Genomic DNA, 115,343 nt, shown 5'->3' with positions numbered 1-115,343 from the left:
CCGATTTATGGCCCACCGCTGCCATTGAGCTAAAAGCAATAAAACAAGGAAGTGTTTCACACAAGGTTTCCTTGTTTTTTGAACGTTTTATTTATGCCAAAGCTGGAGTGATTCTGGGACAATCGAACGAAATTATCACGCATATAAAAGAACAATTTCCAGATAAAAAATGCTATTTATATCGTAACTTTCCCGATCACCAAAGGGAAGAAACTCAAATGGATTCCAATGTAAACGAACCCATTAAATTGTTTTACGCAGGATTATTAGGTGTTGCCCAAGGGGTTTTAGAATTGTGCCAAAAAATAAAGCTAGAGGGACTCAACGTCGAATTACACATTTTTGGAGATGGTGCCGAAAAACTAGCACTTGAAGACTTCTTGGAAAAAAATCCTGATAAAAAAATAATTTTTCATGGAATGCTAGATCGTCACCTATTACACGAAAAACTAAAGAGTTTTGACATTGCAATTATTCCTTTAAAAACAAGAATATATGGTTCCGTTCCTTCCAAAATTTTTGAATATGGTGCTTTAGGATTTCCCGTTCTCTACTTTGGTGGCGGCGAAGGCGAAACCATTGTCCATGAAAACAAATTAGGTTGGGTGGCTCCGGTCGGTGATTTTAAAAACTTGAATTCGGTTTTAGTCAAAATTTCAGATACTGGAAAGTCCAACATTCAACTGATGAAAAAAGAAATATTCGCCACTGCCCAAAAAGAATTTGATTTGGAACAACAAATCCAGCAATTAATAACTGAAAATGTAATTTAATATGCCTTCTCTTCGCCTTTGATGGTGTTGAAAATCGTCATGAAAATGATTTTGATGTCCAACAAAATTGACCAGTTTTCCATATAAAAAATATCATATTTCACTCGGTGAATGATATCCGTTTCTTTTTCTACTTCGCCGCGATAGCCTTTGGTTTGTGCCAAACCTGTAATGCCGGGTTTTACAAAATGACGCACCATAAACTTATTGACGCGTTGTGCATACATTTCGGTGTGACTCACCATATGCGGCCTTGGTCCCACTACCGACATTTGTCCGAAAAAAACATTAATAAATTGAGGCAATTCGTCAATGCTGGTTTTTCGTAAAAATCGTCCCACCCGAGTAATTCTTGGATCGTTTTTAGAGACTTGTTCCAAATGAGCTTCTGGATTGACGTTCATGGAGCGGAATTTATAACAATTGAATTCTCGATAGTTAAGTCCATTCCTTTTCTGCACAAAAAACAAAGGTCCTTTGGACTCTAGTTTGATGATAATTGCTAAAATTGGAGTAAGCCATGATAAAATTCCGATGATGACGAGCGAGGAAAAAACAAGATCAAAACCTCTTTTGATAGCTTTATTCAAATCGCTATCTAAAACAATAGTTCGCAAAGATATCACAGGAATATAATCGTAATAATCGAAGACAAAGTTGCGAGAAAGGATTTGTTTTTCGTTGGGAATAAACTTCAAAGTCTTCAAATTATTATCGGCAAAATCAACCAAATCAGATATTTGTTTCTGGCTCAAGTCGTCCATCGCGCAGTACATCTCGTCGATTTTATGGATCAAAACATACTCACAACTTTCCTTAATATGATCTTTACGATGATGTTCTAAGTCGAATACTTTTTTTAATACATAACCATAATCTGGGTTTTCGGTAAAAAAATGTTGCAATGGCGCAATATTTTTGGGACTACCCAAAAGGACCACTTTTCTAAAATTGCCTCCAAAAAGTACTCTGAATTTTTGCAGAAAATAGTAAATCGCCAACTTAAAAAACAACACCACCGCAATGATAATTGAACTAAAAAAGAGCGTCTTTTGAATACTTGCACTAGGGTTATTGATAAAAATAACGGCTAACGAAAACAGTGAAAATAGCATCCACTGCTTGAAAGCGCAATTCAGAATAGCAATAACTTTAGTATACCGATATACTTCATAAAATCCTAAGGTCGATGCAATAACCAACCAAGCCACAATTAAGGCAATAATACTAAACGATATGATAGGTAAATCGGTACAATAAATAGCCGCTACTAAAATGATTCCGCAGTCCAAAACATAGGAAAAGGGTCGAATATATCCTGAATATCTACCGGTTTTGGTCTTCACTGATGATGAAAATGAGCTTTGGAATTAAAAAATATATTTCGAAAAATCCTTGTGTTCTTCCTTAGATAACTCTTCTTTCGAAAGCGACTTGAAATAATCATAAGTGATTTTCATCCCTTCTGCACGATTCACTTTGGCTTCCCAACCCAATAAATCTTTGGCTTTGGTAGTATCTGGTTGACGCTGCAAAGGATCATTTATTGGCAATGGATGATACACCACTTTTTGAGAAGTGCCCGTTAGTTTGATGATTTCCTCGGCAAAATCTTTAATCGTAATTTCGTCAGGGTTTCCAATATTTACGGGATATACATAATCCGAATGCAACAATCTAAAAATGCCTTCCACTTGATCGTCTACATAACAAAACGAACGCGTTTGCATCCCATCGCCAAAAATAGTCAAGTCTTCGCCTCGAATGGCTTGTCCAATAAATGCTGGAATTACACGCCCGTCATTGAGACGCATTCTGGGGCCATAAGTATTGAAAATACGAACAATTCTAGTTTCTACTCCGTGAAAGGTATGGTACGCCATCGTAATGGATTCCTGAAAACGTTTCGCCTCGTCATACACGCCACGAGGACCAATAGTGTTTACGTTGCCATAGTATTCCTCCATTTGTGGATGTACTAAAGGATCTCCGTATACCTCTGAAGTGGATGCGATAAGAATACGGGCTTTTTTAACTCTCGCCAATCCCAATAAATTATGAGTGCCTAATGACCCAACTTTTAAGGTTTGAATCGGGATTTTTAAATAATCGATAGGACTTGCTGGCGAAGCAAAATGCAAAATATAATCCAACTTTCCGGGAACATGCACAAACTTGGTAATATCGTGATGATAAAACTCAAAATGTTCTAATTTGAATAAATGCTCGATATTTTTTAAATCTCCCGTAATCAAGTTATCCATCCCAATTACGTGATATCCTTCCTTAATAAAACGATCACACAAATGCGATCCCAAAAATCCAGCTGCTCCAGTGATAAGTATTCTTTTCATTGCTTCCATAGTATTGAATAACAAATGTAATTGATTTGAAGAAAACTCACCCACAAACCTCGCCATTCTTTTACTCTAGAAGCAGCCAGCAAAGGCATTTTAGGTTACATCGTCCCGTGATCCGCTGTATCTTTGCTTTTTTAAAGAAAAAAAGCAAAGGATGCCGCTACTCCCAGGGCTAAAGAGCTACAACAGGCATTTTGGCATTATTTTTTACTCAATTACAACCAGATTTTAGTATAAGTTCTCTAGAAAACTTTATTTTTGTTTTCCAAGCAAAAAGAAAAAAATTGAAAGTTGTACATATCATCGAAGCATTAGGCGGAGGCGTTTATACCTATTTTGAAGATTTAACCCATCATTTTGAAAAAGAAACTATCCGTCAAAAAGTGTCTACTTTCATCCTCTATAGCGACAAGCGCAAAGAAATCGATCCGCAAAAAGCAGCCCAATTGTTCGCTGCCCTCCCAAATAAAAAAGTAGCGATGAAACGAGAAATTAGCCCTATTTCCGACCTCAAAGCCATACAAACCTTAATTCATGAACTTCAAGCAATCAAACCCGATGTGGTGCATTTGCATTCCTCCAAAGCTGGTGTCCTAGGAAGAATCGCTTGCTGCTTTCTCAACCCAAAACCTCTCGTTTTTTATACGCCCCATGGCTATGCTTTTCTACGCACCGATAGTTCTCCTATGGCCAAAAAAGCATATTGGTCCATCGAGAAATTTTTTCAAAAAATCTTCGGAGGAATCACTATCGCTTGTGGTGACTCTGAATTTGAATTAGCAAAACAACTAGGAAAATCCGAAATGATTAGAAATGGGATCAACATTGCGAGTATTCAACGCTATTTACAACCCTTTGTTAATCCGAAATTAACCATTGGTACTACAGGAAGAATTACTGCCCAAAAAAATCCAAAATTATTTAATTCAATTGCCTTACAATTTCCAAACTATCAATTTGTTTGGGTCGGTGATGGCGAAGAACGAGAAGAGCTTACAGCACCAAATATAAAAGTAACCGGTTGGTTTATAAACAAACAAAAAGTTTATGAGCACTTAAATTCTTTCGATATTTATCTTCAAACATCGCTTTGGGAGGGATTATCCATCGCCATACTTGAAGCCATGGCATTACAAAAACCAATTGTTGCTACACAAATTGCTGGAAATATTGATCTCATTCTTCCCAACAAAACTGGCTTTTTGTTCCAAGAAACGTCAGAGCTAACAGAATATTTCAAAACATTGGAAGATCCAAATGTTAGAGCCGAATTTGGCAAAAATGCAGAATCAAGATGCATTAATTTATTTGATAAAACCAAAAACTTTACGGCACTCCAGGAATTGTACGAACAGTATTTTTTTGCTGCAACCAAAGACTTCCAAAAATAGAAAACCAAAAACCACTAAACGTAATTCCATCAAAACGCAACAAAAAATCATCCGTTAAGTTCGAAGTAAAAAAAAGAAAAAAGAACGAAAAGGCCAATGCATTTTTTAAATCAATTCCCAAATAGCCAATTGTACCAATATAAAGCAACACTACAAGTGGTCCTAAAACACCAAATTTTAATAAAAAATCAAGAAACTGATTGTGGGTAGGAAAAGCATATTCCGCCAAAAAATACTGATGGGTTTGTTTATAATACTTCACTAATTCCGGTTTTCCATCCGAAGCACCCACGCCAAAAGGCAAATGCTGTAACGATAACTCCCAAGCCGATTTCCAGATAGAAACTCTGGTTACCAAAGCATTAAAAACCTTTATTTCGGGATGCTCAATTTCGTCCAATTTCCCCACCTTGTCCATATAAGCAAACGTCACCGAACCATATTTTTCTTTCATGTAAGGATTTTTTTGAACAAAGAGTATTAAAATTCCGAGTACTACTCCACCGATGACAACACTATACAACATCATTTTTTTTAAATTAAAATGCACTAAAAAAAACGAGAACACTACAAATAAATAACCTGTAAGTACATTGAATAATGCCATTCGAGTATTGACCAAAAGCACAAAGAAAAAAGAAAACACAAACACCAAAACGGATAAAAAGGAAGTTCTATAATCCTTTTTTATTTGCCAAGAATCTAATAACAAATACAAAGCCGCTACACTCACAAAAGCCAAGTGCATATTGAGCGCAGGCGCATGAATTCCGATAGAATTGGCAAAAACATAACCCATTTCCCAAAGGTGAACACCATGCCAATACTTGGTGACGTACTCCGGATAAACCAATACAAACCGAAGCGTAAAAACAATCATTACTAACGTCGTACCATTCACATAATACCGCAACAATTTCGAAAAAGAAATCCTTTGGTAATTCCCCAAAATAAATAAGGGAAACAAAACCAATGCCGACGTTTTTTCAATAGATTTAATCCCTTGAGCCAAAGAATCATTGTTAAAAAAAAACACTAATTCTAACAAAAAAGGGGAAGCGATGATGCCTGCTAAAATCAAGGCCTTTTTAGACCATTGTGTTTTCTTAAAATAGAAAATATTAAAAACCGCAAAAGCAAAAATTAACCAAGTACAAGGCTTCCTGAAAATTAAGGTACAAGCAATCGCAACCAAAAAAAAGGAGAAAATTTTATTGAAATTCTTTTCGGAAATGGTCATAGTATAATGCATAATAAATTAGTGGAAAAATTCCCATTTTGTGTCGAATTGCTGATCCCAAATCCGGTTCAAAAACACCTTGAAGTATAAAAAATGAGAAGACAAAAAGAAGCATCCACAACTCGTAAACGTATTCTTTTTTGTCTTTTATACAACGTGCCAATCGAACCAACAAAATATAAAAAAGAAACAGTTGCCAAATTACGAAGAGGACAATTTGTGGTTTTAAAAAATGTTTTAGCCCATTTAAAGGCAGGTTTACTGTAAAAAAACCATATAGAATTCCAATGATTTCACCATACCACGTATCTGTTTTTACTGGTGATAAAATGATCGAATTGGCATCAGGCGAATTCAATCGGGTTAAATTTAAGAACTCGCGCGTTTGCTCTGATAAAAATTTACCTTGTACTACTCCGTAACTCAAAGACAACAAAATCATAACTCCAATACCATAACACAAGGTAGCAAAAGTTCGATTTTGGATTTTAATACAAGAGATCCAATACATACTCATGGCAACAATAGGAAGTAATACAAAATAAGGACGATATACTGCACCAAAAAAAACAAAAAGCAATAAGGCAATTAATAAGTTCGTTTTGAAATTAAAAATCTTCTTTTGAAACAAAAAGACAATAAGAGAAAGATACAAAAAAGTAAGAAACTCTTTTGAAGGCATTGAAATAAAAATAGCAATAATCGAAAAAGAAAAATACACTAAAACGTTCTTAATCGTAATTTTTTCAAAGGTACTTGGAATTCCAATTTTGTAAAGAATCAGCATCAAAATTGGAAATTGAATCAAAGCAATTACAGAAAAAGGCAGATAACGCAATCCCGTTATTTTATAAAATAAAATCGTCAGTGGATAACTTCCAAAATAGCCTATTTCATTGCCTTTGTCATACGCTATGATGGCAGCATCGTAAAAGAATTTCGGTGGTAAAAAAAAACTCGCGGCAAAGGCAAGTCCCAAATTGAGACCAAAAAGAAGTAAAAAAGTAGCGGTATTTTTTTTTATAATAAAAGACATTTTGATGATAAATAATAAAGATGCGTAAAAAATTTAGAAATTAACTCAAAAACAACTTAATACCGTCTTTAAAATACACAAAAAGTGCCGTACTAAAATTCCAAAACAAAGCACTGACAGAAAAAGCTATCGCACCTCCTATCATTCCGTACGAGGGAATTAAAAAATAGTTTAAAATAAAATTAAGCAAAAGCGCTAGTAAAACAATGCGCTGAAAAATGTGTTGTCGGCCTGTCATGTTCAGATAAACAGGAGCCGATCCAAAAAAAGCACAAAAACCTTGTCCCAAAACCAATATGAATAAAGCTTCTTTCGCAACTACATAATTGGAGCCAAAAAATTGTAAAATAAACTCTGGAAAAATAAGCAACACAAAAACTGCAGGCAGTGTAATCGCTACTATTAATCGGGAACTATTTTGCACAATTTGCTGCACTTTATCTATTTCTTTATTCGAAAAACTGGCTGCTATAGCTGCCGAAACAGTAATGTTTACCGTCAAAATAATAACAGACAACAATGTCATTAACTTGACCGCCACAGCATAATAAGCAACAGTTGCGTCACCAAAATACTTTTTTAAAAACAAGATGTCAAAACTCATCATCAAAAAAATAGCCATTCCGCTTACAGCAATAGGAAAGGAATGTGTGATAATCTCTCGAGAAGAAAAACAATCAGTGGAATAAGTAGCTGGTATTTTGGTAAAAAAGTAAAAAGTCAATACGGTGGTCAAAATTCCCATAAAAACAAAACTCAACAAAAAAGCATCCACCAAATAGGGTTCTAATTGCCATTGCACTAATAAAAAAGCAACTACAATTATAGGTAAGTATTTGAAAATATTCCGAAATAGTTCAGCTACTGCTATTTCCTCTAACGCCCTAAAAACCTCGACATTTAGAATTGAAAGACCATAAAAAAACAAAGCTGCCGAAGCTTTTAACAAAAGGTGATAAGTTGCATCGTCGGAGAAAAATTGTGTAACCACTGAAGCATCCAATACTACTATGAAAACCAATAAAAGCAGGGAAGCAAAAAACAGCATTAAGACCATTTTTAGATATACTTTTTTCAAATGTCCCAAAGAGTACTCTGGATACAAACGCCCTTTGAAATATAATATGGATTGATCAAAACCCAATAAACAAATACTTCCGATAGCAAAAAGAAAAGTCCGGACAAAATCATATTGTCCTACTACTTGAGGAGTAAACTTTTGCGTTAAAAACAACGTAAAACCAAACAAAAGTACTACCCCAAAAACCCTAATGAACAAGGTTAGCAGACTTTGCCTAACTACAGAATTTTGAAAGGTCTTAAGGAAATGAAAGCGAAGAGTTCTTAACACATTAGGTTTTGTTTGTAAAAGAAAGAGATTTTTATGAAGCTGCTGTTTTGGATTTAGCCACTTGCTTTTGATAAAATCGGATGAACAAACGAATAAATACAAACGACAAAATCAGAAATAATGGCAATACAAATTTCATTACGCCATTTACTACTTTTGAAGTAGTACTGTTCATGGTGAAGGTTATCTCTTTAATTGTTTTTTGAAAGTTGATTACTTTCAACCTATTCTTACTCTGATCAAATAACAAATCCCTTTTAGATCTTATAATATCATTGAGTTGGGTGTTTTCATTGTAGTACATGAGCTTGTCATTTTTCAAACTACTTTTTACATTGGCCGAAAACCCATTAAGAATTCCGTTTATTTGTTGAATAATGGTATCATTTTGTGCAATAGCTTGTTTCAAATTTGCGACTTCCACCTCCTTCATTGCTGAAAAATAGTCTGATTGATTTAGGTAATTCAGTAAAGGCGTAATCAACTCCTTTTCATTCGCGATTCCATTAGTAAGGACTGATACATTATGGTAAGTGTAGTTTTTACTGGTAATATTGTCCTCTAGTACCTTTTTAACTTCTCCAACTTCGGCCATTAATTTAATCAACTCAAAGTTGCGTTCTTTGTCTTCAATAAATTTATAGACGTCGGCTATGGGTTTGATTTCAATCTTTCTTAAAGCTTCTGGGTGGGATAATCCTACTTCTTTTTGCAAAAAATCGGCATCTCCAGCATTAATTTTTGATTGAATCAAATTGATTTTAGCATACAAATAATCGACGCTTCCAAAGTTGGGAATCACAGTGATTTCATGGGTATACAATTTATTGCTTTTATCCAAAAATAATCCCAAACCAAAACCAATAATTAATAAGGCAACAACTATTTTCCATTGGTGTACAAAAAACTGAATGTAATTGAACAGCAGCGTATTCAATCGTTCGAAACCCTTTTTCACTTTGGTAGTAATTTGAAATACATCAATTTCTGAATCGCTATGCGAAGGTGTACTCATTAGTTATTTATTTACTATTCAAGATTTGTTCTAAAATTTTAATCGTTATCAAATACGTTGGCTTTACACCAGTAGTTCCCAATCCGCCAGAGGCTAGAGTACTTCCAGTTTCCAAAGGATTATCCGAAGCATAGTAGGCATAACGCACTTTGATATCTTTTGGTACACTCTTTCTGATTTTAGAGGCCGATTGAATCGCTTTTTGATAATAGGACCCTTCCATTTCTAGGCCTATCACGCCCCAAGTCGATTCATGAAAAAACTTCAACAAATCTCTATTTTGAAGTGATGTTCCCAAAACGGTAACCATTGGTCCTGCAAAAACAGCGATGTCATTACCTTCGAGCATCTCAGCGGTCAATTCATTTTCAAAGAAATAATTATCTGCTGTTCCTTCGTTGATATGGGCATTTGGAATCATAATATCTCCTTTGCCGCCTTCGAGAATTCCAGCTTTTCCCATAATAGAAACCGACTGTACATTGAGCAAGGTCTCTTTTTTATAAGGCTTTAATAATTCATCAATGGTTTCATAGGCTTGTTCTCCAAAAGCATAATCCATAACAATCAAAACAGGCGCTTTGTCTCCTAATTGTGCCTTTGGAAAAGCGGTTTTGGACCAATCAATTTTGGCGGTATCAAACAATTGCACATCAATATTGGTTCCTGAAGTATCAGGCAAAAATACCATTCCGTTTTTCTCGGCCACCGTTTCTACTTGCTTGCGTAATTCTTTGGCGCCTGAGTTACTCAATTCTTCATAAATCACAAAGTCAGATTGATCCTTAAACTTCGATTTGAGTAGTGGTGTGGCAAAAATAGAATTCATCACACTGTGCATGTTGGCACTAATAACGTGAATAGGTCGGTCTAATAAGTTTTTGGATTGTAAAACCTCTTTGATATTATTCGCCCAAACTTCACCATGAATATGGTGTCCCAAACGTTCTCTCAAAATAGGACTAAAAGTGATGGTTCTTTTATTGTTGTCTACCACTTCCTCGATGGCTAATTTTCCTAACCAATAGATTACATGCAGAAAACGATCAGGTGCATTCTCTGAACCAAAAGCATCATAAATGTCTAATACTTCTTCAAAAGTTCTTCCTAAAATATTAGACGCATGCGAAATCGCTTTTTCTTTTTCGATTTGTGTTAGTTTCTTCGTTTGGTTTACGGCGGCTTCCAATTTTAGCCAATCTCTAGAAACTTCGCCAGCATCATCTAACAAAACACGTTCCTTGATTTTATGCGATTCGATAAAAATAAAGGTCAGATGCGTCAAAATATCATAAATATCGGAACGCCCGCGAGTGATTTCAACATTCATTTGTTCTTCGTCAATTCGGTAACAATTTCTTCTTCGCTTTGGCGGAACAATAGCCTGAAAATGCGATTTAGAATACCCTTCATCCGAAGTAAGATTAATAAATCGACATTCTTCAATCCCTACTGGAAGTCGTTCGATAACGTATAATAACCCATTCAATTCTACTTTTTCATCGGCAATAGAACCATAAATCTCTGGGCGTAAAGCCAATAAAGCTTCCCGTAAGGTATCTCCCGAAATTCCCATCGGTTTATAAAACCCACGGTTAAATAAATGGCGAATGGTAATGTACATTTTTTCTATAGCCGCAGAAGATTCTTGTGCTCTAGATCTTGATATATGTTTGGTTGTATTCATATTCTTAGTTTTTAATCTTTTATTGTGTTGAAAAATCTTTTCAAACCATTTACTGTTTGCTGAAAACTTTCAGATGTATTTCCATCAATCGTGATAAAGGGTGCAATTTTTTTGGCCCCTCCTACTTTTTGAAATTCAGGAAGTATTTTTTTTAATTCATCGAAAGCATTACAATTATCAGGTACTCTAAATTTTGATTTATTAATATAATTTTGATGTTTAAAATTTGGATATGCTTTGTTAACTGCCAAAAAATCGCCGATATACCACGACTCAAGTTCTCTACATACGATCCTTACTAGCTTAGGGCAATTCCCATTTTGATCACAAATGTCTAAAAGCTTTTTTTTAAGAATTTTACAATCTGAACTGTCTTGGTCTTGCATTATTACTATACCAGATGCTTCATGATTCCAATTACTTAGCAATTTTACCTTTGATGGTATGTTTTTTTGTAAATCACTTTTACCTTCAAAACTTCTGATAAAATAGTTCTCGTTTAAGATCCATTCTTTATCCAAAATTTTAGGCAACAAAATGTTTAAGAATTCTTTCATCGATGGTTCTTCTACTAAAATCTCAATTCTTGCCATACCTTAATTTTTTGGTCCGCTACCAATAAAATATCCTTGCTTCCACAAATAGCCTAATTTGTCTCCATCTTTGAATAAATCAGCTATGGCTTTATCTTCTGACGCTCTTTTTATATTTGTAAAACCATTTTCTTTCTTCAACCAAAAAAGTTCATCAAGTTCTAAAGCATTGACAAAGTCTGGTGAATGAGAAGATATAAATACTTGTCCTCCTCTATTAGCATAATCTCTGAATTCCTCAGCTAATTCAATCAAAAGTTCAGGATGTAAATAATTTTCAGGTTCTTCTATACATAAAAGAGGATGTGGTTTAGGATCATTAAGTAACACCAAATAAGCAAACATTTTGATCGTACCATCTGAAACAAATCTAGAAATAAAAGGGTCTTTAAAACTACCGTCGCTAAACTGCAAAACGATTCTACCATCAATAGTTTCTGTAGCCTCTACTTTATCAATTCCTGGAACTCTCTCTTTCATTTTGTCTAAAATTTTTCGAAAGGTTTCTGGGAAATTCTCATATATATATTTAGTTACCTGAGCCAAATTGTCTCCTGTTGTTGACAAATGCTCACTCAAACCAGTATCTTCAATATTTTGAGCTGCTTGAATTTGAAAGTTAGAGACATACCAATTTTCAAGTAATCTTCTAAAAGAACTAATGGCATTAAATTTTTGAAATTGTCCTAATCCTTTTATTGCTAAAATATCAGGACTATCTAATGTTTGTTCTTCTCTTTGTTCTTTAAATTCTTGTTTAGCACTTTCAAATTCACTTTCGTTAACAATTGCATTTCCTTTTCCATAAGTAAATTCTAAAAATCTATAGGGTCTTCCTCTATTTCCTCTCCTATAACTCAATACTTCTTTTGAAACGACTGGTAAATTATTTTCTCCCAAACAAACACAAAGTTCATAAGTAATTAAAGGTTGTTTTTTTCCATCCACATCTGGATTTCTAAATTTTATTTCAATTTCAATATCTCCAACCCCATTCCTTGAATATACTTCTTTATAGCCACCTCTTTTGTTTAAAGCTGTTTTTACATTACTTTTAAGCGCATCACTCAAAAAACCAAATACTTCAAAAAGTGTAGATTTACCCGCTCCATTAGCTCCAAGAAATACGCACATATTAGGCAAATCCCTTATCTCAGTGTCCTGATATACTTTGAAATTCTTTATTCTAATTTTCTCGATTTTCATCTTCGTGTGTTTTTATTTAAATCTACTTCAAATATTTTAAGCTTAATTCTTTTTTCTACAATCTTTTCAAAGGTAAGTAAAAGTTTTTTTTAGTTGGTTAACGTTAATTTCATCGCTAATTCTAAATATTTATCCTTGTAGCGATCTGATTTGGCCTGAGTATTTTTAATATTAAGATTATGCCATTTTCCTTTATGATATCTCCAAGTGGTTGTTTCTTCACTAGGTATAATTCCAATTCTAGGATCATAATCCACTCCATCAAATTTTTTGGATCCTTCATTAGCTTTTGTGAATTTATACTCATAGCGATTGTCTTCAATGATCAACCATTCAACAGCAACGAAAAATCCATTTGTAGGTACTTTTATTTTGTAGGATTGCAAATCAATTGAAGTATCCTTTTTTCCTTTTTTAATAGGAACTACAATATTTTGAGCGGTCAAATCATCTCCAGGACTTCCATCGGGATTAACCTCAAAGAAACGCAATACAAACTTGGCATTTCCTTTCTCCGCTTTTGTTAGGACAAGTAAACTTTTTAGAAAAGAATGCTGTTCCATTTCTTTGACAAATGGGAAAAATTTTGCAAGAATTTGAGGAGCATTACCACAGGCAAAATGATGATTAATCGATCCCTTTTTATAATTTCCAATTACAATTTCGGAATCGTGTTTTGGAGGTGCAATGATTACCTCATGCAAAGCAATGGCTTCATTTTTGAGAACAACACTTTCAATTTTATCTGCTTTTATCTTTTTGGATGCAAATCCCAAAGCCGAAAAAACCAATACTTTATCCGACGTTGTATTGATAGTAAAAGTGCCATCTAGTTCTGAGGTGGTTCCAATGTTTTCATTCTCCACCCAAATGTTTACATAAGGAATGGGCTGACCTGAAATACTATCTTTGACAACACCTTTTAGTTGCGAAAAACTAAATTGAAATGCAAAAAGCAGCATCCAAAGCCAATACTTATTTCTCATTCTGATTTTTATTTTCAAAAAAGGCAGCAATTTTTCGATCATTACTCAATCTCGGAATTTTATTTTGTCCACCCAATTTCCCGATGGATTTCATATAGTCTTGGAAACCGTTTTTGGCGACTTTGGTGATGACTACTTTTCTCAAAACGTTGCCTAAAATCAAATCATCATAATAGATATTTTGCTTGCGCATAGCTTGGTCAATAGCTTCGGCAAAAGCAACCTCATCCTCTGGTTCGTTTTCAAATTCAATAAACCATTCGTGATAAGGTAATCCCTCTTTTGGCGTGATTTGCGGAGCCACCGTAAATTCATTGATGCGAATAGCGCTGCCTTGAATCGCTTCTTGCAAAGCACTTTCTACCTCTTTGCCAATCACGTGTTCCCCAAAAGCAGAAATGTAATGTTTGATTCTACCCGAAACCATAACGCGATAAGGTTTCAATGAAGTAAATTGTACTGTATCACCAATATTGTAGCCCCAAAGTCCCGCATTGGTAGAAATAATCAATACATAATTTACGCCTAATTCGACTTCGCCTATGGTATAACGCTTTGGATTTTCAGTAAAAAAATCATCACTTTTGATGAACTCATAAAAAATTCCTGAATTCAAAAGCAACAACATTCCTTTCTCTTTTTGAGAATCTTGGTAAGCAAAAAAACCTTCGGAAGCAGGAAAGAGTTCAATACTATCTACTTTTCTACCAATTAAATTCTCAAATTTGGCGCGATAGGGTTCAAAATTAACACCTCCATAAATGAAAAGATTGAAGTTTTTGAACAATTCTCCAACTGGCTTTTGAGCCTTTTGTTGCAATTTTTCGAAATACATTTGTACCCATGACGGAATTCCAGAAATCACTCGCATGTCTTCTTTTACAGTTTCTTCTACAATAGCATTCACTTTGGTTTCCCAATCTTCAATACAATTGGTTTCCCAAGAAGGCATTCTGTTTTTTTGCAAATAACCCGGAACAAAATGAGCGGCTATGCCCGATAATCTTCCTAATTTGATACCGTTTTTCTCGGTCAAAATGGGGCTTCCTTGCAAGAAAATCATTTTTCCATCCACAAAATCTGTTTTTCCTGTTTCGTGAATATAATGTAAAATAGCATTTCTCGACGCTTCAATATGATACGGCATTGATTCTTTGGTCAGCGGAATGTATTTGGCACCCGATGTGGTTCCAGAAGTTTTGGCAAAATAAAGCGGTTTGCCTTTCCACAGCACATTTTCTTCTCCATTTACTACTCGATCAACATACGGTTTTAATCCTTCGTAATCTCGAATTGGCACCTGCTTCACAAAGTCGGCATGTGTTTTAATGTGCTCAAAATTATGGTCTTGACCAAAGGCAGTGTTCTGCGCTTCTTGTATTAAATTTCTAAAAACAGCTTGTTGCGTTGCTAATGGATTTTGACTCCATTGCTGTGTTTTTTTTACTATTTTTTGAGCAAATAATTTTGCTAAAAAGGCTTTTAAAGACATGCTTTTTTATTTTTTGACGGTGGTCTTTTTCTTTGAAACTTGGGTGGAATTTGCTTTCTTTTCTTCTGCGGCTACTTCATTGCGTAAGTTCAATTCTTCTTCAGACGCTTTTAGTGTTTCAGGATCGATCGCTGTTTGAGTTTGTGCCAAAATAGAATCTTTATTAAACGTTACATGTTCTAGTTTATCCGTTAAAACATTTTGTATCGCTTTGAGATAGGCTTCGTTTTTTTTGATCGCTTGGGTCAATGAATCGGTTTTTAAGGCTAAAATAGTGGCCTCTTTTTTTAATTGCGTCGAAGCATATCCCGGTATATATTCTCTCAAAGGAGTAAAGGCGATTAATACCGTAGTGATGAGAATTAAAAAAAAAGCACTTAAAGTACCCGCTACAAAAACATTCAAAAGGCTCAATCGGAATGAAAATAACTCTTCAAAGTTTTCTTGGTTAATTAATATCAACCTTTTTTTCATGAGTATCAATTCCTTGAGTCCCTTGGGCAGCAAACGATTTATAAACATACTTCCTGATATTTTGACAAATATAAGGATTAATGATTTTATCAATTCAGCATAAGGTCTATAATCCTATTTTTAACTCAAAAAACTATAAATATTTCATGTAATCTCATTTAGATTAAGGAATTCTGTATACATTTGCAACGTTAAATAAAACCAATTGGCTTCGGCTATAAAAAACACAATCATGGGAAGAATTGGACTTACTGAAATCCTTATTATAGTGGGTATCGTTTTATTACTTTTTGGAGGTAAAAAAATTCCAGAATTAATGAAAGGATTGGGAAGCGGCATTAAAGAATTTAAAAACGCAGCCAAAGACGAGCAATCTGCTACAACTAAAAAAGAAGAAGAAACAAAATAAGATACGTTTCAAAATGATCACAATACAACTCCAAACTCTTGCCACAAACGCAAAGAGTTTGGAGTTTTTTAATAACATAAAATAAAGTACTTGGATTTAATTCTATATTCCGAATTAAACAATTTTGTAAACTTTAAATTGAATTCAAAAAGAAAGACAAAACGACAATACCATAAGGAATCCTAAATCATTTGTGTGCTATATTGTATTAGGTTATCTTAGAGCTTTATTTAAACTTCTGCAACAATGAAAACAAAAAGCGTTCTAGTATTTCTTTTAATAACCTTCCAATCGATTATTGCTCAAGAAATTCAGGGATCCTGGACAGGAAAACTAAATTTTCAGGGCATGGAATTACCCTTAATTTTCACCATACAAAAAAACGGTGAGGGATATCAAACTTCACTTGAAAGTCCAATGCAAGGTGCCAAAGGCATTCCCGTTAAGGAAACTATCTTTGTGAATAATGAATTACAACTCACCGCTCCTGATCTGAATCTAAAATATAGCGGCGTTTTTAATGGAACTGCTATCGAGGGTACGTTTGTACAAAATGGCGGGACTTATCCACTGGTTTTGACAAGAAAAATAACCATTCGTCCGCAGCAACCTAATGGGCCTTTCGACTACCCTATACAAGAAGTGACTTTTGTAAACCCAAAAGACAAAAATACTTTGGCAGGAACCTTGACCTTGCCTAAAAACAAAAAAGAATTTCCAGTAGTGGTATTAATCACAGGATCTGGCGCACAAGATCGAAATTCAGAAATTTTTAGTCACCAACCTTTTGCTGTAATTGCTCATGATTTTGCTCAAAAAGGTATTGGCGTATTGCGTTTAGATGATCGAGGCATTGGAGGATCTAGCAAAGGAAACCCTGAAGATACCTCAGCTAATTTTGCCTCAGACATCTCAGCCGCTGTAGCTTTTTTAACCTCCAAAGGATTTAAAAAAATTGGTGTTTTAGGCCATAGCGAAGGCGGTTTAATTGCCCCAATGGTGGCCGCTGAAAATAAAAAAGTACAATTTGTGATTTCGATGGCGGGCCCTGGAATTCCCATAGATAGAATGATGTTGCTACAAACCCAATCCATTGCCAAAGCACAAGGCGCCACAGCTTACCAAATTGCAACTACTACCGCATTTAACGAAAAAGTATATGCCTTCATTATCAACTATACTGGCCAACAATTAAAAACGGATTTTCAAAACTACATTCGTGAAGAATTTAAGAAATTAACCCAAAATCAAGGTCTTACAGAAAGTCAAATAGATGAATTTGTTGTCCAACAAACCAGTGCTATTACTCGTCCATGGTATGTTTATTTCCTAAAATTAAATCCCGATACCTATTGGTCAAAAATCAAAGTGCCTGTTCTTGCTTTGAACGGTACTTTGGATGTACAAGTAAAAGCGACTGAAAACTTAGCTGGCATCCAAGCTTCCCTACTAAAAGGAGGAAATAAAAAAGGAACAATCACTGCATTTCCTGACCTCAACCACTTATTCCAAGAGGCAAAAACAGGAACGGTCGCTGAATATGAAAGCATCACACAAACTATCGCTCCCATTGTCTTGGATACGATGAGTACATGGATTTTGAAAAACTAAACATCTCAACCAAAAAGCCCCAAAATCATCTGAATTTTGGGGCTTTTTTTATTCTTTGTCTTCTTTTTCGATGGCATCCTTATAATCAGGATACAAAAATTTATTATACGGAAAGCGCGTAATGTGAATTTGTCGAACGGCTTCGTATACGCGTTCTCTAAATTCTTCAAAATTTTCTTTGTGAATCGCCGATACAAACAAAGCATTTTCATGCCCCACACGGTTCATCCATGTTTGTTGCCATTCTTCTAAGGTAAAATGTCGTGGCGTTTTTTCGGTCATCAAGTCATCTTCGTCAATAGTCAAATGTTGGTACGCATCGATCTTGTTAAAAATCATGATCGTAGGCTTATCATTGGCCTTAATATCCAAAAGAATTTGATTCACAGAGGCAATATGATCCTCAAAATCGGGATGTGAAATATCAACTACGTGCAACAAAAGATCAGCTTCGCGCACTTCATCAAGCGTACTTTTGAACGAATCGACCAATTGTGTAGGCAACTTTCTGATGAATCCTACGGTATCCGAAAGCAGAAAAGGTAAGTTTTTGATCACCACTTTTCGTACCGTTGTATCCAAAGTTGCAAACAATTTATTTTCTACAAAAACATCGCTCTTACCTACCGCATTCATCATGGTTGATTTCCCTACATTGGTATAACCTACCAGCGCCACACGAACCATGGCCCCGCGATTACTGCGTTGAATACCCATTTGTTTGTCGATGGTTTTGATTTTATCTTTTAACAACGAGATACGATCACGCACAATACGACGGTCGGTTTCGATCTCCGTTTCTCCCGGACCACGCATCCCAATTCCTCCTTTTTGTCGTTCTAAGTGCGTCCATAAACCCGAAAGTCGAGGCAATAAATAAATACATTGTGCCAATTCTACCTGCGTTCTCGCATAAGAAGTTTCGGCGCGTTGTGCAAAAATATCCAAGATCAAATTGGTTCGGTCAAGGATTTTGCAGTCGATAATTTTGGAGATATTCTTTTGTTGCGAAGGCGTTAACTCGTCGTCAAAAATCAAGGTCGAAATGTCATTTTCTTTTACAAAAAGATGAATTTCGTCAATTTTTCCTGTTCCCAAAAAAGTCTTAGGATTGGGTTTATCCATTTTTTGCCAAAAGCGTTTTACTACTTGTCCACCAGCAGTGAAGGTCAAGAATTCTAGTTCATCCAGATATTCTTTAAGTTTGTCTTCACTTTGACTTTGAGTTACGATCCCTACAATAGCGGTTTTTTCGAAATTTAATTTTTCTTTTTCTAACATGTCATTGAATAAGGTACAAATTTAATCATTTGCTTTTAAAGAAGGTGACCACGAATGCACGAATTATTTTTATCGGATTCGAAAAAGAAGGTTAGCCACAAATTCACGAATTAAAATTTATTTAATTTAAAAAAAGGTTTAGCCACGAATGCTCGAATTAAAATTTATTTGATTCAAAAAAAATAATACCTATTATTTTAAAAAAAACGTGCATTCGAGGCAAAATCCAAAAGGAACCGCAAATTCGCAAATTACTTTTGAAGCTTAGTGAAAAAGGTTAGCTACGAATGCTTGAATTAAAATTTATTTGATTCTAAAAAAATTGCACCAATTACTATTTAAAAAAATTCGTGAATTCGCGGCTTATTTGTTCGTCCATTCGATAGCCTAAAAAATCACTCGTAAAGATATGTTTTTACGGTTTTGATCATGCCGCTGTCCTCGATCAACACGTAAGAAGCTGGATAATTTTGGGCATTGTATTTAAAAGTGCCTGCTTTAATGATCGGCGAAGTGGAAGTGTTGAACTTTATTTCGTTGTTAACACTAACATCATGGATAGCGAACTCCTCTTCTTGAAACGAAACCAAAGGAACAATCACTTGATAATTGGGTCCAAAAATAGCTTTCACCATCAACAAATTGGCTGATTCTTTATTATCATACCCAAAATATTTGATCGTTTTATCACCCAAAAGTCCGGTTTGTTTGGTGTTGTTCCCTTTTTCATACAGATACTCTGTTTTGTGAACGATCTGTTTGTTTCTGTCGCGAACCGAACGACGAACAAGCTTCCCGTTTTCGATCACAAAATCTACTTCCTCTACAAAAAGCTGTTGCGTGGTGCTTTTTTTGGTCACCTGCTGAATTCGAGAACCTTCATACGTATATGTTACAGTTTTGGTCACCTTACTTCCATTCTCTTCATACTTCTTCGAAAATAAAACCAAGCGATTTTGAGCGTCGTAACCATAAGTGATCACCTCTTTCCAGTTGCTGCCGTTGCGGTCTTTTACCGTGTGATCGAGCAAGCCTTTGGCGTTATAAAAAAAACTTTGTGTCACATCCGAGGTTTTGATAGTAACTAATTTTCCTTGGTCAAAATCGTAAGTTTTGTGAATTGCTTCCCCACTTTTAAGGTTTCTAAAGTTGGTTTTAACTACAGTAATTTGCTTTAATTGAATGGGTTTGTTAGGTGTTTGACTGTGTATTACATACGAAAAAGTCATCAGCACGAAGGCCGCGAAATAGGTTTTCATTTTTGGTTTGGTTTTGATTTGGGACGGCCAAAATACAAAAATGATTGTTAGTATACGCGATTTAGAAAATCATTTCTTTGTGAATATAATCAAGATAAAAATAACTGCGATGCGGTGAAAAAAAAAGTTATTCACCGCATTTTTTGCGGCGAAAACAGCAACCATTGACTCTTTCTATTATTGTAACTACTCAGCTAGTCTTGCTTTCAATTGGCTACAGCTTTAGCTGGAGTTATGGGGATTGATTTCATTAGCTTTAGCCAAATAAAAGCAGCTAATTTGGGCTAAAGCCTTTAATGCTTTCAAATTTCATCCCTCCAACTAAAGTTGGAGGCAATTAATATCCAAAAAAACACCTGAATAATAACCTATTTTTTGATAGCAAAATTAGTTAATTATAGAGACCTACTTATCCCCAAAAATTTGCACATCATCCACCATAAATGCACCGTCTAGTGCGGCATTTTTTCCTGAGCCTGTGTAGCGAAAGGCAATATTGACTTTGCCTTTGAACGCACTTAAATCTATGGCGCCCGAGCCGATGAATTGGTACCAAGGGGTAGCCTGTTTGGGCACTGTGGCTTTCAAGGGAGTCCAAGTGGCGGTGGCAATGTTTACACCATCAAAATTGGTGGAAATGAAAACGTCTAAGGTATTCAGAGGCGAATCGACATCGAGATGGTGTTGGGCCGAGCGGAAGGTCAAGATTTCATTGGTGTAAATATCTAAGTCGATTTTGGGAGAAATTAACCAAGCTACATTTGAAACTACTTTGGTTCCAGATATCGCAAACTCGGCGTAACCATTGCCATTGTACACCGTGCCTTTCCATACTGGCGTTCCTTTTTGGGCTAAGTTCGTCCAGCCGGGTAAACTTAGATTGGTTTTATCGACTACTTTTTCAAAATCTTCCTTGAAGAAGGGTGTGATACTGGCGCCTGTTAAATTCACATCTTTTTCGGAACGGGCGATGAGTTGGTAATCGGTGCCAAATTTGGTCAAAATCCCTTTGACTTTTCCGCTTCCTTTTGGGACTGTTTTGGTGGCGAAATTGGCAAAGCTTGAGGTTCTAAAAATAACCTGATTCCCCAATTGGTCCATCAAATTCCAATTGGTGCCGCCACCGATATCTTCGCTTTCCTCATAGTATTTTCGTCCTACAGCATCGTTAGTAAATTGTACGTTTTGCAATTCGACCAAAGTGTTTAAGTTGGCGTCATTCAGCAGTTCGGGAATGGTTGTAGCTTTGGTCAATTGCGATTCTTCGATAATGGTGCAAGAAGGGAACAGCACTTTTTTATAATCGTTTTGGGAGAGTCTGCCCACGCCACCTTCATTATAGGAATTGACATATATAGCACCAATTCTGAGTCCACCGTAATTGATATCCGTATATTGATTTTTGAGTTTAAGGTAGACTTTGTTGCCCAATCGAAAATCGATGTATAAGTTGGTGGCATCGATAGGTACACTAAAACCAATGGCTGGCGAAGTAGGCGTGGCCAAGGTTTGAAAACTGATGGTTTTGAAAAAATTACCACCTTCGTCACTCGAAACCACATATGCTTCTATACTATCGTCATAAGGGTATTGCGCCACAATTGCATTGGCATTGGCTTTAACCTGAGCGACGGTTTGGTTGACTTTTAAATCAGTTTGGGTACATTCTAATTTTGGAATGTCAAAATCTTCTTGGGCACAATTCGTCAAGAAGAAGGAAAAGACAAAAAGAATTGAAAGAGAAGAAATATAACGTTTCATACTTTTTAATTTTAATGAGGTTTATTATAAATTCAAATAAAGGGAGACAAAATAATTGCGGCCATAGCCTTGGAAATATTTGTTACCAAAATTGGGCGTACCACTAGAAACGTCTTGATTACGCGCCCTAAAATTGGCGTTCCGAGCTTGTTCATAACCACCTGTTTGATAATGCGTATCGAGGAGGTTAGAAACGCTTACAAAAAGCCCTAAATTTTTACCTCTTATTCGCCAAGATTTGCCGCCTGTAAAGTTCAAGAGGAGTAGCGGATCTAATTTTTCTTGTTGCAATAACACTTTGGCTCTTTCCTCGGTCGCTTCGGGAAATGGAAATCCATTGGCAGGGTTTCTGAAAAAAATTGCCGTTCGTGCTATAGGTGAAACCGATACATAAGATTCCGTGATAAAATTTAAGTTGGTACCTATCCACCAAAAATGCGGGTCTCTATATTCTATTCCAAGGCTAATGGCTTGTTGAGGCATTCCCTCTTGATAGTAATTTTTAAGAATTGCTTTTCCAAAATCAAAAACAGGATTGGTGTTTTGGAGCGAAGCTTGGGCATCATTGGTTACGGTAACGTTGGGGTTGCTGGCATAAATATACCGACCGTAAGCAGCTGCCAGTGTCGTTTTTAAGGTGCTACTAATAGGATATTCAAGACTTAATTCAGCACCCAAATTTTGTTTGTCAAGTCCCGTTAAGGTTTGTCCCACGAAGGCGTCAGTATTGGTATAGCCCGCACCGTCGTCAAAAATTCCTTCTGCATAAAAAAAGGAATGATCGGTAGTGTTTTTTTGTAACGCAAAATAAGTGGTCAAACGCATTTTCAAAAAAGGCGTTCGATATTGATAAGTCGCTTCCAAACTGCTTTGGGTTTCGCTAGAAAGAGCAGCAACAATCGTATTATTCAACCGGGCGTTGGGAAATGTATTTTGAATTGTGGGGGCTTTACTTAAGTGGGCGGCATGAAATAAAAAGGCTTGCTTGCCAGAAATTTTATAGGTCATTCCAGCTTTGAATCCGAAATTTTCAAAGGTCACTTTAGCGCTCTTTCCTAAAGAATTGTTTTCGTAAATCCCGTTTTTGTACAATCCTTCGCGCTGATAACTGGTGCTAGAAAATTGTTGTCCTACATAAAAATGAATCGAATTAAATCGGAATTGAAACTGAGTAAATGCCTGTATGACTTGCGCTTTCATGAAATAATTATAGCCGTATTTATCGCCTTCGACCACTTGACGATTGGGATGATTCAAGTCGGATTGCGCTTGATCACCGGTATAAAACCCATCAATATCTTCAAAATACGAACCTCCCAAAAGATCGACCACTTTTTGATACTGCTGCGTTTTTGATGTTTTAAAATGAGCACCAGCCGTGATGGAAACATGCTCTGAAAATTGAGAATTCAAGAGACTATTGGCGGCCCAAACGGTTTCATCGGCTCGATCTTCATAGACGATATAGTTGCTTTTTGAAGGTTCGTACCTAAGAATGTTTCCTTTGCCATCCAAAACTGGTTTTTGATTGGCTTGGTAAAGCGCATTCCAATTGATTTGTGGATTTTCTAAAAAAGCTAAACGGCTTTTTTCGGCATTTTCGGTATCCGGAATGAAAGCTCCAGAAAATTCGCCGTTGTCTCGTTCGAAAAGTGAGCTGAAATAACTCGGCATTTTTCGATAATAAGTGGGGTCAGGATTATTGGCATTTTGAAAATCGATATTGCTGTTGCTAATTTTTCCCCATTGGTAAAGCGCTGCGGATTGGAGTTGTGTTTTGTCGTTGATTTTGAAATAATGATTGAGTAGGAGTAGCGGCTCTTCTACGGTTTTGATTCTGGCGTTTCGTTTTTTGCCTTCTTGAAAGCCCCAATACGAATTGTATTGTGCGCCCATAAGTGCAAAAACTTCGGCAGTGTTGGGAGCGGTTTTCGCGCGTGAATTGGGAGTATAAATTCCGGTAAAATTGAACGCCTGTTTTTCATTGATTTGCTTTTCGATACTGATAAAAGCCGAATTTCCATCAAAATGGGTGCCTTCGAAATAGGGATTTACTCCCATTCTTTTCCCCGCCGAAATCACCAATGCCCAACCCTTTTTGGAAACCCCTGAAGCATAAGTCGCCATCATGCGCCAGTTATAGGTGGTGTTAGTACCCGCAAAAGAGAGTCGTATTCCAGATCGATAGCTAGAAGCTCGGGTATTGATCTGTTGAGCGCCTAGAATTCCGCCAAAACTATAGTCGAAAGCGGCGGTACCGATAGCGATTTCCTGGTTGCGCAACACATCGTTAATCCCACCCCAATCTCCCCATTGCGGCCGACCATCATAGAGTTTATTTAAGGCGATACCGTTCAAAAGCAACGTGGCATTTTCGGCATCGAGACCTCGAATTCTAAAACGACTTTGTCCCCATTGAAAAGCAGCGGCTTGCTGAAACACATCTCGAGAAGCTTGTAGTAACGGTGCAGTACTTTCGGAACTATTAAAATCATCGTTGAGTTGGTCCTCGTTGAGTGCAATAGTGGCACTTTGTTGCTCCAACATTAGGTCGGGGCTGAGTAGAATGGTGCCTAAATCAGACATCGTATTTCGATGAACGTTTACGGAAAGTAACTGATCCTTATAACCCTGAGAATGTACCAAAACATAATAGGTATTAGGCAAAAGCTGTTCAAATACGACCGTTCCTGTTGATGAAGTGAGTTGCAAAAAAGAAGTGTTTTGAATCGTAACCACTACTGAAGCAAGGGCGTTTTTGGATTGGGCCTCGATAACTTTTAGGGTAAATCCAGTTGCGTTTTGGGCATAATTTTTTTTAAATAATAAACATAAAACAATAACCAATAGTTTTTTTTGCATAGGCGTTTTTATAAAATAAAAAAACAGCTTTAATGGAGGATCTTTTTAAGGAAATCCTCCAATAAAACAGTTTTTGGAGTGTAACACCCCAAATTAATTAATAAAACGTTTTTGGAAATTTGAGCATAAAAACTCAAATATTGTAAAAAACACAAAGTGGTATTTTGGAAGGTGTATTATATAAGTGCTTGATAATTAATTATTCTGTTTTATAAATGTAATACAAAAACTATTAAGATTTACAAAAATGCAATACTTTTTTTGAAAATAAAAATAGGTAGTCTAGCCCTGATGGGAACGGTATCCTTGTGGTCCCGGGGTTCGGGACCACAAGATATAGTGTACAGCAGGACGACTGGTCTTGAAAAGTAGGGACGTTTGCTCCTAAAAAACTACTCTTGGATTTTTATTTTAGAAACCATGATGGCGATAATAAAACCAAAAATTCCAATGAAAGCAAAGGAAAATTGCAATCCAAAAGCTTCGGCAATGTGGCCAATAACGGGCGGGCCAATAAGGAAACCAAGAAAACTGATGCTAGAAACTGACGTTAAGGCTTGGCTGGTGGGAATGGTTGGGTGCTTTCCGGCGATGCTTAGCATGGTTGGAATAATGGTTGAAACTCCTAAACCTACGACCATAAACGCAAGAGTTGCGGGGATTAAATAAGGGAAAATGACCGCTGTGAGTAACCCGATCGAGATGAGACATCCGCTGATTTGCATGACTTTTTTGCGTCCTATTTTTTGAGTGAGTCGGTCACCAAAAAAGCGTCCTAACGCCATCATGATCATAAATGAGGTATAGCCTAAAACACTCAAGGATCCTTTGACCTGCAAAACATCTTTGAAATATACGCCGCTCCAATCAAACATTACCCCTTCGCTAGCCATGCTACAAAAACCTATAATTCCTAACCACATCAAAGTGGTATCGACTTTAAAAAAAGATTGTTTCTTGGCTGCACCTTGACTTTCTTTGGCCTTGATTAAAAAAGTATAATTGGTGGCTACCAATACAAACACAGCAATGCCTACTATCACAAAATGTGTGTAGGTGGAAATATTGAATCCCAGCAACACCAATCCGATTAAGGCTCCTGTAAATCCTGCCATGCTCCATACGCCGTGAAAAGACAGCATAATGTTGCGTCGGAACAAGCCTTCGGTATAAACACCTTGGGTATTGACGGAAATGTTGGTTAAATTGGCGGTCAATCCCAAGAGATATAACCCAATTGCCAATTGCCATTCGGTTTGTGCCAAGCCCAAATTGGTCATACTAAATGTGTATAATAAAATTGAAATCGGTAAGGTGACATTACTACCAAAACGGGTCACGATCTTGGCCGAAAAAAGCATCATGGTCAACTGCCCCAAAGGAAGCGCAAATAAAATCGTTCCCAATTCGCCTTCGGATAAATTGAGCTCTGATTTGATGGTGGGAATTCGGCTGGCCCAAGTGGCAAACACCAAGCCCATTCCAAAATAAAAAAAGGACACAGCCCAACGGATGCGTTTGAGGTAAGACTCCTTTACTTCGCTATACGCTTTTTTGTATTTTCCTTTCTTTCTGAGACGTTCTAAAAAATTAAAATAAATCAAAATAGTTGATTTTTAGCGTTTTACAATCAAATTTAATAAAAGGTTTTCAATTCAAATTTAAAACCTGTTTAAATTTTCTGCATTCTATATTATACCTGAATTCTTTTTTGCTCTTGATGACTTTGTATCGCAGCTTCAATGATTTGCATAACTTGTACTCCCTCTTGAGCCGAAACGGGAACTGGTTTTCCGTGCGAAATGGCTTGATACATACCTTCAAAAAATGCATAGTAATTGCCTTGTAGTGTAGGTACTTTTTCTTTGATCACCTTCCCTCCTATTTCGGTATGCAACGCTCCTTGTAAGGCTTCGGGTTCAGTACCCCAAATGGTCACATTGGGTTTTTTGCCTAATTTTAATTCGTCTTCTTGCACATCGCCACGCGGTTTTAAGAAAGAGCCTTTCTTGCCGTGAAGCGTATACGAAGGATGTGGTTCTCGTACAAAAAAACCTGCTTTGAGTCGCACACGCAGTTCGGGATAAAATAAGGTAATATCGATCCAATCGTCTACTAACGAATGGGTTCTAGTAATGCGAATATCAGCACTTACCGCTTCGGGAAAACCAAACAAACACAAGGCTTGATCAATGATGTGAGACCCTAAATCTTTCAGAATTCCAGCACCTGCATTTTGGGTTTCTTTATGAACTTTGGGACTCAAATTGGGATTATAGCGATCGAAATGAATCTCAGCTTCTACGATATCGCCAAGGATTTTGTCCTGCACTACTTTTTGAACGGTTTTGAAGTCACTATCCCATCTTCGGTTTTGAAAAACGGCCAAGTGTAGTCCTTTTTCTTCCGCCAAAGCAGCTAATTCTTGGGCTTCGGCAGCGGTAGTAGTGAAGGCTTTTTCTACTATGGCATGTTTTCCGGCTAGCAAGACTTGTTTGGCGTATTCATAATGTGTGCCTACAGGCGTATTGACAATTACCAAATCGCAATCGTCCTGTAATAACTCTTCTAGAGAAGCATAGCTTTTCACTGGAGGGAAATCAACTTGAATCAATTTCTTACTTCGTTCCCAAGCACCCGTTATTTCAAAACCAGGATGTAAATCGAGAAAAGGAGCATGAAATACTTTTCCAGACATGCCGTAGGAGAGTAAAGCTGTTTTTATTTTTTGCATAAATTAAGAGAGATTAAAAAATTGAAAGATTTGGCAATTTGGCAAATTTACGTAGAATTATAAGGCCAGTTTCTTTTTGTATTGATTTTGGCCAAATTTTGACATTCGGCTTCAAGAATTGTTTCCTAAAAAATCAAACAAAAAAGAGTTGACGCATTTTTAATTCATAAGGAGACTACCGAATTAACAAACAATTAAAATCCTAAGTAGTATATTGCACCATCAAATAAAATATAAAACGCTATTTTTGTGCGTTATTTAAGAACTAAAAGTATACAATGGAAATCGTTATCAAGTTTGCTCAATTTTTATTGAGTTTGTCCTTATTAATTATTCTTCACGAATTGGGACATTTTATTCCTGCCAAATTATTCAAAACTAGAGTAGAGAAATTCTACTTGTTTTTTGACCTTAAATTTTCGTTACTTAAAAAGAAAATCGGCGAAACCGAATATGGTATTGGTTGGTTGCCTCTAGGTGGTTATGTAAAAATCTCTGGGATGATCGATGAAAGTATGGACAAGGAACAAATGGCCTTGCCCCCACAACCTTGGGAATTCCGTTCGAAACCCGCTTGGCAACGTTTGATTATTATGTTGGGAGGCGTTACGGTAAACTTCATTTTGGCTTTCATTATTTATATAGGAATGGCTTTTGTATACGGCGAGGATTTTGTAGCCATGAAGGATATGAAAGACGGATTACTAATTGAAAATCCGGTGATGAACAAAATCGGTTTTCAAACTGGCGATCATTTGGTGGCCATTGATGGTGAAAAAATCGAAAAATTCGACAGCGAAATCAACATCAAGCTTATCATGGGTAAAAAAATCGACATTGAACGCAATGGTGTTGCTCAAACCATCACTATGCCTGTTGATGTTGTAGACCAATTATCACAACTAGAAAAAGGGCCTCTAGTAGGCATCCGTATGCCATTTGCTATTACCGTTATTCCTGAAGAATCACTAAATAAACAATTACAAGCCAAAGACGTGATGGTTTCCTTAAATGGGCAACCTGCTAAATATTACGATCAAGTATCAGCTATCCTAAAAGCGAATAAAGGCAAAACCCTTCCAGCGGTTGTGATTCGTGATCAAAAAGAAGTACCGGTGCAAGTCATTGTTAATAACGAGGCCAAATTAGGCGTTCATGTTGGTGCACTAGGTTTAGAATCTTTAGAGAAATTAGGGTATTACAAAATCAGTAAACAAGAATACGGCTTCTTCGAATCGATCCCTGTGGGTATTGAAAAAGGAACCAATCAAGTATTAGGCTACGGCAAGCAATTGAAAATGATTTTCAATCCAGAAACCAAAGCGTACAAACAAGTGGGCGGATTTGCAGCTATTTTTAATATTTTTCCTAGTTCTTGGAGCTGGGAAGTATTCTGGAGTATCACGGCTTTGTTGTCAATAATGTTGGGAGTAATGAATTTATTGCCTATCCCAGCCTTGGATGGTGGCCATGTCCTATTTTTATTATACGAAATCATTAGCGGCAAAAAACCAAGTGACAAATTCTTAGAGAATGCTCAAATGGTTGGTTTTGTTTTACTTATCTCGTTGCTTTTATTTGCCAACGGAAACGACATCTACAAGGCCATTGTGGGAAGATAAAAAAAATGAAAAAAAGTTCATTTTTTGTTTGCAGAACTTGAAATTAGGTGTATCTTTGCCACCGCTAAGACAAACAAACAATGTCAGTCATAGCAACAGAAAACGTTCCTACTACGCATTATAATACACAGTTTCCTCCTTAGCTCAGTTGGTTAGAGCATCTGACTGTTAATCAGAGGGTCCTTGGTTCGAGCCCAAGAGGGGGAGCTTAAAAGCCTGACAGCAATGTCGGGCTTTTTTTATGGAATAAACTTTGGGACTTGGTTTGAGTCCTAAAAATTTATCCTTTTGATTATCGTTTACTGATATAGATTACTTTTAAGATAATTTTGTTTTCCTTCAATTTATGAAGTTACTACCCAATACATTTTTTGTAAGTTTGTGTGGATAGTCATTAAATCGCTATTCGGATTAGTAAATTGACCTAACATATGTATTGTATGGGTTAACGGAGGAGGAAATAGTAATTGTTTAGAATAGTTAAATTTTTATAAATGAATATTGTTCATATAATAGGAAATGGATTTGATTTAAACTTAGATTTAAAAACTAGTTATAAAGATTTTTACAATTATTACATAAAAATAAAAAGTAAAAATGAAAATATTGAGTTGTTAAAAAGAGAAATAAAGTCAAATTCTGAAAATTGGTCAGATTTAGAACTCGCTTTAGGTAAGTTCACAGCAAAAATAAAAACAATAGAAGAATTTGAATCCATTAGGCAGGATATCATTTTAAATCTATCAAATTATTTAAAAGCTATAGAGGAGTCTTTTGATTTCAAAAAAATAAATATAGGTGAACTTTTGATGTGTTTAAGCGCTCCACATCGTAAATTAAGAAATGGGGATAAAAGGAAATTTGAAGAAGATTATTTATCTATAAAAAATGAAGTCACACATATTGATACAATTTCATTTAATTATACTTCAATTTTAGATAAACTGCTTATAGGTCAGACCAATAAACAGATGAGTATTGCAAATTCATTGAGCAATTATTCAATAATTAAGCCAATAAAGCACATACACGGTTATCTAAATGAAAGAATGATAATTGGCGTAAATGACAATTCACAAGTTTTTAATGAGGATTTTGTTAAAAATATAGATTTTAGTGAAGCCTTTATTAAAACCGAATACAATAAGGCTGCTAGTCATTTAGTTGACGATGAATGTATAGATTTGATTAATAATGCTAATATAATTTGTGTATTTGGAAGTTCGCTGGGACTAACAGATAAATTTTGGTGGGAATTAATAAGTGATAGACTTTTAAAAGAAAACTGTGAATTAATTATTTATCAAAGATGCCCAAATATTGAAAATAATCTTTATAATAATCTTATTTCAAAAGAAATCAGAAATATAAAGGATAAGTTTTCTTCGTTAAAATCAAATGCAACAAAAGAAGAAATTGATATTATAAAGCAAAATATTTACGTAAATATAAATTCAGATTTTTTTAAAATAGTCTAATAAATTAAACAAACTAATATAGTTTTTTACTTCGATAAAATTCAATTTTTATGATTTTATACCACAATACAGCCAATACCCTTGAACAAGTAAAGGAAAAACCTTTTAAATTGGAGCGAGACATTCAAAACCTTTTTGAAAACAATCTTCAAAACATTATGGGTTTGCAAATGGTGAAATCAGAGTTCACTATTAAGAACAAGCGTTGCTAAGGTAATTTTTAATAAAATCGTTGTTTAAAGACTTGCAACCTCAGTGTGGCAGTGGTTTTTCCGTTTGTTAATTGGAAAGGAATCACCAATTTTAAAGAGCATTTCCAATTGTGAATGCACTGCGTTCATAATTCAATACATCATAAATAGAATGGAACTAAAAAAAGAGATTGAAAAACTAAGCAAAGGAGAATAAGGTTGCAATGAAACTCAGCATTAGAACATTAATTAAGTCTATATTCACTATAGCTATTTATAAATAAAGCCCGACAAATTTTCTTGCCGGGCTTTGTTTATTTATACATCTTAATTGAAAGATTTCAAGAAACGCCTTAGAATTTGCTCTTCGATTGCGCTACCATTAACGTTTTAAGTTTAGGAATTAAAATATCCTCTCAAAATAAAAACACACCCCCAGCCCCTCTCGAGAGGGGAGTATTGCTGCTTAAAAGAAAACGTTTACATAGCATAATGTCATCTTATATTGCTTTTTTAGTTTAAAATGATATCTCAGTGTGACGCATTGGAATTTGGAATTTCTTTTTTGAGATTTCCATTTTTAAATAACCATCGTCAACTGAATGCGTTTTCTTTCTTCATCGACTTCGGTTACTTTTACTTCAACGTGTTGGTGGAGTTTGACTACTTCGTTGACATCGCTTACGAAACCAGCTTTGAGTTGGGAAATGTGTACCAAACCGCTTTCTTTGATTCCGATGTCGACAAAACAGCCAAAATTGGTGATGTTGTTCACGATTCCCGGCAAAATCATCCCTGTTTTCAAATCTTTAATGGATTTGACATTCGGGTCGAATTCAAAGATTTTGGCCGATTTTCTTGGGTCTAATCCTGGTTTTTCGAGCTCTTTGAGGATGTCTTTGATACCCAAAATTCCAATTTCGGGCGTTACGTAGTTTTCGGGTTTGATGAGGGCAATTTTTTCTTTGTTGGCAATCAAATCAGTAACGGAAGTTTTCAAATCTTTGGCCATTTTTTCTACTATGGCATAAGCTTCGGGATGTACTGCTGAATTGTCTAATGGATTTTTGCCATTGGCAATTCTGATAAATGCTGCGCCTTGTTGGAAGGCTTTATCTCCCAAACGCGGTACTTTTTTGAGTTGTTTTCTATCGTCAAATGGACCATTTTCAGAACGATACGTCACTATATTTTCGGCCAGCTTTTCTCCAATACCACTTACATAACTCAACAAATGTTTGCTGGCGGTGTTGATGTTGATCCCCACCGAATTCACGCAACGAATTACCGTTGCATCCAATTCTTCTTTGAGTTTGGTTTGGTCCACATCGTGTTGGTATTGTCCTACACCAATAGCTTTTGGGTCGATTTTTACCAATTCGGCCAAAGGATCCGACAAACGACGTCCAATCGACACCGAACCACGAACGGTTACGTCATAATTGGGGAATTCTTCACGAGCAATTTTGGAAGCGGAATACACAGAAGCTCCAGCCTCAGAGACAATAAATACTTGAACGGGTTTGGCTTCGCCCTGTTCGCCTGTGGCTCGAGTTTCGAAAGCGATTTTCTTGATGAAGAATTCGGTTTCTCTTGAGGCGGTTCCGTTCCCAATGGATATGGCATCAATATTATAGGCGTTTACCATCGATTTGATTTTTTTCATCGCCATCGCCGTTTCATTTTGTGGCGCGTGCGGATAGATGGTTTCGTTGTAGAGCAAGTCGCCTTTTTCGTCCAAACAAACCACTTTACAACCCGAACGAAATCCTGGGTCGATGGCTAAAATTCGTTTTTCGCCCAAAGGTGGAGCCAATAATAATTGCCCTAAATTATTCGCGAAAACCTGAATGGAATTGGCATCGGCTTTGGCTTTGGCTTCTTGCAAGGTTTCGTTGGCAATGGCAGGTTGCAGCAATCTTTTATAAGAATCCTCAATGGCCAATTGTACGTGAGAGGTGCTTGGACTTTGACCTTTCAACACCAATTCGTCGATTACGTCATAGGCTTCGTCAATATCTGCTTCTACTTTGAACTTGATAAACCCTTCATTTTCGGCACGTAGCATCGCCAAAAGTCGGTGCGAAGGCGCTTTGGTCAACGGTTCAGACCAATCGAAATATTGCGAAAACTTTTGCGCATCGGCTTCGTCTTTTTTTGTTTTGACTACTTTGGTGGTGATGGTCGCTTTGCGTTCGTACAAACGGCGCAATTGTTTACGAACGTAAATATTTTCGTTGATCCATTCGGCAATGATTTCTCTGGCGCCTTGTAAAGCCGCTTCTTCATTGACAATAGCGTCGTTCAAGTATTGTCTAGCCAAGAAATCGACATCGTCATTTTTCTGTGCCATTATAATTTTGGCCAAAGGTTCTAGTCCGTTTTCACGAGCGACATCGGCTTTAGTTCTTTTTTTCTTTTTGTACGGCAAATACAAATCCTCCAACTCTTGTAGGTCAAAACTATGTTGGATTTTTTTATCCAATTCAGACGTCAAAGCGTTTTGCTCTTCGATGGATTTTAAGATGGCTTCTTTTCGTTTCAGGATGGCCTCGTACTCTTTTTGGAGTTTGGCAATTTGTTCGATTTGTGTTTCATCCAGATTGCCTGTTTTGTCTTTTCGGTAACGCGAAATAAACGGAATGGTACAATCTTCTTGTAATAATTGAACGGTGTTTTGAATATTGATGGCTGCGGTAGCTACCTTTTGGGCGATGAATTGTAGGTTGGTCATTTTTTGAATTTTTCGGACAGCTAAAATAGCTAAATTTACTCTAGCTCTTTTTGACTTGGTGGTAGAAAATTTTCTCCTGTTACTACACTTTTTCCAGTTTTCTCTTCTAAAGCTAGTCGGGCGTTTTTGGCAATTGCCCCTCCTTTCTTACTAGCTTTTGCATTTTCCAAAAGTCCCTTGGCTTCGTCTGTTTCGGCAATTTGTCGGGTAGAAAGTTCTGCTAGAGCTGTAAAAATTAATTCCGCTTCCGTCATATGATCTCTTAAATTTTGAGTTTTCAGCCCTTTTATTTCTTTATGATTTTTAACAGATAATCCTGTCCATTCCTGATGAATGATATTGGTCAACATTGCAAATTCATCTTTCTTTTCTACACCCGATTCTTTCCAATAATCGGTTAATTTATTGCGAGTCTCCTGTCCAGTCATTCGTTGCTGAATCCATTTTTCGCTACGTCCCAATTTTTGCCAATTTTCACGAGCACGGTCTAAACTTTGGGCGGGATCTGCCAATTCTTGCATTCGTTCATAGCCCACTTTTGCTAACCATTGTTTGAACGGCTCTGCTTTTGGAGAAGGAATGGATTGAATTAAGCGCAATAAAGTTTCGGTATCGGCGGTATCTGTCAATCTATTTTTACCATCATCGGCTAACATTTTCAACTGTACGATTTTATCGTACGCTTCACTTCCTTCGTTATTTAGCTTCTTCTTTAAATCAGTCCAATATCGTTTAGGGATAGTACTATCTGTTAAAATCTGAATAACATCAATAACTGAGAAATACCAAATTTCTTTTTCAACATCGTAATGACTACGTACTTTTTTGGCTTCGAATAATTTAATTGGGCTCATAATTAATTAGATTTTTAGACTTAAATAAGGATTCTAAATATAAGAAAAACAACTTACTTCTTTTATCTTTGACTTCAATTTTTACCCAAATGAACTTGTTTTTTTACTTTCTTTTATTGATTAACATATTCGCTTTTTTTGTAATAGGCTATGACAAAATAGTAGCTCAAAAACATAAAAGAAGAATCCCCGAAGCAACACTTTTAACCTTCGTGTTCTTCGGAGGAACTGTTGGTAGTGGATTAGCGATGCTTTTGTTCAGACATAAAACAAGTAAAACTAGTTATCTTTTGAAATTTTGGTTGATAGTTATATTACAAATTATGGCCATTTGTTTTGTTTCATTAGACTATGAAATCTAAATAATTCTGTTTGTTGATTACTTCAAAACTAGCTTCAGGATAGGCTTTTGCAAAAGCTGTGGGGACTTTCGCTTTTCTATTTTCATTCCATTTGAATTCGTAACCTCGTAGCTGGCCATTTTCTTCTTCCAACCAATCCAATTCTTGTTGGTCATACGTACGCCAAAAATAATTGATTACTACTTTTTGAGTGTAATTTTGGTATTTTACTCGTTCGGAAGCCAAATAATTTTCCCATAATGCACCAACATCGGTGCGATTGTCTAATCGATTAAAATTGGAAATAATAGCATTGCGAATTCCATTATCATAAAAATACCACCTATTGGATTTGGTAATTTCCTTTCGTAAATTTCTGCTAAAACCAGGTACTTTATAAATAACAAACACCTTGGAAAGTAAGTCTAAATAACTTTCTACCGTATTTTTAGAAATACCTAATTGTCTCGCTAATTCTTGCAGTGAAACTTCTTGTCCTACTTGAAAGGCAATCAGTTTTAAAACCTCTAAAATTTTGTTAGAATGTTTGATACCTTCATACACCAAAATATCCTTCAATAAATAGGAATTGAGTATTTCTTTCAAGTAGTTGATTTTGTCGTTCCAATCTGGGTATTGTTCAAGTTCAGGATAGGAGCCAAAAAGCAATCGTTCTTCCAATTTTTGAGTGGTTTCCTTGAAATTTTCATAGTTGGAAAATTCCATCTGAGCCAGTGGAAATAAATAAATCGTATTTTTTCTTCCCACCAAAGGTTCTCCTAATTTATTAGACAAATCAAAAACCGATGATCCTGTGGCAATGATTTTAATACCCTCAATAGAATCTACAATTAATTTCAGAATCAAACCAATGTCGGGGATGTTTTGCGCTTCGTCAATAACTAATAATTTCGTGTTTGCTAGAAGTCGACGATAATTGCTTACGGAACGCTCTTTTAACAAATTTGCATCCTGAATATCTTCGCCGTTCAATTGTAAATATTCTTGTTTTGGGAGCTGTGAAAGATAATTTTTGATAAACGCTGTTTTACCTACACGCCTTGCGCCCAATAAAATAAGTACTTTGTTGGGTAATACTCTTTTGGCAAACAATACATCTATGCCTCTTTCTAAAAAATCCATAGCCTGCAAATTTTTAAATTTAGATACAAATATACTCAAAAAATGTAAATTCAGTCAGTATGTTGACCAAATTAATGTAAATTCAGTCAGTTAGTTGACTGAATTTAAATTAATTTAGTCAATTGAAAAGTATAACAACTAGTTTTTTTGTAGTGAGTTATTGAAGGCTACTTGCTTTTTAATATGGAAAAGAAGTTGAATAACAAAATCAGTTTCGAAGTTTGGGCTTACTTTCACAACGTATTTGAAACAAAAAAGGAATACCCCAATCGCGGAATATTCCTTTTCATAATTTATTCGTAGTAACGTTTACTGTAACGACTCGAAACCTAATTTCAAGCGTACGCGATCCAAAACGCCATTGGCGATGGTTGCTGCTTTTTCGGCACCATGTTTCAATAAGGCGTCTACTTCGGTCAAGTTATTGATGTAATACTTGTAACGTTCTCTTTCGGTTTTGAATTTTTCTACAATTAGTTCGAACAAGGCTTGTTTGGCGTGACCGTAGCCATAATTACCTCCCAAATAATTGGCTCTCATCGTGGTAATTTGGTCTTCATTGGCCAATAATTTGTAGATAGCAAAAGCGTTACAAGTATCAGGATTTTTTGGATCTTCCAATGGAGTACTGTCGGTTTCGATGCTCATAATTTGCTTGCGCAACGCTTTGTCATCCAAGAAAATATTGATAACGTTATTGGCCGATTTACTCATTTTTCCGCCATTAGTACCAGGAATCAACATACTGTCTTCTTGGATTTTGGCTTCGGGCAACACGAAAGTTTCTCCCATTTGGTGATTGAAACGAGAAGCGACATCACGAGTGATTTCGAGGTGTTGCAACTGGTCTTTTCCTACAGGCACAAATTCGGCGTCATACAATAAAATATCCGCAGCCATCAACATTGGATACGAAAACAACCCAGCATTTACATCGTCTAAACGATCGGATTTGTCTTTAAAAGAATGCGCCAAAGTCAAACGTTGAAAAGGGAAAAAACAGCTCAAGTACCAAGACAATTCTGCTGTTTGAGGTACATCAGATTGTCTGTAAAAGGTAACTTTATTTACGTCTAATCCACAAGCTAGCCAAGCGGCGGCTGTGCTGTAGGTGTTATTTCTTAAGGTTTCGCCATTTTTGATTTGTGTAATCGAATGCAAATCGGCGATAAAAAGGAATGATTCATTTTTTGGATCATTCGATAATGCAATTGCGGGAATAATTGCGCCTAATAAATTGCCTAAATGTGGCGTTCCTGTACTTTGTACTCCTGTTAAAATCTTTGCCATTGTTAATTTTTCTGAAGGACAAAGTTCGCAAAGTTTGCGGGCTTTATCATCATATTTTAGTAAAAGTTTATTGCTTTTGATCCGAAAGGTATCAAATAGATAGCGATCCTAAAATTCAAAAATGAGACTAATTTAACTATCTGCTATTTTATAAGCCAAAAAAAGTAAAATTTAAAAAAATTGATTCTTGTTTTTTACGGATAAAATGGCGCTTTTTTGAGTCTATTTCGATAAATTGCAATAACAAAAACGGAGTCATGGTAGAAATAGATGCAGAAAAAAACCGATTACTCGAAAGAAAAGACAATAAAGGCTGGAAAAAATGGGGCCCCTATTTAACCGAAAGACAATGGGGTACCGTACGCGAGGACTATTCAGCCAACGGCGATGCATGGAACAGTGTAACGCACGACATGGCGCGTTCCAAAGCGTATCGATGGGGAGAAGAAGGCATTGGTGGTATTTCAGATAACAAACAACACGTTTGTTTTGCCTTGGCTTTTTGGAACCATAATGATAAAATTTTAAAAGAACGTTTTTTTGGTCTTACGGGAAGCGAATCCAATCATGGAGAAGACGTCAAAGAAATTTATTATTATCAAGATGCCACTCCTACCCACTCCTATCAGAAAATGCTGTACAAATACCCACAAGCAGCATTTCCATACGAGAAGCTAGTTAAGGAATCTAAAAAGCGTAATCGGAACCAACCAGAATACGAACTTTTGGATACTGGTATTTTCGATAACGACAACTATTTTGACATCACCATTGAATATGCTAAAGGGAGTCAACAAGATATATTAATTCAATTAACGATCGAAAATCGTGCTGATTCACCTGCTCCAATTACTGTTTTGCCTACCATTTGGTTTCGAAACACTTGGTGCTGGGGTTACGACAATTACAAACACAAACCTTCCTTAGTAGGTAAAGGGAAATCAATGATTGAAGTGAATCACAGATTGGTGGGGCACTTTAATTTGTATGCGGAAGAAGCTGATGCGTTCCTTTTTTGTGATAACGAAACCAATTTTAAACGATTATATCATTCCGAAAATCCAACAAAATATACCAAAGATGGCATTAATAATTATGTCATCAACAAGAAAAAAGATGCTGTAAACCCTAATCAAACAGGTACTAAAGCCTCAGTAGTTTTTGAGCAAATTATTCCCGCAAAAGGCAAAAAAGTAGTCAGATTACGATTGACTCCACCGATGCAAAATGATCCATTCGAAGACTTTGATACGATTTTTGAACAACGCCTACTAGAAGCCGATTCATTCTATGAAAATCTACAAAAAAACATCAAGGAAAAAGAACTAAAACGCCTTCAACGCCAAGCCTATGCAGGTATGTTATGGACCAAACAATGGTATTACTTTAATGTGTACCAATGGATCAAAGGCGATCCCTCGATGCCTAAACCCGATGCCAACCGAAGCAAAGGCAGAAACAGTTCTTGGAAGCATATGTACACGGCTAATATTCTGTCGATGCCTGACAAATGGGAATATCCTTGGTTTGCGGCATGGGATTTGGCTTTTCATACACTCCCACTAGCCCGATTGGATCCTGATTTTGCCAAACGTCAGCTATCGGTTATTCTAAGGGATTACTACATGCACCCCAACGGACAAATTCCAGCCTATGAATGGTCTTTTTCGGATGTGAATCCTCCAGTGCATGCCTGGGCCACTTGGAAAGTCTATGAAATCGATAAGGAAATGAATGGTGGCAAAGGAGATCGTGTGTTCTTGGAACGCATTTTCCATAAACTACTACTCAATTTTACTTGGTGGGTTAATTTAAAAGACGAAGGAGGGAACAATATTTTTGGTGGAGGGTTCCTAGGTATGGATAATATTGGTGTATTTGATCGCTCTGCGGCATTACCCACTGGAGGACATTTAGAACAAGCCGATGGAACAGGTTGGATGGCGATGTACAGCTTAAACATGTTGCGTATTGCTTGCGAAATTGCCATAGAAAATCCAGTGTATCAAGATATGGCCTCTAAATTTTTTGAACACTTTTTGCACATTGCCGGCGCCATGCAAGCCATGGGAGGTGACAAAGTAAATTTGTGGGATGAAGACGATCAGTTTTATTATGACATGTTGCATAAAGAAAATGGCGAAGCCGAACTAATGAAAGTTCGCTCGATGGTGGGATTGATTCCTCTTTTTGCCGTTGAAGTGCTGACACCTGAATTATTAAATCAATTACCAGATTTCAAACGACGCGTAGAATGGATCATTTCTAACCGTCAAGATTTAGCGAGTTTGGTCTCCCGTTGGTACAATCCCGGAAAAGGAGAAAGCAAATTATTATCGATTCTGCGAGGGCATCGAATGAAAATGATTATGAAACGCATGTTTGACGAGTCGGAATTCTTATCCGATTATGGTGTACGCTCTTTATCTAAATATCATAAAGATCACCCCTATCAATTTACTTATGAAGGCGGAACTGTTGAAGTAGCCTATACCCCAGCAGAAGCCACCGGTGCTATGTTTGGAGGAAATTCTAACTGGCGAGGCCCAATTTGGTTCCCCATGAATTTCTTGATTTTGGATTCTTTGGAAAAATTCTGTAATTATTATGGAAATGATTATAAAGTGGAATTTCCTACCAATTCTGGTGTAATGATGAATATGAAACAAGCTTCAGAAGGAGTTGCCCGCCGACTACTTTCTTTGTTTTTACCCAACAAATCGCTACACGTTCCAATGTATGGCCCGTATGAAAAGTTCCAAACAGACCCTAATTTTAATCAAAATTATTTGTTCTTCGAATATTTTGATGGCGACACTGGAAAAGGATTAGGTGCCAACCATCAAACCGGCTGGACGGGACTCATTGCAGAGATTATTCATCGATTGAACAACGATTCGGAACAAATTAAAATGTAGAGTACTATTTCCCTTCAAGATAGTACTCTTTTTTACCTTTTAAAATTAGGGGTTGGGATATTTAAAATTTCCTTTGAAGCAAAATGTAAAATATATAGTTAATCGATTTAGAATAAGATAAATAAGCTCTTAAAATACAGCGATTTTTCTATATGAAGAATACATTCAATGAAGAATTAGGTCTATGCAAAAAAATTATTCGCTTTTTGAGATGTTGTTTTTCTTCCAAATAAATCCATCCAAGAGATAATGAGTAAATTGTGGTACGGTTAGTAAGGGTACAATTAAGAAATACCAATTTGAAAAATCTTCTGTCGTACCTGACAACTGTTCCTTCCAAACTAAAATTTCCCAAAGATATTCTTCAGAAAAAGCAATCAAAAGCAAAACGACGATGAAAAGTAAAAGTCCTTTAAAATATTTGAAATAGTATAACGAATGCAATTCTTTGGATGTTTTTTTATCGATTTCATTGAGATAAATAAGCGCTATATACGGGATGCCGTGAGAAACGACATTAAGCAAAGTAAAAATCAAATCGTTATTAAAATAAACGATTCCAAAAAACCAAGACAAAATGGTTCCTAGCAGTATTGCATTTTTTGGAATATTGATATAATTATTCTTAACGCCAAAGTAACTTGTTCGGACTACATAAAAAAGAAGCATACAACCGTAAATCCAGCTCAAAACCATAATTAAGAAAGGACTTTCAAAATGCAAGAATTCGTTTTCTACAAACCAATTAAATTCCCTTGGCGATGATAAAAACCAATACAACATAGGGTAAATTGTGGCGGTATAAATTATTAAGTTGTCAATCCAAGCCCATTTTTTTGATTCATTTCGTGCATATAAACGCATAAAGCCATATTGTTGTCTGATGAAATGAAAAACAGCTATATATGCCATTGTAGACCAAAAGACTTTACTTCCAAAAGAAAATAAAACGATTCCAATTAGAAAGCATACAATAGGCAAACCGACTAATAATTTTTTTCTTTTCTGAAATTCGCTTGCAACAAAGTAGGTTTTAAATAAAGTAGCATAAACGTGTGCAACATCTATAAAAACAATCAGAAAGAGCCAAGTATAAAACGAATACTTAGTTTCTATTTGTTGCAGCTGTTTTTGAAATAGAAATACAATAGCAACCACCAAAAAGGAAGGCGATAAGATAAATATACTATCTGTTTTGGCTTTATGAATCCAAGGTTGTTGCATCGAGCATTGTATTTACAGTGTTAATTCCTTGATGAAAGGCTTCTTCAAAAATTGAGATACCCGATAAATCACTATGAGCAAAAAACAACGTATTGTCGATAGGTTTTGCAGCTTCTTTTTTGGTATCACTAAAAATAAAATTAGGAACAGGACTAATCATTCCGTGACCTAATAAATGAACTTCGATACTTTCAGTTAGAGATTCAATATTGGGATGGGCTATTTTTAAATCATCAAAAACCATTTGTTTCCAATATTCTTTGGTCTTTTTATACACTTCTCTGCGTGTTTTTTTCAAATCGGCACTAGAGAAACTGTAATAATAAGTGATTACTTTTTTATCCTGTAGTTGTTGAAGGGATTGATGTTGGTCGTAGACATACCCCAAACCTTTTGAACCATAAATTACATTATCCCAACACAAAGGAAAGCTGCCGTTATCATTTAGATCAGACACAACTAAGGTAGCCAATAGCCATGGTGTGTAATGAAAATGTGAAGCCAAATCTTTTCGGTTTTCCAATAGGTATTGATTTACAAATTGAGGCGTTGCTAGTATCATCTTATTTGCAGTTATTGCAATGGTTGTTTTAGTTTCATTATCAAAAACTTTGGCAACTGCTTTTTGGGTATCATTTTCAATTTCGAAAACCAAGTGGTTTTTTAATGATTTCCCTTTTACATATTTTTTCAAGTGATTGGCTAATCTTGAGTTTCCTTCAGGCCAAGTAAGCACTGAATCTTGATGGTCTTCGGAAGCATTTTGTTTTCTTGCGGCAAAATAATGAATACCTGCATAAGCAGAAACGTAGGCGATTCCTAAACCAAAATCATCTTTGCAACAATAATCAATATAATTAAAAAGAGGTTTTGCTGTAAAATTTTGACTCTCAAACCATTGTTGCATAGTCATAGCATCCAGTGCTTTCACTTCTTTATTTTGGGAGCATTCAGAAAGTGGAATCGAGAACCAGTACTTTCCCTCTTCATCTTTTTGGCGTCTAAAGCCATCCATTACTTTGAAAAAGCGAACGAATTCTTGATCTTCAGAGGTAGTATTTCCTTCCTTTGGAACGACTCCTTCTTGCCAATTATTTCTATAAAACAAACGTTCTTCGGGAGCCAAAGTCAGCTGAGTTTCATCGAATTTTGGGAACCCTTTGGAGTCATAACCTATTATTATTTTTTCTTCTTCTAAAAATTCCAATAAGGCTTTATCCTCTAAATTCGGTAAAGGCAAATAATGGGCTCCCAATGGATATTTAGAATACTGGTTCTCGCCATTGGATGAATTGCCACCCAAATGATCTTCTAATTCGACCATTAAAAAATCAGTAATTCCTCTTTTGGTCAGTTGTCTGGCCGCACTCAATCCTGAAATTCCGCCACCCACAATTAAATAAGGAACGGTAATTTCTTTTGTCGGTTTAGGGAAATTTTTTACTCGAAGGCGATGTCCCAAAATATGATTGGTTCCGGATAATCGAATTAAAAGAGTAACCACTTTTTCTTTACACGCCTCCAATAAAGGAATAGCAAGTAGCGAAGTGGTTATTATTTTTAGAAAGTTTCTTCTTGAATTATTGTAATTTTCCCCATTCTTCATCGAAATAGCGTACTAAAATTTGGTTATCTAATCGATTGATTTCGATGTCTTTTGAAATCATATCTTGAGAAAAATAATTGAATTTATCAAATTGATAATTATAAAAACGCAAAGCATCCACTTTTCGGTTTACAGTATTAAATGTAGTTCCAAAACCATTAATTGCGATGGTAAAACCCCATTCTCCAAACGATGGAACATACGCGTGATACGCATCAATTTGTGGAAAAACTTGCATTACCGTTTTATTAATACACCAAAAGGATTTGGGTGCAAAATAAGGTGAAGTAGTTTGAATAACGACCACAGCATCTTGGTTTAAAAGGTTTTGAATCGTAGCATAAAAATTAAGCGAATACAATTTCCCTAGACTGTAATTGGATGGATCTGGAAAATCAATAATCACGACATCAAATTTTTCTCGACAATTTTTTGCCCAAATGTAGGCGTCTTTATTAAACACCTTCACTTTTGGATTATTGAGCGAATTAGCATTAAAACCGCTTAAGATGGTATTGGTTTTAAACATTTTGGTCATTCCTTCATCCAAATCGACAAGTGTTACTTTTTGCACCTCTTTGTATTTCAAGATTTCTCTAACGGCAAGTCCATCACCACCGCCTAAAACCAAAACATTCGACACGCTTTTTGCCATTGATAATGCGGGATGCACCAGCGCTTCGTGATAGCGGTATTCATCGGTCGAGCTAAACTGTAAGTTATTGTTAAGGTACAGGCGATAGTCACTTTTGTTGTGCGTTAAAACAATTCTTTGATAAGGAGTAGTGTTGGTATACACAATATTTTCACCATAGAGTTTCCCTTCTGAGTAGGACAAAATTTTATCAGAGAATATAAAGACAGCTAATAAAATTACAAAGGAAAGTATGGCTTTGCTTCGAACTAAATGCACTTTTTTCAACTCATTTTTGAGTAAGTAACAGAGGACAATGGCAATAGATACATTGATCATTCCGAAGAATAAGGAAGTACCCATAATGCCTAGTTTTGGTACTAAAACCAAGGGAAATAATATGGAAGCCAATAAAGCTCCAATGTAATCAAAAGTAAAAACGTTTGAGACTAAATCTTTAAATTCGACTTTGTCTTTCAGAATATTCATCAAGAGTGGAATCTCTAATCCAACCAAACAACCTGTTACAAAAACAAGGAAGTAAAGTATAAACTGAAAGGAATTAATACTTTCAAAAAGCAGGAACAAAATCACGGAGCTCAATCCTCCAATTAATCCAACCAAAATTTCAATTTCAACAAAAGTATTGAGCAGATTTTTGGTCAAAAATTTTGAAAAGTAGGAGCCAATTCCCATTGAAAAAAGATAAACTCCAATGATAAACGAGAATTGTTTTACCGAATCGCCCAATAAATAACTGGCCAAAGTACCCGCAACTAGCTCGTAAACGAGTCCACAAGTAGCAATGGTGAATACGGCAAAAAGTAATAAATATTCAAATTTTAAAATCTTTTTACCCATGAATTGCGGCACTAATAATCATTGAAATTCCAATGATAAAGGCTCCAAAAACAATTGCCAAAGCCACATTATTATTCTTTGAAATTTGAGACCAAGTATTTTCGGGAGTTAATTTTTCGATGATAAAATAGGTGATCAATAAAATTGCAATACCTATAAGCGAAAAGATGATAGATGCTAAAATAGGTCTCATAGTTAAAATTTCCATAGTATTTTGTTTAGTTATTTGTGATAAAAATGATTTACTGAGCGATTGCCTTGTGCAGGGCGATAATTTTCCGTGGTTTCGCAATCGCAAATGCTATTGCCTTGCCAATTGTAATACACAAAAAGCGCATAAAATAAACCTCCTACGAGCAGTGCAATGAAGTTGGATTGCACAAATTCTTTTACTTTTTCCATATTGTATTTAAAATGATTATTCCCATCTTTTTTCTTCAAATGACTTTTCTAAATAATAAATAGCAACGACAAATACGGTCATAAAAATATAAATCATCCAGACATTTCTTGTAGAAGGACTAGACCAACTCGCTTGAATATGCACTGTTTGGTTTTGAGTATCTTCTTTTGCCTTCATTGGGGTAATGGTCAAATGGTATTTACCAGCAGCGACTCCACAAATATTAAATTCTTCAGAAGTATCGCCTTCAGTCCAATTTTCACCATCGGTATAGCCATGATAGTACTCTATATCCTTGTTGGCATACACTTCGTCGCCATTTTTTTCATTGATTAATGCTACTTGCACATTTGCCCAAGAATTATCTACATTAGAGTGCAATTGTATGGTCAATGGAGCTGAACTTCCTTTCAATTCAAATGAAGGAGTAACAAAATCTTTTTTAGCATATTCATCAAATGCGATGGAGGTATCGAGAACCTTTTGTTCGACACGATCTTTGTTTAGGAACCAATGAGTAATCAAAATTAAAAAAGCAATTCCACAAAAAATAAGTGCCGTATTTCTAACATTTATTAGAAAGGGTTGTACTTGACCAATGCCTCTTTTTGAAGGTAAAGAAGTAGTAGCGAACGCTTTTTTTATCGCTCTAGTAGAAATATGTTTTCCTAAGAAAGCTGTTTGTTGATGGCCCACTTTTTCAAAACTAAGCAAGAAGGGTGGATGAATATATTCTATAAGCTCAACATTTTTGTAAATATCAAAATCGAAAAAGCCTTTTGAGGCGACTACCTTTGGATAGTAATAATCATAGCGATCATAGGTGATTTCGTTATGCTCTACTGTTAAAGGATGATTGCCAACTTTGGTATCATAAGTAATCTCGTTTAGAAGAATCCAATGCCCATCAGATTCAGAGAGGTATAAAAAGTTGCCATTTTTTGATTGTAAAATGTATTCTCTCCACTCAAAGTCTTGGTGTGATTTGATCACTAATCCAGTTACTTGATAGTCAACATTATCAAATACGGCAGTTTTGCTAATCTCAAATGTATTCTCAAAGGAGCAGGGTTGAGACTTCATATAAAGCGAAAGACCCGCACCTTCTTTGTTTTTATAGACATAGTTACAAGCAGGGCAAGCAAAAACTTCAACTTCAAAATTTACCTCAAGAGTTGTAGTTGTATTACAGTTATAACAAGGGACAGTCATGTATTATCTATTAATTTCGAATTCCTTTAGAATTTTTGCTTCAAAGTAGCTGATATATTCTTGTGTAATGTCTTTTACTTTTTGTGTATTGTCTTGCAAATAGTTACATAAATATACATCCAAAGTCAATTGATTGAATTCAGGCCATGTATGAATGCAAATATGAGATTCTTTTAAACAAATGGCTATGGTAAAACTATTGTTTTCGAAAATATGTTCACTAATCCCCACTTTTTCTAGTTGGTATTGTGTAATTAAATTTTCAGAAAATTGGATAAAATTTTCACTTGTAGTCAGTTTAGCATTATCTTGTACTTCGAGTGTTACAAGCTTATGTAAACCAGGATAATAGTCGTTTGTAGTCATTAACTAGGCACAGTTGAGGCTAAATTATAGTATATTTTTTACGAATATAGTATTTTTCAAAATAAACTTGTATGTATTTGTGATTTTAATCTTTCAAATATAGTACTGCAGCTTCAAAAAGCGTACCTATATCCTTTTACCTTACTGCATAATAAGTTGCTCGTCCTTCTCATAACTACTAAAAAATTAACTTTATAGTGAACACAAACCTACTATCCATTTTTAGCAATTTTTTTTTAGTATCAAACCGGCTGGACGGGACTCATTGCAGAGATTATTCATCGATTGAACTTGGATGAAAAGTAAAAAAATAAAGCCCTTCCATGATTGAAAGGGCTTTTTAACTATACTAATGCCGTTATTTTAAAAACTATAATTTACGCCCAACCCAAATACTTGACGAGTTTGAAAGCCTTGAAAAGCATTGTCATCATAAATGGCTTGAAAGTTCAAGTTGGCTGATAAAACTCTGTTGATTTTCATGACAATAGCCAGTGAATAATCAATATCAACATTTTGTGGATCTTCTAAATAATTGGTATAAAGATTCAAGGTGTTTTCAGCAGAAACATTCGTCATCAAATTAAACTTATAGTAAGCCGAAGCATAAAAACCCAATTCGTAGCGCAAGCTTTTATTAGCATCAACCCCAAAATAAGCTCCATCTACATAACCCGTTTGGGAGGTATAAAAATCGTCTACAAAAGTCATTTTAGAGGTCAAAGGCGCAAAATTCAATCGTAAATGGTCTCCCTTTTTCCAGAACAAACCAGGACCAAAAGTAAGATATCCTGGAGACAAAAAGTTGGTGTTCTCCGTTCTGATTTCTGCTCCATTGGCATCTTTTCCATAAATATAACCACGGGTAAATTGAGTCCTAAAATTCAGAAATAAAGAGTAGTACCAATTCCCAAAAGCGTGTTGTCCTAGGGTAGAATTGAATTCGAAACGGTCATCGGTTTTTTTCTCAAAATCGGCATTTTTGGTTTGTAGCAAACCGTAAGAAGCAATGATTTTGTTGTCCCAAGTTAGTTTGTCTTTTTTGTAATTGAAATCATAGTTGATGCCTAAATTTCCAGACAAGTTGTTTTCCCCTCCTGCAATCCAGTTATTAAAATTAGATTGGCTAAAAAGAAATGCAATATTTCCTTTTTTACGCCAGCCGTTCGGCAAAGTATCATTGATGTTCTTTACGGCTGCCTCGGTGTTTTTGATTAGCTCTTTCTCGGTGTTTTGTGCCTGTACTTCAGCAACGGAATAAAGCAAAAACAGGGCAATTACAATGGCTCTCATCTTGTTTGGTTTTAAGGTTCTTACTCAAATGTAGTAAAAACCATTAAAATACTGAAAAATAAATGGTTATAAACTCCTAAAAATGATACCAAAAAGGAAAATTGTAGCTCCCTAACCCCGATTGCTTCGCCAGTTCGCTATCGCTCGGGTATGACGGATAGCCTACCGTCTGGACACATCTTTTGATAGGCCACAGATGACACAGATTGAACGGATTTAAACCAATAAATTTGTTGTCTTTTAAAAAAATGTATTGAAAAAACATAAGTTTTGTAAATAATATTTTTAATATACAAACAAAAATCAGCGATAATCTGACCAATCTGCGTGCCTTTTTAACATAAAAATATTTGTGTCCAGACGGTAGGCGGAAGCGGGACTTTGCCTCCTGAAAATGCCCATTGCTGGGGTTTCTAAAAAAAATTACGTTTTGAGTCTTTTGTACAAAGGCACTGCAGAACAAGCCTCACCATACATAATACTTTTGGCCAAAGGTTGCAATTTTTGAATGGCCATAAGATAAGCGCTTTCTGGTACTGGTTTTTTGGAACAGCCTTTAATAATCAAAGGATGATCTTGATATTCGGAATAATCGAGTTGGTTGAGGATGTCTTGATACAAGGCAGTGTTCAAATCATCTATGGTGCCCAACACGACCTTTTTAGTAAAAGGTATGAGATAAGTCGTCACTAAAATTAATGCCCATGCGGGGATAATGGCATCAGTACTACAATGCACCGCCACATAATGGTCTTGGTATTGCGACCAATCCTGATTTTTTAAGGCTTCCCGAAAGTCTTTTTCTTTTAATAAAAAACCATCCAACAACCATTGCGAAACATCAATTTGTGTTCGAATGCCGCTTGGATAATAATCTTCTAAATCGAAGACTTTTAGCGCACTATTGGCTACTTTATTTACTATTTCGTCCATCTTTTTAAATTAGTATTCAGTGGTCAGTTTCATCTGAGTACTAAAAACTGAACACTCCTTTTCAATTAGTAGTTAGCAATCAGTCCTTAGTGGTCAGTATGACTGGGTACTAAAGACTGACTACTGAACACTCTTTAATTAAAGCATTCCCAATTCTAATTTAGCTTCTTCACTCATTAAATCCTTGCTCCAAGGTGGGTCGAAAGTGATTTCTACATCAGCATCTTTTACATGCTCAATTGATTTTATTTTTTCGGCCACTTCTCTTGGCAAACTTTCGGCCACGGGGCAATTTGGGGAAGTCAGAGTCATCAAGATTTTTACTTCATAATCGGTATTGACCATCACGTCATAAATCAATCCCAATTCGTAAATATCTACTGGAATCTCCGGATCGTAAATCGTTTTTAATTTGTTTACGATAGCTTCTCCTAATGCTTCGGTGTTTATTTCTTCTGTCATTTTTTTTGTATTTAAAACATATGAGTCATATGAGTTTTTTTATTTTCTAAAGTCTGGATATAAGTTCATGTAAGTAATAAACTTATAAAATATATTTTATAATCAAATTTGATTTATCGTTAATCATCAAGTCCTCTGTAATATTCATTTACCATTGTTTTTTGTCCCTCATAGTATATATTCTTAACGCCAAAATTAATTAACAAACCCATTGGAGCCTTCAATAAATTCATATAGGTAAGTAGTTGAGCATCAAAAATTGGATTGATTTCTGCAACCGATTTTAATTCAACAACCAACGAATTCTCAATAAACAAATCACATCTAAGTTTTGATTCCAATTCAAATCCTTTATATGTTAAAGGAATTTGAAGTTCAGAAGAATAATTTATTTTGCGCAATTCTAATTCCTTTTTAATACATTGATGATAAATGTTTTCTAGTAGACCTGATCCTAAACTTTTATGAACTTCTATCGCTGCTCCATTTACCTGATACACCAATTCTTTTAAAAAAGTTCTTGTTATTTTCATCTTTGAAAAAAACTTTAATGGCTTATATGTTTAATTATTTTTTGCATCAAATGCCAAAGCATACATTTTGATGTTTTTAATCATCGATACTAAACCATTGGCTCTGGTAGGTGACAAATGCTCTTTTAACCCAATTTCACCGATAAAATCCATCTCTGCGTTCAAGATATCAGCAGGTTTCTGGTTCGAGAATGCGCGAATTAAAATCGCGATTATGCCTTTGGTCAAAATCGCATCACTATCGGCAGTGAATACAATTTTATCCTCTTTTTGCTGGCCTTGTAACCAAACTTTCGACTGGCATCCTTTGATTAAATTATCGTCGGTTTTGGCAGCTTCTTCGATTAAAGGCAAATTTTTTCCTAACTCAATAATGTATTCGTAACGCTGCATCCAGTCGTCGAACATTGAAAATTCATCTACAATTTCGTCTTGTATTTCTTTGATACTCATGCTTATTTTTCGCTATATGAAACTAATAAGGTTACTATTTTTTCTATGTCTTTTTGGGGAAATCCGTGGTCAAAACTTTTGGAGATGTAGGCCTTTCCACCGTCGGAAATGGCTAGGTTGGCAATCGCTGCTCCATCATATAATCGCTTTGCAGTTGGCGCTTTCAATGAAGGGATTTTTTCTAAATTCAATACAGAAAAGACACTTTCAAGCTCTTTCATTTCTTGCGCGGTCAGCACAACTTCATAGGGCTTTTCATTCCTACCTTTGATGACCCAAACTTTTTGATTTTCGACCCAAACACTCAAATATACTCCTCTAGATTGCGCAGTATACGTGATGGATGAAGTACTAAAATCATTGATTTTTTGACTTTTACAACTACTTATTATAACAAAAATAAAAATCAATTGACTAATCCACTTCATCTTTTTTAGGTGTTTATGACAGCATCATTTTGGCTTTTTTTACCGCCTCCACTAAGCTATCGATTTCTTCTTTGGTATTATAAAACGAAAAAGACGCTCGAATCGTTCCTGGAATTTCAAAGAAATTCATAATCGGTTGGGCACAATGGTGTCCCGTTCGAACAGCTATTCCTAATTTATCGATAATGGTCCCAATATCGTATGGGTGAATCCCGTCTATATTAAAAGAAATCACCGAAGTTTTATTTTCTGAAGTACCAAAAATACGCAAGCCTTCTATTTCTAACAAGCGTTGTGTACCGTATTCTAGAAGTGCCAACTCTTGGGCCTGAATGTTTTCAAAACCTATGGCATTCATATAATCTACCGCAGTTCCAAGGACAATTCCTCCAGCAATATTAGGCGTTCCTGCTTCGAATTTATGTGGCAAATCCGCATAAGTGGTTTTTTCAAAAGTTACCTCTTTGATCATTTCGCCTCCACCTTGATAGGGTGGTAATTTATTTAACCAAGCTTCTTTTCCATACAAAATTCCAGTGCCTGTCGGTCCACACATTTTATGTCCAGAAAAGGCATAAAAATCGCAATCCAATGCTTGAACATCGGGTTTCAAATGCGGTACCGCTTGCGCTCCGTCAATAAAAACTGCTGCTCCAAATTCATGCGATTTGTCAATGATGTATTTTATAGGATTAATCGTTCCTAAAGCGTTAGAGATATGATTTACCGTAACGATTTTGGTTTTTTCGGATAGTAATTCATCAAATGCAGACAAGATCAACTCCCCTTTTTCATTCATTGGAATAACCTTTAGCGAAGCACCTGTTCTCTCGCAAAGCATTTGCCAAGGCACAATATTGCTATGATGCTCTAAAGCAGACACCAATACCTCATCGCCTGATTTTAATAGAGAAGCAAACCCATTCGCTACCAAATTCACGCCATGAGTAGTACCTGAAGTAAACAAAACTTCGTGGGCGTGCTTGGCATTGATATGTTGTTGTATTTTCCCTCTGGACAATTCGTAAGCATCTGTAGCTAATTGGCTCAAGGTATGTACGCCACGATGGATGTTGGCGTTGATTTCTTGGTAATACTTTGCAATCGCATCAATCACTACTTGTGGCTTTTGCGAAGTCGCTCCGTTATCGAAATAAACCAAAGGTTTTCCGTTGACTTTTTGAGAAAGGATTGGAAAATCGGCTCTTATTTTTTGAAGATCTAACATGACTTAATTTAGAATTTTTCTAAATACAAAAGTAGTGAAACTGTAGCTAATTTTTAGCAAACAGTTGTTAATAAAACTTGATACCCAAATAGGCATCATTTATTGAAAAAACCATTCTTAGTTTGAGCAAGGAAAGGAAAGAAAAAAATAAAACCAAACACAAGGTTTCCAACTTTTTGCTACATTGCTTAAAAATAACATTTTATGAAGAAAATTATAAAAAGTATCGGAATCCTTCTTTTGCTTGTTCTTGGGTATATTGGATATACCACCTATCCTCAACTCGATTTAATCTCTGGTTTTTCGGCCAAAAGTATGGCTTCGGGGCATTTTATTGACCATCGCTCGCAAGAGATGATCGAACAAGGAGATAATGATATTGACCTGATTGACCTTGCCAAAAATGAAATCGATGACAACGCCAAAACCGCTACTTCTTCTGTTTACGGATTAAAAACTAGAAAAGCGATTTATCGAGAGGGTTTAGGGGCCACCTTAATCAATGATGATTTCGATGTTTCAAAACCCTATCTAACCCCAAAACGCAACTTTACACAAAATAATTTGCCTTTCCCTTACGGAAATAATGAAGCCAAAGACACTGTTTTTGCTAATGTGGATTATTCAAAACTAACAGCCGCAGTAAACAATGCCTTCGATCCAAAAGGACAAAAGAAAAAAAGATCAAGAGCCGTTTTAGTGATTTATAAAGACAAAATTATTGCAGAAAAATACGATACTGGATTTAGCAAAAACAGTAAAATTTTGGGATGGTCTATGACCAAAAGCATCACTGCTACTCTTTTTGGAATACTCCAAAAACAAGGAAAATACGATATCAACAAACCCGCTCCAATTCGCGAATGGCAAAACGATGAACGAAAAAAAATCACAACCAACGATTTGTTGCATATGAATTCTGGATTGGAATGGGAAGAAGCCTATGATAAAATATGCGATGCTACCAAAATGTTGTTCATAGCCGAAAATATGGGACGCGTACAGCTCGAAAAACCAGCTGCCTACGCTCCAAATACCCATTGGAATTACTCCTCGGGAACTAGTAATTTATTGTCTTATATCTTGCGTAAGCAGTTCAAAACCCATCAAGAATATTTGGATTTTTGGTATGCACAATTGATTGATCGAATTGGAATGCATTCCATGCTAATCGAAACCGATATGGTTGGGAATTATGTTGGATCATCTTATGGATGGGCAACCGCAAGGGATTGGGCTAAATTTGGGTTATTGTATTTGCATAAAGGCAACTGGAACGGCGACCAAGTCTTTGATGCCAATTGGGAGAATTATGTAAGCACGCCCACCAACGATTCTAACGAAGGTTATGGAGCGCACTTTTGGCTGAATGCCGGTGGTCATTTCCCTGCCGCGCCGCGTGATATGTACTCCTGCAATGGCTACCAAGGACAAAAGGTGTTTATTATTCCGTCTTTGGATTTGGTTATTGTTAGAATGGGATTAAGCGACGAAGCAAAATATGATGTAAATGAATTGCTAAAAGGAGTGATTGGAAGTTTTAAGAAGTAACCTCTACCCTATAGAACCACAAACCCGACAATTTTAAAAAGTTGCCGGGTTTGTTATTTTTAAATTATTTTATTCCGAGTAAATCCTTTTTCAATTGTTCGTCTACAGGGTTGTTGGAAAGCCAAATTCCAAATAATGCAATTTTAAAATCAATCCCGGGAACGGTTCCTTTTAATTCATTATTTTTAAAGACATACACAGAAGAATCCAACGGATTGTATATCAAATTAAAAACATCATTTTGTACAATTTCATCAGATAAATAACTTTTAAACTTTTCAATTCGTGTACGTAACGACTCTAAATTAGCACCCGCAGAGCGTTCAAATCCACTATTAAAATTTCGAGTCAATTTTCCTGAGGAAACCATAGCAGAAGTAATTTGGATACGAATAGCCATTTCGGTATTGCTTTGCATCACTTCAAAAGGTTTGTCGCTGTAAAAAGATTGATAAAGCGCCTGAACATAGACATCAACCCACAATTTCGATCGAACACCAAAACCGCTTAAATCCATTACTTTTCCTTTAAATTCTAGTGTTCTAGGAATGACTACACCATTAGCGACAAATGTATTTTGAGCAGAAAGTGAGGTAAATTGAACAACAACAAATACAACAAGTACAACAATTTTCTTCATAATAATAACAGCTTTAAATTTTTGTTTTTTGTTAAATTTATTTTTCTGATTAATTCGTAAAAATTAGTTTCTAAATCTATGAATAAAAACAATTAAAATATAAAAAAATAAGAATAATATATTCCAAAAAAAAACCACTAACTTTTGGTTGGTGGTTCATTATAACTTCCCTTTTTCTACAAAATCAATCTATAAAAATATCAGCCACATTAAAGCTCAATTCTGGAAACAGTGGACTGTGCACTAATCCTTCTTCGGCTATGGGTTTAAGACCGATATATTTATCTTTTTGAAGGGTATAGATTAAAATTGATTTTTGATACGGCTCTACAATCCAATATTCCTTTACGGCATTCTCTTCGTATAAATCAAACTTAATATCCATTTCTTTTTTGGAATTGCCCGGTGAAAGAATCTCGATGATCAAATCTGGCGCACCAAGACAGCCTCTATCATCTAATTTTTCCTTATCGCAAATTACACAAATATCAGGTTGAAATACCGTTGTGATTTCTTTATCTGAGGTGCTTTTTTTAAAGTTTTTTAAGCGCACATCAAATGGCGCAACATAAACATTACATGGAGTTTTTTTGAAATAATTATAAAAAATACCCGTAAGCTCAACTGATATTTCTTGATGTTTTCTACTGGGTGCAGGGCTCATTTTGAAAACTTTCCCTTTCAAAATTTCTAATCTTTCCTTAAAATTCCAGGTAAGGTAGTCGGCATAGGTATACGATTTGGAAAGATCTAAACTGTTAATGTCTGTAATAATTGTTTCCATAAGAATGCAGATTAATACATCAAAGATACTAATTTTTGATAGTGGATAAATCACAAAGGGCACAAAGTCTTTGATAGACTTTATGCCCTTTATATTTTTTTTTGAAACTTATTTAAAACTACAAATCAAACCCTAATTTTACGCCTAATTTATTGGCTATGATAGCTGTAATGCGTTTTTTAAGTTCAGGGATTTTAATGTTTTCGATAACTGCATTCGAGAAAGCGTACATCAATAATGCTTTGGCTTCTTTCTTAGGAATTCCACGTTGTTGCATGTAAAATAATGCCGTTTCATCCAATTGACCAACCGTACAACCGTGAGAACATTTTACATCGTCGGCAAAAATTTCTAACTGTGGTTTGGCATTGATAGTGGCTTTATCACTCAACAAAATATTGTTGCTTTTTTGGAAAGCATTGGTTTTCTGAGCTTCTTTTTCTACGAAAACTTTCCCATTAAAAACACCTGTCGCTCTATCTGAAAATATTCCTTTGTAATCTTGAAAACTTTCGCAGTTTGGCGTTGCGTGGTTTACTAAAGTATAGTGATCAACGTGTTGCTTCTCTCCTATTATCGTAATTCCGTTTAGCGTACTGGTAAGACGTTCTCCAAAATGATAAAAGTTCAAATTGTTTCTGGTTAAGTTTCCACCAAATGAAAAGGTTTGTACAGAGACATGACTTTCTTGTTTTTGAGAAACGTAGGTATTATCAATTAGATTCGCTTCGGCAGCATCATTTTGAATTTTATAGTAATCCACAATAGCGCGTTTTGCAGCAAAAATTTCGGTAACTGAATTGGTCAAAACCGCATTATCATTTAAACATTGGTGTCTTTCAATGATTTGCACATGCGAATTTTCACCTACAATCACCAAATTACGTGGCTGAACCAACAAAGCTTTTTCAGAACCTGTTGAAAAGTACATGATTTCAATAGGCTTATCTACTACTTTACTCTTTGGAATGTTGATGTAAGCTCCTTCGCTAGCAAATGCCGTATTTAAAGAAGTCAATGACTCGTCTTTACTAGCAATTTGGTTAAAATATGTATCAATGATCATTTTGTATTTTGGCTTGTTTAATGTAGAAGACATCAAACAAACATCAATACCATCATGCGTGGTAGCAGACAAATTTGAACTAAACACGCCGTCTACAAAAACGACTTTATACGTATCTACTTCATGCAAAAAATATTTTTGTACTTCTTTGTACTCAATAGTATTTTCGGTATTTGGAAAAACGCTGAAATCATTTTTTAAAATAGCATTCAACGAGGTATATTTCCAAGCTTCCTCTTTTTTGGTGGGGAATCCCTTATTTTCAAAGTTCTTTATCGCTGCAGTACGAATATCATGAAGATCGGTTTGTACATCTATCTTCTCTTCGAACGCCATAAAGGACGATATCAATTTTTCTTTTAACATATTTCTAATTGTTTAAAGTTTAAGGTTTAAAAGTTTAAAGTTGTCATGGGATAACTTTAGACTTTAAACTTTAAACAAATTTTTAGGCTTCTTGTTCTTGTTTGATCCAGTCGTATCCTTTTTCTTCTAGCTCATAGGCCAATTCTTTGGTACCGGATTTTACAATTCTACCATTGTATAAAACGTGTACAAAGTCAGGAACGATATAATCTAATAAACGTTGGTAATGCGTAATCACAACGATAGCATTTTTATCGCTTTTTAGCTTGTTTACGCCATTCGCTACAATTCTAAGCGCATCAATATCCAAACCAGAATCTGTTTCGTCTAGAATAGCTAATTTTGGCTCTAACATTGCCATTTGAAAAATCTCGTTACGTTTCTTCTCTCCTCCAGAAAAACCTTCGTTTAAAGAACGAGATAAAAACTTACGGTCAATTTCTAACAATTCAGATTTTTCACGAATGACTTTCAACATTTCGTTGGCTGGCATTTCTTCTTTTCCATTGGCTTTGCGCGTTTCGTTGATAGCCGTACGCATAAAGTTGGTTACAGAAACTCCAGGAATCTCCACTGGGTATTGAAACGAAAGAAACACCCCTTTGTGTGCTCTTTCTTCTGGACCTAATTCTGCAATATCTTCGTTGTCTAAGATAATTTCGCCTTCGGTTACTTCGTAGTTTTCATTTCCAGCAATAATAGCCGAAAGTGTACTTTTTCCAGCACCGTTAGGTCCCATAATCGCATGCACTTCGCCAGCTTTTACCTCAAGGTTGATTCCTTTTAATATTTCTTTGTCGCCTATTGAGGCGTGTAAATTTTTTATTGATAACATGAGTTGTTTTGTTTTTATTCGTAGTGTCCTTTTAACGATAATATATCAAGGATTTCTATTGTATTTTCTTCTGTAACTTTATAAATAATTCTATGCTCTTTATTTATTCTTCTGGACCACCTTCCCGAGAGTTGGTGCTTTAATTGCTCTGGTTTTCCAAGCCCTTCAAAAGGATGCAATTGAATATCTTCAATCAAGGAATATATTTTATTCAATACAGATTTATTACCTGATTTTACCCAAAAATTTAAATCTTCTTTGGCTTTCCTTGAAAATTCTATTTGCATAATTCTTTCAATTCCTCCATTGTCATTCTAGCTCCTTTCCCTTCTTTAATACTCTGTTCAGCTTCCAATATTTCTTTTACAAATTCTGGATTATAAGGTTTTTCTACTTCTTGAACGATTTCAAAACCCAATGATTTCGATAATGATTTCAAGACTGGAAAATCTTTTTTCTTAACGTTTTTTAAAATGAGTTCCATAACAATCTGAATTAAATAATGCTTTTGTAAATTTATAAAAAATTATCCCACAGAACCTTCTAACGAAATTTCTAATAATTTTTGTGCTTCTACAGCAAACTCCATCGGTAATTTATTCAAAACGTCTTTGCTAAATCCGTTTACAATTAACGCAATCGCTTTTTCGGTTGGAATACCTCTTTGGTTACAATAAAACACCTGATCTTCTCCAATTTTACTTGTTGTGGCCTCGTGTTCTATTTTTGCTGTTGGATTTTTACTTTCGATGTACGGAAAAGTATGAGCACCGCAATTATTACCCATTAATAAAGAATCGCATTGCGAAAAATTACGAGCATTTTCGGCTCTTGGGCTAATTTGTACTAAACCTCTATAGCTGTTTTGTGATTTTCCTGCCGAAATTCCTTTAGAAATAATAGTCGATTTGGTGTTTTTTCCCAAATGGATCATCTTTGTTCCTGTATCGGCTTGTTGGAAATTATTCGTTACTGCAATAGAGTAAAACTCTCCTACTGAATTATCTCCTTTTAAAACTACCGAAGGATATTTCCAAGTTACCGCTGAACCAGTTTCTACTTGCGTCCACGAAATTTTAGCATTGGTTTCGCAAATCCCTCTTTTGGTTACAAAATTATATACACCGCCTTTTCCTTCTTTATTTCCTGGGTACCAGTTTTGAACGGTTGAATATTTAATCTCTGCATTATCCATGGCGATTAATTCTACCACGGCGGCATGCAATTGATTTTCATCACGACTTGGAGCCGTACATCCTTCCAAATAAGAAACGTAACTTCCTTCGTCTGCTATTAAAAGTGTTCTTTCAAATTGCCCTGTTCCTGCCTGATTGATTCGGAAGTATGTAGACAATTCCATTGGACACTTCACTCCTTTTGGAATATAACAAAAAGAACCGTCTGAGAATACCGCCGAGTTTAAAGCAGCATAAAAATTATCTTTTTGTGGCACTACTGTTCCTAAATACTTACGTACTAATTCTGGATGTTCTTTGATGGCTTCGGAAATACTCATAAAAATAATTCCTTTTTCTGCCAATGTTTTCTTGAAAGTTGTAGCTACCGAAACCGAATCAACTACAATATCCATAGCCACATTGTTCATCATTTTTTGCTCATCCACAGAGATACCTAACTTTTTGTACATTTCTAAAAGTTCTGGATCCACATCGTCTAATGTCTTGTTTGGATCTACTGCTTTTGGTGCAGAATAATAAGAAATGGCTTGAAAATCTGGCTTTTCATAATGCACATTCGCCCATTCTGGCTCGATCATTTCTTGCCAAGCACGAAAAGCTTCGATGCGCCAATCGGTCATCCATTGTGGTTCTTCCTTTTTTTGAGAAATGGCGCGAACAATATCTTCATTTAAACCAATAGGAAACGTTTCGGATTCCAAATTGGTATAAAAACCATATTCATATTCTTTTGTTTCTAGTTCGATCTTTAAATCGTCCTCGGTATATTTGCTCATATTTTTTTATTTATAGAGAAAAAGATTCTCCACATCCACAAGTTCTTTGTGCGTTTGGATTATTAAAAACAAAACCTTTTCCATTTAATCCTCCAGAAAATTCTAAAATGGTTCCGGCTAAATAAAGGAATGATTTTTTTTCAACAGCAATTGTGATGTTGTTGTCTACAAAAATTTGGTCGTTATCGCCTTTGTTTTTATCAAATTTTAGATCATAAGATAAACCAGAGCAACCCCCGCTTTTTACTCCTACTCTAACATAGTCAGTAGCAGCATCGAAGCCATCATCTTTCATTAAATCGATGATTTTTGTTTTAGCTGTATCAGAAACCTTTATCATTTGTAATTATATATTTTGGTTATTTTATTAGTGTTTTAGGCCGTTTAAAGGCCTTAATTTTCGGCTATATTGATTTTGTCTAAATTAACTGCAAATGTATTACTTTAAAAAGATTTTGGCACTCCTCTTAACATTTTAATGTTTGATAACTCAATAAGAAAAATTTATACTCCTATTGTTTAAAAAAATTATATATTTAAAAATTATTAATATTAACAAGAAAATTAATTATTTTAAAAATGGAACAAAAAAACCAACTACCAAAAAATTACCAGTTATCCTATACTGGAAAAGGAAGCCAATTTTTTAGTATTATTATTGTCAATTGGTTACTAACCCTTATTACACTTGGTTTGTACTATCCATGGGCAAAAGCCAAACAACTCCACTATCTTTATGGCGAAACACAGCTTAATGGCGATTCCTTTGCCTTTCACGGTACTGGAAGAGAAATGTTTAAAGGTTTTATCAAAGCCATACTTCTGTTTATCTCTTTATTTGGTATAGTTTATTTATTTATATTCCTTGAACTTCCTGCTGTAGGTATTATTCTTTTTTACTTGGGCTTTTTAGCACTTATGCCATTAGCCATTCATGGTTCCTATCGTTATAGAATGTCTAGAACTTCTTGGAGAGGGATTCGATTTGGTTATAGAGGCGATCGTAAGGAGTTTACCCTTAGCTTCTTTAAATGGATATTTTTCACCATAATCACCTTTGGAATTTATACTTTTTGGATGTCTATGAATATGAGAAGATATGTAATAGGAAATATTCGTTTTGGAGATGCTGAATTTAATTATGCCGGTAATGGTGATGATTATATTTTGATTTTCTTTAAAGGCTATTTCTTGACGGCTATTACTTTTGGTATTTATTTCTTTTGGTGGCAAAAAGAATTGTTTGATTATTATGTTTCTAATATTAGCCTTCATCAAGAAGATAAAGAATTGCAGTTAACCTCCACAGCTACTGGCGGAGATTTCTTAACTTTAGGAATCACCAATGTATTAATCATACTTTTTACTTTAGGTTTTGGCTATGCATGGGTAGCCACAAGAACGTTAAAGTATGTATTTGATCACATAGAAATAGAAGGCGATATTGACTTGGATACCCTAGTGCAAACCGAAGAAAATTTCAAAGATGCTACGGGTGAAGATCTTAGTGATTTCTTAGATTTAGGATTTATTATTTAAAAAAATGAGCATCACTTCTAAAGGTATATTTTATGATGGACGCTCAGCTGTACCAACTACAGTTGAGCTGTTTTTTGAGGCAGTAAAAGGACATATTATCTTTCAAACAGAGTTGAAGAATACTGAAGTTGTAATCGATTTCTCTTTAACTAAAAGTATAAACACGACGACGTGGCTCATCAATACCATTCAATTTGAAAATAGAGGTACCACCCTACTTTTACAACACGGAGATGATCCCATTCAACTCATTAAAGTAACGGATCAAGTATTAATCACTGCTATTCATCAGTACAGAAAAGAAAAAGGCTTGATCAATTGGTATCAAACTTTAGTACAAAAACCACTAAAATTTCATATCCTATTAGCTCTTTTCTTAATAACAACCATTGGTTTGACGTATTTGTATGTTTTGCCTTGGGTTGCTGAAAAATCGGTAGTCCTTATTCCAGAAGATTATGATGATACCTTGGGTGAAAATTTTATAGATGAACAATCTATATTTGGAAAACCACAAATAGAAAAAACGAAAGCACTCAATGATTTTGCTGCCTGTTTACAACTCAATAATAGAAAGAAACTAAAATTCAAAGTCATCGATTCAGAAATCATGAATGCCTATGCCCTACCCGATGGTACTATTGTAGTGTATACCGGTATTTTGAACGAAATGAAAAGTTATGATGAATTAGTAGCATTAATTGGACATGAAACGGCGCACGTCAACCAACGTCATGCAATGAAAATGCTGTGTCGAAACCTTTCGGGTTATCTATTTATTTCAACTATTTTAGGTGATGTGAATGGCGTTATGGCTGTTATTGGTGACAATGTCAATACGCTGCAATCACTATCTTTTTCAAGAACTTTTGAGCGAGAAGCGGATGAAGAAGGTTTTCGAATTGTTACGCAAAATCAGGTCAACCCAAAAGGAATGGTTACTTTATTTCAACGTTTACAAAAAGAACACGGCATTGAAATACCCGAATTTTTGAGTACACATCCTATAACAGAAAACAGAATTGAAAGCATTAAAAAACAGATAGCATCACAAAAAAAACAGTACACAGAACACCTCAAACTAAAAGTATTGTTTGAAATACTTCAAAAATAGCATGTAAAAAAAAACCGCTTAGTTTATTTAATTACTAAGCGGTTTTTTTATATCAACTGGTGCGAAGCACCTCGAAAAAATTTTTATTGACAAGCAATTTTAATCACTCTATTCTGGTGTCTTCCACCCTCAAAATCAGTGGTTAAAAAAGTCTCTACAATTTCTACCGCTTGTTGAATAGAAGTAAAACGTGCTGGAATACTCAACACATTAGCATCATTATGTAAACGGGTTAAATAGGCAATTTCTTTGGTCCAACAAAGACCTGCTCTTACTCCAGCGTGTTTATTAACCGTCATAGCTATACCGTTACCACTTCCGCAGATTACAATCCCAAAATCGGCTGCACCATTTTCAACATCTGTAGCAACAGGATGACCAAAGTCTGGATAATCAACAGAAGCTTCTGTATCTGTACCATAATTAGTTACTACATGTCCTTTAGCTTCTAAATACTGAACAATTGCTTTTTTATAATCTGGTCCTGCGTGATCGTTACCGATAGAAATTTTCATTAGTTATTGTATTAAGTTGTGAGGCAACAAATTTAACTAAAGTAATTGAGTTATGTTTATAAATTTTGCTTTTACCAGCAGTAAAAAAGTATAACTTTTAAAGTAAATAAACCAATCTAATAAAAGCAAGATTGACCAAATCAACACAAAAAATCATACAGTAAATAAGAATATTATAAACTCTTTAATCTTCTAAACCCTACCGACTGTTTATTTTTATTAAATTTTCTATTGCGTTTCCATCAACATACAATAATAAAGACATCATAAAAAACGAAATAACGGGATCAAAACCTTCTAAAAAAAGATACTCAGTAACCGCCTCACATAGAATATTTTAACTAAAATATACGATTTTTACATTTTTATAAAATACTTAAAATCAGCACATTTATTTCATTACAAATGTTAATTTTTTACATTGTTAATAGCAAAACGTAATTAGTTGATATTCAGTTAACTTTAAATTAACAAATATTGTTGATAAGTTGAGAAAGAAAATTAGAAGTTTTTTTAGTTTCCTTCGAAAAAAATTGTAATCCAAAATGGGATCGAATTACACAAGAAAAGTTTGTTGAATTTTTAGAATAGTTATCAATAGTCGTAATAGAGTTGTTAACATTGAAAAACAAAAAACTTTTTTACAAATGCAATATAAAATAGATTATCAACGATTGTTAATTAAATATTAAAAACACCTCTTTTACAAAGCTTTAGTATTAAAAATCATTGTTAATAACTCCATATAAGTTCAATTAACTTCATAATTTCTATTTTTTACAAAAAATTATTGCCATTATTAACACGCTATAATAACCATCAAAAAATATTTAATTTTAAATTTTTCTTTTTTATTATTTAAATGAATGTTGACAACTTTGATTTTTGAAAAGTAAGATAAAATCGAATCAGACAATTTTTAAATGAGTATTGAGATCATTCAAGATTAGTTGTACTGCTTCAAAATCGTTTGGGTGGACTTTGAGTTGGATGCCGCCAATGGCATGGGTATAAAAAGGAGCAACCGATAGCATGGTTTCATTTTCGAAAAAAAAGGGAATTTTTTCAAGCTCTAAAATGTGACGTAAAACCACAATTTCATGTGGATAATTGAATACCGCAATAGTCTTAAAATCTTGCATAACAGTTATTTGTATAAAGATATAGAAATTAAGAATACGTTATATTTAATTTAAAACGAAAGGGCATTCGTGTTTAACCGTTACTATTTTGTAATTTTAGACTTTATTAGAAAAGATATATGCGTAAAAGACTGAGAAAGCCAATCAAAAAAGAAAAAGATTTTAGCGATAAAATTTTAAAAATATTGGCACAAAATCCTAATAAGGGTTTTAATTATAAACAAATAGGGGCAAAGCTAGCACTTGATGATACGCAAAGTAGAAATCAAATCATTAAGGATTTGAAACTATTAGCAGCTTCCAAAAAAATCATAGAATCAGAACCAGGAAGTTATTTGGTCAAAGCCATAAGTCAGGATTATTACGAAGGAACGATAGATATGACCGGTCGTAAGACGGCTTATTTTATTTGTCCTGATTTTGAAGAAGACGTTTTTATTCCAACCAATAATTTGAATCGTGCCTTAGACAAAGACAAAGTAAAAGTCTATGTCTATAATCGAAGAAAAGGAAAACGTCCTGAAGGCGAAGTCATTGAAGTAGTCGAAAGAGCCAAAACTGATTTTGTAGGTGTCATTGACATTCAAAAGAATTTTGCTTTTGTATCGACCGCCAATCCAAAAATGTACACGGATATTTTTATTCCAAAAGATAAAATAGGAGAGGCAGAGCAAGGAGATGTCGTTTTGGTTCACATCGAAGATTGGCCTAAAAGAGCGGATAGTCCTTTTGGTAGAGTTGAAAAAGTACTCGGTAAACCAGGAGAACACGATACAGAAATTCACGCTATTTTGGCCGAATATGGTTTGCCTTCTGAGTTTCCAATAGAAGTTGAAACCTTTGCTCAAAAAATTGATACTACGATTCAAGAAAGTGAAATTGCGAAACGTCGCGATATGCGAGATACGCTGACTTTTACTATTGATCCAAAAGATGCCAAAGATTTTGATGATGCCTTGTCTTTCAAAAAATTAGAGAATGGTAATTTCGAAATAGGGGTTCACATTGCTGATGTTTCGTATTATCTAGAAGAAGGAACCATACTTGATGATGAAGCCTATCAACGCGCCACTTCGGTATATTTGGTAGATAGGGTAGTGCCAATGTTACCTGAGGTTTTATCAAATTTCGCTTGTTCGTTACGTCCTCAAGAAGAGAAATATACCTTTTCGGCTATTTTTGAATTGGATGCCAAAGCCAAAGTTGTGAACCAATGGTTTGGAAGAACAGTTATTTTTTCGGACCAACGTTTTGCGTATGAAGAAGCACAATACATCATTGAAACCAAAGACAATACGATTCCAATAGAAACTTCAATCACAGGAAGTAGCTATGTGGTGGCTGACGAAATTGTAGAAGCTACTCTTAAAATGGATGAATTAGCCAAAATTTTAAGAAGAAATAGAATGAATGAAGGGGCTATTTCTTTTGATAAAGTAGAAGTAAAATTCAATTTAGATCAAGAAGGAGAACCTGAAGGCGTGTACTTCAAAATAGCCAAAGATGCCAATCATTTGATTGAAGAATTCATGCTTTTGGCCAACAGAAAAGTAGCGGAATATATTGGGAAACAAAAGAAAACGTTTATCTACAGAATTCACGATGAACCCAATGAAGATAAGCTAATTGCCATGCAAAATGTGATTGCTAAATTTGGATACAAAATTGACTTTAGAAACAAAGGTGATATCTCCAAATCATTGAATGCTTTGATGGAGGAGGTGAGTGGTAAAAAAGAACAAAATTTGATTGATACTTTAGCCATTCGTTCAATGAGTAAAGCCAAATATTCAACCGATAATATTGGTCATTACGGATTAGCTTTTGATTATTATTCTCATTTTACTTCACCGATTCGTAGGTATCCCGATGTAATGGTGCATAGATTGTTACAGTTTTATTTAGATGGAGGAAAATCAGCTGATGAAGAAACGTATGAAACCAAATGTTTACATTCATCAACCATGGAAGGTTTGGCTACCAATGCTGAACGCGATTCCATCAAATACATGCAGGTGAAATACATGCAAAACCATCAAGATCAAGAGTTTTTGGGTGTCATTTCGGGAGTAACCGAATGGGGAATTTATGTTGAAATCATCGAGAACAAATGTGAAGGTATGGTCCGAATTCGTGATATTAAAGAGGATTATTATACTTTCGATGAAAAGCAATATGCCTTAGTTGGCGCGACTTCACATGATTTATTACAATTAGGAGACGAGATTTATGTAAAAGTTAAAAATGCCGATTTAGTTAAAAAACAATTGGATTTTAATTTTGTAAAAAGAAACAATTAGAAGAAAAATGAAAAAATACATTGCATTGATTACATTACTAATAACTAGTGTTGTACAAGCCCAAATAACTAAGAATATCGGAGATTTTGACAGTGTGAAAATATTTGATAAACTAACTGTTAAGTTGATTCCAGCTGCTGAAACTAAAGTCAGTATTTCGGGCACAAGAGCCAGCGAAGTAGAGGTTATTAACAATAATGGTCAATTAAAATTAAGAATGCCTTTTCCTAAATTAATGGCCGGAAACGATATTAAAATCGAACTACATTTCAAGAAAATTGAAAGTATAGATGCCAGTGAAGGCAGTTATGTTTCTTGTGATTTTCAATTCAAACAAACGCTTTTGACACTAAATACTAAAGAAGGTGCTACCATCAAAGTGGAATTAGATACCGAAAAAGCGACTATAAGAGCCGTTTCAGGTGGAATATTAGACCTTAGAGGTACAACCAAAAGTCAGGCGGTTACCATTGCGTCAGGTGGTATCTTAGAAGGTATGGATTTAATAAGCGATCAAGCTACAATAAACGTTTCTGCGGGAGGAAAAGCTGAAATACATGCTACGACCTTAGTAGATGCAAAAGTGAAGGCTGGAGGCTCTATTTATATTTATGGTAAACCCAAACAAATCAATCAAGAAACCATCCTTGGTGGAACTATAATAGAAAAGTAACTTAACTAGACTTTTAGCTATTCACTAATTACTATTCACTAATTACTATACACTATTAAATGATTAATGATATTTTAGCTGGAATTCCTTGGGGAATTTTTTTAAGTTTTATGATTGGCCCTGTGTTCTTTATTTTACTAGAAACTAGTATTAGTAAAGGATTTAGAGCTGCAATGGTATTTGATTTAGGTGTTATTTTTGGCGATATTGTTTTTATTGCTATCGCTTATTTGGGAAGTTATCGTTTGATAACGAGTCTTAAAGATGAACCTTCCTTGTTTATTTTCGGTGGAATTGTGATGTTGGCATACGGTATCATTTCTTTTATAAAATTGCGAAATACCGAGAAATCTCCAGAAGAAATATTGGAAGATGAAATCCTCAAGAAGAACTACGGAAGTTTATTTATGAAAGGTTTTTTCTTGAATATTATCAATATTGGTGTTTTAGGATTTTGGTTGGCAGTTATCATTTCTGTTGGTCCAAAAATGGACATGCAAACGTCTAGAATGCTTACTTTTTTTACATCAGTTATCGTTTCATATTTGTTAATTGATTGTATTAAAATCGTTTTGGCAAAAAAATTAAAATCAAAAATGACACCTACTAACATTCATAAAATTAAAAAAGGAATTGCTGTAGTTTTAATGATTTTTGGAATTGTTTTAATAGCACAAGGTGTTTTTCCAGGCAAAAAAGAAATGGTAAAAAATGCCTTAGAAAAGATAGAGTAGAAGATATTGCTCTTAATATAAATGATAAAAGCTTCTGAATTTCAGAAGCTTTTTTGTTTAAGACTACACTTTATTTAGTATTCTTGATGATCATATTTTTTAAAATAATGAGTAACTAATCAGGTATTTTTTGACATTACTTGCCTCCAACTTTAGTTGGAGAAATGATATTTGAAATTTTTAAAGGCTTTAGCCAAAATTTGTTGTTTTTATTTTGCTAAAGCCAATGCAATAAATCCCCATCATAACTCCAGCTAAAGCTGGAGGCAATTGAAAGTAAGACAAGCTGAATAGTTACAATAATTATAAAAAAAGAGATACATTTATGCATCTCTTTTGAGTCATGGTCCGGATTAGAACACTTTCTTTATCTGATTTTTCTTAAAAATTAACCATGAAAAAACTCCAAGTTTGCTTGAAGTTTTCAGAGTTATAGTTCGGATTCGAACTTTTTCTTTATTTAATTTTTCCTAAAAATTAACCATAAAAAAACCTCCAAGTTTCCTTGAAGGTTTCAGAGGCATCGTCCGGATTCGAACCGGAGTAGGAGCTTTTGCAGAGCCCAGCCTAGCCGCTCGGCCACGACGCCATTGTTTAAACGGATTGCAAATGTAGTATAAAATTTCTAAAATTCAAATTTCATGGTTTAAATTAATACATATTTAGCGGTTCTTTGGTAGATGCCAGTTTGTATTGAAATGTAAACTAAGATCGAGATTTACTCATAATGATAGTAACTTGTTCTACATCACCACCAATAGGAGGGTTAATTTTAGAAACTTCTACTGCTACTTTTGTAATACTTGGTGCTTCTAATAAAGCACGATTTATAATTCTGTTAGCCACATGTTCTAATAATTTGGAGCGAATGGCCATTTCTTCCTCTACAATTTTGTTTAAAAGTACATAATCAACCGTATCTTTTAATTCATCTGATAACGCTGATGTTGATAAATCACAGTCTATTTCTAAGTTTACCAAATAGTCTGAACCTATTTTTCCTTCCTCAATTAAACAGCCATGATAGGAGTAGGTACGTATATTTTTTAATCTAATTTTACTCATTTGTTGTATTTTTATTGGGTAGTATTGATGTGACGATGATGTAAAAATCATTCTTAACTAGAATAGATTCTTATCTCTTTAAGATTAATATTGATACAAAAATAAGCATATTTTAGATGAAGTGTATTCGCTAGGGCTGTTAACTCTAATCTAATTTTCTATCTTTGCTTTTCAAATTACTCAACAATGGCATTAGAAGAAAAATCCCTTCATTTTATTGAACAAATTATAGAAGATAGTATTGCGAATGGTTTTCCAAAGGAGCAGTTACGTTTTCGTTTTCCACCAGAACCTAACGGTTATTTGCATATTGGTCATGCCAAATCCATTTGTCTAAATTTTGGTTTGGGTTTAAAATACAATGCACCTGTAAATCTTCGTTTTGACGACACGAATCCTGCTAAAGAAGAGCAAGAATATGTCGATGCAATCAAGGAAGATGTACAATGGTTAGGTTTTAATTGGTCCGAAGAAGTGTATTCTTCTGATTATTTTCAACAATTGTATGATTGGGCTATTTTGTTAATTAAAAAAGGGAAAGCCTATGTAGATAGTCAATCTTCTGAAGATATGGCTGCTCAAAAAGGAACGCCTACACAACCAGGAGTAGATGGTCCATATAGAAATCGTTCTATTGAAGAAAATCTAGCCTTGTTTGAAGGAATGAAAAATGGTGATTTTCCTGAAGGAAGTCATGTTTTACGTGCTAAAATTGATATGGCTTCCACTAATATGTTGATGCGAGATCCGTTGATGTATAGAATCTTACACCGTCATCATCATCGTACTGGAAACGATTGGAATATTTATCCGATGTATGATTATGCACATGGTGAAAGTGATTATTTAGAACAAATTTCTCACTCTATTTGTACCCTTGAATTTGTGATGCACCGCGAGTTGTATGACTGGTTTTTGGATCAAATTTATGATGCTGAAAAAGTACGTCCTCGTCAATACGAATTTGCTCGATTGAACTTGAATTATACCGTTATGAGCAAACGAAAATTATTGCAATTGGTTCAAGATAAAGTGGTTAATGGTTGGGATGATCCTCGAATGCCTACAATTTCAGGTTTACGAAGAAGAGGCTACACCGCCGCTGCCATCCGTAAATTTTGTGAGACCATTGGTGTAGCGAAACGTGAAAATATTATTGATGTTTCCCTTTTAGATTTTTGTTTACGCGAAGATTTGAATAAGAAAGCGCATCGTGTAATGGCTGTTTTAGATCCTGTCAAATTGGTTATTACTAATTATCCTGAAGATAAAGTAGAGTGGTTAGATGCCGAAAATAATCAAGAAGATGAGACTGCAGGTTATAGAAAAGTTCCATTTGCTCGTGAATTATATATAGAAAAAGAAGACTTTCTTGAAGTAGCTCCAGCTAAATTTTTCAGATTGAGTATTGGAAACGAGGTCCGTTTAAAAAATGGTTATATCATTAAAGGAGAGTCTGTTATCAAAGATGCTGAGGGTGCTATTCTTGAAATTCATGCAACATATGATACAGATTCATTGAGTGGAAGTGGGAGCGAAGCGAGTAAACGTAAAGTAGCGGGTACCTTGCATTGGGTAGCTATTGCGCATGCTTTAGAAGCTGAAGTACGTTTGTACGATCGATTGTTTACAGATGAAGCTCCTGATAGTCATAAAGAAAAGAGTTTTTTAGATTTTAAGAATCCATCCTCTTTGCAAATTGTTACTGGTTTTGTAGAGCCAAGTTTAGCTGGTACAGTATCTGGAACACATTTTCAGTTTCAAAGATTGGGTTATTTTACAACTGATAAAGATACAACTTCTTCAAAATTAGTCTTTAATAAAACAGTTGGTCTTAAAGATGCTTGGGAAGAAAAAGATAAAAAAGAGGCCAATCTTTTAATGAATACCCAAAAGGAGATCAATAAATTTGTCAAAGAAAAAGACCAAAATAATGCTGAGACCATTTTAAATTCAATTGTGAATAATATTGAAAGTATTGCTAATTATAGTTTATTGATACAAACTGTTATTAAAAACATCAAAAATGATAATAATGCTTTATTATTTTCTAATTTGATTTTGAAACATTCTAATCTAGTTTCATTTTCAGATTTTGAATCAGAAGTGTTACAAAAATTATACACGATGTCTTTAAAAAGCCAATTGAGTTTTGTACAACAAGTGGTGAAAGAAAATTTACAGCATGACACGATTCATTTGCCGATTTTTAACTCTCAGTTGTAGTTGTTCAATTGTATAGATTTTTATTATCAAAAGCATCCTTAAAAAGGATGCTTTTTTATTATAGTTTTTTTCTATTTTATTTATATTTTTTATAATTGATTTATATTAAAATTGACTTTCATAAATTATATTTAAGCCATTTATTTATTTTTTACGACTCAATTTACCTTTTTATTTTTTTCGTTTATCTATGGCTCTTATTTTTAATTTCACTCTTATTTTTATTAGTTTTTTAGGTTGTTAACTTTACATTGTTAATAAAGTTGTATCTTTATTCATAGTAACTTTAAATTTTCATAAAATATGTCAAGTAATACAGGTAATACTATTTTAGCGCTTATAACTGGAGCAGCGATTGGAGCTGGTATTGGAATTTTATTTGCACCAGATAAAGGAAGCAATACTAGAAGAAAAATTAGAAAAGGAGTAGAGGAGGCGTCAGATAATTTAAATGAAGCACTTTATGAGGTTTCTGATAAGTTGGTTGAAAAAGTATATTTAACCAAAGATGATTTAGAACAAAGTTTAGATAATTTAGTTTCGAACGCTAGTCATAAAACTGAGGATGTTATTTCTTTCTTAGAAGAAAAGTTAGCTGCACTAAAATTGAAAAATGCTAAATTTCAAAAATAACTTTTACTATGGCTTTAGACGAACTTAAAGATAAAACAGATGATGTTCAAGAACAACTGCAAGCCTATATAGAGAGTAATCTTGCTTATTACAAACTTTGGGGATTCAAAGTTGCGATGAAATCTAGTACTATGATTTTGAAATTTGCTATGATTTTACTTTGCTTTGCTATGGTGTTGTTATTTTGTTCTGTTGCTGCCGCTTTGGCTCTAGGAAATTATTTCAATAGTAATGCTTTAGGTTTTTTAGTGGTAGGAGGTTTGTACCTTGCTGTTACACTCGGTTTGTTTATGATTAAAGATAAAATCGTCGAAGGACCTATTTTAGAGAAATTTTCAGAAATCTTTTTTAACGATTAATTTATGGAAGCAAAAAAATATGCCTCTTATGCAGAGATTGAAAGGGATTTGGAAATTTTAAAATTGCAAAAAGAAATTCACTATCAAAAAGTAGTCTTAAGTTTTCAAAAAACAAGGGAGAGTTTTGAGCCTAAAAATATAATAAATAGTTATTTAGGATCTTTTAAAGAAACCCTTTCCAATAATTATGTGCAATTATTGCAAGCAGCAATACCGTACATTTTAGGTTGGATTATTAATAAAAAAAGAGGCTTATAGCCTCTTTTTTATTGTTATTCTTATGTTGTCTCTTCATTGATATCTGGTAGTTCAATTGTTTTGTTATTGTCTTTTTTTACTTTTTTACGTTCTGTTTTCTTCATCATTTCTCCCACTTGGTTAGAAGCAGAGAAGGATGCTACCATATTGTTTAACATATCGCTGCCTGCTTGCGGTGAGTTGGGTAACAATATTAAATTGGAATTAGTATCCGCACCAATGGCCTGTAGTGTATCATAATGTTGTGTTACAACGATTAATGCTGAAGCTTCTTGTGAATTGATACCTACTTTATTCAATACATCTACACTTTCTACCAATCCTCTTGCAATTTCTCTTCTTTGATCTGCTATACCTTGACCTTGTAAACGTTTACTTTCTGCTTCTGCTTTGGCTTTGGCTACAATTCTAATTCTTGAGGCCTCTGCTTCAAATTCTGCCACTGTTTTCTCTCTATCGGCAGCATTGATTCTATTCATTGCATTTTTTACTTGAATATCTGGATCTATGTCAGTAACTAAGGTATTGATAATGGTGTAGCCATAGGTGGTCATAGCTTCGTTCAATTCTCTTTTTACCGCGATAGCGATATCATCTTTTCTCTCAAAAACATCATCTAAAATTAATTTTGGTACCTCTGCTCGAACAACATCAAATACATAGGAAGTAATTTGATCGTGTGGAAATTCTAATTTGTAAAAGGCATCATATACTGTTTCCTTCACCACCATAAATTGCACAGATACTTTTAGTTTCACAAAGACGTTATCTTTAGTTTTGGTTTCGATAATAACATCTAATTGTTGGATTTTCAAATTTACACGTCCTGCAATTCTGTCAATTAATGGAATTTTTAGTTGAAGTCCAGATTGTCTAATACTGTGAAATCTACCAAAACGTTCTACAATAATGCTTGTTTGTTGCTTCACTGTAAAGAAGGAAGAAAGAAAAATAAACAGTCCGAAGACTAAAGTAATAATTAAAAATACGTCCATAATTTTTGTTTTAAGATTCGTTACTACTTATACGTGTCATATATTTTAATGTTACAATTGATGTAGTTATTGTTTTGTTAATACTTTATTGGATTACTTTAATCATTTTTTTTGATTGTTGGTTTTAATTTTTCTCTTTCATTATATTGCTGAATTTTTATGTACTTTACTGTCTTAACTAAACAAAAAACCCTCCAAGTGGAGGGCTTTTATTTACAATGTGTTTATTGCTTTCTGTAGTCTTGTGATCGTTTCTTGTTTTCCAATGAGTTCTACAATATCGAAAAGGTGAGGGCCTTTGAGAGCACCAACTAAACTCAATCGAAACGGTTGCATAATTTTACCCATTCCAATTTCATTTTTCGTCATCCAATCTTTCACTAATGTTTCAATATGTAATGAAGTAAAATCATCTATTCCTTCTAGTATTGTGATTAATTCTTGCATCAATACTGGTGTTTCTTCCTTCCAATTTTTCTTTGCTTTTTCTTCATAATTTGTAGGAGCTTCGAAGAAATAGTCGGATAGTTCCCAAAATTCTGATACAAAATTGGCACGTTCTTTAATTAAAGAAACAATTTTAGTAAGCTTTTCTATTGCTAGGTTTTCTATTGCTCCGGTTTTCTCAGCGACAATTAATTTAAATTCTTGTGCTAAATCTGCATCTGATTTGTGGATTAAATACTGGTGATTGAACCATTTATTTTTTTCTGGATCAAACTTAGCTCCAGCTTTATGTACTCTTTTTAAGTCAAAACTTTCAGCTAATTCTTCTAATGAAAACAATTCTTTTTCTGTTCCATCATTCCATCCTAATAGCGCTAAGAAGTTAACAACAGCTTCGGGGGAAAAGCCTTTTTCTCTGTAACCAGAGGATGTACCTTCTGCTGTAGTCCATTCTAAAGGAAAAACAGGGAAACCTAGTTTGTCTCCATCTCTTTTGGAAAGTTTTCCGTTTCCAATAGGCTTTAAAATTAGTGGTAAATGTGCAAATTCAGGAGCTTCCCAACCAAAAGCACGATATAATAATACGTGTAGTGGCATGGAGGGTAACCATTCTTCACCACGGATTACATGAGAAGTTTCCATTAAATGATCATCGACTATGTTGGCTAAATGATAGGTTGGCATACCATCACTTTTGAATAATACTTTATCATCTAGTAGATTGGTTTCAAATTTTACATCGCCACGAATGATGTCTTTTAAGTGTAAAGTTTCGTCTGTAGGAGTTTTGAAGCGTATTACATAATCAGCACCTGAGGCTAGTTTTGCTTTGGTTTCTTCTTCAGTTAAAACTAATGAATTGTTAAGTTGTGTTCTATTAGTATGATTGTATATGAATGTTTTTCCTTGTTCTTCACATTCTTTTCTAACTTTATCTAGATCATCTGCGCTATCAAAGGCATAGTAAGCATTCCCAGAATTGATTAGAATATCAGCATATTGTTGGTACAATTCTTTTCTTTCGCTTTGTTTGTAAGGGCCAAATTTTTCATTTTTTCCAACGGTTTCATCTGGTGCTATGCCTAGCCATTCTAGTGCTTCTAGTATGTATTCTTCTGCACCTGGTACAAATCTATTTTGATCCGTGTCTTCAATTCTTAAGTAGAAAGTACCTTTGTTTTTTTTGGCAAACAAATAATTAAATAGTGCGGTTCTTACTCCGCCTATATGTAAAGGTCCTGTTGGACTTGGTGCAAATCGCACTCTTACGGGTCTTGACATCTTTTTTATTTTTTTACAAATATACGATTTTAGCCTTCGTAATGTTTTTTTCTTCTTTTAGTGGTGCTCTTTTATGCCTTTTTTTTATGTTTTTGAATTGGATATTATCGTAATTTTATAGGTTATATTTTAAATATTTTATCTCTTGGAATCTCGTATCATTATATATCAAAAGTTAGAGGCTTTTACTCGTAAATTTTATACCAATGAATTAGTTCGTGGAAGTTTACTTTTTATGGGTTTTGGTCTACTGTATTTTTTATTTACCTTATTTATTGAATATTTTCTGTGGCTTCAACCTGCGGCACGTACTTTTTTATTTTGGACGTTTATTTTTGTAGAATTGTTTTTATTGGTTCGATTTATTGCTTTTCCAATATTTAAAATTGTCAAACTTAAAAAGGGTATTTCTTACGAGCAAGCTGCTCAAATTATTGGAAATCATTTTCCAGAAGTAGGGGATAAGTTGCTTAATTTTCTTCAATTGGCTCAACCTTCTACTATTTCTTCTGAATTATTAGTTGCCTCTATTGAGCAGAAGTCACAATCTTTTGTAATGATTCCTTTTAGTAATGCGATTAATTTTAAGAAAAATAAGCGATTTCTTCCTATTGCTTTGATTCCTTTATTTTTCATTTTACTTTTTTATGTCTCCGGTAATACGGCTATTATTTCACAAAGTTTCAATCGTGTGATACACTATAATGCTACTTTTGTTAAACCAGCGCCATTTGAATTAGTGATTCAAAATAGTAGTTTATCTGTTCAAGAAAATAAAAAATTTCTATTGCAAGTCAAAGCCGTTGGTAACGTTGTGCCTGAAAATGTATTAATTTACATTGGTAACGAAAGTTATTTTATGGAGGCTATTTCACCTGGTGTGTTTCAATTTAATTTTACAAATACGAGTGAAAATTTAATTTTCCATTTAGAATCTAATGCTGTTATTACTAAAGATTATGAATTGAATGTTATAGCAGTACCTTCTATTGCTAGTTTTGAAATGGTGATGGATTTCCCTAATTATCTTAGTCGAAAGCGTGAGGTTGTTTAGGGCACTGGAAATGCAATTATTCCTGAAGGCACCAAAATTTCTTGGAAAATTGTTGGTAATGCAACTGATTTCATTTCGTTTATGATAGGGAAGGAGTCTTATCCGTTTGTTGCTACAGATCAATCATTTAATTTTAGTAAAATATTCAATCAAAATACAGATTATCAAGTTATTACCTCTAATTCTAGCATTAAAAACTTTGAAAAACTCACTTATCAACTCGTTGTTGTCAAAGATCAGTATCCAAGTATAGAATTGATCGATATTCCTGCAGAGGTAAAGCAACAAAGCAACCATTTGGTAGGTAAGATTAATGATGATTATGGTATTTCTAAGCTTCAAATAGTATACTACGAAAAGGGTAAACCTCAGTTTGCTAAACGTGGAACATTAAATAGTAACCATGGTGTATTTGATCAATTTGTTTTTTCATTTCCTTCTAATCTTCCAGTGGAGGAGGGTGTTGATTATGATTTCTATTTTGAAGTATTTGATAATGATGCCTTGCATAATTTTAAGAGTACTCGTTCAATAGTTTTTTCTAATCATATTGATTCGAAAACGGAACAACAAGATGCCATTTTTGAACAACAAAATTCAAATTTAAATAGTTTGGATAAAACTTTAGAACAACAAAGTAAACAGTTTTCAGATTTAGAGAAGCTAAAAAAGCTTGGAAAAGAGAAGAAAGATTTTGAATTTAAAGAGCAAAAATTAGCTCAAGATTTTATTCAAAGACAAAAGCAACAAGATGATTTAATGAAATCTTTTGCTGAAAAAATTAAAGATAATCTACAAAAAGAGTCGACAGAAACCAAAGATGAAACGAAAGCTATTCTTGAAAAACGTCTTGAGAAAGCTACTGAATCTATTGATAAAAACAAGAAGTTATTAGACGAATTAAACCAACTTAATGATAAATTAAACAATGAAGAGTTTCAAGAAAAACTACAACAATTCAAACAATCCAGTAGCAATCAAGTTAAAACTTTGGAGCAATTAGTCGAGTTAACAAAACGGTATTATGTCGATAAGAAAACCAACCAAATTGCAGATAAATTAGAGAAGCTTTCTCAGGAACAGCAAAAATTATCCGATTCACCTTCTCCGAACGCAGTGGAACAGCAGGATAAGTTATCTGATGAATTTAAGAATATACAAGAGCAGTTAGAGGATGTAAAAAAAGAAAATAAATCTTTAAAAAATCCTCTCGAACTTCCCAACACTCAGCCTTTGGAAAATTCTATTTCAAATGATATGAAGTCAGCTAAAGAGCAGTTGAATAAAAAACAAATGCAATCTGCTAAATCGAATCAAAAAAAGGCAGCCAACGAATTGAAGTCTTTAAGTAGTCAATTAAAAGAATCTATGGCTGAAAACGAGCAAGAACAATTAGAAGAAGACGTTAAAATGTTACGCCAAGTTTTAGATAATTTACTGTCTTTTTCTTTCTCTCAGGAGGAGGTGATGAAGCAATTTAAAATATCTAAAGTTGGTTCTTTTGGTTATAATGTTAACTTAAAAAAGCAACAAAATTTAAAGACTCAATTTAAACATGTAGACGATTCCTTATTCACGCTCTCTTTGCGTAATGCTAAAATTCAAGATGAGATAACCAAGGAAGTAGGTAATGTGCAATACAATTTGGATAGTGCCATTGATAAATTAGGTAACGGTGTAATTTCTAAAGGGGTTTCACATCAACAATTTTCTATTGCATCATCCAATAAGTTAGCTGATTTTTTGAGCGAGTTATTGAGTAATATGCAGATGAATTTATCTGGCATGAAAAGTGGGAATCCTAAACCGGGGCAAGGTAAAGGCATGCAATTACCTGATATTATTTCAAAACAAAAAGGTTTAGGTGATAAGATGAAAAAACAAATGAATCGCGAGAATAAGCCTGGTGAGGGTGATCCTAAATCTGGTAGTAAAGGTCAAAAGGATGCTAATGGCAATGAAGGTCAAGACGGCGAAGGTGATGCTAAAGCGATAATGCAGATTTATAAAGAGCAAAAGGAATTACGCGACGCGCTACAAAATGAGTTATCAAAACAAGGTCTAACTGGAAATGGACAGAAGGTTTTAGAGCAGATGAAACAACTTGAAAAACAACTTTTGAATAAAGGTTTTAAGAATGATGTTTTACAACGTTCACTTTCTATTAATCAAGAATTATTAAAACTTGTAACCGCTTTACAACAACAAGGCGAGGACACCAAACGTAAAGCTGAATCCAATTCTAAAGCATTCAACAATACATCAAAGCCGCTTCCTGCTAGTTTGTTACAATACTTAAACAGTGTTGAGATATTAAACAGACAATCACTACCTTTGCAGCCAAATTTCAACCAAAAGGTTCAAAAATATTTTAATAAAAATGATTGATTTTAATTACGAATCAGATTTTGTTTTAGAGAATGAAACTGCTATTGCAGAATGGATTTCTCAGGTTGTTGTTTCTGAGAATAAAACGGAAGGAGATATTAATTACATATTTTGTGATGATGAATATCTTCACCAAATTAATGTAGAGTATCTGGATCATGATACACTCACGGATGTTATTAGTTTCGATTATTCTTTAGGCAACGAAATTCATGGTGATATTTTTATATCTGTAGAGCGTGTTCAAGATAACGCTGTTGATTATAATGTTCCTTTTGAGGACGAATTAAGACGCGTAATTATTCATGGAATTCTTCATTATTGTGGTTATAAAGATAAATCAGAAGCTGATGAATTACTAATGAGAAAAAAAGAAGATGAAAAGTTAGCGCTGTTTCACGTGGAACAGTAAAATATTTTTTCACTCGTATTGTTTCACGTGAAACAATGTTTTAATTTTTTTATTGTCTTTTTTATTTGTTTCACGTGAAACATTTTATTAAAACCAGACTTTCTTTAATTTATTATTCATGTTCCACGTGAAACCTTTTTAATAAGTTTCACGTGGAACACTTAACAAAGAATATTATTCTTTTAAAATTTTTACAATGTTTTTAAGTGAGTATGATGTGATTGTTGTGGGAGCTGGGCATGCCGGTTCTGAAGCTGCTGCTGCTGCTGCAAATTTGGGTTCGAAGACGCTTTTGGTTACGATGAGTTTGCAGAACATTGCGCAAATGTCTTGTAATCCCGCTATGGGTGGAATTGCTAAAGGGCAAATTGTTCGTGAGATTGATGCGCTTGGTGGGTACTCAGGTATAGTTTCTGATCGTACTGCGATTCAATTTAAAATGTTGAATAAATCCAAAGGTCCTGCGATGTGGTCGCCAAGGGTTCAAAGTGATCGTATGCGATTTGCTGAAGAATGGAGAATGATGTTGGAGGGTACTGCTAATTTGGATTTTTATCAAGAGATGGTTTCGGGTTTGATTTTTGAGAATGGCGCGATTAAGGGAATTAAAACTTCTCTTGGTGTTGAAATTCGTTCGAAGTCTGTAGTTTTAACCAATGGTACTTTTTTGAATGGTTTGATTCATATTGGTGAAAAACAATTCGGCGGTGGTAGAGCAGGGGAGAGTGCTGCGTATGGTATTACTGAAGATTTAGTAAATGTTGGTTTTGAATCTGGAAGAATGAAAACAGGAACGCCTCCTAGAGTAGATGGACGTTCTTTGGATTTTTCTAAAATGAATGAAGAAAGAGGAGATGCTAAACCGCATAAATTTTCATATTCAGATTTAACCTCTCCGTTAAAACAGCAGCGTTCTTGTTATATGACGTATACTTCTAATGAGGTGCATAGTATATTAAGAGAAGGGTTTGATCGTTCGCCAATGTTTAATGGTCGTATCAAAAGTTTAGGTCCTCGCTATTGTCCTTCCATTGAAGATAAAATTAATCGCTTTGCTGATAAAGAGAGACATCAATTGTTTGTAGAGCCAGAAGGTTGGAATACATGTGAAATGTATGTGAATGGATTTTCAACTTCTTTGCCTGAAGATATTCAGTACAAAGCGTTACGTTCAGTAGTTGGATTTGAGAATGTAAAATTCTTTCGTCCGGGGTATGCTATCGAGTATGATTATTTTCCACCAACACAATTAAAGCATACGCTTGAAACTAAATTGGTTGAAGGTTTGTTTTTTGCTGGTCAAATTAATGGAACAACCGGTTATGAGGAAGCAGCTGCTCAAGGATTGATGGCGGGTATCAATGCGCACTTGAAAGTACACGACAAAGCACCTCTTATTTTGAAACGTGATGAAGCGTATATTGGAGTATTGATCGATGATTTGATTACTAAAGGTACAGAAGAGCCTTATCGAATGTTTACTTCTAGAGCTGAATATCGTACTTTGCTTCGTCAGGATAATGCTGATTTTCGTTTGACCCCACTATCTTTTGAAATTGGTTTGGCTTCTGAATCTCGATTACGCAGAATGGAAAAGAAATTAAACGAGTCTGAAAAGATGGTTGCCTTTTTTAAAGAAACTAGTGTTAGTGTGGCTGAAACCAATCCTATTTTAGCAGCAAAGGATACCTCATTGATAACACAGGGAGATAAAATGTTTAAAGTTTTTTCTCGTCCTCAAATTGATTTAGATGATATTTTGCAATTCGAAAAGGTGAAGCATTATATTGAAGAGAATGAATTAGACGATGAAATATTAGAGCAAGCCGAGATTCAAGTTAAATATTCTGGTTATATCGAAAAAGAAAGAAATAATGCTGATAAACTGACTAGGTTAGAAGAAGTAAAGATTCCTGAGAATTTCGATTACTCAAAAATTAAATCCATGTCTATAGAAGCACGTCAAAAACTAGATAAGATTCGTCCCGTTACTATTTCGCAGGCCTCTCGTATCAGTGGTGTTTCGCCAAGTGATGTCTCTGTACTTTTAATTTATATGGGTCGATAATTTTTAAGTTTAGTGTTCTTCTTTTTTTACAAATTAATTTATTGTTTATTTTTTTAGTTTTTCTGGGATACGATTAAAAATCGATACATAATATGTTCCACGTGAAACTTAATTTTAAATCAACGAGAATTGTTATCTGATAAAAGGATAACAATTTTTACTTTATAACACACCCCAATGACAATTTTGAATAAAAAACATTTTTTAACCGTACAAGATTATTCGGTTTCTCAAGAGCAATTCGATTTGTATCACGATGAATCTTTGGATATGCTCATCACACATCCGCAACCCAGTTTAGATAATTTAGGGAAGTATTACGAAAGTGTAGATTATATTTCGCATACCGATTCTAAAAGAAGCCTTTTTGAAAAAGCCTATCATTTTGTAAAAGGAATTGCTTTGAAAAATAAATTGCAATTAATTAACTCAGAACAGCCATCCAAAGGAAAACTTTTGGATATAGGTGCAGGAACAGGAGATTTTTTATTGGTAGCTAAAAATAATGGTTGGGAAACAGTAGGAATTGAACCTAGTGAGAAGGCAAAAAAAATTGCCATTACTAAAGGTATTTCTTTTGAGGAAACAACTTCCAATTTACCTGATCATAGTTTTGATTGTATTACGATGTGGCATGTTTTAGAACATGTTCCAGATTTAGATTTTCAGATAAAGGAATTGAAACGATTAGTAAAACCTTCTGGAACTTTAATTATAGCGGTTCCTAATTTCAAATCTTATGATGCGGAATATTATCAAAATTTTTGGGCGGCCTACGATGTGCCCATTCACTTTTGGCATTTTTCTAAAAAAGCGATCGAACTGCTTTTTCAAAAAGAGAATTTCAATTTGACAAAAGTTCTACCTATGAAATTTGATTCTTTTTATGTGAGTCTGCTTTCTGAAAAATACAAAAAAGGAAAAATGAATTATATTAAAGCATTTTTTATTGGTTTGCGTTCTAATTGGAAAGCGCGTCGTTCAATGGAGTATTCTTCGCTTATTTATGTTCTTAAAAAGAGCTAAAATCGATTTTAAGCCATTTTAAGCCTAGTTTTTACTTAAAAACGTATCAGAAGTACTCTTTTTTAAAATATTTCCGCATTTTAAAGCTATGTGTGTCAGTTTTAATCGAGTATTTTTATGGTTTGTTTTTGTTTTATAAGGAAAACTGATTTGGCTTATTTTGCCCATTTTTTAAACTTTAGTTTGATACCAACTATTTTTTTATATTTTTGTAATACATCTAAAATAAATTATCTCCAATGAAAAAATCATTACTTATCCTGGCCCTTGCAATTGCATTTGTGTCTTGTGATAAAAAAGCAGAAGTAAAAGAAGTAAAAACAGCTTATGTGGATACTTCTGAATTAATGAAAGAATACACAGAAGCAAAAGATCTTGAGGCAAAATATAAAACTCAAGCACAGGAAAAAGGACGTCAGTTAGAAGCTGAAATTAATCGTTTCAAACAAGAGGCTGCTAATTTTCAATCTCAAGCGCAAGCTAACGGTCAAGAATGGGCTCAAAAAAAAGGAGCTGAATTACAAAAAAGAGAGCAACAGTTAGGTTATGCGCAACAAGCTTTATCTCAACAATTACAAATGGAAAGCGGGAAAGAAATGGATTCGCTTGTAAGTGGTGTGAAAAAGTTTATCAAAGCGTACGGTAAAGAAAAAGGTTATGCTTACATCTATGGTACTGGCGATGCCGCATCTATCTTGTATGCAGAAGATAAATTTGATATTACGAAAGAAATCATCAAAGCTTTGAATGACAAATACAAAGCTGGAGCAGCTGCAAAAGAAGAAAAAGCAGCCGATAAAAAATAAGCGTAAATGATTCGCAATATAGCCTTCATCTGAAAAGATGAAGGCTTTTTTATTATTATGTGACACGTTTACTGCTGCGATTCAATTTTAAATGCCTATTCTTTTTAAATTTGTTTGAATTTCTCTTAGTAATGGTTTATTTTTTGCTTTTTTATCTTCCAATTCGTAAATTTTACGCTGATTATCTTTTTTATTGCTATTAGCCTATTAATTCATCTTTTTTTTTCATTTTTAGTTATACGCCATGCAAAATTTATCTCCCGAAGCTCTTTATACGTTACAATTTATCAATCAAACCAATCGGTCTGTTTTTCTAACAGGAAAAGCTGGAACGGGTAAGACTACACTCTTGCGCCAAATTATTGCTACAACTCATAAAAATACCGTTGTGGTTGCACCCACAGGTATTGCGGCGTTAAATGCAAACGGAGTCACCATTCACTCCATGTTTCAATTGCCTTTTGGGGCTTTTATTCCAGATTATTCTGATCCACAATTTTCTGATTCCTTAAAATTTGAAACCAAAGCCACTTTACAACGTCATTTTAAAATGGGCGGTCTTAAGAAAGCCGTAATTCGTAATATGGAGTTATTGATTATTGATGAAGTGAGTATGCTGCGAGCGGATGTTCTTGATGCTATGGATTTTATGATGCAGACCGTTCGCAAAAATCATAATCCCTTTGGCGGTGTACAAATATTATTTATAGGAGATTTACTACAATTACCCCCCGTTATTCGCGATCAAGAATGGAGTGTTTTGCGTGCGCACTATACGGGTAAATTCTTTTTTCATGCGCAGGTTTTAGTTCAGCATCCGCCTTTGTACATTGAACTTACTCATATTTACAGACAAACCGATGAGCGTTTTATATCCGTTTTGAATCATTTGAGGAACAATGAAATTACGACTGAAGATGTAGCGATTTTAAACCAATTTGTACAACCTAATTTTGATCTTAAAGCGAACAAAGGATATATTTGTTTGACCACGCACAATGCAAAAGCAGATTCGATCAATACTGATTCGCTTGCTGAATTACCTCAAAAGTTGTATCGTTATTATCCAGATATTACGGGTGATTTTCCCGAAAAGATGTATCCGTTAGAATCGCAATTGGAATTGAAAGTCGGAGCACAAGTGATGTTTATTAAAAATGATGTATCGTTCGAAAAACAGTATTTTAACGGTAAAATGGGGGTAGTAGCTGCCCTGGGTACTAAAGAAATTCGTGTATATTTTGCGGAAGAAAATCTAACCATAGAAGTCGAAAAGTACGAATGGCAAAATATTCGCTACAAAGTAGATCCTTTGACGAAAGAAATCGAAGAGGAGGTTTTGGGGACTTTTGTACAATATCCGATCAAGTTGGCTTGGGCAATTACGGTTCACAAGAGTCAAGGTTTAACCTTTGACAAAGCTGCGATCGATGTATCGCAAGTTTTTCTTCCCGGACAAGCATATGTTGCTCTTTCGCGTTTGCGTTCGTTAGAGGGGCTTATTTTGCTTTCTCCGCTTAGGATGAATGGTATTTCTAATGATCAAGAAGTGATGGAGTATGCTCAAAATAAAGCGACCGAGCCCTATTTACAAGCCGCACTTCATTTTGAAACCAAAAATTTTATATTACAATTTCTATGTACCACATTCGATTGGAAGGAGTTAGCCCAAGAATGGCGCAACCATCGTTTTAGTTATCAAGATGCAGGTACTTCATCAACGAAAGCGAAACATGCCGTCTGGGCCATTGAAAAAGCTGAAATTATGGAACAACTTGTAGATCCTGCGACTAAATTTATGGTTCAATTACAAAAAATATTCGCCACCGAAACGGTTGATCTCCATCATGTGCAGCTCCGACTGAATGCCGCTTTTGATTATTTTTGGAAGCCTATGGACGCCTTAGTTGAGGCCTTACTTTGGAAATTGGAAGAAACGCAGCATAGTAAGAAATCAAAAGGTTTTTTTGACGAAATATCGCAATTAGAAAGTCTACAAACCAAAGCTGTATTGAAGCTCATGAAAGCTCAACTTTTGTTAGCTACAGTAGTGGCTGGCGAGCCTATTTCCAAAGAAAAGTTGACTTCTCCTGAAATTAAAACCTATGTAGCTCAGAAAATTGAAACAATCAAAGCGGCTTATAGGGATAAACATGGCGATTTACTACAAGAATCACCTGAAAAGGAGCGATATGCTACCAAAGATAAAAAAGGTAAAGCCAAAAAGAAAACTACCGTTGAGGAAACTTACGAACTGTGGTTACAAAAGAAATCCATTACCGAAATTGCTTTGATGCGAATGGTAACCAAGGAAACCGTAATGTTGCATTTAACCAAATTGTTGAGCCAGAAAAAAATTAGTATTGAAGAAGTGCTCCCAGAGGAGAAGCGAATAGCATTAGCCGATGCTTTTTTTGGATACCAAGAAGAAACTTTGGGTCCTTTAAAAGAAAAGCATGGTGATACTTTTAGCTGGGAAGAATTACGCATGTACAAAGCCACTTTAAATCAATAAAGCCAAAGTTACTTATAGATCTTTGCGAGAATAATCTCGGATGAGATTTTCCTAAACCAAAGTGATTTAGTACTATGCCAGATTTATTTTGGAGTTGATTTAGCGAAGGATGCTAATAAAAAAAACCTATTCGTTTCGGAATAGGTTTTGGTTTTTTATAGTGTTTGAATCAAAATCCAAGCATCGGGATTGTGATCTTCAATAATCTCTTTTTGTGCTTTTCTGGCTTCTGCAAAATTTGAATAGCTACCGTAAACTACAGGATAAAGCCCATTTTTGTTGATTGGAATTCTTTTGGCTTCGTAGCCTAATTTTTTAAGGCCTTGCAATTCTTTATTGGCATTTGTTTCACTGCGATAGGCTCCTGCCATAATGTGATAACGCAAAGGAGCCGCTATTTTTTTAGCTGTGGTATTTACTGACAAAGTTACCGTAGGAATTGGGCTTTCAATTAAAAAAGTAGCTTCTTGAATTTTGTTTTGCACCTTTTTTTGTACAGATGTTTCTACCAATAAAGTTTGGTTTTCAATTTCTTTTTGATAAATACTGTAGCCTACACTTGAGGTGATACCTAAGCCTAAAACAAAAATAGCTGCATAACGTAAAAATGGGTAGCGAGTTCCTTTGGTTTCCTCTTCAGCTACGTCTTCTACCTTAAGCGTTCTAAGTGTTGGCTCTTCGATCATCTTTTTGGCTTCCACCGCTTTTTCAAATAGCTCTCTTTTCACCATCGGAGATACAAACGGACTCAACCCGAAAGACGTGGTCAAGTATTGGTTCGTTTCTTCGGCAGTGAATACCAAATTTGCGTCACCATTTAAGCGAAAAGTTCCAATGTTTTTAAACGATAATACACCATGTGTTTCCAATCTTTTTTGCCAGCTAAATACTTCAAACTGAATCAAACTCACCGCATAATCATACGATGTTTTTTCAGCCTGAGCCACATGATGTGCCAATAAGCCATCATTGTTTTTTAGATTCGCATTGAACGAAATCATTTTTTTAGGAGGAAAAAAAGAATTAGTACTTTCTTGCAATTGTGCGGATTGGGTTTCAGTTAAAAAAGCACCAAATCCCGGTACAGCTACACATTGGTAACGGTACAAAAGCTGAGCGATGTATTGTTCGATTTTCATATTCGCAAAGTTAACGAACGAAAATAGTTATCAAAGTTTTATTCACAATTTTTATTAACAAATTCATTTTTATTTTATACTTTTCACTTTCAAATAGTTATTCATTTTACAGGAACTTAAAAAGTCTTTAAAATGGCCATAAATCAATCCTTTTTGGGTTGTTTTTTTATTTTTTAAGGTCGTTTACTGTCCTTTCAATTTCATTTTTATACGCCAAAATACCAAAAGAATCGCATGACCGAAACTGCCTTATTTTCTCTCTTAGCCCTTCAAAGTGTAGAAGGAGTAGGTGACATTGTTGCCAAAAAATTAATCCATCATTTTGGTGATGCCGAATCAGTACTCCAAGCCAAATCCCAGCAATTGGCGGCCATTGATGGAGTGGGAGCCATGTTGCTCAAAAATCTAAAAGAGCCAAATATTTATGACAAAGCGCAAGCCGAGCTTAATTTTATTCAAAAAAACGATATTAATGTTTCTTATTTTCAAGATCAAACCTATCCCGAACGATTAAAGCATTGTTTCGATAGTCCGCTGTTGCTCTTCTCCGCAGGTTCGATCGATTTGAACAACCGTAAAATCATCAGCATTGTTGGAACCCGACAAATTACTTCCGCTGGAACCGAGTTTTGTAAAAAATTCATCGAAGATTTGGCTCCCTTAAACCCAATTATCGTTAGTGGTTTTGCTTACGGAGTAGACATTGTCGCGCATCAATTGGCTATGGAACACGGATTACAAACCATTGGCGTTTTGGCGCACGGCTTGAATCAAATTTATCCCAAAACCCACAAAAAATACATGGCCAAAATGGAGCAAAACGGCGGTTTTTTGACCGAGTTTTGGAGCAGCTCCAATCCCGACAAAGAAAACTTTGTACGCCGCAACCGTATTGTTGCCGGAATGAGTGAGGCAACAATTGTCATCGAATCGGCCGAAAAAGGAGGTTCTTTAATCACCGCCAATATGGCCAACGATTACAACAGAGACGTCTTTGCAGTTCCCGGTCGCGTTTCAGACAAATACAGTCAGGGATGCAACATGTTGATCAAAACCCAAAAAGCACAATTACTCACCAGCGCAGCCGATTTGGTGTATCATCTCAATTGGGATCTACAAACCCCAACCAAATCTATCCAAAAACAATTGTTCGTTTCTTTAGCTCCCGAAGAGCAAAAAATTTATGATTACTTACTACAATCGGGCAAAGAAATGCTCGATACCATTGCTCTAGCCTGCGATTTACCCATTTTCAGGTTATCCGGAATCTTACTCAATATGGAACTCAAAGGCGTCATTCGTCCCTTGCCAGGAAAATTGTTTGAGGCGATTTAGACGAGGATTTTTTTTATTTGGGCGTGCCCCTACGTAAAAACTTCGGGTCGGGCTGTACGTTCCCGCTTTTTTAGTAAAGGCAAGAAAAATGCCTTCACTAAAAAGAGCTCCACTGCCATCCCTCACGCGTAATGTCCTTAAATTAAGAGATTTTAGATTAAAAATTAACAATTTTAGATTTTTTGCTAATAAATAAAAAAGACTAGTTTTTTCAATGTTTTACCCATCAGCAATCAAAAATTGTTAATCAAAAATCAACAATCAAATTATTGATTATTCCTTATCTTAACGACATTACGCTCACTCGAATCCCGATCTTAACTTATAATTTTCATTTTTCTTCACAATAAATCATACTTTTGAAATAAAATAAAAATCAAAAATGAAGTTATACGCTATAGAAACCGGAAATTTTAAACTCGACGGTGGCGCCATGTTTGGCGTAGTGCCCAAAACCATTTGGAACAAAACCAACCCCGCCGATGCTAATAATTTGATAGACATTGCCGCACGTTGTTTGTTAATCGAAGATGGCAATCGCTTAATTTTGATCGACACAGGAATGGGCAACAAACAATCCGAAAAGTTTTTTGGGTATTATTCGCTTTGGGGCAGTCATTCATTAGACGCTTCCTTGGCAAAGCACGGATTCCATCGCGATGATATTACCGATGTTTTTATGACCCATTTGCATTTTGATCATTGCGGAGGAAGTATTCAGTGGAATAAAGAGAGAACAGGTTATGAACCTGCTTTTAAAAACGCTAAATTTTGGACCAACGAAAACCATTGGCAATGGGCCACACAGCCCAATGCACGTGAAAAAGCATCGTTTCTGTCCGAAAATATTTTGCCCATGCAAGAAAGTGGTCAGCTTCATTTTATCCAACGACCCGAAGGTGATTTTGGTGCATCAACCGAAATGGGTTTTGACATTTTCTACGCCGACGGCCACACTGAAAAGCAAATGCTACCACTTATTTCGTACAAAGGAAAAACCATCGTTTTTTGCGCCGATTTATTAGCAACAGCTGGCCATATTCCGCTGCCGTATGTGATGGGCTACGACACGCGCCCGTTGCTCACTATGCCTGAGAAAAACAAAGTACTCACCGCCGCCGCAGATCACAACCACTTCTTGTTCTTAGAACACGATGCCCATAACGAAATCATTACGGTACAACACACCGAAAAAGGCGTTCGTTTAAAAGAGATTTTTAAATGTGAAGAGGTTTTATAAAAGACTTTTAATATGCATAAAAAAGCCCCATTTTCATATAATTGAAAACGGGGCTTTTTTTTATAAAACTAGTGATTAGTTGGTTTTAAACTTCCAAACTTGTCCAGTAGTTTCTCCACCTTTGTTGTCTTTAACAACTATTTTCCAAAAATATTCCTTAGTAGGTTCCAAAGTAACATCAAATGATTTTGAAGTATTATTTTCCTTGATTTTTGTAGTAGGATTGGCTGTGGTTCCAAAATAGATGTCATAAGTTAAAACATCAGTGGCATCAACATCAGTAGCGTTCCATTTTAGTATAGTACTTGAAGTATTCAACACCACATTTTGGGTAGGAGCCACCAATTCAGGCACAAACGGAAGATGGTTAACTACAGCATCTCCTGAAGTATAAAACTTGTAGGTGGATGAATACGCACTAGAAAGACCTTTACTATCTGTGGATTTAAGTCTCCAATAATAAGCGGTATTTTTTTCTAAGCTGATGCTTTTACTTAAGCCCTGAACATCCTCGGTTTTCACTATTTGAGTAAACTGATTGTCTTTGGCAACTTGTAATTGATAAGTGATTACATCGTTATTTGCATCAGTTGCAGCACTCCATTCAAATACAACAGTGGCGTTCAAACAAAGTTTGTTATCAGAAGGTGCTACCAAAGCGGGTACTGTGGGTGCTGTGTTTTTAACTTCAGGTTTGTCGTCACCGCCACCGCTACTACAAGCAGCGACCATTAGGCTAACGATTGATAAATATACTAAACGTTTCATTTTTTATTTTTTAATAATTTTTACATAAACAGGACGGTCAAACTCGACTTTAGTCATATAAATCCCTGCAGGTTGATTATCCAGTGACAATTGAACTTTTCCATTTTCAACTGCATATATTTTATTAGAGATCAATTGACCCTCTAACGAGTAAATACTGATGCTAACCTCTTTGTTGATCGCAGGTATTTCTATTTCAAAAGCCCCAGAAGTTGGGTTTGGGAAAGCGGAAACTGTACCAGTTAATGCTGCAATGTCTTTCGCATAAATTCCTTCACAAGCTTTGGCAGTTTTAACCTCCAATAGACCGCCTGTTTTCGCGTCTACAGTAAAAGAAGTAGCATTGGTCTCAAATTGTTCTACTCCGTTCAAGAAAACCTTATATGGAGCCGTTCCTGTAGCAATTTCAACCGCTACTTTTTCTGCTGATAGACTTGATTTTCCTGTAATAGTTGCTCCTTTAGGAATAACTATAGTGAAAATTTGCTCGAACGTTTCACCAGGAATAGTGATTATAACGGTGTATGTTCCAGGGGCTAGATTGGATACTTTTAAACTGTTATTTGTAAAAGGATAAATAGTTGTATTTATTTTTGCTTCAAAAGTGTAATTTGAAGAAGAAGTAATGTTTATTTCTCCATTATTAGAGTTAAAGCAGCTTTCTCCTTTAGTCTCAAGTACGAAATTGTTTGAAGGTAATTCAATAGCGGCTCCACAGGCTAGGCTATAAAATGCTGTTACGTCTTTTAGTAATTTCCAATTAGAATTTGAATATTCAACATCATCTACCTGAATACAAGTTAAATTTGTGTTTTTGGTAAAGTCTGTATATTGTGAGTTAAATTTCAGATTATTACCATTTTTAATATTTAAGTTTGTTAAATTGTTGTCGTTACAATTTAGAATTTCAAGTTTTTTGTTTCTTGAAACATTTAAATACGTTAATTGATTTGAGTAACAAAACAATGTAAATAATGATAAATTGTTTGTGAGATCCAATTTAGTTAATTGATTTGAGTAACAATACAATGAGCCTAATAATAAATTTTTTGATACATCTAATGTTGTTAATTGATTTCCTCCACATGTAAAAGAGTAAAGATTTACATTTTTTGAGACATCTATATTTGTCAAAAGATTACCATCACAACCAAATTGACTTAAGGATAAATTTTTAGTAACAGACAAATCTTTTAGTTTATTTTTTGCACAAAAAAAGTACTGTAATGACAAATTATTTGAAACATCCAAAGTCGTTAATTCATTAAAATCACAATTCAAATAATAGATTCTGGGGTTTTTAGTCAAGTTTAAATTGTTTAACTTATTCTCTCTGGAATACAAATAATTGAGTTGAGGATTAAATGAAAAATCTAAAGAAATTAACTTATTATTAGCGCAATTAAATTCAATTAAAGAGGCATTTTTTGTAAGATCTATTTGAGTTAGTCTATTATAACCAACGTTAATTTTATTCAATAAGACATTTTTAGAAAGATCTAATTCACTAAGACGATTCCCTTCTAAATTTAGATTTTTGAGTAGTACATTTTTAGAAAGATCGATTTTTGAAACATAATTATAATTCACTTCTAATTTTTCTAAGGCTACAAAATCTTGTATACCAGTTAAATCTTGAATTGCGTCAGTTACAAAGTTTGATGGTCTAGTTATGCTCAACTCTTTTAATTTATTTATACTAGAGGTTAATACACCACCATTAAAACCGTCTTTATCAATGCCTTTTTTAATCAATTCATTTTCAAAGTTAGCATCTGGTATCAGTGTAAAAGTATTTTCTACACATGAAGTAGAATAGGATGCGGTAGTTTCTTTTGCATCAGACCAATTTGACTTTGAAAAAGCGATATCGTCTACTTGTATACAAGTTAAACTAGGATTATTTTTAAAATTTCCAGACGACATATTTTGCATTTTTGCATTGTTTCCGTTCTTTAAATTTAGGCTAAATAAGTTATTTGAAGCACATATTAAATTTTCTAATAAGTTGTTTTTTGAAAGATCTAAATTTAATAATTGATTAGCGCTTACATTTAAACTAGTCAAAGAAGTGTTTTTTTCTAGTTCTATTCGCTTTAGATTATTGGAAGAGCAATTCAATTCCTTCAAAGCTATAAATCCTTGAATTCCGGATAAATCAGAAATTTTAGATGAAGATACTTCTAAAGTTGTTATGGAAGCAATACTTGAAGCTAAAACTCTTGCGTTCTTACCATCTTTATCTATTCCTAATGAAATTAATTTATCTTCAAAGTTTGAATCAGGAATTGATACAAAAGAGTTGCAAAGAGTGTTGTATTTAGAAGCGGTATCTTTTAGTGACGACCAATTTGTATTTGAATAATTTTCGTCATCTACTTGAATGCATATTAGTGAAGAATTATTGATAAATGATGAAGAGTTTTTGTCAATCAAACTGTTTTTTCCGTTCTTTAAATCTAAACTGATCAGCTTATTATTGGAGCAATTTATTGAATTTAAGAAAGTGTTTTGTGATAAATCTAAGTACAGTAATTCATTGTTTTTACAATTCAACGTTTCTAATTTAGCGAAATCTTGAATACCCATTAAATTTACGATGACACTATTTGAAACATCCAACGTTTTTACTTGTGCTATACTTGAAGTTAGTACTTTTCCATTTTCTCCATCTAGATCAATACCTAATGCAATAAGTTTTTTTTCAAAATTTGAATCTGGAATAGTTGTAAAAGCTCTACAATCCTCTGAAAAATTTGTCCAACTTTCTTTGAATGAATTCCATTTTTCATCAGAATAAATTTTGTTATCTACAGAAACACAGGTTAAATTTATATTTCCATTTAATTTTAAAGTTGTAATTTTTGTGTTATTACCATTTTTTAGATTAAGATTATTTAAATTTCTATTATAATCGAGAGTAATATCTTTTAATAAAGTATTTTTTGAAAAATCCAAACTCTCTATTTTATTGTTATTTAAATTAACTGAAGCTAAGAGTACGTTTTTAGAAATATCCAAATATGATATATTGTTTCTTTCTGCATAAAGTGTTCTTAAATTAATGTTTTTTGAAACATCAAGTGTTGAAACAGAGTTATCATTTAGATATAATGTGGTTAACTCACTATTTTTTGATAAATCAAGTGTAGTTAAATTATTTCTTTGGATATTGAGATCTTTTAGCAATGTGTTTTCAGAAACATCTAACGTTTTTAGTTCATTAGATAATACCCAAACAGAAACTAATTTAGTATTTTGAGTTAAGTTTAAAGAAATTAATTTGTTTCTATTACCAGATAGGTTTGTTAATTCTTTATTATTACTTAGGTTTAATTCCTTTATATTATTGTTGTCAAAATCTAAGTTTTTTAAAGCTATATTTTTAGAAACATCTAAAATAGTTAATGCATTGGTCTCACAAAATAAATATTCTAACGCTATATTTTTAGACAAATCGATATTGGTTAAACTATTAAATTCACAATCTAATTTTACTAAAGCTGTATTGCTTAAAAGATCTAAACTAGTTAGTTTGTTACTCCTGCAGCTCAGATCTGTGATTGCAAAATTTTTGGTTAGATCTAAACTTGTTAGTTGATTAACTTCACAACTTAATTTTTTTAAGGCTACGTTTTTTGTAATATCCAAATTTGTTAGTTGATTATAAGAACAATATAAATTTATTAGTGCTAAATTATTTGAAAGATTTAGATTAGTTAATTTGTTACTACTACAAATAAGCTCTGTTAGGGCCACGTTTTTAGTTACATCTAAATTAGTTAACTGATTATTAGAACAATTTAATGATTTTAACCCCACAAAATCCTGAATACCTGTTAAGTCAGATATATTACTTAGGGGCATATATAAGTTTGTCACTTTATTTATTTTATCCGTTAAAACCTTACCATCAGGAATACCAGAGTCGTGTCCTAGTGCAATTAATTTTTTCTCAAAATTTACATCAGGAATTATTGTATATTGTTGTACGGGTTCAGCCACATCAACTACAGAAACATTGTCAACCAAAATTTCTGAGTTCAGGGTACCGGTTGTCCAAATATCCACTTCGATAGATTCGCTTACGGTTGGGGTGTAGTCAAATTCTAATTTACGCCATTCGGTGCTGGAAGTTACCGCAGTTGTTTTTTTAGCAATTTCTTCTTTAAAAGTACCTGGTTGGTGATACAAACTTAGCTCAATGGTCGAGAAAGTTCCCGTAACCAGTTTGTGATACATCCTAATGCGATACGTTTTACCGGCTACAACTGGAAAAAATTCACTGTTAATGAAATTAAGAGTACCACTCGTAATTTGCATTTTAGTACTCGAACTTCCATTTTGAGCTGAAGTGCTTTGGAATACTAATCCGCTAAAAGATCTGAACCATTTGTCTGGTTGTGAGGAAGATGTCCAGTTTTCGAAATCACCATTGGGGACCAAATTGGTTTGGGCCTGCAAGGTAATCGTCAAAAACAAAAACAGCAAAAGTAATTTTGTTTTCATAAAATAGGGGTTTTGTAATAAATTACTACAATTTTATGAAAATCATTTTACATTAAGATAAATTTTAGAAGAAAAGTATATTATTTTTTGTTATCTAACTCATGTTGCTTTTTAATGGTGATGTTTATCTCGAATACCCAACTTTATCCTAAAGTTATTAAGTTTAGAGATTTTAGATTAACGATTGTTTTGCCTTTTTAACCAAAAATCAGCAATCATTTTATCCTTTTACTTAAGAACATTGCGCTTTACCCCATTTGTTCTATGCAAAGACTTAGGATTGAAAATACCCCAACCCCCCACATAAATGGGGACACTTCTTTGGTTTTACGACTCAGTAGCGCCAATAGAATATAACTCGAAAATCCGTAGGCAATGCCGTTACTAATACTGTACGTGAGCGGCATAAGAATAACCGTTAAAAATGCTGGCACAGCGATATGCAATTCCGAAAAATTGATTTTCGATAAATGCTTGGACATGAAAATACCCACTAAAATCAAGGCCGGTGCCGTGGCATAAACGGGGACTAGCGTAATGATGGGCGAAAAAAATAAGGCAAGACCAAAAAACAAGGCTACCACCACCGCGCTTAAACCTGTCTTGGCACCGTTGGCAATACCCGCAGCCGATTCAAGGAAAGTTACGGTATTGCTCGTTCCTAAAATTCCGCTGGCCATGGCGGCAATTCCGTCGGCTTCGAGCACTTTTTTGAGATGCGGCATTTTTCCTTTTTTGGTTACCAAATTGGCTTCGTAAGAGCAAGCAATGGCCGTGCCAATGGAATCAAACAAGCTCACAAATAGAAATGAAAAAATGGCCGAGGCAAAACTCAAGTGTAAAACGGCTACTATATTCAATTGGCCAAAAAGCGGCAGGATAGAAGGTGGCATGGCCACGATAGTGCTTGGCAGTGCGCCAATAGCAGGATCAAAAGCAAAGCCTAAGATCGATCCGAAAATAATGCCAATCAAAATAGATCCTTTGATGCGGTACATTTCAAGGACTACGGTCAAAAGTAAAGTCGCCAAGCCAATAACCACTGCTGGTGAAAATTTACCCAAGCCCACCAAAGTTTGTGGATGCGCCACTACCAAACCAATTTGTTTTAACCCGATAAAAGCTATAAATAATCCTACACCACAACCGATAGCAAGCTGTAAATCTTTAGGAATCGCGTCTACAATTTTGTGTCGAACCCCAAAAAGGGAAATAATAGTAAAAAATACACCCGACAGAAAAACGACACCCAAAGCATCTTGCCAAGACATGCCTTTTCCGAGTACTAAAGTAAAAGCGAACATGGCGTTCAAGCCCATCCCAGGCGCCATGGCAAAAGGAACATTGGCCCACAAACCCACTAAAAGGGTGCCAAAAATAGCTGCAATACAAGTGACCGAAATCAAGGCTTCTTTTGGCATTCCTGTCATGGCCAGGATATTAGGATTGACAAAAACAATATAGGCCATGGCCAGAAAAGTGACCATTCCCCCAATACATTCTTGCTTGAATGTAGTATTTCGTTCTTTTAACTTGAAAAATGCGGCTATTTTATTCATATTTTATCATAATAGTTCAAAATCACTCTTTTGGCAAAAATACAGTTTTCAATAATCTTGTTGGCAAATTTTTGGTCAATGTTAACTATTGTAAGTGATTGATTTTGTGAAAGTGCTGTGTTGCTTTGGTTAGTAAGATGGTTTTTTTGAGCTACTTTTATTTAAGAATCACAAAAAACAGTTAATTAAAGCGCATTTTATTAAATCCTTCTACTAATTTTGAAAATCTAATACATATCCAAACTATTCATGAAAAAAACACAATACACCCAATGGGCTTTAGCAGTGGCTTTGGCTTTTTGTTTATCGGGTACAGCACAAACTCAGCAGACTTTTTCTGGTAAAAAAGGAACGTTAACCGAGCAACAATTGCAGCGCTGGTCGCACTTAGACTTGTCCACCGACAGTATTCCTGGAATGAGTGTCGACAAAATGTATGCCGAGTTAATCAAAGACAAAAAAGGATCAAAAGTGGTGGTCGCCATTATTGATTCGGGAGTCGATATCGAACACGAGGATCTGAAATCAGTGCTTTGGACCAATAAAAAAGAAATTGCTGGCAACGGTATTGACGACGATAAAAATGGTTTTGTCGACGATGTACATGGTTGGAATTTCTTGGGTAACGATTTACATGAAACCCTCGAAATGACCCGTATCGTGAAAAAAGGCGACGATGGCTCTTTGGTTTACAAAAAAGCCAAAACCGCGTATGATAAAAAATATGCCGAGGCCATGCAAGGCAAACAACAAGTCGATTTTATCATGAATGTTGACCAAGTGGTGCAAAAGCATTTGCAAAAAAAAGCATATACGCTTGACGAAGTGAAAGCCATAACAACGGTTGATCCAGAATTATTGAATGCGAAAACGGTAATGACACAAATTTTGACCAATGCCGCTGGTGCCGATTTTGCAGGACAATTGGAGGAGTACCGCAAGTACGTTTACGACCAGTTGAATTACAATTTAAATCTCGAATTAGACGGTCGAAAAGTAGTAGGCGATAATCCGAATGATATCAAAAACACCAAATACGGAAACAATACTGTTGCAGGACCCGAAAAAGAAGAGGCCTTACACGGAACTCACGTTGCGGGGATTGTTGCACAGTCACGAAACAACGGTTTAGGTGGAGATGGCGTGGCCAACAATGTTGAAATTATGACCCTTCGTGCCGTTCCTGATGGCGATGAATACGACAAAGACATTGCTTTGGCTATTCGATATGCGGCAGACAATGGTGCGAAAGTCATCAACGGAAGTTTTGGAAAAAGTTTTTCTCCTCAAAAACAATGGGTGTACGATGCTATTAAATATGCCGAGAAAAAAGACGTTCTTTTTGTACATGCAGCGGGCAATGATGGATTGAACATCGATTTACCCGAAAACAGCAATTTCCCTAATGATTCCGATGATTATAAAACAGAATTTGCTGCAAACGTAATCACCGTGGGCGCTATCAATTATAACTACGGCCCCGAAGTCATCACTAGTTTTTCTAACTATGGGGCTTTCAACGTGGATGTTTTTGCTCCAGGCGATGAAATTTATGCTACCATTCCGAATAACAAATACAAATATTTGCAAGGCACCTCTATGGCGTCGCCAAATGTAGCGGGAGTTGCAGCGATGATTCGTTCTTATTTCCCAAAATTATCCACCAAGCAAGTAAAACAAATCCTGATGAATTCTGGAACACCATTGCCAGAAAATGTCGTAGTTGGCGAAAAAAAGGAACAGAAAAAAGCAACCGAAGTAGCGCGTTCTGCTAAAATGGTCAATGCTTATAATGCGTTCCAAATGGCGCAACAAATGACCACAGGATCAAAAAATAAAAAGAAAATTCAAGGATAATTCCTTTTTGCTTAATGCTATACTAAACAGCATTTTTTAAAATCAAATGGTTTGGGCGTTACCACAAGGGTCGGGCTTTACGTTACAATCTTTTTGAGGCCGAAAAAGCCTCAAAAAGGATTTTCACTCCAATCCCTAACGCAAAATGCCGTAATGAATAGAAGTAAGCATTCCTTTTCAATAGTAATATAAAACAACAAGCATGAAGAAAATTATTGTAGTATCCTTTCTGATGGCTTCCTTTGGATGGCTTTCAGCGCAAAACACTAGTTATTGGCAACAGCATGTCGATTACAAAATGGAGGTGTCGATGGATGTCAAAACCTATCAATACAAAGGAAAACAAGAGTTGGTGTATACCAATAATTCACCCGAAACCCTCACCAGAGTTTATTATCATTTATTTGCCAATGCCTTTCAACCCGGAAGCGAAATGGATGCTCGAATTCAATCCATCAAAGATCCAGATGGAAGAATGGTACACAAAGCCACGGTAAATGGCGTAGAAACCAAGCAAAGCCGTATCAAAGATTTAAAGCCGAACGAAATTGGTTATTTGCATATTGCCAATTTTAAGCAAGATGGTAAACCAGCAACGGCCAAAGAAGTAGGAACGATACTTGAAGTTACTTTGTCCAAACCGATTTTACCGGGAGCCTCAACTATTTTTACCTTAGATTTTGAAGGACAAGTACCAGTACAAGTGCGTCGTTTGGGGCGCAATAACAAAGAAGGTGTTGAATTATCCATGACGCAATGGTACCCAAAAATGGCCGAATTTGATTTTGAAGGTTGGCACGCCGATCCATATATCGCCCGTGAATTTCACGGCGTTTGGGGAAATTTTGATGTAAAAATCACAATTGACAAAGCCTATGTTTTGGGAGGTTCAGGCTATTTACAAAACAAAAATCAAATTGGATTAGGGTATCAAGATAAAGGAGTTACCGTTCCTGTGAATAAAAAACAAAGGAAACGTACTTGGCATTTCTACGCTCCTGAAGTGCATGATTTTGCTTGGGCAGCCGATAAAAATTTTTTACACGATGTGGTCAAAGGACCCAACAACGTCGATTTGCATTTCATTTACAAAAACAATCCAAAGATTATTGCCAATTGGAAAGCCTTGCAACCCAAAACAGTCGAGTTGATGAAAGTCTACAATGAAACCGTTGGTAACTATCCTTACAAGCAGTATTCTGTAATTCAGGGTGGAGACGGTGGAATGGAATACGCCATGTGTACCTTGATTTTAGGCGAAGGCACTTTCGAAGGTTTATTGGGAGTTACCGGTCACGAAATGGCGCATTCTTGGTTCCAACACGTTTTGGCTTCCAACGAATCCAAACACGGATGGATGGACGAAGGATTCACTTCGTTTTTAGAAGATTTTGGTCTGAATGCCATTTCTGACAAACCCGTTGAAAATCCTTTTATCAATGCTTACAAAAGTTATTTATCTATGGCCAATTCTGGCGAAGAGCAGCCACAAAGCACGCACGCCGATAGATTTGACAAAAACCGTTGGTACAGCATTACCTCTTACAGCAAAGGCGAAGTGTTCTTAACGCAATTGGGTTATTTGATTGGGAAAGACAACCTCTTGAAAACCCTAAAAAAGTACTACCAAGACTTTCAATTCAAACATCCAACGCCAAATGATATCAAAAGAAGCGCAGAACGCATTTCTGGCGGCAATTTGGACTGGTATTTGACCGATTGGACCCAAACCACCAATACGATTGATTACGCCATAAAAGACGCCAAAGACGCCGCCGACAAAACCGTGGTGACTTTAGAACGCATCGGGCGTATGCCAATGCCTATCGATTTGTATGTAGAATACACCGATGGCACTACCGAAAGCTTCTACATTCCGTTGCGAATGATGAGTTTTGAAAAAGAAAATCCAACGCCAGCCATCAAAAGAACGGTGGCCAAGGATTGGGCTTGGGCGTATCCCACCTATGAGTTGACGATTGGCAAACCCAAATCAGCCATCAAAAAAATCACCATCGACCCTAGTGGTTTACTAGCCGATGTAAAACCCGCCAACAACATTTTGGAAGTGAAATAATTTTTTCGAAATACCTTAAAAAAGTCTAGTGAAAGCTAGACTTTTTTTATTTAACCCTGTCAGAGTTCAAAACTCTGACAGGGTTGAAGAAAGAACTACCATTTGACTACGAATTCGTGCCCATTCGTGCCCATTCGTGTCATTTGTGTTTATTTTTTTAGGAGCAGCACTTCTTTGCGTACCACACGAGTTGTCCCGCTTTCCGTTACAATCTTATGCCCCGAACCCTGGTCATAAGGATTTCCACTACACCCGAGCGAAGCGAACTGGCGAAGCAATCGGGGCTAGGCGAGAGCTTTTGGTTTTCATAATAAAAAAACAGCACTATCGAATTGGCAATATGGCTGTTCCCCTTCGCTAGCGCGATGCCTCTGGCTCGTGCTCACAAAGATAAATATTTCAAATTTGTCTCGAGAACGTTGAAGTTTATTAGCTATTGATGATGTGAAAGGCGCACTCCGTCCCTTTAGGGGCGGAGCCGTCTACTCGATTAGCCGTTGTGTTTTTTATGCCAAATTTTAAACTTCTCGCTAAATTTATTATCAAAAAGATTTATATCAAAAATGTTTCTTTCATTTTTAATTTCTGATGGGAAAAAAGTTATTGCTTTAAAAAATAATTCCTCCAAACCTTTGATTTTATCATTGTGAAATTTGTCTGAACAAACCCAAGTTTCACAATGAAAAAGAATCAGGTTTGTAATTTTTCTTTCAACTCTCTTTTCATTTTCAATGAAAAATTCATTTACAAATGATTTTACTTTTTTCTCATCATCATTATGATAACCCATCATTAATATTGATTTATTTTTGTAAGGGAAAAATGAAATGAATATTGAAGAAAGTCTGTCTATTTGAGCCCCATTTTTTTTAATGAACTCTATAATTTCTTGAGTAGTTTCATATGTTAAAATTGCATTTAAGCATATTTCTTGTTTACTAATTTCTCTAAATCTAAATGTAAATGATTTTGTGTTTTCTTTTAAATCTTTCCAAATGTAATTTTCAAAAAATGATAAGTCTTTAATTGCAATTTCATTTTGTGCAATACCGTCTTTTAAATTTTTTCTATCAATTAATAATTCTGAATTTATTATACAATTATGAGTTTTAATTGCAACTTTTTTTAACCAAATTTCATTGCATATAGTTCTTAAGGTAAATAATAAATTTGTTTCATAATCATCAAAATCTAAATCTTGAGTTTCTATTTTTTTAAATAATTTATCATCGTGTGGGTTGCAAAAGCCTAAATAAGTATAAATTTTTTTTAAACCTATTCTTTTAAATTCTACAAAAGGTAATTTGAAATCATCAACTTTCAATGCCCACAAATGATTGTCAATTGCAATACTTGATAAAATTCCATTTCTTTGAAGAATATGTGAATTTATAGACTTTTCATTACAGTTTGGAGTAAAACAATCATTTGTATTTAACATAGCCTTTTCTCTACATTCAGAAAATACTTTTGCTATTTGATGATTTTCGTTTTTCATAATATAACGGCTAACGTTAGGCCGCTTCACGACGTTGCCGATCAGAGCGGACTGAGTTCTCTCTACCGAAGATTATGTTTCTTCGTGAAACCACAACTTCCGGCTATCGAAAACCCGACAATGGCTTGAAAATGCGGTTAGTGGCTGTCGCGTTAATTATCTTCTTCGCCATTTGAAGAAATAATTTTGGTTTTAATATTATAAAGATCGTATACAACTCGTGCTTTGTAACGTAATCGTCGATCATCAGAAATTAGATAGTCGCAATGTGAAGCGTAATGAGCATGACTTGAATCCCAAAGTCTAGCGTAATCAGAATTTTTAGTTGGTCTATCTTTCCAATAACCAAACATATCTAAAAGACTGATTACGGCTGAAATGTCATTATGTAAACCAAAACCCGATGTATTCTTAAATAGAGATTTCGCGTTTTCTATCAATTCTAAAAAACTCTCTCCAGTTTCCCAAACCGTAAGTTTAGTATTCAAATGTTCAATTGCTTCTTTTGGTTTATAATTGTTTAGCTCTTTCACATCAATTCCGATTTTTTCTCTAATTTCTTCTTTCTTTTCAGCGGAGATAAAGCTGGTAAAAAACTTCATGAAAATTTGGCTAAATGGATCATCAGTTATCGTTTCGAAAACTTGTTTTGGTTTTCTAGTTTGCCATAAAATTTCGTTTGGAAAAAGCTGATGATAAATGTAGAAATCTTGTGTTATGCGAGAAATTGTATCAAACCGTTTTTGAAGATATACAATTCTTTGTTCCTCTGTTGCGGCAGTTATATTATTCGCTTCTTGAAGATGTGCAGCGGAAAATGGAAATATGATTTCCTCATCGTTGAACAATTTTCGAATTTTATCAATTTCATAGTCGTTTTGTTCTACCGACGTAAAAATGTTATTATCTAAATAAATTTTCATTTTATAAGTTTTTATTGAAAGCGTCAATTTCCAGTAAATGAATTTTAGTTGAATGCTTATTTATTATTCCGAACCCGCCTCTAACATCTAATATGACATATTTAGAATTATACAATTCAGATTTTGAGGCTCGAGCATCAATAATTAAGGTTGATTCATGATAATCGAAAGGCTCAAAATTGAAGGATAAATCTCGATCTCGGTTATTGATTCTACTAACAAAATCTCGATACCGATTACAAATATCTCTATTTATAATATATTCATATCCTTCAACTTCGCCGTATAGCCTAAAGCCATCTTGATACTCAAACAAAAAATAAATTCCGCCGTCATCATGCGATGGTCCAAGTAAAAGGCCGCCATTTTTTCCATCAATTATAGCGTCGTCTTTGTAAAATTCATCGACTTGATCAAAAGTAAAGTGTTGTTGATAATAATGATATATTGATTTCTTCATGTTTCGTTGTTTCTGCGATTGCCGCTAACTTGTATATAGCCGAAACAAACCTTTTATTTACATCCATAATCAGGAAGCTAAACAAAGCTTGATCTCGCTTTATTGTTTTTTCAAATATATTCAATTATTCCTACAAATCATAATCGAACTATTTATTTTCTAGTTGTTTATAAGCAAATACTAAAACACCTACAAGGTTTTGAAAACCTTGCAGGAGCTAGGTTTATAGCTTACACTATGCGTTATGAAAACGATTCGTCTCTTCTAGCCCCGGGAGGAGTGGCATCCTTTGCTGACGGGGTTCGGCAGCAAAGATATAGCGGATCACGGGAGGAGTCGTGTGGTAAAAAAGGGTGGTGTGCTCCTATATACTCTTGCAAATAATACTTTTTTGGAGTCTTGTAGCCCATTTATTTTTTCATTAAGATGTTTTTTGAGGTCTTGAAAACTTGGCTTTTTGTTCTAGCGAAACTGTTGTGATCGAATAAATTAAAGCGTAGTTTTGTGAGTACATCAATAGATTCAGCATTATGAAACCAAAGGTAACCATTATTGGCGCAGGAATTTCGGGGCTTTCGGCGGCTTTGCATTTGCACCGTCAAGGATTTTCTGTAAAAATTATAGAGGCTAGTGATCGACCCGGCGGACGCATCAAGACGGATATGGTGGAGGGATTTAGGCTCGATCGTGGGTTTCAAGTCTTGCTTACTTCTTATCCAGAGGCTCAGAGTCTTTTGAATTATGAGGCCTTGCAACTCAAAACTTTTTTGCCGGGCACTACCGTTTTGTATGACGGCGGTCAATTTGACCTCGCAGATCCGTTTCGAAGACCGTCGGCTGTCATCTCAACGGTTTTGGCTCCTGTGGGTTCGCTAAAGGATAAAATCAACACTTTTGTATTGAAGCAAAAATTGCTAGGCAAATCGATTCAGAAGATTTTTTCGCAAGAGCAACAATCCAGTTTGGCGCAACTTTCGGACTACGGTTTCAGTGCCAAAATGATCAATCGTTTTTACAAACCGTTTTTCTCTGGGATTTTTCTAGAGAACGAACTTTCGACACCCAACCGAATGTTTGATTTTGTAATGAAAATGTTTTCCGAAGGCGATACGGCTATTCCGGCCTTGGGTATGGAGGAAATTTCAAAACAATTGGCGGATCAATTGCCTTCGGATGCTTTTATGTTTCATACCAATGTCACTGCTATTCAAGATACAACAATCGTGACCAGTGAAGGTTTAGAAATCACTTCGGATGTTATTGTGATGGCGACTGAGGCCAATGCTTTGCTTTCGAAACATAAAGAAAATGCAATTACAGAACATCATTCGGTAACCAATGTCTATTTTCAAACGACGGTAGCGCCATCAGATCAAGCGGTGGTTATTTTGAATGCTTCCGAGAACAAACAATGGGTGAATAACCTCACAGTGATGACCAACATAAGTAAAGCCTATGCTCCTGAAGGGAAGGTTTTGATTTCGGTGTCTTGCAATGGAGCTTATGATCTCAGCGATGCCGAATGGTCTCAAAACATCAAAGCAGAATTGCGACCTTGGTTTGGTAATCAAGTCGAAAATTGGTCGCATTTGAAAACTTATACCATTGCGTATGCGTTACCGAAGTTACCGGTACTCCAAGATGAGGTTTCGGAATCGGAACTGAAATTGGCTCCCAATCTATACTGTTGTGGAGATCATTTGCTAAACGGTTCTATCAATGCCGCAATGAAATCCGGTCGATTGGTAGCGAATGTAATCGCTTCGGAATACGGAAAAAAGTAATTTTTTGTTACAAAAACCAATTCAAAGCTTTCATTTTCAAAATAATGTAACAAATCGTTACGAAAGCATACCTATACCAATAATTAATTAACCATTAGATTAGCCTTAATCAAAAACACATTTTATGAAAAACATCAAACTATCGCTTTTGGCGGCCACATTGATTTTGGCTTCTTGCGATAAAAAACCAGAACTGGTTTCGGGAATACTCCAAAAAAATATGGATACTTTAGTAAAACCGGGAGACAATTTTGCGGCTTATGTTAACGGAACTTGGGTCAAAAACACCAAAATTCCTGCCGATAAATCCAATTATGGTGCGGGTTATATACTGTACGAACAAGCTCAAAAAGACGTGAAAGCGATTATCGAAGAAGCTTCGAAAGGGAGTTTTTCTGATGGTTCGGATGAGCAAAAAATCGGCGATTTCTACAATTCATTTTTGAACCGAAAAGACCGCGACGCCAAAGGAATTACACCACTTCAACCCGAATTAAAAGCCATAGATGCGATTGCTACCTATTCTGATTTGGCAGCTTATTTTGGGGAAGCCAATAGAACGGGGCTTTCTGTGCCGTTTTCGATTGCAGTTACCGAGGATTTTAAGGATCCAAAACAATACACTTTGATGACTTGGCAAGGTGGCTTGGGCTTACCAGAACGCGAATATTATCTTCAAAGCGATGCCAAAACGGCGGATATTCGAAAAAAATATATGACGCATATCGAAAAGATGCTACAATTAGGAGGGATTGCTAATCCAACAGAAAATGCAGCAAAAATTATGGCATTCGAAACCGCAATTGCGAAGATCCAAATGACCAAAGAAGAAACAAGAAATACTGCTGCTTTGTACAACAAATACGCTATCAAAGATTTGAAAACGGTGATGCCAGATTTTGATTGGGCGGCGATGCTCAAAAAAGCGGGAATGGATAAAGAAAAAAGCCTTGTGTTATCGCAAGTGGCGTATACTAAAAACTTGAACAGCTTAATCAAAAATACACCAATTGATACTTGGAAAACCTATTTGAAATGGGGATTGATCAATAAGAGTGCGAGTAGTTTGACCACTGCTTTGGATAAAGAAGATTTTGAGTTTTATGACAAAGTTTTATACGGCACACCAGAGCAAGAAGAGGATTGGAAAAGAGCTGTGAATGCTGTAAATGGTGGCTTGGGCGAAATCATCGGGAAAGTGTATGTGAAAAAACACTTTACACCTGAAGCCAAAGAACGTATGACCGAATTGGTGAAAAACTTGTTGAAAGCCTATGCCGAAAGCATTAAAAATTTGGATTGGATGAGTGCCAAAACCAAAAAAGAAGCCTTGGCCAAAGTGGATAAATTTATGATCAAAATTGGCTATCCAGACCAATGGAAGGATTATTCTACTTTGAAAGTAGCGAAGAATGATTTGTATGGCAATCGTGCTCGTGCGAAAGCCTTTGAGTACAACAGAATGATTGCCAAATTAGGTAAGCCTGTAGACAGAACCGAGTGGGGAATGACACCACAAACGGTAAACGCTTACTACAATCCAACGCTGAACGAGATTGTATTTCCAGCGGCTATTTTGCAAGCGCCTTTCTTTAATTTAGAAGCAGACGATGCGGTAAATTATGGTGGAATCGGGGCTGTAATCGGTCACGAAATTGGTCACGGATTTGACGATCAAGGAAGCACTTTCGACGGAGATGGCGTAATGAAAAACTGGTGGACACCAGCTGATTTGGCTGCATTCAAAGCTAAAACCAATGCTTTAGTTGCACAATACAATACCTTCAAAGTTTTTCCAGATTTGAATGTAAACGGAGCGTTTACTTTGGGAGAAAATATTGGAGATTTGGGTGGATTAACCATTGCCTTAAAAGCGTACAAAATGTCGCTAAACGGTAAGGAAGCTCCAGTGATGGATGGTTTCACTGGTGTGCAACGCGTATTTTTAGGTTGGGGACAAGTGTGGTTGGAGAAATCACGTGAAGCTTCTTTGCGCAATCAAATCGCCACAGATCCACATTCACCATCTAAATTCAGAGTAAACGGTGTGGTGCGTAACATACCAGAATTCTACGAAGCATTTAAAGTACAACCTAAAGATTCCTTGTATTTAGCACCAGAAAAGCGTGTTAAAATTTGGTAATCGAAATGGTCAAAAAAGTAAAAAGCCCAACGTTATGTTGGGCTTTTTTGTGTTTACTAAATGAATACTAAGCGGGTAATGGATTTATTTGTATTTGTCCACCAATTGCTTTTAAAACTTTCATTATAGTTGAAAATTGTGGATTGGCTCCTTCAGATAATGCTTTGTACAAACTCGGTCTGCTCATACCTGTTTCTTCGGCTATTTTAGTCATACCAATGGCTTTTGCAATATGTCCGATAGCAGTAACCATTTCTGCGTCATTCCCTTCTTCTAATACTGAATTTAAATACTCAGCAATCATTTCGTTGCTATCCAAATAATCTGAGATATCAAATTTTGATGTTTCCATTTCCTATTGTTTTAATTTTCTCCAAATCTCTTTTGCTTTTTCAATGTCTCTTTGTTGGCTTGATTTGTCATCTCCAATAAGTAGAATAATAATTTTTCCATCCATTTCTTTGAAATAGATTCGGTAGCCTTTAGCATAGTTAATTTTTAGTTCCCTGATGCCTTCTCCAACCGCTTCGCAATCGCCAAAATGTTCGTCTTTTTCTAATTTTTGGAGGCGGAATAAGATTTTAGCTTTTGCTTTAAGGTCATTTAGCTTTCGCAACCATTTATCAAATTCTACTGTTTTTTCAAGAAAGTACATTTAAAATTGTATTCGTTTGGATACAAATTTACACAAAAAGCTGTATTAACAACCATTATTTTTACTCAAATCACGTTCAAAAAGCACCTTATTGTCGTGCTCAATATAGTCACTTGATAAAATCAAATGGGGATGATTATCAGAGAGTCCGGCGCTGCGGCTTTTGATAGTTATTTTGTCGTTAACTTTTAGGTCTTTCAATAGCTCGAATTCTTTAGGAATGAATTGCATCATATATCGTTCGCCATTAATTTCCACAATAAGCCATTTTGGTCCCGAATTATTTGTACTTGGACGCTGATAATTAATACAAATAACTACAGCTTCCATTTTGTTGAAAGCTTTTAAAGAAGGCTTTATTTTTTCATAACTAGCCTGTACTTTTTTTCCCAATGGAGAAACTTTCCAAGCCATATAGCGTTTGCCATCAGGAGAAGCCTCCCATTTTTTTCTTGCTTTTTCATTGGCTTTTTTGTCAGCAATTGAGCTTGGTTTCTTGGGGGAATTGTTTTCATTTTTCATTTCACAATTAGCCAATACTACTCCGCTTAGTAAAGTCAGGGCTAAGGTCAACAAATAGATGGTTTTTTTCATAACGTTGCTGTTTTTTAAAATTGATAATGCGAATGTATTTGAATATTTTAAGGCTGAAGCAATTGGGATTGTAAATAAAAATGTAAACTTTGTAAATATAAACTTGACACTATGCAATTTACACAATATCTCCATTCCAGAAAACGCAACTACCTCTTCGGATGGATGGGACTCTTATTCATTGTTGTAATCAGTGTTGGGTTTAGCTTCGGGGATAATGACAACTATGCTAGTTCTAAACGAGAAGTGTTATTGCGTCGCATCGGACACGACATACTCCTGCAGTCTGGCGACAGTACTTCAAGAGTGCTTCCCATAAAAAAGATTTCCGAAAACGAATATCAAATCATTTTTGAGAGTGCGTTTAGCTTTCAACCTGATGTTCTGGTGAAAACGACGCAGCGATGGTTAGCCAAAGACCCGCTCGCCAACGATTATGTGGTTAGTGTGCTTAATTGCGCTAATTCGACTGTTGCTTATGGATACGCCATTTCCAAAAATAAAAAAGACGATATTGTAGCTTGTATTGGAAGAAAACAACCTGTGGCTTGTTATACCATCAACATTACTTTTAAACCCAATGGCATCGCAACAAACTATACGTATCTTTTGGGTGGTTTGTCATTTGTTGCCTTGCTTGGTTTTGTTTTTTTGAAGCCTGCTAGGCCGAAAAATAGGGTAGCCAAAACAGAGGATGACAAGCTATTCATTTTTGGTTCGGTAGTGTTTGATACGCAGCAACGTCAACTGCAAATCAACGAAACAACCGAAGTTCTCACCGCAACAGAAACACGTCTATTGCGCATCTTTGCTTCAGCTCCCAACGAAACCATAGCCCGAAGCCGCTTACAAAAAGAAATTTGGGAAGACGAAGGTGTCATCGTGGGCCGTAGTCTGGATATGTTCATCTCAAAACTCAGAAAAAAACTAGAACTAGACCCAAAGAGCAACATCTTAGTGGTACGCGGCAAAGGATACAAGCTGGAAGTAACCGCCTAAGGAAAACTAACACGGCCGTCAAATGGAATTCGAAGGACTGCATTCGTGTCAATTCGTGTAATTTGTGTTTGTTTTTAGGAGCAGTACTTCTTTTGCGCACCACACGAGTTGTCCCGCTGTTCATTACAATCTCTTGTGCTGAACCCCAGCACAAGAGGATTTCCACTGCCATCGGGGCTAGGCGAGGACTTTTAGTTTTCAAAATAAAAAAATGATGTTTCTTGGAGCATAATTAATTTCAACGGCTAGCGAGATGCCTCTGGCTCGTGCTCACAATGAGAATAACTTTATGATGCTTTACATAGGAGTAGCTTTTGTAGGAAGTTTGCATTATAGACAAAAAAAATCCGTATTTTAAAAATACGGATTCAATTCTATAATGTTTGACGTTTTTTCTAAATAGGCAAAGTTTTAAAGCCTTCCAATGATCTCTTAGCTGCTTCAATTTTGGTTTGAAACAACTTTTTATCCTTGATATTCGCTGCTACAGAACTAAACTTAATTTTAGCATCTTTAGGGATATCAATTATTCTTTTTGTTTCTACTGTTTTTTTCATAACTGCTAACTTTAAAAAGTAAGTTTACTCAAATATATAAATTAATATTCATTCGAGGGTGCAAAAGTAATTATTTTTTTTTATATACCAAAATATCATGATATTCATGACCTGGTACGTATTGGACAAAAGTGTTATTTGCTGTTCTGTTTTTTCCAAAAAAAATATAATCGTTGCTTAGGTTTTCAAAGTTTTTATCTACAAAATATCTGTATGTTTTAATTCTTAGATTTTCTTTTTTGCAAAACTCACTACATTTCTTTTTGCAAAATGGTAAACAGCTCTCCTTAAAATTTTCAGTTGAATCACTACCGCATACATATAATACACAATCAGGTTTTGATTCGAAAAACAATGGAACTGTATGCAAAACTGTATTAAACACAGTGTACATATCTCCATTATTACTGTTTGTGTCGTCGATTATTGTTTTACTTTCTTCATCATAATCCCCAAAACCTAAATTATATACAACTCTATTGCCCAAAAGTGTTATTGGGCTGTATTCAATAGCTTTAATTATAGTAGAGTTACCAATACTTGCAAAAAGATATTGTAATCTTTCCTCATTTAAAGTTACTTCTGTGTCGTAATGGTTATTATTTAGCAATTTTATAATGGTGTTAAAAATTAGAAAGTTGCAAAAATAATGATTTATATCTAATATTTAAAATCCGTACGTTCGAATTAAATTTCCTACAACTTGTATATGGCCGAAACAAACCTTGTATTTACATCCATAATCAGGAAGCTAAAAAAAGCTTAATATCGCTTTATCGTTTTTCAAACATACCTAATTATTCTTATAAATCACTAAACAACTTATTTCCATTACTGTTTAAAAGCTAAGTATAAAACACTTACAAGGTTTTTAAAACCTTGCAGGAGGAAAGTACTATTTACAATAAGTGTTTTGAAAAAGATACGTCTCAACTAGCCCCGGGAGGAGCGGCATCCTTTGCTGACGGGGTTCGGCAGCAAAGATATAGCGTATCACGGGAGGGGAAGTGTGGTAAAATCTGTTCGTGTGCTCTTGATGAATTGTCCAAAAAAAAACTAAGGCACATAAAGAATTTAAGTTAAAAGGAATAACTTAAATGTCCTTATGTGCCTTATGTTTAAATAACAGCCAAGAATGCACGAATACAACTTCTATGGGCTACTATCGGCTTTTTATTATACGAAAAACTTCAATGACTTATATGTTTAACAACATTAGCCAGTTGTTATTTTATTTCAAATGTTCAAGCATATCTACCGTCATATTGTCGAGGGCAAAATGGTGGTTCCAACCCCAATCTTCACGTGCACGGCTGTCGTCGATGCTGGCAGGCCAACTATCGGCAATTTTTTGACGGAAATCGGGTGCATAGCTGATGGTGAAATCAGGAATGTGCTTTTGGATTTCGGCGGCGATTTCGGTGGGTGTAAAACTCATTGCGGCCAAGTTGTATGACGAACGAATTTTGATTTGCTCCGCTGGTGCCTGCATAATTTGGATGGTAGCCGCAATGGCGTCGTCCATATACATCATTGGCATTTTGGTTTCTGCCGATAAGAAACATTCGTACGATTGGTTTTCGAGGGCTTTGTGGTAAATGTCTACCGCATAGTCCGTAGTGCCACCGCCCGGAGGTGAAGACCAGCTAATCAAGCCCGGATAACGGATGCTGCGTACGTCTACGCCAAAAAGGTTGTGGTAGTATTCGCACCATCTTTCGCCCGATTGTTTGCTAATACCATACACGGTCGAAGGCTCCATAATGGTGTATTGTGGGGTGTTTTCTTTGGGAGTTGTAGGTCCGAAAACCGCAATACTCGAAGGCCAGAATATTTTTTTGATTTTTCCGGCTTTGGCCAAATTCAGGACGTGAAACAAGGAATTCATATTCAAATCCCAAGCAAAAGCTGGGTTTTTTTCGGCAGTAGCCGAGAGCAAAGCGGCCATCAAATAGACATCGGTGATTTGGTGTACTTCGACCAAATGTTCGATTTGGTTAAAATCGAGCGCATTGATGACTTCAAAAGGACCCGAGTTGACCACATCTACATTCAGTTTTCGAATATCGGAGGCGATGACGTTCTCGGTACCGTAAATTTTTCTCAATTTTTGGGTCAGTTCCGTTCCGATTTGACCACACGCGCCAATGATTAATATTTTTGGATTCATAAGTTGCCGTTTTAGGAGAACAAAGATAAGAATTTATCTTAAAAATATCGATTTCGCAAAAATGACAATAAATTTAATAAAAAAATGTAATTGTATGTCGTTTAATCTTTAAAAAATTAGAAAGTGAGTAAAAAATAATAGAATTTATACTGTCGAAGTTTAGAAAACAAAAAATTGAAGTACTAATCCGTCCCTTTGAGGAGCTTTTGGCAGGTAGTAAAGCCATCAAAATCTTAAATAGGGTTAATTTAGAGAAAGGAAAATGAAATTATCCCTATTTTTACCTAATGAATAGAAGCGTTTTTTTACCATTGGTTTTTCTTTTTTTGGCTGTATTGTACCCCAATTACTTTTTGGGACAGGATGATATGGCTTCTTTATTGCAAAAATTAGATCGAACCGTTGAGAACTATTCGGTGACTACTAAAAAAAAGGAAACGCACTTACTGCATCTCAAAGAAGTATTGCGTTATAGTACTTCCAACGAGCAACGGTATGCTATTTACGGGCAACTTTATTCAGAATACGCCACTTATCAATTGGACTCGGCGTTAACTTATGCTCGGAAAAGTGGGCAAGTAGCAAGATTTTTAAACGATTTAGAAAGAGTAAATGGGGCTCAACTCAATGTGGCCATGATATTAGGTACTTCAGGCATGTACAAAGAATCGATGGATTTGTTGGCCTCAATACCCGTAAATCAAACCCCCAACTTGAAGGGTTATTATTATGGAACGTACCGCATTGTTTATGGTTACTTAACGGAATACGCAGCTTCGACTATAGAAAAACAAAAGTATAAGGCATTGACTCAACGCTACCGAGATGCTTCTATGCTGTATTTTCAGCCCAAAAGTCGTGAATATTGTATTGCCAATACCGATGTTTTATTTGAAAACAAGCAATACGATCAAGCGATTGCTTCGTTACGTTCTTTTTACAGCACTACTTCTGCCCAAGATCCAGATCAAGCGGTTTTAGCGTATTTGATTGCTGAGGGTTATCGGTTAAAAAAGGACAAGGAACAACAAAAAAAATGGTTGATTCTTTCGGCTATTTCTGATTTGAAATTGGCCAAAAAAGAAAATATTTCGTTACGAAAAATAGCTTTTATCTTGTATGAAGAAGGCGATATTGACAGGGCGTACACGTACATCAAGCGCTCTTTGGAAGACGCGTTGTTTTGTAATGCCAAACTGCGTACCTATGAAATATCCAAAATGCTGCCCATCATTAATCAAGCTTACGATCATAAAAATGAAACCAATCGTACACAATTGACCATTTTTTTGATAGCGGTAAGCATTTTATCGATAATTCTGCTAGCTGCTTTGGTTTTGCTTTTCAAACAAATGCGAAAAGTAGCTGCGGCTCAAAAAGCTCTTACTTTGGCCAATGAACAACTTTCTAATTTGAATCAGGACTTAAAAGAAATCAACCAACGCTTGAATGCTACCAATGCCACCTTGGCCGAGGCCAGTTTGTTAAAGGAAATTTACATTGGTCGTTATATGGATCAATGCTCGGATTATATTGGTAAACTTGAGGAATTCAGCCAAAAACTCAAAGTAATGGCCACAGCAGGAAAAGTAAATGAATTGCTCAAATTGGTCAAATCGAATGCGGCTGTTGAAAAAGAATTAAAGGAGTTTTACACTCAATTTGACCAAACTTTCTTGGAATTATTTCCAACATTTAAAGAAGAATTTTCTAATTTATTGTCTGATCAAGATGCGATTCATTTGAAAAAAGGCGATTTACTCAACACCGAATTACGCATTTTTGCTTTGATTCGTTTAGGAATAAAAGACAGTGCCAAAATTGCAGTGTTCTTGAGATATTCTGTGTCTACCATTTACAATTACCGCTCGCAATTAAAAAACAAAGCACGAGGTCCAAGAGAAGAATTTGAAAATCAAGTGCTGTTAATTGGAACTTCTCCAGAAAAATAACTACTTTTTGTTCCTAATGCTACCACTTTTTTTGTTTACTTTTATTTTATAAATAACTGGAAAACAATATTTTACAATATTTCAAATCTACTTTTTTTTTACGCTATCGTTTTCACTGTGATTAAGCGGCTAATTTTGTAGGTGTAGTTTTTTATGCCCAAAGGGAATTTTAAAAGCTATTGATTATATCGATTTCGGTTATTTTATAGATCAAGTGTAACGCTTGTTTTTCTTTTTGGAATCGTACTTTACTTATGTTTAATCCTTTTTAAATTAAAAAAATGAAACACTTCTTATTCTCCGCTTTCCTTTTTTGGATCGGAATGACTTCGGTACAAGCCCAGCAATTACAGTCGCCCGATAAACAATTGCTCATGACATTTTCATTGCTTTCGGATGGCACACCAAGTTACACCTTAAGTTACAAAGGCAAAGTAGTGATCAAACCCAGTAAATTAGGATTTGAATTAAAAAATGATAAAAAATCCTTACGAAATGATTTTGTACTTACTGATACTAAAACCGCTACTTTTGATGAAAGTTGGAAACCGGTTTGGGGCGAAGTGGCTTCCATTCGTAATCAGTACAATGAATTAGCAGTTACTTTAAATCAAAAAGAAACCGAACGACAAATGGTGGTTCGCTTTCGTTTATTCAATGAAGGATTAGGGTTTCGCTATGAATTCCCATTGCAAAAAAACTTATCGTATTTTGTAATCAAAGAAGAAAAAACGCAGTTTGCCATGACCGGCGATCACACTGCTTTTTGGATTCCGGGAGATTATGATACGCAAGAATACGATTATACTACTTCAAAATTATCCGAAATTAGAGGATTTAGCGAAAAAGCCAAAACGGCCAATTTATCGCAAACCACCTTTTCTCCAACGGGAGTACAAACTTCGTTGTTGATGAAAACCAAAGAAGGATTGTATCTCAATTTGCACGAAGCGGCATTGATCAATTATTCTTGTATGCATTTGAACTTGGATGACAAAAACATGATTTTCGAATCGTGGTTGACTCCTGACCAAATTGGCGACAAAGGCTTGATGCAAGCGCCACACAATTCTCCTTGGAGAACCATTATGGTCAGCGATGATGCCCGTACAATACTGGCTTCTAAAATGACATTGAATTTAAACGATCCTTGTAAAATTGAAGATACCTCTTGGATCAAACCCATGAAATATGTTGGGGTTTGGTGGGAAATGATTACCGATAAAAGCTCTTGGTCATATACCGATGAATTGCCTTCGGTACAACTTGGAGTAACGGATTACACGAAAGTAAAACCCAATGGTCGACACGGTGCCACTACCGAAAATGTGAAAAAATACATTGATTTTGCTGCGCTACACGGATTTGATGGCGTTTTGGTCGAAGGGTGGAACGAAGGTTGGGAAGATTGGTTTGGGCATTCCAAAGATTATGTATTTGATTTTGTTACTCCTTATCCAGATTTTGATGTCAAAGGAATTCGTGACTATGCAAAGGCCAAAGGGGTAAAAATGATCATGCATCACGAAACTTCGGGATCTGTCCGTAATTATGAGCGCCATATGGACAAAGCATATCAATTTATGAAAGATAACGGGTATGATGCAGTAAAAAGTGGTTATGTTGGGAATATTTTGCCGTTAGGATCTAATCATTACAGCCAATTTAGCAACAATCATTATCAATACGCCGTAGAAAAAGCGGCCGAATACCAAATTATGGTCAACGCCCACGAAGCGGTGCGTCCTACTGGAATTTGTAGAACGTATCCTAATTTGATCGCCAACGAATCGGCTAGAGGGACGGAATACCAATCTTTTGGTGGTTCCAAACCGAATCACGTGACGCTCTTGCCTTTTATGCGCTTGTTGGGTGGTCCAATGGATTATACGCCGGGTATTTTCGAAATGAACATCAGTTCGTTTAGTCCGAATAACAAATCTCATGTCAACAGCACTTTGGCCAATCAGTTGGCGTTGTATGTTACTCTTTATAGCCCTTTACAAATGGCGGCCGATTTTCCTGAACATTATAATAAATTCCTTGATGCTTTTCAGTTTATCAAAGACGTTGCGATGGATTGGGACGAGAGTAAATACCTCGAAGCCGAGCCAGGCGATTATATTACCGTGGCTAGAAAAGCCAAAGGTTCAAACAATTGGTTTGTCGGAAATGTTAACGGTGAAACGCCAAGAACTTCGAAAATAAAATTAGACTTTTTGGATAAAGGCAAAACGTATGAAGCGACCATTTATGCCGATGCCAAAGACGCGCATTATAAAACCAATCCACAAGCGTACACTATTCGAAAAGTCAAGGTGAATAGCAAATCGCAATTATCACAATTCTCTGCTCCAGGTGGCGGATATGCGGTGAGCATTGTGGAAGTTAAAAAGTAAAACACAGGGTTAGCACCCAATTTTAAATAGTTTAGATTAATTTGTTTTTGTTTTTGAAAGAGCTCGATCTTGGATCGGGCTTTTTTTTTGGCCACGAATTCACAAATTTTTTTTGGGATAATTGGGTGTGTAAATAGGAAAAGAATTCATACGTTCTGATTCAATTAGAATTGGTGCATTCGTGGCTTTTTTTTAAATGTTTTCAAAATAGGACGGATTAAAATCCATCC

At 35.2% G+C, this 115,343-nt stretch carries 97 protein-coding genes and 2 tRNA genes (1 of these 99 running past the window's edge); 36 read left to right on the top strand and 63 right to left on the bottom strand.

The window, feature by feature from the left end; all coding sequences use genetic code 11:
• On the top strand, positions 1–773 hold the 3' portion of the coding sequence (locus AO58_RS0104445; protein ID WP_024980548.1) for a glycosyltransferase family 4 protein. It extends 412 nt beyond the left edge of the window; the window shows 773 of its 1,185 coding nt (coding positions 413–1,185); the start codon falls outside the window, past its left edge; its stop codon occupies positions 771–773.
• Here the strand turns inward: AO58_RS0104445 and AO58_RS0104440 are convergent.
• Entirely contained in the window at positions 770–2,119 is a 1,350-nt protein-coding gene (locus tag AO58_RS0104440) for an exopolysaccharide biosynthesis polyprenyl glycosylphosphotransferase (protein ID WP_024980547.1), read from the bottom strand. The genes AO58_RS0104445 and AO58_RS0104440 overlap by 4 nt on opposite strands.
• Before the next feature lie 24 nt (positions 2,120–2,143).
• The gene (locus AO58_RS0104435) at positions 2,144–3,127 is read right to left on the bottom strand and encodes a UDP-glucuronic acid decarboxylase family protein (RefSeq protein WP_024980546.1); all 984 of its coding nucleotides are present in this window, start codon (positions 3,125–3,127) and stop codon (positions 2,144–2,146) included.
• A gap of 290 nt (positions 3,128–3,417) precedes the next feature.
• On the opposite strand from AO58_RS0104435, the gene AO58_RS0104430 reads away from it, so the two are divergent.
• Positions 3,418–4,524: a glycosyltransferase gene (locus tag AO58_RS0104430; protein ID WP_024980545.1), complete on the top strand. Its 1,107-nt coding sequence runs from the start codon at positions 3,418–3,420 to the stop codon at positions 4,522–4,524.
• Here the strand turns inward: AO58_RS0104430 and AO58_RS0104425 are convergent.
• The 10 genes from AO58_RS0104425 to AO58_RS0104380 all read right to left on the bottom strand — a co-directional run bounded on the left by AO58_RS0104425 (position 4,460) and on the right by AO58_RS0104380 (position 15,652).
• On the bottom strand, positions 4,460–5,776 hold the full coding sequence (locus tag AO58_RS0104425) for an O-antigen ligase family protein (protein WP_223253648.1): 1,317 nt from the start codon (positions 5,774–5,776) through the stop codon (positions 4,460–4,462). The two genes, AO58_RS0104430 and AO58_RS0104425, sit on opposite strands and share 65 nt — an antisense overlap.
• Positions 5,736–6,800: a hypothetical protein gene (locus tag AO58_RS0104420; protein ID WP_024980543.1), complete on the bottom strand. Its 1,065-nt coding sequence runs from the start codon at positions 6,798–6,800 to the stop codon at positions 5,736–5,738. The genes AO58_RS0104425 and AO58_RS0104420 overlap by 41 nt, the downstream gene beginning before the upstream one ends.
• Before the next feature lie 40 nt (positions 6,801–6,840).
• Positions 6,841–8,151 (bottom strand): MATE family efflux transporter, encoded by a 1,311-nt coding sequence (locus AO58_RS0104415; protein ID WP_024980542.1) that lies wholly within the window; start codon positions 8,149–8,151, stop codon positions 6,841–6,843.
• 31 nt (positions 8,152–8,182) lie between these two features.
• The gene (locus tag AO58_RS0104410; protein WP_024980541.1) at positions 8,183–9,166 is read right to left on the bottom strand and encodes a hypothetical protein; all 984 of its coding nucleotides are present in this window, start codon (positions 9,164–9,166) and stop codon (positions 8,183–8,185) included.
• Between the two features lie 7 nt (positions 9,167–9,173).
• Positions 9,174–10,853: a DUF6909 family protein gene (locus AO58_RS0104405; protein ID WP_024980540.1), complete on the bottom strand. Its 1,680-nt coding sequence runs from the start codon at positions 10,851–10,853 to the stop codon at positions 9,174–9,176.
• 11 nt (positions 10,854–10,864) lie between these two features.
• Positions 10,865–11,446, bottom strand: a complete 582-nt coding sequence (locus tag AO58_RS0104400) for a DUF4276 family protein (RefSeq protein ID WP_024980539.1) — start codon at positions 11,444–11,446, stop codon at positions 10,865–10,867.
• Positions 11,447–11,449: 3 nt separating this feature from the next.
• The gene (locus AO58_RS0104395; protein ID WP_024980538.1) at positions 11,450–12,652 is read right to left on the bottom strand and encodes an AAA family ATPase; all 1,203 of its coding nucleotides are present in this window, start codon (positions 12,650–12,652) and stop codon (positions 11,450–11,452) included.
• Between the two features lie 89 nt (positions 12,653–12,741).
• Complete coding sequence (locus AO58_RS0104390) at positions 12,742–13,638, bottom strand: carboxypeptidase-like regulatory domain-containing protein (protein ID WP_162150394.1); 897 nt, start codon at positions 13,636–13,638, stop codon at positions 12,742–12,744.
• Positions 13,628–15,130 (bottom strand): GH3 auxin-responsive promoter family protein, encoded by a 1,503-nt coding sequence (locus tag AO58_RS0104385; protein ID WP_024980536.1) that lies wholly within the window; start codon positions 15,128–15,130, stop codon positions 13,628–13,630. Before AO58_RS0104385 ends, AO58_RS0104390 begins: the two co-directional genes overlap by 11 nt.
• Before the next feature lie 6 nt (positions 15,131–15,136).
• A complete protein-coding gene (locus AO58_RS0104380; RefSeq protein WP_024980535.1) occupies positions 15,137–15,652 on the bottom strand; it encodes a hypothetical protein in 516 nt (171 codons plus the stop codon).
• A gap of 184 nt (positions 15,653–15,836) precedes the next feature.
• Between AO58_RS0104380 and AO58_RS0104375 the strand changes: the two genes are divergently transcribed.
• Positions 15,837–16,013 carry a Sec-independent protein translocase subunit TatA/TatB gene (locus AO58_RS0104375; RefSeq protein ID WP_024980534.1) on the top strand — a complete coding sequence of 59 codons (177 nt, stop codon included), beginning with the start codon at positions 15,837–15,839 and terminating at the stop codon, positions 16,011–16,013.
• A 246-nt stretch (positions 16,014–16,259) separates the two neighbouring features.
• The gene (locus AO58_RS0104370) at positions 16,260–17,624 is read left to right on the top strand and encodes an alpha/beta hydrolase family protein (protein WP_024980533.1); all 1,365 of its coding nucleotides are present in this window, start codon (positions 16,260–16,262) and stop codon (positions 17,622–17,624) included.
• 48 nt (positions 17,625–17,672) lie between these two features.
• Here AO58_RS0104370 and hflX read toward each other — a convergent pair whose 3' ends face one another.
• The 6 genes from hflX to AO58_RS0104340 form a co-directional block, all read right to left on the bottom strand.
• Entirely contained in the window at positions 17,673–18,905 is a 1,233-nt protein-coding gene (hflX, locus tag AO58_RS0104365) for a GTPase HflX (RefSeq protein WP_024980532.1), read from the bottom strand.
• A 395-nt stretch (positions 18,906–19,300) separates the two neighbouring features.
• Positions 19,301–20,164 carry an RHS repeat protein gene (locus tag AO58_RS0104360; RefSeq protein WP_024980531.1) on the bottom strand — a complete coding sequence of 288 codons (864 nt, stop codon included), beginning with the start codon at positions 20,162–20,164 and terminating at the stop codon, positions 19,301–19,303.
• A 405-nt stretch (positions 20,165–20,569) separates the two neighbouring features.
• Positions 20,570–21,925 carry a DUF5689 domain-containing protein gene (locus tag AO58_RS0104355; RefSeq protein WP_024980530.1) on the bottom strand — a complete coding sequence of 452 codons (1,356 nt, stop codon included), beginning with the start codon at positions 21,923–21,925 and terminating at the stop codon, positions 20,570–20,572.
• 24 nt (positions 21,926–21,949) lie between these two features.
• Entirely contained in the window at positions 21,950–24,787 is a 2,838-nt protein-coding gene (locus tag AO58_RS0104350) for a TonB-dependent receptor (protein ID WP_024980529.1), read from the bottom strand.
• A 392-nt stretch (positions 24,788–25,179) separates the two neighbouring features.
• Positions 25,180–26,391, bottom strand: a complete 1,212-nt coding sequence (locus tag AO58_RS0104345; protein WP_024980528.1) for an MFS transporter — start codon at positions 26,389–26,391, stop codon at positions 25,180–25,182.
• Between the two features lie 89 nt (positions 26,392–26,480).
• Positions 26,481–27,521 (bottom strand): Gfo/Idh/MocA family oxidoreductase, encoded by a 1,041-nt coding sequence (locus AO58_RS0104340; RefSeq protein WP_024980527.1) that lies wholly within the window; start codon positions 27,519–27,521, stop codon positions 26,481–26,483.
• A gap of 278 nt (positions 27,522–27,799) precedes the next feature.
• Here AO58_RS0104340 and rseP point away from each other — a divergent pair, with 278 nt between their 5' ends.
• The 4 genes from rseP to AO58_RS17950 all read left to right on the top strand — a co-directional run bounded on the left by rseP (position 27,800) and on the right by AO58_RS17950 (position 30,833).
• On the top strand, positions 27,800–29,143 hold the full coding sequence (gene rseP / locus AO58_RS0104335) for an RIP metalloprotease RseP (RefSeq protein ID WP_024980526.1): 1,344 nt from the start codon (positions 27,800–27,802) through the stop codon (positions 29,141–29,143).
• Positions 29,144–29,276: 133 nt separating this feature from the next.
• Positions 29,277–29,350 (top strand) — tRNA-Asn (locus AO58_RS0104330).
• Positions 29,351–29,637: 287 nt separating this feature from the next.
• Complete coding sequence (locus AO58_RS0104325) at positions 29,638–30,621, top strand: AbiH family protein (RefSeq protein ID WP_024980525.1); 984 nt, start codon at positions 29,638–29,640, stop codon at positions 30,619–30,621.
• Between the two features lie 50 nt (positions 30,622–30,671).
• Entirely contained in the window at positions 30,672–30,833 is a 162-nt protein-coding gene (locus AO58_RS17950) for a hypothetical protein (RefSeq protein WP_155959408.1), read from the top strand.
• 559 nt (positions 30,834–31,392) lie between these two features.
• Here AO58_RS17950 and AO58_RS0104315 read toward each other — a convergent pair.
• Both AO58_RS0104315 and AO58_RS0104310 read right to left on the bottom strand, forming a co-directional pair.
• Positions 31,393–33,546 (bottom strand): Tex family protein, encoded by a 2,154-nt coding sequence (locus AO58_RS0104315; RefSeq protein WP_024980524.1) that lies wholly within the window; start codon positions 33,544–33,546, stop codon positions 31,393–31,395.
• Between the two features lie 35 nt (positions 33,547–33,581).
• The gene (locus AO58_RS0104310) at positions 33,582–34,400 is read right to left on the bottom strand and encodes a BRO family protein (protein ID WP_024980523.1); all 819 of its coding nucleotides are present in this window, start codon (positions 34,398–34,400) and stop codon (positions 33,582–33,584) included.
• 89 nt (positions 34,401–34,489) lie between these two features.
• On the opposite strand from AO58_RS0104310, the gene AO58_RS0104305 reads away from it, so the two are divergent.
• Complete coding sequence (locus AO58_RS0104305; protein WP_024980522.1) at positions 34,490–34,762, top strand: DUF1294 domain-containing protein; 273 nt, start codon at positions 34,490–34,492, stop codon at positions 34,760–34,762.
• Here AO58_RS0104305 and AO58_RS0104300 read toward each other — a convergent pair.
• On the bottom strand, positions 34,745–35,884 hold the full coding sequence (locus tag AO58_RS0104300) for an ATP-binding protein (RefSeq protein ID WP_024980521.1): 1,140 nt from the start codon (positions 35,882–35,884) through the stop codon (positions 34,745–34,747). The genes AO58_RS0104305 and AO58_RS0104300 overlap by 18 nt on opposite strands.
• 309 nt (positions 35,885–36,193) lie before the next feature.
• Positions 36,194–37,174 (bottom strand): tryptophan--tRNA ligase, encoded by a 981-nt coding sequence (trpS, locus tag AO58_RS0104295; RefSeq protein WP_024980520.1) that lies wholly within the window; start codon positions 37,172–37,174, stop codon positions 36,194–36,196.
• Between the two features lie 257 nt (positions 37,175–37,431).
• Here trpS and AO58_RS0104285 point away from each other — a divergent pair, with 257 nt between their 5' ends.
• Positions 37,432–40,092, top strand: a complete 2,661-nt coding sequence (locus AO58_RS0104285) for an MGH1-like glycoside hydrolase domain-containing protein (protein ID WP_024980519.1) — start codon at positions 37,432–37,434, stop codon at positions 40,090–40,092.
• A 195-nt stretch (positions 40,093–40,287) separates the two neighbouring features.
• Here AO58_RS0104285 and AO58_RS0104280 read toward each other — a convergent pair whose 3' ends face one another.
• The 14 genes from AO58_RS0104280 to AO58_RS0104215 form a co-directional block, all read right to left on the bottom strand.
• Positions 40,288–41,316, bottom strand: a complete 1,029-nt coding sequence (locus tag AO58_RS0104280) for a hypothetical protein (RefSeq protein ID WP_024980518.1) — start codon at positions 41,314–41,316, stop codon at positions 40,288–40,290.
• A complete protein-coding gene (locus tag AO58_RS0104275) occupies positions 41,294–42,922 on the bottom strand; it encodes a flavin monoamine oxidase family protein (protein ID WP_024980517.1) in 1,629 nt (542 codons plus the stop codon). Before AO58_RS0104275 ends, AO58_RS0104280 begins: the two co-directional genes overlap by 23 nt.
• Positions 42,897–44,417, bottom strand: coding sequence for a polyamine aminopropyltransferase (locus tag AO58_RS0104270; protein ID WP_024980516.1), 1,521 nt, complete (start codon positions 44,415–44,417; stop codon positions 42,897–42,899). Before AO58_RS0104270 ends, AO58_RS0104275 begins: the two co-directional genes overlap by 26 nt.
• On the bottom strand, positions 44,410–44,625 hold the full coding sequence (locus AO58_RS0104265) for a DUF350 domain-containing protein (protein WP_024980515.1): 216 nt from the start codon (positions 44,623–44,625) through the stop codon (positions 44,410–44,412). The genes AO58_RS0104270 and AO58_RS0104265 overlap by 8 nt, the downstream gene beginning before the upstream one ends.
• 14 nt (positions 44,626–44,639) lie before the next feature.
• Entirely contained in the window at positions 44,640–44,819 is a 180-nt protein-coding gene (locus AO58_RS0104260) for a hypothetical protein (RefSeq protein WP_035717397.1), read from the bottom strand.
• A gap of 16 nt (positions 44,820–44,835) precedes the next feature.
• On the bottom strand, positions 44,836–46,032 hold the full coding sequence (locus tag AO58_RS16930) for a DUF4178 domain-containing protein (protein WP_024980513.1): 1,197 nt from the start codon (positions 46,030–46,032) through the stop codon (positions 44,836–44,838).
• 3 nt (positions 46,033–46,035) lie between these two features.
• Entirely contained in the window at positions 46,036–46,398 is a 363-nt protein-coding gene (locus AO58_RS0104250; protein WP_024980512.1) for an S-adenosylmethionine decarboxylase family protein, read from the bottom strand.
• A 363-nt stretch (positions 46,399–46,761) separates the two neighbouring features.
• On the bottom strand, positions 46,762–47,691 hold the full coding sequence (locus tag AO58_RS0104245; RefSeq protein ID WP_024980511.1) for a DUF3078 domain-containing protein: 930 nt from the start codon (positions 47,689–47,691) through the stop codon (positions 46,762–46,764).
• Between the two features lie 423 nt (positions 47,692–48,114).
• The gene (locus tag AO58_RS0104240; protein ID WP_024980510.1) at positions 48,115–48,624 is read right to left on the bottom strand and encodes a DUF2480 family protein; all 510 of its coding nucleotides are present in this window, start codon (positions 48,622–48,624) and stop codon (positions 48,115–48,117) included.
• Positions 48,625–48,762: 138 nt separating this feature from the next.
• Positions 48,763–49,086 carry a DUF59 domain-containing protein gene (locus AO58_RS0104235; RefSeq protein ID WP_024980509.1) on the bottom strand — a complete coding sequence of 108 codons (324 nt, stop codon included), beginning with the start codon at positions 49,084–49,086 and terminating at the stop codon, positions 48,763–48,765.
• Positions 49,087–49,205: 119 nt separating this feature from the next.
• Entirely contained in the window at positions 49,206–49,619 is a 414-nt protein-coding gene (locus AO58_RS0104230; RefSeq protein ID WP_024980508.1) for a GxxExxY protein, read from the bottom strand.
• A gap of 30 nt (positions 49,620–49,649) precedes the next feature.
• Complete coding sequence (locus AO58_RS0104225) at positions 49,650–50,072, bottom strand: SufE family protein (protein ID WP_024980507.1); 423 nt, start codon at positions 50,070–50,072, stop codon at positions 49,650–49,652.
• A gap of 2 nt (positions 50,073–50,074) precedes the next feature.
• A complete protein-coding gene (locus tag AO58_RS0104220) occupies positions 50,075–50,500 on the bottom strand; it encodes a hypothetical protein (RefSeq protein WP_024980506.1) in 426 nt (141 codons plus the stop codon).
• Positions 50,501–50,513: 13 nt separating this feature from the next.
• Positions 50,514–51,728, bottom strand: a complete 1,215-nt coding sequence (locus AO58_RS0104215; protein ID WP_024980505.1) for an aminotransferase class V-fold PLP-dependent enzyme — start codon at positions 51,726–51,728, stop codon at positions 50,514–50,516.
• 204 nt (positions 51,729–51,932) lie between these two features.
• Here AO58_RS0104215 and AO58_RS0104210 point away from each other — a divergent pair, with 204 nt between their 5' ends.
• The gene (locus tag AO58_RS0104210) at positions 51,933–53,279 is read left to right on the top strand and encodes a serine hydrolase domain-containing protein (RefSeq protein WP_024980504.1); all 1,347 of its coding nucleotides are present in this window, start codon (positions 51,933–51,935) and stop codon (positions 53,277–53,279) included.
• Positions 53,280–53,343: 64 nt separating this feature from the next.
• On the opposite strand, the gene AO58_RS0104205 is transcribed toward AO58_RS0104210, so the two are convergent.
• The 8 genes from AO58_RS0104205 to AO58_RS0104170 all read right to left on the bottom strand — a co-directional run bounded on the left by AO58_RS0104205 (position 53,344) and on the right by AO58_RS0104170 (position 59,285).
• A complete protein-coding gene (locus tag AO58_RS0104205) occupies positions 53,344–53,919 on the bottom strand; it encodes a chalcone isomerase family protein (RefSeq protein WP_024980503.1) in 576 nt (191 codons plus the stop codon).
• A 184-nt stretch (positions 53,920–54,103) separates the two neighbouring features.
• The gene (locus AO58_RS0104200; RefSeq protein WP_024980502.1) at positions 54,104–54,703 is read right to left on the bottom strand and encodes a Uma2 family endonuclease; all 600 of its coding nucleotides are present in this window, start codon (positions 54,701–54,703) and stop codon (positions 54,104–54,106) included.
• 118 nt (positions 54,704–54,821) lie between these two features.
• On the bottom strand, positions 54,822–56,135 hold the full coding sequence (gene sufD / locus AO58_RS0104195; RefSeq protein ID WP_035717374.1) for a Fe-S cluster assembly protein SufD: 1,314 nt from the start codon (positions 56,133–56,135) through the stop codon (positions 54,822–54,824).
• Positions 56,136–56,217: 82 nt separating this feature from the next.
• Positions 56,218–56,970 carry a Fe-S cluster assembly ATPase SufC gene (gene sufC / locus AO58_RS0104190; protein WP_024980500.1) on the bottom strand — a complete coding sequence of 251 codons (753 nt, stop codon included), beginning with the start codon at positions 56,968–56,970 and terminating at the stop codon, positions 56,218–56,220.
• A 14-nt stretch (positions 56,971–56,984) separates the two neighbouring features.
• Entirely contained in the window at positions 56,985–57,257 is a 273-nt protein-coding gene (locus AO58_RS0104185) for a Txe/YoeB family addiction module toxin (RefSeq protein WP_024980499.1), read from the bottom strand.
• The gene (locus AO58_RS0104180) at positions 57,248–57,454 is read right to left on the bottom strand and encodes a DUF2683 family protein (protein ID WP_024980498.1); all 207 of its coding nucleotides are present in this window, start codon (positions 57,452–57,454) and stop codon (positions 57,248–57,250) included. Before AO58_RS0104180 ends, AO58_RS0104185 begins: the two co-directional genes overlap by 10 nt.
• 42 nt (positions 57,455–57,496) lie before the next feature.
• Entirely contained in the window at positions 57,497–58,945 is a 1,449-nt protein-coding gene (sufB, locus tag AO58_RS0104175) for a Fe-S cluster assembly protein SufB (protein ID WP_024980497.1), read from the bottom strand.
• Between the two features lie 10 nt (positions 58,946–58,955).
• Complete coding sequence (locus AO58_RS0104170) at positions 58,956–59,285, bottom strand: HesB/IscA family protein (RefSeq protein WP_024980496.1); 330 nt, start codon at positions 59,283–59,285, stop codon at positions 58,956–58,958.
• A 239-nt stretch (positions 59,286–59,524) separates the two neighbouring features.
• Between AO58_RS0104170 and AO58_RS0104165 the strand changes: the two genes are divergently transcribed.
• Both AO58_RS0104165 and AO58_RS0104160 read left to right on the top strand, forming a co-directional pair.
• The gene (locus tag AO58_RS0104165) at positions 59,525–60,484 is read left to right on the top strand and encodes a YjgN family protein (protein ID WP_024980495.1); all 960 of its coding nucleotides are present in this window, start codon (positions 59,525–59,527) and stop codon (positions 60,482–60,484) included.
• Positions 60,485–60,488: 4 nt separating this feature from the next.
• Entirely contained in the window at positions 60,489–61,598 is a 1,110-nt protein-coding gene (locus AO58_RS0104160) for a M48 family metallopeptidase (RefSeq protein ID WP_024980494.1), read from the top strand.
• An 83-nt stretch (positions 61,599–61,681) separates the two neighbouring features.
• Here AO58_RS0104160 and rpiB read toward each other — a convergent pair whose 3' ends face one another.
• Both rpiB and AO58_RS0104150 read right to left on the bottom strand, forming a co-directional pair.
• Complete coding sequence (gene rpiB, locus AO58_RS0104155) at positions 61,682–62,113, bottom strand: ribose 5-phosphate isomerase B (protein WP_024980493.1); 432 nt, start codon at positions 62,111–62,113, stop codon at positions 61,682–61,684.
• Between the two features lie 908 nt (positions 62,114–63,021).
• On the bottom strand, positions 63,022–63,255 hold the full coding sequence (locus AO58_RS0104150) for a hypothetical protein (protein WP_024980492.1): 234 nt from the start codon (positions 63,253–63,255) through the stop codon (positions 63,022–63,024).
• 119 nt (positions 63,256–63,374) lie between these two features.
• On the opposite strand from AO58_RS0104150, the gene rnr reads away from it, so the two are divergent.
• The 3 genes from rnr to AO58_RS0104135 are packed head-to-tail and all read left to right on the top strand — an operon-like array spanning position 63,375 to position 66,962.
• The gene (rnr, locus tag AO58_RS0104145; protein WP_024980491.1) at positions 63,375–65,555 is read left to right on the top strand and encodes a ribonuclease R; all 2,181 of its coding nucleotides are present in this window, start codon (positions 63,375–63,377) and stop codon (positions 65,553–65,555) included.
• A gap of 7 nt (positions 65,556–65,562) precedes the next feature.
• Positions 65,563–66,228 carry a head GIN domain-containing protein gene (locus AO58_RS0104140; RefSeq protein ID WP_024980490.1) on the top strand — a complete coding sequence of 222 codons (666 nt, stop codon included), beginning with the start codon at positions 65,563–65,565 and terminating at the stop codon, positions 66,226–66,228.
• Between the two features lie 59 nt (positions 66,229–66,287).
• A complete protein-coding gene (locus AO58_RS0104135) occupies positions 66,288–66,962 on the top strand; it encodes a LysE family translocator (RefSeq protein WP_024980489.1) in 675 nt (224 codons plus the stop codon).
• A 518-nt stretch (positions 66,963–67,480) separates the two neighbouring features.
• Here the strand turns inward: AO58_RS0104135 and AO58_RS17945 are convergent.
• Both AO58_RS17945 and folB read right to left on the bottom strand, forming a co-directional pair.
• Positions 67,481–67,551 (bottom strand) — tRNA-Cys (locus AO58_RS17945).
• Between the two features lie 116 nt (positions 67,552–67,667).
• Positions 67,668–68,027 carry a dihydroneopterin aldolase gene (gene folB, locus AO58_RS0104130; RefSeq protein WP_024980488.1) on the bottom strand — a complete coding sequence of 120 codons (360 nt, stop codon included), beginning with the start codon at positions 68,025–68,027 and terminating at the stop codon, positions 67,668–67,670.
• A 186-nt stretch (positions 68,028–68,213) separates the two neighbouring features.
• Between folB and AO58_RS0104125 the strand changes: the two genes are divergently transcribed.
• The 4 genes from AO58_RS0104125 (at position 68,214) to AO58_RS0104110 (ending at position 71,503) form a co-directional block, all read left to right on the top strand.
• Positions 68,214–70,253 (top strand): glutamine--tRNA ligase/YqeY domain fusion protein, encoded by a 2,040-nt coding sequence (locus AO58_RS0104125; protein ID WP_024980487.1) that lies wholly within the window; start codon positions 68,214–68,216, stop codon positions 70,251–70,253.
• A gap of 303 nt (positions 70,254–70,556) precedes the next feature.
• Positions 70,557–70,886 carry a YtxH domain-containing protein gene (locus tag AO58_RS0104120; protein ID WP_024980486.1) on the top strand — a complete coding sequence of 110 codons (330 nt, stop codon included), beginning with the start codon at positions 70,557–70,559 and terminating at the stop codon, positions 70,884–70,886.
• An 8-nt stretch (positions 70,887–70,894) separates the two neighbouring features.
• Positions 70,895–71,245: a phage holin family protein gene (locus AO58_RS0104115; RefSeq protein WP_024980485.1), complete on the top strand. Its 351-nt coding sequence runs from the start codon at positions 70,895–70,897 to the stop codon at positions 71,243–71,245.
• A gap of 3 nt (positions 71,246–71,248) precedes the next feature.
• The gene (locus AO58_RS0104110) at positions 71,249–71,503 is read left to right on the top strand and encodes a DUF6327 family protein (RefSeq protein ID WP_024980484.1); all 255 of its coding nucleotides are present in this window, start codon (positions 71,249–71,251) and stop codon (positions 71,501–71,503) included.
• A 20-nt stretch (positions 71,504–71,523) separates the two neighbouring features.
• On the opposite strand, the gene AO58_RS0104105 is transcribed toward AO58_RS0104110, so the two are convergent.
• Both AO58_RS0104105 and gltX read right to left on the bottom strand, forming a co-directional pair.
• Positions 71,524–72,498, bottom strand: a complete 975-nt coding sequence (locus AO58_RS0104105) for an SPFH domain-containing protein (RefSeq protein WP_024980483.1) — start codon at positions 72,496–72,498, stop codon at positions 71,524–71,526.
• A 213-nt stretch (positions 72,499–72,711) separates the two neighbouring features.
• Entirely contained in the window at positions 72,712–74,226 is a 1,515-nt protein-coding gene (gene gltX / locus AO58_RS0104100; RefSeq protein WP_024980482.1) for a glutamate--tRNA ligase, read from the bottom strand.
• A gap of 145 nt (positions 74,227–74,371) precedes the next feature.
• Between gltX and AO58_RS18370 the strand changes: the two genes are divergently transcribed.
• The 7 genes from AO58_RS18370 to AO58_RS0104070 all read left to right on the top strand — a co-directional run bounded on the left by AO58_RS18370 (position 74,372) and on the right by AO58_RS0104070 (position 84,495).
• On the top strand, positions 74,372–75,280 hold the full coding sequence (locus AO58_RS18370) for a hypothetical protein (RefSeq protein WP_306372107.1): 909 nt from the start codon (positions 74,372–74,374) through the stop codon (positions 75,278–75,280).
• A gap of 81 nt (positions 75,281–75,361) precedes the next feature.
• Positions 75,362–77,668 (top strand): hypothetical protein, encoded by a 2,307-nt coding sequence (locus tag AO58_RS16925; protein ID WP_306372106.1) that lies wholly within the window; start codon positions 75,362–75,364, stop codon positions 77,666–77,668.
• On the top strand, positions 77,661–78,080 hold the full coding sequence (gene ybeY / locus AO58_RS0104090) for an rRNA maturation RNase YbeY (RefSeq protein ID WP_024980481.1): 420 nt from the start codon (positions 77,661–77,663) through the stop codon (positions 78,078–78,080). Before AO58_RS16925 ends, ybeY begins: the two co-directional genes overlap by 8 nt.
• A 196-nt stretch (positions 78,081–78,276) precedes the next feature.
• Entirely contained in the window at positions 78,277–80,148 is a 1,872-nt protein-coding gene (mnmG, locus tag AO58_RS0104085) for a tRNA uridine-5-carboxymethylaminomethyl(34) synthesis enzyme MnmG (RefSeq protein ID WP_024980480.1), read from the top strand.
• A 177-nt stretch (positions 80,149–80,325) separates the two neighbouring features.
• Positions 80,326–81,174: a class I SAM-dependent methyltransferase gene (locus AO58_RS0104080; RefSeq protein WP_024980479.1), complete on the top strand. Its 849-nt coding sequence runs from the start codon at positions 80,326–80,328 to the stop codon at positions 81,172–81,174.
• Positions 81,175–81,413: 239 nt separating this feature from the next.
• The gene (locus AO58_RS0104075; protein ID WP_024980478.1) at positions 81,414–81,980 is read left to right on the top strand and encodes an OmpH/Skp family outer membrane protein; all 567 of its coding nucleotides are present in this window, start codon (positions 81,414–81,416) and stop codon (positions 81,978–81,980) included.
• A 244-nt stretch (positions 81,981–82,224) separates the two neighbouring features.
• Positions 82,225–84,495: a helix-turn-helix domain-containing protein gene (locus AO58_RS0104070; RefSeq protein ID WP_024980477.1), complete on the top strand. Its 2,271-nt coding sequence runs from the start codon at positions 82,225–82,227 to the stop codon at positions 84,493–84,495.
• Between the two features lie 155 nt (positions 84,496–84,650).
• Here AO58_RS0104070 and AO58_RS0104065 read toward each other — a convergent pair whose 3' ends face one another.
• A complete protein-coding gene (locus AO58_RS0104065; protein ID WP_024980476.1) occupies positions 84,651–85,634 on the bottom strand; it encodes an HU domain-containing protein in 984 nt (327 codons plus the stop codon).
• Positions 85,635–85,868: 234 nt separating this feature from the next.
• On the opposite strand from AO58_RS0104065, the gene dprA reads away from it, so the two are divergent.
• Both dprA and AO58_RS0104055 read left to right on the top strand, forming a co-directional pair.
• Positions 85,869–86,969, top strand: coding sequence for a DNA-processing protein DprA (gene dprA / locus AO58_RS0104060; protein ID WP_024980475.1), 1,101 nt, complete (start codon positions 85,869–85,871; stop codon positions 86,967–86,969).
• Between the two features lie 382 nt (positions 86,970–87,351).
• A complete protein-coding gene (locus tag AO58_RS0104055; RefSeq protein WP_024980474.1) occupies positions 87,352–88,209 on the top strand; it encodes an MBL fold metallo-hydrolase in 858 nt (285 codons plus the stop codon).
• Positions 88,210–88,284: 75 nt separating this feature from the next.
• On the opposite strand, the gene AO58_RS0104050 is transcribed toward AO58_RS0104055, so the two are convergent.
• The 3 genes from AO58_RS0104050 to AO58_RS0104040 all read right to left on the bottom strand — a co-directional run bounded on the left by AO58_RS0104050 (position 88,285) and on the right by AO58_RS0104040 (position 95,045).
• Positions 88,285–88,977: a SusE domain-containing protein gene (locus AO58_RS0104050; RefSeq protein ID WP_081764641.1), complete on the bottom strand. Its 693-nt coding sequence runs from the start codon at positions 88,975–88,977 to the stop codon at positions 88,285–88,287.
• A gap of 3 nt (positions 88,978–88,980) precedes the next feature.
• Positions 88,981–93,486, bottom strand: coding sequence for a T9SS type A sorting domain-containing protein (locus AO58_RS0104045; RefSeq protein WP_024980472.1), 4,506 nt, complete (start codon positions 93,484–93,486; stop codon positions 88,981–88,983).
• Between the two features lie 248 nt (positions 93,487–93,734).
• Entirely contained in the window at positions 93,735–95,045 is a 1,311-nt protein-coding gene (locus AO58_RS0104040) for an NCS2 family permease (protein WP_024980471.1), read from the bottom strand.
• A 249-nt stretch (positions 95,046–95,294) separates the two neighbouring features.
• On the opposite strand from AO58_RS0104040, the gene AO58_RS0104035 reads away from it, so the two are divergent.
• Both AO58_RS0104035 and AO58_RS0104030 read left to right on the top strand, forming a co-directional pair.
• Entirely contained in the window at positions 95,295–96,902 is a 1,608-nt protein-coding gene (locus AO58_RS0104035; RefSeq protein WP_024980470.1) for a S8 family peptidase, read from the top strand.
• A 202-nt stretch (positions 96,903–97,104) separates the two neighbouring features.
• On the top strand, positions 97,105–98,979 hold the full coding sequence (locus AO58_RS0104030; protein WP_024980469.1) for a M1 family metallopeptidase: 1,875 nt from the start codon (positions 97,105–97,107) through the stop codon (positions 98,977–98,979).
• A 490-nt stretch (positions 98,980–99,469) separates the two neighbouring features.
• On the opposite strand, the gene AO58_RS0104025 is transcribed toward AO58_RS0104030, so the two are convergent.
• The 3 genes from AO58_RS0104025 to AO58_RS0104015 form a co-directional block, all read right to left on the bottom strand.
• On the bottom strand, positions 99,470–100,477 hold the full coding sequence (locus AO58_RS0104025; RefSeq protein ID WP_024980468.1) for a hypothetical protein: 1,008 nt from the start codon (positions 100,475–100,477) through the stop codon (positions 99,470–99,472).
• 152 nt (positions 100,478–100,629) lie between these two features.
• On the bottom strand, positions 100,630–101,400 hold the full coding sequence (locus tag AO58_RS0104020) for a hypothetical protein (RefSeq protein WP_024980467.1): 771 nt from the start codon (positions 101,398–101,400) through the stop codon (positions 100,630–100,632).
• A 1-nt stretch (position 101,401) separates the two neighbouring features.
• The gene (locus AO58_RS0104015) at positions 101,402–101,860 is read right to left on the bottom strand and encodes a hypothetical protein (RefSeq protein ID WP_024980466.1); all 459 of its coding nucleotides are present in this window, start codon (positions 101,858–101,860) and stop codon (positions 101,402–101,404) included.
• A 530-nt stretch (positions 101,861–102,390) separates the two neighbouring features.
• On the opposite strand from AO58_RS0104015, the gene AO58_RS0104010 reads away from it, so the two are divergent.
• Together AO58_RS0104010 and AO58_RS0104005 are read left to right on the top strand one after the other, a co-directional pair.
• Positions 102,391–103,644, top strand: a complete 1,254-nt coding sequence (locus AO58_RS0104010) for an NAD(P)/FAD-dependent oxidoreductase (protein WP_024980465.1) — start codon at positions 102,391–102,393, stop codon at positions 103,642–103,644.
• A gap of 124 nt (positions 103,645–103,768) precedes the next feature.
• A complete protein-coding gene (locus AO58_RS0104005; RefSeq protein WP_024980464.1) occupies positions 103,769–105,787 on the top strand; it encodes a M13 family metallopeptidase in 2,019 nt (672 codons plus the stop codon).
• Between the two features lie 67 nt (positions 105,788–105,854).
• Here AO58_RS0104005 and AO58_RS0104000 read toward each other — a convergent pair whose 3' ends face one another.
• Genes AO58_RS0104000 through AO58_RS0103990 form a run of 3 tightly spaced genes read right to left on the bottom strand, consistent with a single transcriptional unit; the run spans position 105,855 to position 107,036 of the window.
• Complete coding sequence (locus AO58_RS0104000) at positions 105,855–106,139, bottom strand: addiction module antidote protein (protein WP_024980463.1); 285 nt, start codon at positions 106,137–106,139, stop codon at positions 105,855–105,857.
• A 3-nt stretch (positions 106,140–106,142) separates the two neighbouring features.
• On the bottom strand, positions 106,143–106,442 hold the full coding sequence (locus tag AO58_RS0103995; RefSeq protein WP_024980462.1) for a type II toxin-antitoxin system RelE/ParE family toxin: 300 nt from the start codon (positions 106,440–106,442) through the stop codon (positions 106,143–106,145).
• 45 nt (positions 106,443–106,487) lie between these two features.
• Complete coding sequence (locus AO58_RS0103990) at positions 106,488–107,036, bottom strand: hypothetical protein (RefSeq protein WP_024980461.1); 549 nt, start codon at positions 107,034–107,036, stop codon at positions 106,488–106,490.
• Positions 107,037–107,147: 111 nt separating this feature from the next.
• On the opposite strand from AO58_RS0103990, the gene AO58_RS0103985 reads away from it, so the two are divergent.
• Positions 107,148–108,035 (top strand): winged helix-turn-helix domain-containing protein, encoded by an 888-nt coding sequence (locus tag AO58_RS0103985; RefSeq protein ID WP_024980460.1) that lies wholly within the window; start codon positions 107,148–107,150, stop codon positions 108,033–108,035.
• A 395-nt stretch (positions 108,036–108,430) separates the two neighbouring features.
• On the opposite strand, the gene AO58_RS17940 is transcribed toward AO58_RS0103985, so the two are convergent.
• The 3 genes from AO58_RS17940 to AO58_RS0103970 all read right to left on the bottom strand — a co-directional run bounded on the left by AO58_RS17940 (position 108,431) and on the right by AO58_RS0103970 (position 110,762).
• On the bottom strand, positions 108,431–108,592 hold the full coding sequence (locus tag AO58_RS17940) for a hypothetical protein (RefSeq protein ID WP_155959407.1): 162 nt from the start codon (positions 108,590–108,592) through the stop codon (positions 108,431–108,433).
• Between the two features lie 70 nt (positions 108,593–108,662).
• Entirely contained in the window at positions 108,663–109,202 is a 540-nt protein-coding gene (locus AO58_RS0103975) for a DUF6934 family protein (RefSeq protein WP_024980459.1), read from the bottom strand.
• Positions 109,203–109,823: 621 nt separating this feature from the next.
• On the bottom strand, positions 109,824–110,762 hold the full coding sequence (locus tag AO58_RS0103970; RefSeq protein WP_024980458.1) for an L-threonine 3-dehydrogenase: 939 nt from the start codon (positions 110,760–110,762) through the stop codon (positions 109,824–109,826).
• A gap of 287 nt (positions 110,763–111,049) precedes the next feature.
• Between AO58_RS0103970 and susR the strand changes: the two genes are divergently transcribed.
• On the top strand, positions 111,050–112,714 hold the full coding sequence (gene susR / locus AO58_RS0103965) for a SusR family glycan utilization regulator (protein ID WP_024980457.1): 1,665 nt from the start codon (positions 111,050–111,052) through the stop codon (positions 112,712–112,714).
• Positions 112,715–112,995: 281 nt separating this feature from the next.
• Positions 112,996–115,113, top strand: a complete 2,118-nt coding sequence (locus AO58_RS0103960; RefSeq protein ID WP_024980456.1) for a glycoside hydrolase family 97 protein — start codon at positions 112,996–112,998, stop codon at positions 115,111–115,113.
• The last annotated feature ends 230 nt before the right edge of the window (positions 115,114–115,343 follow it).

This window comes from Flavobacterium succinicans LMG 10402, from assembly GCF_000611675.1.
Classification (GTDB): Bacteria; Bacteroidota; Bacteroidia; order Flavobacteriales; family Flavobacteriaceae; genus Flavobacterium; species Flavobacterium succinicans.
The sequence above is the reverse complement of the archived record's forward strand: the minus strand, read 5'-3'. Positions and strand labels throughout refer to the sequence as shown.

Bases quoted from the DNA above. Each gene is read 5' to 3' on its own strand.
- AO58_RS0104435 (WP_024980546.1), bottom strand. From the start codon at position 3,127: ATGAAAAGAATACTTATCACTGGAGCAGCTGGATTTTTGGGATCGCAT.
- AO58_RS0104425 (WP_223253648.1), bottom strand. From the start codon at position 5,776: ATGCATTATACTATGACCATTTCCGAAAAGAATTTCAATAAAATTTTC.
- AO58_RS0104420 (WP_024980543.1), bottom strand. From the start codon at position 6,800: ATGTCTTTTATTATAAAAAAAAATACCGCTACTTTTTTACTTCTTTTT.
- AO58_RS0104410 (WP_024980541.1), bottom strand. From the start codon at position 9,166: ATGAGTACACCTTCGCATAGCGATTCAGAAATTGATGTATTTCAAATT.
- AO58_RS0104405 (WP_024980540.1), bottom strand. From the start codon at position 10,853: ATGAATACAACCAAACATATATCAAGATCTAGAGCACAAGAATCTTCT.
- AO58_RS0104400 (WP_024980539.1), bottom strand. From the start codon at position 11,446: ATGGCAAGAATTGAGATTTTAGTAGAAGAACCATCGATGAAAGAATTC.
- AO58_RS0104395 (WP_024980538.1), bottom strand. From the start codon at position 12,652: ATGAAAATCGAGAAAATTAGAATAAAGAATTTCAAAGTATATCAGGAC.
- AO58_RS0104390 (WP_162150394.1), bottom strand. From the start codon at position 13,638: ATGAGAAATAAGTATTGGCTTTGGATGCTGCTTTTTGCATTTCAATTT.
- AO58_RS0104385 (WP_024980536.1), bottom strand. From the start codon at position 15,130: ATGTCTTTAAAAGCCTTTTTAGCAAAATTATTTGCTCAAAAAATAGTA.
- AO58_RS0104380 (WP_024980535.1), bottom strand. From the start codon at position 15,652: ATGTTTATAAATCGTTTGCTGCCCAAGGGACTCAAGGAATTGATACTC.
- AO58_RS0104375 (WP_024980534.1), top strand. From the start codon at position 15,837: ATGGGAAGAATTGGACTTACTGAAATCCTTATTATAGTGGGTATCGTT.
- AO58_RS0104370 (WP_024980533.1), top strand. From the start codon at position 16,260: ATGAAAACAAAAAGCGTTCTAGTATTTCTTTTAATAACCTTCCAATCG.
- hflX (WP_024980532.1), bottom strand. From the start codon at position 18,905: ATGTTAGAAAAAGAAAAATTAAATTTCGAAAAAACCGCTATTGTAGGG.
- AO58_RS0104360 (WP_024980531.1), bottom strand. From the start codon at position 20,164: ATGAAAACCTATTTCGCGGCCTTCGTGCTGATGACTTTTTCGTATGTA.
- AO58_RS0104355 (WP_024980530.1), bottom strand. From the start codon at position 21,925: ATGAAACGTTATATTTCTTCTCTTTCAATTCTTTTTGTCTTTTCCTTC.
- AO58_RS0104350 (WP_024980529.1), bottom strand. From the start codon at position 24,787: ATGCAAAAAAAACTATTGGTTATTGTTTTATGTTTATTATTTAAAAAA.
- AO58_RS0104340 (WP_024980527.1), bottom strand. From the start codon at position 27,521: ATGCAAAAAATAAAAACAGCTTTACTCTCCTACGGCATGTCTGGAAAA.
- rseP (WP_024980526.1), top strand. From the start codon at position 27,800: ATGGAAATCGTTATCAAGTTTGCTCAATTTTTATTGAGTTTGTCCTTA.
- AO58_RS0104325 (WP_024980525.1), top strand. From the start codon at position 29,638: ATGAATATTGTTCATATAATAGGAAATGGATTTGATTTAAACTTAGAT.
- AO58_RS17950 (WP_155959408.1), top strand. From the start codon at position 30,672: ATGATTTTATACCACAATACAGCCAATACCCTTGAACAAGTAAAGGAA.
- AO58_RS0104315 (WP_024980524.1), bottom strand. From the start codon at position 33,546: ATGACCAACCTACAATTCATCGCCCAAAAGGTAGCTACCGCAGCCATC.
- AO58_RS0104310 (WP_024980523.1), bottom strand. From the start codon at position 34,400: ATGAGCCCAATTAAATTATTCGAAGCCAAAAAAGTACGTAGTCATTAC.
- AO58_RS0104305 (WP_024980522.1), top strand. From the start codon at position 34,490: ATGAACTTGTTTTTTTACTTTCTTTTATTGATTAACATATTCGCTTTT.
- AO58_RS0104300 (WP_024980521.1), bottom strand. From the start codon at position 35,884: ATGGATTTTTTAGAAAGAGGCATAGATGTATTGTTTGCCAAAAGAGTA.
- trpS (WP_024980520.1), bottom strand. From the start codon at position 37,174: ATGGCAAAGATTTTAACAGGAGTACAAAGTACAGGAACGCCACATTTA.
- AO58_RS0104285 (WP_024980519.1), top strand. From the start codon at position 37,432: ATGGTAGAAATAGATGCAGAAAAAAACCGATTACTCGAAAGAAAAGAC.
- AO58_RS0104280 (WP_024980518.1), bottom strand. From the start codon at position 41,316: ATGCAACAACCTTGGATTCATAAAGCCAAAACAGATAGTATATTTATC.
- AO58_RS0104275 (WP_024980517.1), bottom strand. From the start codon at position 42,922: ATGAAGAATGGGGAAAATTACAATAATTCAAGAAGAAACTTTCTAAAA.
- AO58_RS0104270 (WP_024980516.1), bottom strand. From the start codon at position 44,417: ATGGGTAAAAAGATTTTAAAATTTGAATATTTATTACTTTTTGCCGTA.
- AO58_RS0104265 (WP_024980515.1), bottom strand. From the start codon at position 44,625: ATGGAAATTTTAACTATGAGACCTATTTTAGCATCTATCATCTTTTCG.
- AO58_RS0104260 (WP_035717397.1), bottom strand. From the start codon at position 44,819: ATGGAAAAAGTAAAAGAATTTGTGCAATCCAACTTCATTGCACTGCTC.
- AO58_RS16930 (WP_024980513.1), bottom strand. From the start codon at position 46,032: ATGACTGTCCCTTGTTATAACTGTAATACAACTACAACTCTTGAGGTA.
- AO58_RS0104250 (WP_024980512.1), bottom strand. From the start codon at position 46,398: ATGACTACAAACGACTATTATCCTGGTTTACATAAGCTTGTAACACTC.
- AO58_RS0104245 (WP_024980511.1), bottom strand. From the start codon at position 47,691: ATGAGAGCCATTGTAATTGCCCTGTTTTTGCTTTATTCCGTTGCTGAA.
- AO58_RS0104240 (WP_024980510.1), bottom strand. From the start codon at position 48,624: ATGGACGAAATAGTAAATAAAGTAGCCAATAGTGCGCTAAAAGTCTTC.
- AO58_RS0104235 (WP_024980509.1), bottom strand. From the start codon at position 49,086: ATGACAGAAGAAATAAACACCGAAGCATTAGGAGAAGCTATCGTAAAC.
- AO58_RS0104230 (WP_024980508.1), bottom strand. From the start codon at position 49,619: ATGAAAATAACAAGAACTTTTTTAAAAGAATTGGTGTATCAGGTAAAT.
- AO58_RS0104225 (WP_024980507.1), bottom strand. From the start codon at position 50,072: ATGAGTATCAAAGAAATACAAGACGAAATTGTAGATGAATTTTCAATG.
- AO58_RS0104220 (WP_024980506.1), bottom strand. From the start codon at position 50,500: ATGAAGTGGATTAGTCAATTGATTTTTATTTTTGTTATAATAAGTAGT.
- AO58_RS0104215 (WP_024980505.1), bottom strand. From the start codon at position 51,728: ATGTTAGATCTTCAAAAAATAAGAGCCGATTTTCCAATCCTTTCTCAA.
- AO58_RS0104210 (WP_024980504.1), top strand. From the start codon at position 51,933: ATGAAGAAAATTATAAAAAGTATCGGAATCCTTCTTTTGCTTGTTCTT.
- AO58_RS0104205 (WP_024980503.1), bottom strand. From the start codon at position 53,919: ATGAAGAAAATTGTTGTACTTGTTGTATTTGTTGTTGTTCAATTTACC.
- AO58_RS0104200 (WP_024980502.1), bottom strand. From the start codon at position 54,703: ATGGAAACAATTATTACAGACATTAACAGTTTAGATCTTTCCAAATCG.
- sufD (WP_035717374.1), bottom strand. From the start codon at position 56,135: ATGTTAAAAGAAAAATTGATATCGTCCTTTATGGCGTTCGAAGAGAAG.
- sufC (WP_024980500.1), bottom strand. From the start codon at position 56,970: ATGTTATCAATAAAAAATTTACACGCCTCAATAGGCGACAAAGAAATA.
- AO58_RS0104185 (WP_024980499.1), bottom strand. From the start codon at position 57,257: ATGCAAATAGAATTTTCAAGGAAAGCCAAAGAAGATTTAAATTTTTGG.
- AO58_RS0104180 (WP_024980498.1), bottom strand. From the start codon at position 57,454: ATGGAACTCATTTTAAAAAACGTTAAGAAAAAAGATTTTCCAGTCTTG.
- sufB (WP_024980497.1), bottom strand. From the start codon at position 58,945: ATGAGCAAATATACCGAGGACGATTTAAAGATCGAACTAGAAACAAAA.
- AO58_RS0104170 (WP_024980496.1), bottom strand. From the start codon at position 59,285: ATGATAAAGGTTTCTGATACAGCTAAAACAAAAATCATCGATTTAATG.
- AO58_RS0104165 (WP_024980495.1), top strand. From the start codon at position 59,525: ATGGAACAAAAAAACCAACTACCAAAAAATTACCAGTTATCCTATACT.
- AO58_RS0104160 (WP_024980494.1), top strand. From the start codon at position 60,489: ATGAGCATCACTTCTAAAGGTATATTTTATGATGGACGCTCAGCTGTA.
- rpiB (WP_024980493.1), bottom strand. From the start codon at position 62,113: ATGAAAATTTCTATCGGTAACGATCACGCAGGACCAGATTATAAAAAA.
- AO58_RS0104150 (WP_024980492.1), bottom strand. From the start codon at position 63,255: ATGCAAGATTTTAAGACTATTGCGGTATTCAATTATCCACATGAAATT.
- rnr (WP_024980491.1), top strand. From the start codon at position 63,375: ATGCGTAAAAGACTGAGAAAGCCAATCAAAAAAGAAAAAGATTTTAGC.
- AO58_RS0104140 (WP_024980490.1), top strand. From the start codon at position 65,563: ATGAAAAAATACATTGCATTGATTACATTACTAATAACTAGTGTTGTA.
- AO58_RS0104135 (WP_024980489.1), top strand. From the start codon at position 66,288: ATGATTAATGATATTTTAGCTGGAATTCCTTGGGGAATTTTTTTAAGT.
- folB (WP_024980488.1), bottom strand. From the start codon at position 68,027: ATGAGTAAAATTAGATTAAAAAATATACGTACCTACTCCTATCATGGC.
- AO58_RS0104125 (WP_024980487.1), top strand. From the start codon at position 68,214: ATGGCATTAGAAGAAAAATCCCTTCATTTTATTGAACAAATTATAGAA.
- AO58_RS0104120 (WP_024980486.1), top strand. From the start codon at position 70,557: ATGTCAAGTAATACAGGTAATACTATTTTAGCGCTTATAACTGGAGCA.
- AO58_RS0104115 (WP_024980485.1), top strand. From the start codon at position 70,895: ATGGCTTTAGACGAACTTAAAGATAAAACAGATGATGTTCAAGAACAA.
- AO58_RS0104110 (WP_024980484.1), top strand. From the start codon at position 71,249: ATGGAAGCAAAAAAATATGCCTCTTATGCAGAGATTGAAAGGGATTTG.
- AO58_RS0104105 (WP_024980483.1), bottom strand. From the start codon at position 72,498: ATGGACGTATTTTTAATTATTACTTTAGTCTTCGGACTGTTTATTTTT.
- gltX (WP_024980482.1), bottom strand. From the start codon at position 74,226: ATGTCAAGACCCGTAAGAGTGCGATTTGCACCAAGTCCAACAGGACCT.
- AO58_RS16925 (WP_306372106.1), top strand. From the start codon at position 75,362: ATGATAGGGAAGGAGTCTTATCCGTTTGTTGCTACAGATCAATCATTT.
- ybeY (WP_024980481.1), top strand. From the start codon at position 77,661: ATGATTGATTTTAATTACGAATCAGATTTTGTTTTAGAGAATGAAACT.
- mnmG (WP_024980480.1), top strand. From the start codon at position 78,277: ATGTTTTTAAGTGAGTATGATGTGATTGTTGTGGGAGCTGGGCATGCC.
- AO58_RS0104080 (WP_024980479.1), top strand. From the start codon at position 80,326: ATGACAATTTTGAATAAAAAACATTTTTTAACCGTACAAGATTATTCG.
- AO58_RS0104075 (WP_024980478.1), top strand. From the start codon at position 81,414: ATGAAAAAATCATTACTTATCCTGGCCCTTGCAATTGCATTTGTGTCT.
- AO58_RS0104070 (WP_024980477.1), top strand. From the start codon at position 82,225: ATGCAAAATTTATCTCCCGAAGCTCTTTATACGTTACAATTTATCAAT.
- AO58_RS0104065 (WP_024980476.1), bottom strand. From the start codon at position 85,634: ATGAAAATCGAACAATACATCGCTCAGCTTTTGTACCGTTACCAATGT.
- dprA (WP_024980475.1), top strand. From the start codon at position 85,869: ATGACCGAAACTGCCTTATTTTCTCTCTTAGCCCTTCAAAGTGTAGAA.
- AO58_RS0104055 (WP_024980474.1), top strand. From the start codon at position 87,352: ATGAAGTTATACGCTATAGAAACCGGAAATTTTAAACTCGACGGTGGC.
- AO58_RS0104050 (WP_081764641.1), bottom strand. From the start codon at position 88,977: ATGAAACGTTTAGTATATTTATCAATCGTTAGCCTAATGGTCGCTGCT.
- AO58_RS0104045 (WP_024980472.1), bottom strand. From the start codon at position 93,486: ATGAAAACAAAATTACTTTTGCTGTTTTTGTTTTTGACGATTACCTTG.
- AO58_RS0104040 (WP_024980471.1), bottom strand. From the start codon at position 95,045: ATGAATAAAATAGCCGCATTTTTCAAGTTAAAAGAACGAAATACTACA.
- AO58_RS0104035 (WP_024980470.1), top strand. From the start codon at position 95,295: ATGAAAAAAACACAATACACCCAATGGGCTTTAGCAGTGGCTTTGGCT.
- AO58_RS0104030 (WP_024980469.1), top strand. From the start codon at position 97,105: ATGAAGAAAATTATTGTAGTATCCTTTCTGATGGCTTCCTTTGGATGG.
- AO58_RS0104025 (WP_024980468.1), bottom strand. From the start codon at position 100,477: ATGAAAAACGAAAATCATCAAATAGCAAAAGTATTTTCTGAATGTAGA.
- AO58_RS0104020 (WP_024980467.1), bottom strand. From the start codon at position 101,400: ATGAAAATTTATTTAGATAATAACATTTTTACGTCGGTAGAACAAAAC.
- AO58_RS0104015 (WP_024980466.1), bottom strand. From the start codon at position 101,860: ATGAAGAAATCAATATATCATTATTATCAACAACACTTTACTTTTGAT.
- AO58_RS0104010 (WP_024980465.1), top strand. From the start codon at position 102,391: ATGAAACCAAAGGTAACCATTATTGGCGCAGGAATTTCGGGGCTTTCG.
- AO58_RS0104005 (WP_024980464.1), top strand. From the start codon at position 103,769: ATGAAAAACATCAAACTATCGCTTTTGGCGGCCACATTGATTTTGGCT.
- AO58_RS0104000 (WP_024980463.1), bottom strand. From the start codon at position 106,139: ATGGAAACATCAAAATTTGATATCTCAGATTATTTGGATAGCAACGAA.
- AO58_RS0103995 (WP_024980462.1), bottom strand. From the start codon at position 106,442: ATGTACTTTCTTGAAAAAACAGTAGAATTTGATAAATGGTTGCGAAAG.
- AO58_RS0103990 (WP_024980461.1), bottom strand. From the start codon at position 107,036: ATGAAAAAAACCATCTATTTGTTGACCTTAGCCCTGACTTTACTAAGC.
- AO58_RS0103985 (WP_024980460.1), top strand. From the start codon at position 107,148: ATGCAATTTACACAATATCTCCATTCCAGAAAACGCAACTACCTCTTC.
- AO58_RS17940 (WP_155959407.1), bottom strand. From the start codon at position 108,592: ATGAAAAAAACAGTAGAAACAAAAAGAATAATTGATATCCCTAAAGAT.
- AO58_RS0103970 (WP_024980458.1), bottom strand. From the start codon at position 110,762: ATGAATCCAAAAATATTAATCATTGGCGCGTGTGGTCAAATCGGAACG.
- susR (WP_024980457.1), top strand. From the start codon at position 111,050: ATGAATAGAAGCGTTTTTTTACCATTGGTTTTTCTTTTTTTGGCTGTA.
- AO58_RS0103960 (WP_024980456.1), top strand. From the start codon at position 112,996: ATGAAACACTTCTTATTCTCCGCTTTCCTTTTTTGGATCGGAATGACT.